This is a genomic window from Paraburkholderia gardini (assembly GCF_907164575.1).
Classification (GTDB): domain Bacteria; phylum Pseudomonadota; class Gammaproteobacteria; order Burkholderiales; family Burkholderiaceae; genus Paraburkholderia; species Paraburkholderia gardini.
Map to the genome: position 1 here is coordinate 1 of NZ_CAJQYY010000003.1, position 114455 is coordinate 114455.

A 114455-nucleotide genomic window follows, 5' to 3' on the forward strand; every position below is an offset into this window, starting at 1 on the left:
ACTTACGGAGGGACTTGCACCCACAAGAGTGCGCCCATGCTGGGCGCACAAATCAAAAACCCCGCACGACTTTCGTCGTGCGGGGTTTTCTGGATTCTGGCGGAAAGGGTGGGATTCGAACCCACGGTACAGCAAAACTGTACACCGGATTTCGAGTCCGGCGCATTCGACCACTCTGCCACCTTTCCGGCATTGTTGACGCTCTGCCTGTTCGCTTCTGCGCCAATCCTCAAGCGGGTCGCTGCTCGGGGAAGCGAAGATTATAGAACAGTTGAAACCGCTTTCCAAGTCCCTTTTTGCAAAAACTCGTGAAGACCCGGCGCGATGCGCTCAGGCGACCTCAGGCGCTACCAGACGTTCGATTCCGCCCAGATACGGACGCAGTGCCATCGGCACCGTCACCGAGCCATCCGCGTTCTGATAGTTTTCGAGCACCGCGACCAGCGTGCGGCCCACCGCGAGGCCCGAGCCGTTCAGCGTGTGCACGAGTTCCGGCTTGCCCTGCGCGTTGCGATAACGCGCCTGCATGCGACGCGCCTGGAACGCTTCGGTGTTCGAACAGCTCGAAATCTCCCGGTACGTGTTCTGCGCGGGCACCCACACCTCGAGATCGTAGGTCTTGGTCGCGGAGAAACCCATGTCGCCCGTGCACAGCGTGATCACGCGATACGGCAGCTCGAGCTTCTGCAGGATTGTTTCAGCGTGCACGACCATTTGCTCCAGCGCGTCATACGACGTTTCCGGCGCGACGATCTGCACCATCTCGACCTTGTCGAACTGATGCTGGCGGATCAGGCCACGCGTGTCGCGGCCGTACGATCCCGCTTCCGAGCGGAAACACGGTGAATGCGCGGTGAGCTTAACGGGCAGCGCGTTCTCATCGAGAATGCTGTCGCGCACCGTGTTCGTCAGCGAAATCTCAGACGTCGAAATCAGGTACTGCGTGACCGTGTTCTCACCGCCGCCCTTCTCGACGCGGAACATGTCGTCGGCGAATTTCGGCAGCTGGCCGGTGCCGTACAGGATTTCCGGATTGACGATGTACGGCGTGTACACCTCGGTATAGCCGTGATGCTGCGTGTGCGTGTCGATCATGAACTGCGCGAGCGCACGATGCAGACGCGCGATCTGCCCGCGCAGCAGCGTGAAGCGCGCGCCCGAGAGCTTCGCGCCCGTTTCGAAATCGAGGCCGAGCGGCGTGCCGACATCGACGTGATCCTTCACCTCGAAATCGAACTGGCGCGGCGTGCCCCAGCGGCGCACTTCGACGTTGTCCGTTTCGTCGCGACCGGCCGGCACGCTTTCGTGCGGCAGGTTCGGCACGCCCAGCAGCAGATCCGACAGACGCTTCTGGATATCTTCGAGTTGCGCCGCCGACGCCTTCATCTCATCGCCCAGACCGCCCACTTCGGCCATCACGGCCGACGTATCCTCGCCACGCCCCTTCATGCCGCCGATCTGCTTCGACAGGCTGTTGCGACGGGCCTGCAGCTCTTCGGTACGGGTCTGGATGGCGCGGCGTTCGGCTTCGAGCGCGGAGAACGCGGCCACGTCGAGGGTATAGCCGCGGTCGGCGAGGCGTTTCGCGACGCCGTCGAGGTCTTTACGCAGCAGCTGGATGTCGAGCATGGGATTGGGGCGGGTATTCGTTGTGTGAAGGTGCGATTTTAGCGCAACCGGCCGGCGGATCAGCCGCGCGGCACGGCGTTGTGCGCGGCATCAATCTTTCTTCTGCCTGTTCTCGCTGCGCCATTGCGCATCGAGTTCACGCAGACGGTTCATCTTGTCGGCGATCCTGCCTTCAAGACCGCGCGGCGTCGGTTCATACCAGTGCGGCTCGCGCATGCCATCGGGCAGATAGGTTTCGCCCGCCGCGTACGCGTCGGGCTCATCGTGCGCGTAGCGATAGTCGTGACCGTAGCCGAGCTCTTTCATCAGCTTCGTCGGCGCGTTACGCAGGTGGACGGGCACGCCGCGCGACTGGTCCTTGCCGACGAACCGGCGTGCCTCGTTGTACGCCATATAGCCCGCGTTCGACTTCGGCGCGACCGCAAGATAGATGATCGCCTGCGCGAGCGCGAGCTCGCCTTCGGGCGTGCCGAGACGCTCGTAGGTTTCGGCAGCGTCGAGCGCGATGCGCGCGGCGCGCGGATCGGCCAGACCGATGTCCTCCCACGCCATGCGCACGATGCGCCGCGCGAGATAACGCGCGTCCGCGCCGCCGTCGAGCATGCGGCAGAACCAGTACAGCGCGCCGTCCGGATTGCTGCCGCGCACGGATTTGTGCAGCGCGCTGATCTGGTCGTAAAACGCGTCGCCGCCCTTGTCGAAACGGCGCAGGTTTTCGGTGAGCGCGCTACCCAGCAACGCGCCATCGATTTCCGTCGTCTTCTGCTGGGCCGCGGCCCGCGCGACGATTTCCAGGTTGTTCAGCAGCTTGCGGCCGTCTCCGTCGGCGGAGCCGATCAGCGCGTCGCGCGCTTCGTCCGTGAACGTGAGGCCGCCGAGTTCCTTCTGCGCGCGATCGAGCAGTTCGCGCTGCTCGTCGTCGTCCAGACTTTTCAGCACATAGACAGCGGCCCGGGACAGCAATGCGCTGTTCACCTCGAACGACGGGTTCTCGGTGGTCGCGCCGACGAACACGAACAGCCCCGACTCGACGTGCGGAAGGAACGCATCCTGCTGGCTCTTGTTGAAGCGGTGAACCTCGTCGACGAACACGAGCGTCTGATGGCCGTGCGCACGATGCACCTGCGCGGTCTCGACGGCCTCGCGGATGTCCTTCACGCCCGACAGCACCGCCGACAGCGCGATGAACTCCGCATGAAACGCGGCGGCCATGAGACGTGCGAGCGTGGTCTTGCCGACGCCGGGCGGACCCCAGAGGATCATCGAATGCGCCTCGCCCGATTCGAACGCGACGCGCAGCGGCTTGTTCGAACCCAGCAGGTGCTTCTGTCCGATCACTTCGTCGACAGTGCGAGGGCGTAGCCGCTCGGCGAGTGGCACGTTGGCACGGATTTCTTCAAACATGGCGTTTTGTGGATAATCTCGCATTCGGTACGGCAAGGCGCGTGCACAGGCGGCACGCCTGCACGGTCCTGCATTATGACAGCCGGCGGACCGGGGCGAGATGCGCGCACGCGACGTTAGCCATCCGGCCAGGGTCACGGCGCGCCACGCGCGCGGCACAATGCGGTCGTGGTGTCCGAAGCGGGGCGCGCGCGTTGACCAGTCGCATCGAGATAAATCAGCAACACACAGGGACACCTTTTGATGGCAAACGATCCAGTCTCCGGCGAAGCCGGTTCTACTTACGCTCCGCTTACACCGGTGCCGGATTCGCGGCGCGCGTTCCGCACCGGCGACGCATTCGCCCTGTGGTTCTCGCTCGGCATCGGCCTGCTGGTCGCGCAGGCGGGCGCGCTGCTCGTGCCCGGCCTGTCGCTGCCGCATGCGCTGGCTGCGATCGTGATCGGCAGCGTGATCGGCGTCGTGTTGCTGGCGCTGGCGGGCGTGATCGGCACCGATACGGGGCTCGCGGCCATGTCGTCGCTGCGGCCCACGCTGGGCGTGCGCGGCGCCTCGGTACCGGCGGTACTCAACGCGGTGCAGCTCGTCGGCTGGGGCTCGTTCGAAATCATCGTGATGCGCGATTCCGCCGATGCGCTTGCCAGACAGTCGTTCGGTCTTTCGATGCCACTCGCCTGGACGGTGATCTTCGGCGTACTGGCCACGCTGCTCGCGATCAGCGGGCCGCTCTCGTTCGTGCGGCGTTTCCTGCGCACCTGGGGCATCTGGCTCCTGCTGGCGGGCGCGGTGTGGCTCACGTGGAACCTGCTCGCGAAACACGATCTCGCCGCGCTGATGCAGCGTCCAGGCACGGGCGAAATGCCGTTCGGCGGCGCAATCGATCTGGTCGTTGCAATGCCGCTTTCGTGGCTGCCGCTGATCGCGGATTACACGCGCTTTGGCCGTCGCGCGGGCGAGACGTTTCGCGGCACGCTGCTCGGCTACGGCATCGCGAACATCTGGTTCTATGCGCTCGGCGCGATCTATGGCCTCGCGGCCGGCGGCGGCGATACCTTGCTGACCGCGGCGCTCGCGCAGGCCGGCGGCGGTCTCGCGCTGCTGCTGATCCTGATCGACGAAATCGACAACGCGTTCGCCGATATTCACTCGGCTGCCGTGTCGACCGGCACGTTCTGGACCCGTATGGGTGTGCCGCTGCTTTCGGCTTCGTTCGGCGCGGTCTGTACGGTAATCGCTCTCGCTGTGCCGATGGCGAAGTACCAGAACTTCCTGCTGCTGATCGGCTCGGTGTTCGCACCGCTCTTCGGCGTGGTGCTGGTGGATCACTTCATCGTCCGCAAGCGTCGTATCGATGCGGCGGTAATCGGCGACGTGCGCGGGCGCTATGGTTTCTCGGGTGGCTGGCACGTCAGCGCGTTCATCGCGTGGGCGATCGGCATCGCGGCCTATCAGGCGATCAATCAATGGCTGCCGAATCTCGGCGCAACACTGCCGGCGCTTGCGATCGGCGCCCTGTGTTATCTCGCCTTCGTGTCCACGCGGCGCGCAGCGTACGCGTAAATGCAAATGGCCCGCTCACATCGCGGGCCATCCGGTTTTTACGCCTGGCGTGTTGCCGGCCGATACTCGACGCCCGGCAGCACACACAGCAGCTCATACGCAAGATTCGCCCCGAGCAGCGCGGTCGTGCCGAACGGATCGTAGGGTGGCGCGACTTCAACCAGATCGCAGCCGACGATATTCAGCCCATGCGAGCCGCGGATGATCTCGAGCGCCTGCGGCACCGTCAGCCCTGCGATTTCCGGCGTGCCCGTGCCCGGCGCGAACGCCGGATCGATACCGTCGATATCGAACGTGATGTACACCGGGTCGTCGCCCATGCGCTCACGCACGCGCGACATCAACGGCGCCAGCGACTGGTTCCAGCACGCTTCGGCCTGCACGACTTCGAAGCCCTGATCGCGGCACCAGTCGAAATCCTCCGCCGCGTAGCCGGTACCCCGCAGGCCGATCTGCACGACGCGCGAGGTATCCAGCAGCCCCTCTTCCACCGCTCGGCGGAACGGCGTGCCGTGGGCGATCTTCTCGCCCATCATCGTGTCGTTGACGTCCGCGTGGGCGTCGACGTGAATCAGACCGACCTTGCCGTGCTTGCGGTGAATCGCGCGCAGGATCGGCAGCGCGATCGTGTGATCGCCGCCCAGCGTGACCGGCTTCGCACCGTGCTGAAGAATCTCGTCGTAGGCGGTCTCGATGCGCGCGATCGAATCGAGCAGGTTGTACGGGTTGATCGCCACGTCGCCGATATCCGCGACGCGCAGCGAATCGAACGGCGCCGCGCGCGTCGCCATGTTGTACGGGCGAAGCAGGACCGATTCCGAGCGGATCTGGCGCGGGCCGAAACGCGCGCCCGTCCGGTTCGACGTCCCGAGGTCGAACGGCACGCCGACGAAGCACGCGTCCAGTCCCTCAGCCGATTCGACGTACGGCAGCCGCATCATCGTCGTGATGCCGCCGCAGCGAGCCATCTGGTTGCCTGAAAGCGGTTGCGGATGCTCCACGTTGGCGTCGGGGAAAACGAAGGCTGAAGGTTTCATCGTGGCTCGCCCATGAAAGAGATGTAAATCGTGCGAAGGAGGTCTGGCTTACATGGGGTAATCCCGATCAATCCAGAACCCGGTCGAATTCTCATTCTTGTGCACTTTTCGCGAATGTAAAATGCGAACAGAATAAACTTCACATTCATCGGCATCGATGTTTCCATGCCGGCTCATCGCGCCATGCCGCGCCACACCGCACAACGCCATGTTCTCCCAGCTCACCGACCTCGATCTACGGCTGATCCGCGTGTTTCTGGCAATCGTCGACGCCGGCGGCGTCACGGCCGCGCAGGCGACGCTCAACATCGGCCAGTCGACGATCAGCACCCAGCTCGCCACGCTCGAAACGCGCCTGGGTTACCGGCTGTGCGAACGCGGACGCGGCGGTTTCGCGCTGACCGCGCGCGGCGCGCAGTTCGTCGACGCCGCGCGCACCCTGCTCTCGGCGATGAATACGTTCGGAATGCAGGCTCGCAACGTCGGAAGAAAGCTGGTGGGCACACTGGGGATCGGCATGATCGGACACACGCCGGTGTCGGCAAGCGCGCGGATCAGCGAGGCGATCCGCCGCTTTCGCGCGCGCGACGAATCCGTGCGTTTCTCGATCCTCGTGCGCTCGCCGGGCGAGCTGGAAGAACTGCTGCTGAGCGAGCGCATTCAGGTGGGAATCGGCTACTTCTGGCACCGGGTGCCGTCGCTGGAATACACGGAAATTTTCGCCGAAGACCAGTTCGCGTATTGCGCTAAGGATCACCCGCTGTTCGCGCGGGCCGGCGGCATCGACCCGGCCGAAGCCGCGCAGCACGCATGGGCATGGCGCAGCTATCCGCTGCCCGAAGCCGGAAGTTCAACGGCAACGCAGAACGTGACGGCCGTGGCCGACAACATGGAGGCGGTTGCGATGCTCGTGCTCTCCGGCTGCCATCTCGGCTATCTGCCGGAGCACTACGCCGCGCCGTATCTGAAGGCGGGTTTGCTCGCCGCGCTGAATCCGCAGGCGATGCGCTACCGCGTCGCGTTCCAGATGGTCACGCGTGCGCGGCAGCATCGCACGGATATCGTCGAAGCATTCATCGACGACATGAAGGCCGCCCATCCGCCGGGCGAAGCAATCGCCGCAAACGAAACGGGCGGAAACGCCTAGCCGTTGATCACATCCGCGCCCTTCGGCACGGTGAACTTGAACTGGTTCGGCGTGAGCGGCGGATTCTTCTGGATGTTCGAGAACGTCAGCAGCGTGACGTTACCGAACACGTCGTGCAATTCCATCGCCTCCAGATTGCCGTCACGAAAGCCGATACCGACGCGCTGAAACTGCGTGTCCTTCGATTTCGGCGTGAGTTCGAGCCAGTCGATGCCATCCTTCACGCCCGCGTCGCGCAGCGTGAAGTTCTTGTCGAGATCGTTGCTGCCGAACAGGATCGCTGCCGGACTCGCGCCGAGCGCGCCGCCCAGCGTGCGCACCGTGACCTGGTTCAGGTCTTTGTCGTAGACGTAAAGCTTGTCGCCGTCGGCCTGCAACACCTGTTCATACGGCTTCTCATACGACCAGATAAATTTGCCGGGCCGCGCGAACAGGAACGTGCCGCTCGATGTGCCGCCCGACTTCGGCATCGTCGACAGCGCGCCGCTCGCGCCCTGCGCGGCACTCGGCGCCTTTATTTCGCGCTGCACGAACGTGCCACGCGCCGCATGCACCTGCGACACAAACGCCTTCAGTTGCTCCGTTCCGCTCGCGAAGGCCTGCGACGCGAACAGCATCGATGCGCCCACCGCGACGCTACCCACGACGCGAACCAGCGAACGCGTCACCTGAAGGAACGCGAAACGGGAAACACGGGCATTCAGCCCGATTTGTTGCTGCATGTCTTTCTCCATGGAAGGAATCCGTAGCCGCGACCGCAGCCGTTTCCGGAATGGCGGCGGTGGCATGACGCGCTTCATGCCGCCGCCGCGTATTGATCGTTGCAGTCAGATACCGGCAATCGAACCGGCTCAATCGGCCTCGCGCACTGGCACGAGAATCTCGCGATTGCCGTTCGACGACATCGCCGAGACGATGCCCGACTGCTCCATCTGTTCGAGGAGCCGCGCGGCGCGGTTGTAGCCGATGCGCAGATGCCGCTGCACCAGCGAAATCGACGCGCGACGGTTTTTGGTGACGATCTCAACAGCCTGATCGTAAAGAGGGTCCGACTCGCCGCCGGCCGCTCCGGTTCCCGCGGCGCCCGCGGAACCTTCGTCGCCCTCGCCCAGCACGCCGCCTTCAAGGATGCCTTCGATGTAGTTCGGCTCGCCCTGCTCCTTGAGCTTGTCGACGACACGATGCACCTCTTCGTCCGATACGAACGCGCCGTGCACGCGCACCGGCAAGCCGCTTCCCGGCGGCAGATACAGCATGTCGCCCATGCCGAGCAGCGACTCGGCGCCCTGCTGGTCGAGAATCGTGCGCGAATCGATCTTCGACGACACCTGGAATGCCATCCGCGTCGGCACGTTGGCCTTGATGAGGCCCGTGATCACATCGACCGAAGGACGCTGCGTCGCGAGAATCAGGTGAATCCCGGCCGCGCGTGCCTTCTGCGCGATCCGCGCGATCAGTTCCTCGACCTTCTTGCCGACCACCATCATCAGGTCGGCGAGTTCGTCGATCACGACGACGATGTTCGGCAGGCGCGCCAGCGGTTCCGCGTCGTCCGGCGTGAGGCTGAACGGATTCGGGATCTTTTCCTCGCGCTTCGTCGCTTCGTCGATCTTGTTGTTGTAGCCGGCGAGATTGCGCACGCCGAGCTTGCTCATCAGCTTGTAGCGGCGCTCCATTTCGGCGACCGCCCAGTTCAGCGCGTGCCCGGCCTGACGCATATCCGTGACCACCGGACACAGCAGATGCGGAATGCCTTCGTAGACGCTCATTTCGAGCATCTTCGGATCGATCAGGATCATGCGGACCTGCTCCGCGCTCGCCTTGTACAGCAGCGACAGGATCATCGCGTTGATCCCGACCGACTTGCCGGAACCGGTCGTGCCGGCCACCAGCAGGTGAGGCATTTTCGCGAGGTCGGCGCACACCGGCTTGCCGCCGATGTCCTTGCCGAGGCCCATCGTGAGCGGCGAGGCCGCGTCCGCGTAGACGGCGGAGCCGAGAATTTCGGACAGCGTCACCGTCTGGCGGCGCTGGTTCGGCAATTCCAGCGCCATGAAATTCTTGCCCGGAATCGTCTCGACCACCCGGATCGACACGAGCGACAGCGAACGCGCCAGATCCTTCGCGAGACCGACGATCTGGCTGCCCTTCACGCCCGTGGCCGGCTCGATTTCGTAACGCGTGACGACCGGACCCGGATACGCCGCGACCACGCTCACATCGACGCCGAAATCCTTCAGCTTCTTTTCGATCAGACGCGACGTGAATTCGAGCGTGTCGGCGGAAATGGTTTCCTGCATGGCGGGCGCCGGATCGAGCAGCGAGATCGGCGGCAGCGTGGAATCGCCAGGCAGGTCGGTGAAAAGCGGCACCTGGCGTTCCTTCTCGACGCGCTCCGATTTCTCGGGCTTGACCACCGGCGGCACGATCATCACCGGCTCGTGTTCCTCGATGCGCACGCGGCCCTGCTCGACCTTGCCTTCACGTTTGACGGCCGCCGCTTCGCCGAGCTTGCGGTCGCGGCCCGCTTCGCGGCGCAGCTTCGCGAACGTCACCGCCGAAATGATCGATTCGCCAACGCGCTCGCACACCGACAGCCACGAAAAGCGGAAATACAGCGAGAGGCCGATCGCCAGCACGATCAGGAGCGCGAGCGTGCCGCCCGTGAAGCCGAGCGCGTGCGACACGCCATGCGCGACCGCTTCGCCGATCACGCCGCCCGGCGCGCGCGGCAACGGCACCTTCAGCGACCACATGCGCAGCGCCTCGATGCCGTCACAGGCGAGCAGCACGAGCACGAACGCGCACGCTTCGGCGAGCCAGCTGTGGTCGCGCGGCGCGTCTTCGTCGATGGCTTCGTGCCGGGTGATGCGGCGATAGTTGGCGGAAATGCGCCGCGCGAGCAGGACGACCCACCAGTACGCGGACAAGCCAAAGAGGAGCAGCAGGATATCGGACGTCCAGGCGCCGACGCGGCCGGCCCAGTTCGCGATGTGGTCGACCTGCGCGGCGTGGGTCCAGCTAGGATCGCGCCGGGTATAGCTGACGAGCGCCATGAGCAGGAAAACGCCGAGCGCGACCTGCAAGATCCAGCGGATTTCGGTGAAGAGGCGCGACATGCGATGCGGCAATGCCTGCGCGTTCGCGGAATAGGTAGCTTTTGCCATTGATCCTGTAGCGTGTGCGGCCCGGAACGGGTTGCCGGAGACGCCCGGCCGCCGTTCATTCGATGCGGCCTATTGTAAACGCACTGTTACGCCCACGGCTGTAAATGACGGTAACTGCCGCCCACGGCTGTTCACCCGCCGCAACGGCCGGAAAATCGCCCGGGATCGCCAGAAACCGGCAAAAACGTCCGGAACGCTATCGAACCGATCACAAAGCTTCATGAAGCAGCGAGAGGCCTCGCCCTTTATAATGCCGGACGAACACCCATCTACTGTTTCGACACAAGTCATCCGGCATCGCACAGGCGAGCCAGACGCTTTTTACGGATTTCGATCATGCCCGCACCCACGAAACACGCCAAGGTTCTGATTCTCGGTTCCGGCCCTGCCGGTTACACCGCCGCTGTCTACGCCGCGCGCGCCAATCTTTCGCCGGTGCTCGTCACGGGTCTGGCCCAGGGCGGCCAGCTGATGACCACGACCGATGTCGAAAACTGGCCCGCCGACGGCAACGGCGTGCAGGGTCCAGAATTGATGCAGCGCTTCCTGGAGCACGCGGAGCGCTTCAACACCGAAATCATCTTCGATCACATTCATACGGCAAAGCTCGACGAAAAGCCGATTCGCCTGATCGGCGATTCGGGCGAATACACGTGCGATTCGCTGATCATCGCGACGGGCGCATCGGCACAGTATCTCGGCCTGCCGTCCGAAGAGCTGTACATGGGCCGCGGTGTGTCCGCCTGCGCCACGTGCGACGGCTTCTTCTACAAGCAGCAGCACGTTGCCGTCGTCGGCGGCGGCAATACGGCCGTTGAAGAAGCGCTGTATCTGGCCGGCATCGCGAAGAAGGTCACCGTCATCCACCGTCGCGACAAGTTCCGCGCTGAGCCGATCCTGATCGACCGCCTGCTGGAAAAGCAGAAGGAAGGCATCGTCGACATCAAGTGGAACCACGTGCTCGACGAAGTGAAGGGCAACGAAGGCGGCGTGAACGGCCTGCGCATCAAGAACGCGAAGACAGGCGAAACGACCGATCTCGACCTGCAGGGTCTTTTCGTCGCGATCGGGCACAAGCCGAATACGGACATCTTCGCAGGCCAGCTCGAGATGAAGAACGGCTACATCATCACGAACGGCGGTCTCTCCGGCAATGCCACCGGCACGAGCGTGCCGGGCGTGTTCGCGGCCGGCGACGTGCAGGATCACGTGTACCGTCAGGCCATCACCAGCGCCGGCACGGGCTGCATGGCCGCACTGGATGCGCAGCGTTATCTGGAAACGCTCCATGACGAAGCGCTTGGCGAACATGTGATGAGCGCCGAAGCAGACCGGTAAAATAGCGTCAGGGCGCCACCCGACGCAGATCAAGGGCCGCGGCCGCGAGGCACGCGGCCCTTTTTGCATTTTTTATGTCCGGTGCGGTGTTCGTGCCCGTATCCACGTTTTCCCGTTCAAACGCATTCTCCGCACCTGCCGCGCGACTCATCGTCATGCCGAAAAATCTGCCCCATCCGAACGAACCGAAACGTCCACGTTCCACCCCTGCTGCCGCATCGCGTGCAGAGCAGGCGCCGGGCGCGCCCAGAAAGCCGTTGCTCGACCCTGCTGCCGGACTGGCGGGCCTCGGTGCATTGCGCGACGCGTTGAAGGTCGACACGCAAAAACGCGAGCGGGCACGTGCCGAAGCCGTGCAGGCAAAGCGTGAGGCTTCCGCCGACGCCGATCTGTTCCGCCGCGAGATCGGCTCCGTGGCACCGCTAGCCGTGCCGCCGCGTGCGACACCGCCGCGCAACCCGCCATCTCCACTGCCCGTGCAGACGAAGCTCGACGAGGAAGCCGTCCTGCACGAAGCAATCTCCGACGAATACGATCCCGAGGTGCTGCTGGAGACCGACGAGACGCTGTCGTACTGCCGGCCGGGCGTCAGCCAGGAAGTGGTGCGCAAGCTGCGGCGCGGCGCGTGGATCGTGCAGGCGCAACTCGACCTGCACGGCATGCGCCGGGACGAAGCACGCGAGGCGCTCGCTGAATTCATCCGCGAATCGGTGAAGCGCGGGTTGCGCTGTCTGCGTGTGATTCACGGCAAGGGCCTGGGCTCGATCGGCAAGGAGCCGGTGCTGAAGGGCAAGGTGCGCGCGTGGCTCGTCCAGAAATCGGAAGTGATCGCGTTCTGTCAGGCCCGTCCGCACGATGGCGGTGCGGGCGCGGTGCTCGTGCTGCTGCAGCCGGCCGCCGTGGCCGCCCATCACTATCATCCCGACCAGCTCAAACCGTAATGGAGCGTCATTGATGCATCCGAGGCTCACGCTCGCATTCGCCGTCATGGAGGCGATTGCGATCATGGCGTATTCCATTTCCGGATTTATCGAGGCGAGGACGCGTCGTCTCGACGCGGTCGGCACGTTTCTGGTCGCGCTGGCGACGGCGTTCGGCGGCGGGACGGTGCGGGACGTGCTGCTTGAAAGACGCCCGTTTTACTGGGTCCAGCACCAGAACTACGTGCTGGTGATTTTCGTGATGTCGCTATTTGCGCCGATGACGTTCCGGGCAATCTCGCGGGTGATTTCCGAGCGCGTGCTGCTGGTGGCGGACGCGATCGGACTGGGACTCTTCAGCGTCTCGGGGACGTCGCTTGCGCTCGACGCACAGATGCCGTGGTTCACGTCGGTGATGATGGGGGTTTTGACCGGCGTTTTTGGCGGCGTGATCCGCGACGTGCTGTGTAACGAGGTTCCGTTGATCCTGCGCGATTCGAGACCATACGCCACGTGTGCGTTCGCCGGGTGCTGGATTTATGTTCTGCTCGATTACATGAACGTCGATACGGTTTATAGCGTGCTGATCAGCACTGCGTTCATCCTCGTCGCGCGGCTTGTAACGTTCAGGCTGAACGTGCGGTTGCCGCATTGAATCGCGCCAGACGAAGCATCATCGATTGACGGGAAACGTCAGACCGCCTTCGTTCCCGACCGCTACGCACATCCCTCTCCTTTGCCTGGGGCAACCGGCAAGGCGACCTCCCCCTCACGCGGCGTATAACGCGCCGCGTTGACAAGACGACATATCAGGCGCCGGCGATGCGACTCCAGAGGGTGGAATAAAACGGACGTCGCGACGGTCTTCACATCCAGACCGGCCAGGACGGCCCGCTGGATGAGCTGGCGGATGACCTCCTCCGGAACCCTGATCGAGAGGAAACCATGTCGTCAGATCTTCCTTCCCAACCGTCGCGCCGCAGCGCGTTGAAGTGTCTCGCTTTCGGCGGTACAGGCACCCTGTTTGTGCTTGCCGGTGGTGTCCTCACACCAACGGCGCTCGCCCTCGCCGCCAGTCCGAAAGACACGTCGGCGATGTCGGGCGTTCCGCTGTTCCTGCAGATCAGCGACTCGCATATTGGCTTTAACAAGGAAGCCAATCCGGATGTCGCGGGCACGCTCAGGCAGACGATCGAGTTCGTCAATGCAATGCCGGCCAAACCGGCCCTGACGATTCATACGGGCGATATCACCCATCTTTCCAGAGCCGCCGAGTTCGATCTCGCGGCCCAGTTGCTGTCGGAGCTGAAGATCACTGAGTTGCATACCGTGCCCGGTGAACATGATGTGACAGACGGGCCCGGAACCGGGTACTTCAGCCGCTTCGGCAAGGCCTCGAACAACAGGGGTTATTACAGCTTCGACCACAATGGCGTGCACTTCATCGGGCTCGTCAACGTGATGCATTTCAAGCCGAATGGTCTCGGTGGCCTTGGCGACGACCAGCTTGCCTGGCTGGGAAACGATCTGAAGAGTCGTTCGTCCAGCACACCGATCGTCGTCTTTGCACACATGCCGATGTGGACGATTTACGAGCCGTGGGGCTGGGGCACCGGCGATGCCGGCCAGGCGATGAGCTATTTGAAACGCTTTGGTTCGGTCACCGTTCTGAACGGCCATATCCATCAGATCGTTTCGAAGGTGGAAGGCAATATCACCTTCCATACCGCACGCTCGACCGCCTATCCGCAACCGGCTGCCGGCAATGGACCGGGACCGATGCCGCTCACTGTATCGAGCGGCCAGCTTCCGGGGATGCTTGGCGTGACCACCATCACCGTCTCGCAGCACCCGCTCAAGGCAACGCTTGCCGACACGACGCTCGCCTGACGCCAGGCATCGCTCAACTGTGAGGATTCAGCTCATGCAATCCGCTATTTTTCGTCGCGCCTTCGCTGTTTGCCTCGGAGGCGGAATACTGATGTCGATGCTGGTTTCCGGGATCACTGCCGCGCAGGCGCAAGAGGCCAATGCTGTCGTGATCAAGAACTTCATGTTTTCACCGATGTCGCTAACGGTCAAGACGGGATCGACCGTGACGTGGAAAAACCTCGACGGCGAACCGCATACGGTTGTGAACGACGCCGGTATTTTTCGTTCGGCAGCACTCGATCAGAACGATACGTATCAGTTCAGATTTGACAAGCCGGGGGTTTATAAGGTGTTCTGCGGGATACACCCGAATATGAAGGAAACCATTACGGTGCAGTAGGGGAAGGCGGCGCCGGCGCGGGTCCACCGGGCAAGCGGGAAATACGGACTCGTGTGGAAGCAGAATTATTGCCGTCCGGAGAAAGCTGATCGTTCGGTCAGGCAACACGCGAAACGCCACGCGGCACACGTGAAAAAACGGATCCGGCTGAGGACACCGGATCCCAAAAGATCGTCCCCAACACAAAACCAAGGGGACGTCCGGACGTTTCGCCTGCTGCCTCTGGCAGGCAACCTTTAGCTAATCTATTTCGCCTTCCTTAAACGAGGCTTAAGCAAGGGGATTCGTTGACCCTGGCCTGCTCTCACGGTGAGAATTTTTCAAAACCCTTTCATTACTCATTCCGGTTCAACAAGACTCGCCGGGCGTGAACCCAGGTGGCATTATTCATGTCGAAATGACAGATAACACGAGACCTGTTATAGATAGCTGACGGAACATCAAATCCGCATCCGCAGATGTTTACCGAATCGTCAGCGAGTCTTTAATCCGTGCCAAAGAGTGCGATGAAGCATAGCGACCAGGCCAGATTAAAAATTGCTTACTCCATGTCGTTGAGTATAGAAGGCCGAAACCTGCATCCCTGTCTTGCGTATCAACTGGATATCGTCGTTCGCGACGTCAACCTATCCCCGCTCTCGAGCGGTAACAGTAGTCCTGTGGAGGCGCGATTGCGCCTTCGGTCAGAGGAGACCTGCCATGACCAGGATTGGATTCTGCGCAGCCATACTCATGGCGAGCGTTCTCGCCGGGTGTCATTCGGGTGTAAAGCTAAACCAGCAAGGAGGCGCCACTCAGGGCAACTCCGCAAGCAGTCAACCGGCAAATGTCGGACCCACCGTAGTCGACGAACTTGACAATCCGAATGGGCCGCTTGCAAAGCGAAGCATCTACTTCGATTTCGACAGCTATACGGTGAAGAGCGACTATCAGCCGCTGCTTGAAGCCCATGCGAAGTATCTTAGAGCTCACCCGAATCGTCATGTGCGGATTCAGGGCAACACCGACGAACGCGGAACAAGTGAATACAATCTTGCGCTGGGTGAAAAGCGCTCGGAAGCAGTACTCCACGATCTCGAAACCCTTGGCGTACCCGACTCGCAACTGGAAGCGGTGAGCTTCGGGAAGGAAAAGCCGATCGCCCTGGGTCACGACGAGGCATCGTGGGCGCAGAACCGGCGAGCAGATCTGGCCTATCAGTAAGCTCGCGTGTTTGGGAAAAAGCGCGATCGTCCGCTAGCAAGGTCGATCGCGAGTACGTCCGGGTCCGGATTCAGTATCTCCCGGGCTCGACTCAAAAGCCGGTGAAATACGACCGCCTTGAGCCCCGTGTCGATGCCCGCGACAAACGCGAGCAAACATAGCCAGCCCAACGCTACCGGTTCACCGGCATCTTCACGCGCGGAGTGATCGTCTAGCTCGTCCGGTCCATCCGCTCCATCATGGCCGATGTTTCATTCGCGCCCAGCGCGCAGCGCATCGCGAGCGCCATCACGATCACGCTCCAGATCGACACCAGCAGAATGTCCCAGCCAAAGCCGATCACGCCGCGTCCACCGCCGATGCCGCCGAGCCACGACAGTAGCCAGATTCCGCCGAACCAGGGCAGCAGCCACGAAATGTTCTTCCAGCCGAACGCGGCCGCTGGCTTTCGCATGACAAAGTGGTAGTAAATGGCGTACAGCACGAACCCGATCGCGACCATCGAAAAGAGAAAGCTATTGGTTTTGAGTCCCGTCCAGTAGATCACAAGGTTGCTGCAGATGAACGCGAGCGGTGCGATCACGGATGCTCCCGTCATGCGAAACGGCCGCTTGAGTTCGGGCAGATTGCGGCGCAACACAAGTAACGCAATCGGGCCCAGCCCGTAGGTCAGAACCGTAATGGACGTGATGTAATTCACCATCTGCTGCCATGCGGGAAACGGCAGCAGGAAAATTGCGCCGACCACCCACATCACGAGCACCGACAACCACGGCACCTTGTTGCGATTCAGCTTTATGAGCCACTGAGGCCCTGCATCCATTTCGCCGGCCGCGAACAGGATGCGCGAACCGCCGGTGACATACATCAGCCCTGTACCGCCCGGGGAGATGTATGCATCGATGTATAGCAACGTCGCCATCCAGCCAAGTCCCAGGGATGCCGCGAGGCCTGCAAACGGCCCCATCTCGCCCTTGAAGCTCAGATTGGCCCAGCCATGCGCCAGGTCGGCCGGCGACAACGCCCAGATGAACGCGACCTGAAGCATGATGTAGATCGCGGCTGCGATCAGTACCGCGCCGATGACGGCGAGTGGAATATTGCGGTGAGGATTCGCCGTTTCTCCGCCGAGGTCGATGGCCGTGCGAAAGCCCAGATAGCTGAAGACGATCCCGGCTGCCGGGAGAGCCGTAAACATACCTGAGAGCTTGTAGGTATCAGGTGCCGCACTCATCACCGACCAGTGCGTACTTGCCATCATCAACCCAATGATGGTGAGTACAGGCACCAGAATTTTCCACCATGTAATGGTCGAATTGACGTTGAGTAGCCATCGGACAACCATCAGGTTCAGCAACGCCATGATCCCGAGAAGCGCGGCGCACGCGACGAAGCCGGTCGTGGTCAGCAGACCTTCGCTCCCGGGGCGAATGAAGTACGGCAAGTAGTTGTTCGCGTAGGTCACGATCGCTTCGGTCTCGACCGCCGGCACCGGCACGTACGCGAGGAAGAGCAGCCAGCACCAGATGCGGCCGAGACCCTCGCCATGACTCGCATGGCTCATGTGCACCAGCGCGCCGCTACGCGGAAACAGCGCGGCCAGTTCCGCGAAACATAGCGCGATCAGCATGATGATGACTGCGCCGAGAACCCAGCTTCCGATACTTAACGGTCCAGCGATTTTCGCTGCATGGTACGCGCCGAATAGCCAGCCCGAACCGATAATGCTCGTCGTGCTGGCAAGCAGAAGTCCTACGACTCCGGCATCGCGCCGTAGTTTTCCCGATAACGTCAGGCTTGAGATAGTACTCATGTTGACCTCCCCGTCCCTCGATTCGCCAGCGTATATTTTCTTTTTTCTTTGCGGCTGAGACCGTCGCGCTCTTCACGTTGTCCGGCACGGAAGGGGCGTGACTTCATGTCTGGTTGGACAGAACCTGATGCAAGAAAATCCCTGAAACAGCCAACGACGAAACTTGAACCGCCTTGCGGTCACCCTTCAGGCGTTTCCTCGCGCTCCGGGTCCTGTCCGCTCCAGTTTCGGCCAGCATTGGAAATATGTCACGTTATGACCTATCATGGTTTTTCTACTGCTATTTTCCTGTTTTCTTTCAGAAAAGAAAGAATGGTGGTCCGGTATGTGCGAGAAAAACCCGGCCGGCATGCGTTGCGGAAATCGAAGCGTGAAGTATTTTCTGATCGCGTTATTCACGGTCTTGCCCTCGTCGGTGGCGAGCACGTTTTCGGGTACGCCCATGGAGCGTCGCATCGACGTCGCGATGGTTACCGTGGATCTGGATTCACCGCATATGGCTAACCACGTCGCGCCCTGGAAAGCTGATCTGGCGCGTATCACCTATACGCCCGCACGATCGAATAACGGACCGGTGATCTCCCCCGCATTGCGAAACAATGGAAACTACAATGGCGGCTGGCGCGCCCGTTTGCACGGTGACAGGTTTGAATGGCAGTTGCACGGAAACACGAAATGATCGTTTAACGTGACCCACAGCGTCGGTTCGTTGTCGACGGTATCGCTCTCCCACCCAGACTCCATCTACGCGAGACCCGTCTTTTCGGGCATCGCGGTTAAAAAGCAGGCACTTCGTAAAGTCTTTGACATTTCGGATCTACCCCGAACGCATCGACGCAATGACACTCAAACGCATATAGGCGCTCGAATGGATGGAGTGCGAAATGAGCGAGTATCTGCACGAAGGCCTGAATATCGATCGCCGCAAATGGCTGATCGCAACATCGATTGCTGGAGGCGCTGGAGGGGTTGCCGCGCTGGTGCCATTTGTCGACTCGTTCGCTCCGTCGGCAAAGGCCAGGGCAGCTGGCGCGCCTGTCATGGCGGACATCAGCAGGTTGCAGCCCGGCGACATGATGACTATTGCGTGGCGCGGCCTGCCAGTGTTTCTCGTCAACCGGACGGAGAAAATGCTGGCTGACGTCGTGACTGCAGACCCAATGGTGGTCGATCCCACGACAAAACATCCGTTTTCCATGCCGCTGCCGGAATATTGCAGGAACACGTACCGGTCTCGCGGGGATCATCGGAACATTCTCGTCGTCGTAGGCGTCTGCACGCATCTCGGCTGCACGCCGCGCCCCCGGTTTCAGGAAGGCGTACAGGCTAACCTGCCGGACAACTGGCCTGGGGGCTTCCTGTGTCCCTGCCATGGCTCCACGTACGATCTCGCTGGGCGAGTATTCAAGGACAAACCGGCACCGCAAAACCTGGATGTACCGCGCTATATGTTTGCGTCCACGACGAGTGTGGTGGTGGGGCAGGATGAACGCGGAGAGGCATGAACGAACGCAGCGTACAGCCCCTTTCGCAGATCCGGGCACGTCTCCTTCTGATTAAAACATCGAAACCCTGTTCACCTGAATCCGAAGCCCTTGCATGGCTGCCCGAGCAGCTCCTTTAAATTTATCACGTTGTGATATAAAATTAAGACAGGTCTTCTCATGACCATATCTGGCGCTGCAAGGGCCGATACCGGAACAGGAAACCGAGTGCGGAGCCTGCGCGCGCCACAGGGAGGACACGCTCCAGGTCCAATAAACAGGACTCCGCCATGCGGAAGACCTCTACGCAAGGAGGTCTCATCATGCTGGTTACGTTTCAATCCACTGCCGCGCCTGACGTCGTCATGCTCAGGAACCTCGCTCAATACCTCCTTGGCCTGATTGGCAAGCGCCTGGACACGCGCGGGGTAATCGCGCACGACGAATTGCCTCACGTGATTGCCCGTCTGGAGGCGGCCATTTCCGGGGAGACCGACGCCGAAACTGCGCTCGAAGCGCTCTATACCGTCTGGGGTGGGCATCACTACGACGTGAATGAAGATCGTGGTGGGGTTGCACACCGTGCGTGGCCGCTGCTCGACATGATGCGCGAGGCCCAAAAACGGAATGCCGATATTATCTGGGGTCTATAGGGAATCTGAGCCGGATGCCGTGCGGTAAGCGGCTCAGGCGCATCAGGTAGCCCGCGCCGCCAGTACATTTCGACGAATGCGGCTTCACGGGACAGTTTGCCTTCACACCAAACCTGCGATTCCGCAGGGTCTGACGCCGCATCATGAATACGCTCGACTCACCCGTTATTTGCCGGTCATCGAGACTTTCTGCCTGCAGACAACTTCTTGATTCTGTGTCGTCCGGCACTCCGAATGATCTCCCGGGTTTTTCCCAATGTCGGCCTTAAGTTTCGTTTAAGCCCTTCACAATAAAGTCGACCGGGCCTCAACGAATTATCGACTTCGTCGTCTGGTCGTATCTTCGAGGGGTCTGCGTGCCTTGATGCTTATATCGGTAACGGATTCGTGCTTGCGACCCGGTTCGGATTGAACCATCAAAGCGCAGTCATGCAGTGTTCTGGCAATTCGGTTTTACGGGGTGGCCTGCCAGCCTGCTTCCCTGTAGCGTGGCTGGCATTCAGGACCCGCGCACACCGCCGGGTCCATTTTTTATCCTGCGCCGCCGTGGCACCCGACACGTCGCGATGATCAATTTCACATCCCGGATAACCGTGCAGCCCACGTGCCCTCCGGTTTGCCAGATGCACTGGATGGATGCTGTGTTTAAGTCCGGCTTAAGGCTTCCGCCATACATTCAATCACGATCCAATCGGGGGCAAAGCATCGCAGTGCAACGATCCTCACCATTCGTGCAGATACCGCATGTATACTCGTCGGCTATTTTGCTGCCATGAGGTTCCCCGCTTTCAGCGGTCATCCTGTTCCATGAAGATCATCTCCGCGTTTTTTCTGCTCCTGGCCTTTAGCCTGGCCTGCCACTACGCGGACGCACAGCCGCAAGACAGTTCTCCGGACGACTACGCCTATCTCAGGCGCATGCATGTTCCTGGCGTAGTCGTGAATTGCGTGGCCGCGTTCGACCGCTGGGTAAGAACCACACCGCGCTATGACCTGTTCGTGATTTCAGAACGCCATGCGCTGAAGGCCACCATCCTGAAGGGCAAGCGGATTTCCCGCGACACGACTCCGCTGCCGGTCGACACAGTGGTGAAGACATCTGCTTTTGCCAAGGTCCGTGGCAAGTATGTGTGGATGCCCGTCAAGGCGACGTGCAATTTGTGGCATGGGCACGTGATCGGTCTTTCCGCACAACCTGTGAATATTCACTGACCGTCATTCTTGCGGAGGTGTCCGGTTGAACGCCCATCCGAAGGCCTCGATTTCCAGCTTGTGTTTCGACGCGAGTCGCGCAAGACACCGCTCCCCTTTGACTGTCAGGTGCACTTCGACCTGACGCCCGTCTGCCCTGCTCGCACGACGCAAGACAAGTCCGTTCGCCTCGCAGCGCGACACCAGCGCGACGGTGCCGTGCGGCGCCGCCTGAAGCCGCTCCGCCAGTTCGCCGACCGTTGCCCAGTCACGCCCCGCGAAGCCGCGGACGTGCAACATCAACTGATACTGCAGGGACGTGATGCCTTCGGTATGCGTCACCTCCTCCGAGAAGCGAAGAAACCGACGCAGCTGATAGCGAAAAAGCGACATCGCTTCGATATCGTCCTTGGTCGGCACGCCCGCCGAAACTGCAGGTTTCCTGCGCGTCGTCATGCTGTTGGTTCCCGTGCTCGAAATGGACTGGTTGAACCGACATCATACTCACGATCTTCCAGCGCATGCATGCACGCACACGTATCGCACGTGCGCGTGGCACCAGTTGCCCCTTTGATGAAGAACGGATCAGTTCAGCGTGCCTGAATCGACGCTTCGTTCATCGTTTCCTTCCACCTGATCCGTTGCCTGATCCGCGGCGCCGAAGCTGCTTGCGAACTGCTCGAAGCCTTCGATCGGCAGCGGTTTGCAAAAGAGGAAGCCTTGATAGGCATGGCAGCCTGCCATGGCAAGAAAATCCCTTTGTGCTTCGTTCTCGACGCCCTCGGCGATCACACCCAGGTCGAAGCTTCGCGCGAGCGCCACGATGGTTCTCGCAATGTCGGCGTCGTTGGGGTCGTCCAGGATATCGCGCACGAACGACCGGTCGATCTTCAGTTGATCGAGAGGCAAACGCTTCAGGTAAGAGAGCGACGAATAACCAATGCCGAAGTCATCCAGCGAGAACGTCACACCGTACGCCCGAAGCGCCCTCATTTTTTCGATGATGTCCTCGACATTCTCGACAAGCACGCTTTCGGTCAGTTCCAGCTTCAGCCGGTCCGCCCTCGCACCCGTTCGCTGGATGACCGTCAGCACGCCCTCCACGAAGTCAGGCTCCCGAAACTGGCGCGCGCTGACGTTCACCGCAATCGACAGATGCGCCATCGATGGGCGCGTCGCCCACCCGGCCAGCTGGCTGCACGCGGACGCAAGGACCATCTGTCCAATCTCGAGGATCAAGCCGGTCTCTTCCGCGAGCGGAATGAATTCGCCTGGCGGGATCAGCCCGCGCACCGGATGCACCCATCGCACGAGCGCTTCGGCGCCGGTTATATGACCGCCGTCGATGACCTGCGCCTGGTAGTGAAGCACAAACTGGTTCTCTTCAATCGCGTTGCGCAGACCCACCTCCAGCTCCGCCCGCTTCAGCACGACGGTCTGCATGGCAGGGTCGAAGAAGCACATCGCGTTGCGGCCGCGCTCCTTGGACTTGTACATCGCGAGATCGGCCTGCTTGAAAAGCTCGTCGGTGGAGGTTTGCTCTCCATCGAATACCGCCACGCCAATGCTTGCGGTGCTGCGGAACTGGACGCCGCTCAACTGATAGGTGCTGCCCAGTACGGCGAGAATCCGCTCGCCCACCGCCTCGGTCTGCGCAGTCGCCGTCGCCTTGTCGAAGCTCAGGTTCCCCAGCACGACAACGAACTCGTCGCCGCCTACCCGGGCGACTGTGTCGCCCTCGCTCACGCTGCTCGACAGACGGTAGGCAACCTGCCGCAGGAGCATGTCGCCCTTGTCATGACCGAGCGTATCGTTCAGCGTCTTGAAGTGATCCAGGTCGATGAACATCAACGCACCGCAGACCTTGTCCCGGTGGCTGCTCGCCATCGACTGCCTCAGCCGTTCAAGCAGCAGAGCGCGGTTAGGCAGGCGCGTGAGCGTGTCATAGAACGCGAGTTCACGGATTTTCTCTTCCGACTTCTTGCGCTGCGTGATGTCGTGGTGCGTGCCGACGTAATGTGTCACCGCGCCGCCTTCGCCGGTCACCGCTGAAATCGTCAGCCACTTGGGATAGATCTCGCCGTTCTTCCGGCGACCCCAGATTTCACCCTGCCATCCGCCGACGCGGCGAATGGTTTGCCACATCTCCTTGTAGAACGCGGCATCGTGAAGGTCCGACTTGAGCAGCCGCGGCGTGCGCCCGACGACTTCCTCGGCGGCGTATCCAGTGCATTCGGTGAACGCCGAGTTCACGCGAAGTATCGTGCTCTCGACGTCAGTGACCATCATGGCTTCCTGCGAATCGAACGCCACGGCGGCAATACGCAGTTCCGCCTCGATCTGCTTGCGCTCGGTGATGTCGCGACCGCTTGTACGAAAACCGATGAAGCCACCTCGTGCATTGCTGATCGGCACCCACGAAACCGAAAGCCACACGTGCGAGCCATCCTTGCGCACACAACGAAACTCGAGATCGTCGCCGCGATACCCCTGCAGACCTTTCTGGAATTCCGGCGCCACGCGCGGAATGTCGTCCGGGTGAATCAGCGTGCGGGAGAAGTCGGGCATCGCCATGCATTCCTCTACCGTATAACCCGTGTAGTGCTCGACTGACGGGTTGATCCAGCGCGGCTTGCCGTCCTGTCCCCACCAGATCTCCAGATTCACGGTGCAGTCTGCGATCGCGCGGAATTTCTCTTCGTTTTCGCGCAGTTCCTGCGTCATTTTCGACGCCAGACGCATCGCACGCCCGCGCCCTGTCATCATGAGCCAGCTGAGGAGTGTCAATAGCAGGCTTAAGCCCGTACCGGCGCAGGCGATCAACACTTCAGCGTTACGCCCGAGGCGCGAGCGGAATTCGTCGAACGCGCTGACGGAGAGCATCCAGTCGTGTCCGTTGACGACCAGATATTCATTGGTGGAAATCAGTGGCGTCGTGTGCCGGTTGCCGGCATCCGACGTTCGATAGAGCAGCGTTGCCTTCGATGGCGCCACGCCGTCGTAGATCGCGAACGCGAGCCCGTTGGGCTGCTCGCCGTAGAGACTGGCGATCACGTCGCGCATGCGAAACGATGCGTAGACCCAGCCGGTAATGTGCGCACGACGCTGCGCGACGTTGTCCTGCGTCTCGCCGGGTGCGTAGACCGGCAGGTACATGATGAAACCCGGCCTGCGGTCAGCACCCATATCGGCTGACAGACTCACCTTGCCCGAAAGCGTCGCCATGCCGGAATCACGCGCCTTTTCGAGCGCGAGCCGGCGCACCGGATCGTCCCAGGCGTCGAAGCCGGGCGAGCTGCGCGCGGGACCCACATAGGGCTCACGCTGAATGACCGGCGCGTAATCCTCGCGACTTCCCGGAGGCTGAATCGCGTATCCGGTGACGCCTTCCTCGCGCATTTTCGCGACGTGTGCGTCCTTGCGCGCCGCCGGCACCCATTCGACGACACCCACGGCGTGAACCCCGGTAAAGTTCACGTCGAGATTAAGCGCGTTGACATAGCTGCGGAACTTCGCACGATCGATCGTGCCGCTCGTGGCAAACAGGCTCTGCACGCCGCGCAGCATGAGTTCATACGTCGCCATCCGCTGTTCGATGCGGCTGACCGCATCGCCCACCGAATATTCGAACTGGGTGCGCAGTTCGTTGCGGGTGGCTTGCCGCTCGTGATTCCAGACGCTCCACGTCACGCAAAGCGACGTCGACAGGACGAGCAGCGGCAACAGGACGGAACGCGCCCTGCTCACGGTGTCGCCTGAAAGTTGACCATGGAATTAGCGAGGTCCGGCTTGAAGTATTTGTCGAAAATCCGGCGCACCGTGCCGTCAGCGCGCATCTCGTCCACGAGCGCACGCCATTTCGCCCGTTCCGCGTCCGGGAGCGCCTTGTTCGACATGATCAGACCGTGCGGCACCGACGGATCGTTGAATTCGATGATGGTCGTCACGTCGCGAATCTTCTTCTCGTCGATCGCGGGATAATCGAAGGGCTCGATAATCATGCCCTGGATGCGGTGCAGAATGAGCGCCTGATACAGCGGCTCCAGGCCGCCACCCTGGCTGACACGGTTCTCCGACGCGAGCTTGTCGACCAGCGCGTTCGCCGAATCGCTATAGCGGAAACTGCGAATCACGCCGAGCTGCGCGTGTTTGTCGTTCTCGAAGTCCGCGACGTTATGAATGCCAGCGTCGTTGCGAACCAGCAAATAATATTTGTTGCTGAAGTACCACGCGAATGACGCGTACTGGTTACGCTCGTCGTTGGCGATACCTGAAAGGCTGAAGTCGAGCGCGCCGGATTCGATCAGCTTCCAGATCCGCGCGCGCGACATCAGGCTGACCTTGATCTGGCAGCCGCTGCGGCGAATCAGTTCTTCCGCGAAATCCTTGTCGATGCCGCTATCCGTATCGAGCGAATAAAGCAGGCCATGGTCGTGCAAACCGAGTGTGAAGGGTCGGGAACAATCCGGTCCAGCCGCAAAGGCATTGCCTGTGCAACATACCGCCAGTAGCACACCACCAAGCCAGTTTCGAATCACAGTGCCTCCGCAGCGGAACGTCGCATCGTTGAATTGTTGTCCGCAACCCCGACCCGACGGGGCGACCCACCGGCCGTGCCTTGCAAATTCCAGCCTGTTCAGGTCTTCGTGTGCCCTTCCTGGTGCGGTGCGTCCGGCGATGAACGCCCAGGAATCGGGTAAACAAATCCTCCGCACGCATTATCGGCAATAGTTCGCGATTCTTGAGCGGTGCAGGCGATTTTTTCTGACCGGATGTTCAGAGCCCGACCGGGTAGATGATCGCCCATCTGCGAAACCAGCGTTTGAAATCGCCATCGCCGGATTGATGCAATTTCGCCGGCTTGCCTCGCCCATCGTCCCGCCCGGCCTGAACGTTACGTTTCGGACAGAATCTGCTGGATGGCCTGCTCGAAGGTTTCCACGGGTTGCCCGCCGGACACCAGATAGCGCTGGTTGAAGATGATCGCCGGCACCGAGTGGATGCCCATCGCCTGGTATTTCTGTTCTTCGGCGCGAACGTCGTCTGCATAGCGATCGCTTTGCAGCACATCGCCTGCCTCCGCGGCGTCGAGTCCCACGGACCGGGCCGCTTCGACCAGGACTTCGTGGTCACTCGGGTCCTTGCCCCCGGAATGGTAAGCCCGCAGCAGTGCCATTTTGAGCGGCAACTGCCTGCCTTCGATACCGGCCCAATGCATCAGGCGATGCGCGTCGAAGGTGTTATAGACACGCGTACGCGGGCCGAACGCAAAGCCCACACTCTCGCCCCGCTCACGGATCATGGCTTGTGTTTCGGCGATCTGTTCCGGTGTGCGTCCGTATTTCTTGCCGAGATAGTCGACGATAGCCTCGCCGCCAGTTCCCATCTCCGGATTCAGCTCAAAGGGATGCACGACGATCCGGGCGTCGACCGCTTCGCCAAGTCGCGATAATGCAAGCTGAAGTGAAGACAGGCCGATCGCACACCACGGGCATGCGATATCGGAAACAAAATCGATTGTCAGTTGTTGTGTCATCGCGTTCCTCAACTATCCACCCTGGACATGACGGCCGTAGCCGGGTTATACCGGTAGCCCTTCTGGGCGAGTTGCTGAACCATCGTCGCGCCGATCAGTTTCTGCTGCATTTCCCGGGATACCAGTTCGTGATCCGGCTTGACCCGCTCCAGCTCGGATGAGAGTCGCCGCAACAGCGCGACTTCTCCCGTGCTGCGCGCGTCGATGAACAATATCTTCTCGCCTGCCTGGCCAAGTCTTTGTTTAAGCTCTTTGGCATGCGCCGCCCACTGTTCGGCATTGGCACGAAGCTCGTCGAAGGCCTTTTCGTGGGCTCTGGCCTGTGCCGCCAGCTGACGTTGCAAAGCATCGATGTCTTCCGCGCCCGCGGATTCACTGGCGTGCATGGCAACTTGCCGTGCGCGCTGGCTTTCCGTCGAGTCGGCTGCCTCGTGCGCGGCGAGACGCTGCTCCAGTTGCGCGACATGTTTTTCGGCGGCATCCGCGCGGTCCTCCGCGGCAGAGGCTTCCTGCGAAACGCGGGCGAGTTCGGCACTCGCGGCCATCTTCGCGGCAGTCAAGACGCTTTCGCGTTCGCGGGCCTCACCGAGTTCCCCGGTTATGCGCTGCAGTTCGGTGAGCTGGGCCAATGCCTCTTCCTTGCGCGCCGCGCCTGCCTTACGCTCCGTCACAAACGCTGTACGGGCCTGATCCCGTTGAGCCTCCATCGCGGCAAGCCGTGCAACGCACTCGTTCACCTCTGCTCTCGCCGCTTCAGCGCGCGATGAAGCTGTGCCCGCTTCCTGCGACCGGCGCGTCACTTCTTCCGACTTCGCCTGACAGGCGTCGCTCAGCGTTGCGATCTCCTGCCGTGCCGCGTCGAGCTGCTGATTAACCTGCGTGATTTCGTCACTCCTGCTTGAGACGACTGCGCTCAACTGTTCATGCGCATGATGCGCCTCTTCAAGCGACGCATTTGCAGCTTCCAGTTTCGCTGCTTCCCCTGACGCACGCTGTACGAGTTCCTCGATGCGTGTTTCAGCGGCTTCGGCGCGCAAGGAAGCCGCGCTTGCCTCTTGCGACCGGCGTGTCACTTCTTCCGACTTTACCTGGCACACGTCGTTCAGGGTCGCGATCTCATGCTGTGCCTCGTCAAGTCGCTGGTTCTTCTGAGCGATCTCGTCGCTCCTGCTAGCGACGATCGCAGTCAGCTCTTCACGCGCCTTCTGTGACTCTTCAAGCGATACATTTGCAGCTTCCAGTTTCGCTGCTTCCTCCGACGCACGTTGTACGAGTTCCTCAATGCGTGTTTCAGCAGCTTCAGCGCGCGATGAAGCCGCGCTTGCCTCTTGCGACCAGCGTGTCACTTCTTCCGACTTTGCGTGGCACGCGTCGCTCAACGTCGCGATCTCTTGCCTCGCTGCGTCAAGCTGCTGGTTCCTCTGAGCGATCTCGTCGCTCCTGCTAGCGACGATCGCAGTCAGTTCTTCACGCGCCTTGTGTGACTCTTCGAGCGACGTCTTCGTGGCTTCCAGCGCAACTGCTTCTTCAGATGCACGCTGTACAAGTTCCTCGATACGCGTTTCGGCAGCTTCCACGCGCGATGAAGCCGCGCTTGCCTCTTGCGACCAGTGCGTCACCTCTTCCGATTTCGTCTGACAGGCGTCGCTTAACGTTGCGATCTCTTGCCGCGCCGCGTCAAGCTGCTGGTTCGTTCGCGCAATCTCTTCGTTTTTGCTTGAAACGACCGCGGTTAATTCTTCACGCGCCTTGTGTGCTTCCTCAAGCGACGCCTTCGTCGCTTCCAGCGCAGCAGCTTCTTCGGATGCACGCAGTACGAGTTCCTCGATACGCGTTTCGGCAGCTTCCGCGCGCGATGAAGCCGTGCCCGCTTCCTGCGACCAGCGCGCCACCTCTTCCGACTTCGCCTGACAGGCGTCGCTCAACGTTGCGATCTCCTGCCGCGCTGCGTCAAGCTGCTGGTTTGTTCGCGCAATCTCTTCGCTTTTGCTTGAGACGACCGCGGTTAGTTCCTCACGCGCCTTACGCCCCGCGTCGACTTCTTCGAGTATCTTCTGAAACTCGGCAAGCGCCTCGTCCCGTTCTACATGAGCGGTGGCGACGTGCTCGTTCATCTCCACGAGACGCTGACTGAACGCCTTCTCCGCCTCCGCGTGCGACACCGTCCAGATGCGACCTGCGGCGCTCATCATCGTTTCGACAAGGCCCTCGGGCAATCCCGCCTGAACCAGCGATTCCTGTGTTGCGGGCTGCCGCGCTTCGCGCCAGCGCTGCAGGGCCGCCACGATCGCAACCAGCGAACCGCCGCGAACCTCTGACCAGATTGTGACTGGAGAAACCCTTCTGCCTTCTTCGACCATGCGATCTGCGATTGCAGCGACCAGCTCATCGGTGATCGTGTCTGCGTCCGTGGACATAAGCGCCTCAATAACCAGGGTGATCGTGCTAAAAATAGATTCTTCTATACGTTACTACGTTCAGCAAAATCCCATTGAAAGCAGAATGAAGGATTGTACCGCCTGGGTAAAGCCTGCTGGGCCTGTTCTTGCCGGCAGGTAACGCGCGCTCAAATGTCTGTTTGCGACTTCTGCGCTCCCTTGCGGAGAGTATCGCGCGAGGCGGTATAGGGCGAGACGCTTCGTTTAGCGCGGAGATGCCGGCAAACACGTCCGCGATGAAATCCATGAATACTGGAGCGCACCTTCGACGGTCCGCCAATCCCGCGTCTGACAATCAAAAGATCGTCGATTCCATTCTCGCGGAACGCTTCGGCAAACCTTGGGAGATCGCGAAAGCCATCGTGTATCTGGCTTCGGATAAGTCGGCATGGAGATCGCCGTGGATGATGGGCGGATGCTGAACGACCAAGGTGTGGTTGCCAGCACGTCTGAATCACAACGCGCTGGACCGGTTAATACCAATGCGTTCGATGACAGGAATCAGACCCACCTTGCGTTGCGGAGCGCGGCGGTCAAGGCAGATGGCATCTGCGACTTATCCGCCGGCGACGAAGGCATCCTGCGCGGGGACCTGTCGCGTGAAGATTGAGACAAGCCACGGCTGCGTCATGCGTTACTCAGGAAACACCGCTTGCACGGATGCGGCGTGGTGCTGCCGCACGTCGCGCCATACGTCACGAATCCAGTCGCGCAACAGCAATGATTCGGCCCAACGGTCCGTCGTATCGTTGCCGTCGCGGCCAATGATCGCGTAGGGCTTCGGACCAAGCTCACAGGTGAACGCGAGCGTGTCGTCCGCTCCCGCGCGTTTGCACCACGACGCGAAACCGTAGCGCCACCAGTCGAGGAACAGGTCCACCCACATCCTGTGCGGCTCGAATGACAGCTCGATCTGAACCTGCTCGCGGCTCGCAACGCGGCCATGAAACGCCCAGGAACTGTCGAGAATGCGATGCATCAGCGCATGGTTCTCGCCGGATACCGGCCATGCGAACTCCCGGCCTACGAGGTAATGTGAAATGTCGCCGAGCAGTTTTGTCCCGGGACGCGCATCGAGCAGGTCGAGTGTGAAATAGAGGTCGGTGGTCATGCGGTCGCGGTGCGTTTCGATGTACACCGGGAAATCCACCTGCTCCGCAAGACGCGACCACCCGTCGAGCAGCGTCACCGCTTCTGCAGTGCCGCGCGGCCGCACATCGGGCTGCAGGTCGATGTGATGCACGCCAGATTCGGTTGCGTTCTCGAGCACCGGTTGCAGATCGTCGACGGTACGCGGAAAGCATTGACCCTCCACGTCCAGCCCATACGTCTTGCGTAGCGCCGCTAGCCGCCGCACTTCTGCACGGTCCGCGTAGTGCGCGCTGATGCCGTCGAAACCGGCCCCGGCAATCATGCGCAGGTTCTCTTCGAGCGATCGCTCGAAGCCATCGCCGTGACGCCGTTCCATCGCCCACATCGACTGGAAGACCAGCAAGCGTTGGCTCATAGCGCCTCCGCCGCCAGCAGCGACTTCAGTTTCACCGAGCAATCCGCCAGCACCGCCGGATCGATGCGTGCGCGACGGCCGATCAGTTCCTGTGCGGCGCGCACTTCGCGTGCGACCTCGCTCAACTGGCCAACACCGCTTGTGCCGACCAGCACACCTTCGCGGTCGAGCGCGAAGAACACGCGCGAAGCCGATCCGGTGTCACGTACCACACTCGTCGTGCCGAACGCAGGCATGCCGGCGATCTGAATCGTCATGTCGTACTGATTCGACCAGAACCATGGGACCGCCGAATAGGTTTCGCCGTAATCGAGCATGTTGCGCGCCACGATCCGCGCATGATCTTCCGCATTCTTCCAGCACTCGAGCCGGATACGGCGGCGGAACAGCCGGTGCGGGAATGAGCACACATCGCCGGCGGCAAAAATCCAGGGATCGTTGGTACGCAGCGTATCGTCGACCGCAATGCCGTCCGCGACATCGATACCGGCTGCTTCCGCGAGCGCGGTGCGCGGCGTCACACCGACACCCACGACAACCGCATCGCATTCCAGCGTGGTGCCGTCGGACAGCTTGAGACCCGTTGCCCGTGTATCGCCAAGAATACGTTCGACCTGTGTGGCGAAGCGAACATCGACCCCCATCTGGCGATGCCGCTCGACCAGATAACCCGCGACGATTTCCGGCACGGCGCGCATCAACGCACGCGCGGCCGCTTCGATGACGACCACTTTACAGCCGCGCGCGATCGCGGTCGCCGCGATTTCGAGTCCGATAAAACCCGCACCGACCACCGCGATGCGCCGCCCTGGCGACAGTTCGTCGACAATCGACAACGCATCGGGCACGGTGCGCAGCAGATGCACTCCGGCAAGCGCGGCGCCTGGCACGGCGAGCCGGCGCGGCTCGGCACCCGTCGCGATCAGCAGCCGGCGGTACGACACCGTGCGGCCATCGCCGAGCACCACCCTGCGCTCCGCGCGATCGATCCCGCTGACCGGTGCATCGACGCGTAGATCGATGCGGTTGTCGCGATAGAACGCCTCATCGAAAAGCGTGCACTGTCCGGTGGTCTTTTGCCCGAGCAGCACGGCCTTGGAGAGCGGCGGCCTGTCATACGGTGCGAGTCCCTCGTTGCCAAGGAGGGTGATCTCGCCGTCCCAGCCGTTGTCGCGCAATGCATGTGCGGTACGCGCCCCGCACTGTCCCGCGCCCACGATCACCATCGCGGCATGTTCGGCGGTTTTCATACGGCATCCTTTGCGGCTGTAGAAAGTACGCCGATCAGCACGTTGTGGCCTTCGACGCGCACCGGCCAGGTTTTCAGTTTCACGCAGACGGGCGGACTCATCGGCTTGCCGCTGACGATGTCGAAACGGCCTTGATGGAGCGGACATTCGATCTCGCCGTTCACGACGAAGCCTTCCGCGAGATGCGCCTGTTCGTGCGTGCACCAGCCGTCCGATGCGTGAAAGCCATCCGCCAGCCGGTACACCGCGTAGCTCGTGCCTTCATGATCGAAACGCAGTACATCTTCTTCGTCGATGTCGTGGGTGGTACATGCGACGACCCACTTCGTGTTGTCGGTATCGACTGCCACGATGCCTCCCATGGATGCAAGAAGTAATGGATTTACAGCGATGCAGAAGCCGAAGCAGTCTCTTTCAGGTACCCGGCTGTGCAGTGAAATTCGCCTGGCCGCCCGCTGATGGTTCGGGTAGCGTGCGTTCGATCACATGAGCCGGATCGCGCCGTTGCTTCCACAATGCCGGCACCATCTCGCGCCAGGTTGCGTAAAGATTCGGATATGCGGGCGGCAACTGGTCCTTGATGGCATCGTGCAGACGCGGCAGCGCATGAAACGGCACCATCGGCAGCAGGTGATGCTCGAGGTGATAGTTCATGTTCAGGTACAGGAAACGAAATACCGGATTGATGTAGACGGTGCGTGTATTGAGCCGGTGATCCTTCACGTTGACCCCGAGTCCGGCGTGCTGCGTGAGGCCCAGCAACTGGTGCAGCCAGCCGCCGTAGAAACGCGGCGTCCAGACGAACATCAGCGGCAGGAAGCTACGGAACACGATTGCGAGCACGATTGTCGCGACGATCACCGCGAGATAGATCCGCGACGACCAGATCATCTTCGGTTTCTCGCTGGCGGGCAGGAACGCTTCGGTCGCGGCGTCGATGCGGCCGAACGCGTGGCGAATGGTCTTGCGAATCTCGGCGGTGCCGCCGATGAGCGCAAGGAAATCGAGGAGAATCGGCAGCACCTTCGTCGGGCGTGCCACCTGGATCTCCGGATCGCGCCCGGTGAAGTAGGTATGCGTATGATGCCGCGCGTGGCTCCAGCGCCACCAGTACGCCTCGCGGATCGTCATGAACGACGACAGATGGTAGAACGCGTCGTTGAGCCAGCGCGTCCTGAACGGCGTGCCGTGCGCGAGTTCGTGCCAGCGCGCGTCGCTCGACGAGTAGATCGTGCCGTACACGAAGAACGCCGGCACGGCCCACCAGCTACCCCAGCTGAACCCCGCGACAACACCCGATGCGATCAGCAGCACAAGCCACAGTCCGAAATTGCGCAAACCCGGCGCGTCGCTGCGCTTCATCAGTTCCTTGAGGACAGCGCGCGGAATGCGCGGCTGATACCACTGCTCGCTGATGCGATCGTCGAACGTCTCGTCTGTCAGGCCGGGTTTCGTGATTCCGGGCGGGGGCGTCGATGACATGCCTGTCTCCTTGTTGCGGTCTGTTCGCTGGCTGCGTGAGGCTGCCGCGCTTATAAACCGGCGGTAAACGCCGCCCGGCTGGAACAAACACTACTTGATCGACAACCAGCGATCACGACGGAATTTGATGGCTTTCCATCAAAGTCCTGCCCGCGGATTACTGGCAAGGCGCGTCGGCTTTAGCGAGGGCCAGTTGCCTGGACTGCTCACCCTGCTTCGCCATGAAAAATCTATGGCCCCCCGTTTTTGCATCCCGTTTTTTAACGTCATGGTTGGCTTGCCTGGTTCTAGCCACGCTAACGCTGCGGATGCACCGATTCAGTTCCTGGCGAAGAATCCGAGCGGAAGATGGGTGCGGGCCACGGAAACAATGAATGCGAAAATAACAATCGCGCCCAGCCAGCTTGCGACGCAGATCAGCCGACTGCTGCCGTGCTTTAGCGCGACACTGCCGAGTACCACGTAGACAAGCAGCGCGCCGAGTTTCGTGAGCAGCCAGTTCGCATTTGCCGCGAAGCCAATCAGCATCGCAAGCCGCACTCCACTCACGAGCAGTAATGTATCGATGACGTGCGGAATCACTCGCACAAAGCGCGTTTGCAGCAGGCGTGAGTTGAAGGCCCGCAGTATGCCTCGTGTGACGAAGCCACCCAGGCTGAGTGCCACGCAGGTAATATGAATCGAGCGGATAACAAGGAATGAATTCATGATTCAGAACCTGGAAAAACGGGCGACTCGCGACGGGCCCGCGTCTGGCTGTTGCCGTTCTTCCTTGCGTCTTGCCGTACTTCACAAGATGTCGGTGCGTCCGGCCCTTTAGCGATGCGCAACAGTGCTAAAAGGCGATGCTTACCGTTCCCGTCTATTCTGCGCCGCTGTCTTGCGCGGCGCGTCGTTCGCGGGCATTGGCATGAACTGCACGGGCACCGACGTCTCCAGCAAACGCGAAAGCGTCTGCCGTTTTTCGATCAGGTCTGCGAGCGTCCTGTGATCGAGTACATCAAGGTATGCCTTGAGTGCCGTACTCAGCGCACCGCGCAAGCCACATGCGGCCGTGATGACACATTGATTGTGTTCGGTATCGAAGCACTCGACCATGTGAAAGTCCGGCTCCATGCTTCTAACCACATCGCCAACAACAATTTTCGACGCAGCGCGGCCGAGGCGGATGCCGCCTCGCCGTCCACGGACGGTAGTCAGATAACCGGCTTTGCCGAGTGCATGAACGATTTTCACAAGGTGATTGCGCGGTATGCTGAACGCGTCTGAAATCTCCTGGATCGTCACCAGTTGATCGTCCCGCAGCGCTGCATACATTAATGTGCGAAGACTATAGTCCGTGTAATCCGTCAGCTTCATCGAAGTTCCTCGCATCAACCCGAAAGACCGCCCTGCCTGGGGCCGTGCAATCATTCGTTATGACATCCGCCCGGGATGAAAATTGCACGAATATCTGATATTTTTTATGTCACAAAAGCGTCCAGACAGTGCTTATTTGATAGAAATTATCGTCATAACATATACTGTAACTGTATTTTATATTGCGTGATCACCTTATTCTGACGGTGTCGTAAGTCAGGCTATGACGAAGTGTGGTCAGGTCACACCTGCCCTGTGTCACCCATTCCCGGAACAGACGTTCCATGCGGAACCGAAATACAACCTTTGACAGGAAAGGGATGCGGTGAACCTCAGGTGCCCGATATGTCCGAACGGCGCCAACCGGTAAATGGCTCAAGATTCGTCAAGTACCGTCATCAATTCTCTCCCTTAAGCAGTTGATGCCGCGCGGAACAAGCCACTGACGTCGTGTTCCACGGCGTCAAGGCGACACCGCTTTTAGCCACGGCAACCGCCGCTGAAGAGAAACTCTTTGCAGCCTCCGGGGTGTTGCTCGCAGCGGAATCCGAAAATCTCTTTGGCGAATGGTGTATCGCAGATATAGGCCTCACGATGAGGCTCAATTGCCTTGTCACGCACGGCGACCTCGCACCGGAAAAACTCATCGACTATGCTTACTGTCAGTGGCAAAGACCGTCGGTTCGGCACTGAATGAGCCGTGATCACCCTTGAGGGAGAACTGCGGCCGGTGCGTTCGGATTGATATCCCCTCTGCGCTGGAAATTGGGCAAATACTCTTCCTGATCTGCTCCGGATTCACGCGCCAGCGCTTATAGTGGAACCGTGGTCGACCGTGGGCGATCTTCCACTTCAGGGCACATGTCTTTGACGGGGGCGACCGTATGACTACTTCTTCTGATTTTGTAAGCGGCTCGCAGGACAACACGCCGGAATCGTTGCTGACGCTCGCCGAATTTCTCGAACTCTCGCTCGACAAGGGGGCGCGCGTCGTGATGATGCGCCACGGTACGGACGTCTGTTCAGTTTATGTCGGTGACCCAGCAGGCGAAGATGTCAACCTGACTGATCACGGAACCATTGCAGCGGCAATGGCTGACGAAATACTTGAGCGTACCCAGGCAGGCGTAAACCGGATAGCAATAGGTGACCGGACGTACCGGTTTATTCGAAGCTTCACACACATCGACAATGTCGGTGCAGTGGTATTTGCCCCGGCATAAATCCCGGATCGGGTCCTCGCCGGCCCTTCAGACGTCCCATCGAAGCATACGCCGCAGCACAAGCAGCGCGCGACATGCCCGCTCCTTGTGCTGCCGTGCATCGGCCGGTCAGGATTTCGCCGGACGTCCCGTCTTGACCGTTTCGACGGCTGAAACCGCTGCCAGCAAGCGCTTTTCCGGAACGGACGCCAGCAGAAGCAATCCGGCCCGCAGCAACTCGCTCTTTTTCACGGAAACGCCCGCGTCCACGCACTTCTGCTTCAGGATCGCGATCTTCGCATAGTCCGATTTGGGCATGGTGAAGCTGTCGCGCACAACCTTTTCCTTCCTTGCGCGTTTTGGCTTCTCTTCTACAGCAGCTGCGACTGGCTTTGCTTCAACAGTCGCCGTGCGCTTCTGACGCGATGCTTTTGGCGCTGCCTTAGCCCTGGCTTCAACGACGGTCTTAACAACTGTGCCGGCGTTGTCGGCCTGTTTGTCTGCTTGCGCGACGGTGCCGTTCGTCGCCCTGGGAAAATGGAAAGATTTTTTCGTCGGCTTCCTGATCGTGGGTTCGCTCATGCGACCTCCTCTTTATAATCGATGAAAACAGTATATACCGTTTTCTCGTCTTTATTGACGTAACGATTTTGCGGGGCACCCGTAAAGTTCGGATCGGTGAGACGCCGCCTGCGTTTGTCGACAACGCTCAACCGTCTTGAGAAACGAGGATGCGAGGGGGCATTTCAGAACGCCGTCGTAAACACGGTCAACCACATCGGGCTTGCCGCGAGCGCCGCCGCTTCGATGCTCCGGTCCAGCCCGGTCAACATCAGCACGCCAAGCACGACGAAAACTGTCCCGAGCCCCACCTTCGCAAATTTCGCTGACAACGACAACGCGCCACGGACACGCGCGAACGATGCCCTTGATACACCGCCGAGTATCATCAGCGGCAATCCCGCACCGAGTCCGAACAGTGCCATCAGCAAAGCAATATGACCCAGGTCGGTCCCCTGCGAAGCAAGCGTGGTTGCCGCGCCCAGGGTTGGGCCCACGCAAGGACTCCACACGAGGCCAAGCAGCAGGCCAATACAGAACTGCCCGATCAATCCGTCGCCACGCACACCACCTAAAGCGCTCTGCCCGGCTCCGCTCAGGCGCGATGTCGCGCGCGCGAACATGTCCTGCAAGCGCGCCGACAACATCACCAGTCCAAAGACGATCATGAGAATCGCCGCTACGCGCCGGAACGTCTCCGGGTCGAGTCCAATCGATGCGCCGAGCGTCGCGACGAAAATGCCGACCGCCGCGAACGAAAGGCTCAAACCCGTTGCGAGCGCCACGGCGCCAAAGCGATGCGTTGAAAGCGCGGATGCAACCAGGATCGGCAGAAGCGGCAGAACGCACGGCGAGAGACTCGATGCAGCGCCCGCAACAAAACCGGTCGCATAGGTGCCGACCCCGAAGTCCATCAAAGCGCCTTGTCGAACGTGTCGCGAATCGCCGGTTCCTGGGTCTGACCGGTCGAGCGCGCTACCTCATGGCCCTGTTTGAAAACCACGAACGTCGACTGCTCGCTGATCCTGAGCGACTTCCTGAGTGCCGTTTCCTTGTCGAAATCCGCGACGAAAATGGTCACCTGCTTTAACTGCGGATCCTTCGAAAGGCGGTCGACGATTGGCTGCTGTACGCGACAGGTCGGGCACCAGGTGGCGTGCAGATAAACAATCGTGGGTTTGCCCTCCGCGACGTTCTGCTCGAACTGTGTCTTGTCGTAAGGTTTCTGGTCCGCCCATGCGCTCGACGCGAACGCCAGAAAAAGCGCCGCCATGCCATATACGAAGCGTCGTGCTTTCATCGCAGTGTCCTCACGAAAATGAAAGGCAAGACCGGATCGACCTCGCCATATCGTGATCTTATGCCTCGCTCGCAATTCGTGCGGACGACCGTCGCGTTACCTGATACCGAAGCTGTTACCGTCAGTCCGCCGCAATCAGACTGCCAGCGCGAGGAGTGCTTCGACGGCCTTTGCGTCGTCCAGCGAGACGGGCGCGAAGACGACCATGCTCAACCCGTCGTCACCATCCACGGCAAAGGCGGAATACGCGAGTGTGATCGGTCCAGCGAGGGAATACCGCAGGCATTTCGTTCCAACCCAATGGCTGCCTACCGCGTGGCTGAATGCCGGTCTGGACCGGCCGGGTTATTTCGAAAATTGAACAGTCACAACGGTGCGCTTCTGGCACGCGTCCATGCTCCCGCCTGAAGAACGCATTGTACGAACACTAACCACCGTGGCTCCCGCCTGCCTGCATCTCCTGACGCTCCAGCGCCGCCGCGACGGCGCGCACGGCAAGCAGATAGCCGTCCACGCCAAGACCGCAGATCACGCCGCGTGCAGCGAGTGAGATCAACGAATGCCGATATTGCTCGTCGCGCTGGTGAATGTTTGTGATGTGCACCTCGATCACCGGCTGGCGAATCAGCTTGACAGCATCGAGTACCGGTATCGATGCAAACGAGAAACCCGCCGGGTTGATGACGACGGCCGCGTCCTTTTCAAACGCTTCCTGCAGCCAGTCGACCATCACCCCCTCGTGATTGGTCTGGCGAAACTCGCATCCAAGCCCCAGTTCCAGCGCGAGTGCCTCCGTACGTTCCTTCACCTGGGCAAGCGTGGTCGAGCCGTACAGGTGAGGCTCACGCTTGCCGAGCATGTTCAGGTTCGAACCGTTCAGCACATAAACAAGTGGTTTCATCTGTGTTGCCTGAATTTCAGTGTGAATGAGATTGCATGGACGCCTGCCCTGATGCGCCGATCACTTCTTCGGCGGAGTCGACACGGTTCATGTCTATACCAAGCGTTTCAGGCGCGGTGAGAATGGCGATCAGCGAAATCACATTGAAGGTTGCGCACACCGCGACGACGCCCCATGGCGAACCATTGCATAGCGCGAACAGCCAGACCGCAAGTACAGGCATCGGCCCGCCCGCCACCAGATTGGCGCCGGTATAGGCAAGCGCGGAGCCGGAATAGCGCACGTTCGTCGGGAATGCTTCGGCGAAGGCCACTGGCTGGATGCCGCTCTGGAACTGCGTGAAACCGAGAAAGAAACCCATGGCCGCCAGCATCGGTACGAAGCTCTTCGTATCGAGAATCTGGAAGTACACGAACAGCATCAGCAACGTCGCCGTCGAGCCGATCGCAAGCGCCTTCCTCCGGCCGATACGGTCGCTCAGCATGCCGCCAGCCAGCGCGCCGACGATCGCGCACACGTTCGCTCCCATCAGCAAAAGGAAGCCCGTCTGCTTCGGCACGCCAAGCGTCTTGGTGACGTAGCTCAACGAGAAGACGACGATCAGATAAAAGATCGCAGCAGGGCCGCAGAAGAACAGCATCCAGCGCAACACGGTTCGCCAGTGAAGATGCAATACATCGCGCAGCGGGCTCCCCACGTGGACCACTTCCGTTTTGCGCAACGCGACGAACGCGGGCGTCTCGCTGACGCGCAGCCGGATGTAAAGACCGACGATCACCAGAATAAAGCTCAGGATGAACGGAATGCGCCACCCGTACGTGTCAAACGCCTGTGCGGGCATGGTCGATGAAAGCAGCAGCAATACCCCGTTAGCCATGATCTGGCTAAGCGGCGAACACAGTCCGAGCAGGCCCGAATATTTGCCGCGACGATCCGGGCTCGCATGCTCGATTGCCATCAACTGCGCGCCCGTCGATTCGCCGCCCAGTGCGAAACCCTGCAGGATACGCAGGAGCACCAGCAGCATCGGAGCCCATACGCCAATGCTCGCGTAGGTCGGCAAAAAGCCTATTAGCATCGAGGAAACACCCATCACGGTGACCGTGCCGAGCATCAGGTTGCGCCGCCCGAGTTTGTCCCCCAGATGACCGCAGATGATCGCGCCAAGCGGCCGCGCGGCGAGTCCAACACCAAACGTGGCGAGCGATGCCAGCAACGCGGAAGTCGGATTCATCGACGGAAAAAAGAGCCTGGGCAACACGGTGGCGGCCAGCGCGCCATACAACGTGAAGTCAAACCATTCGAGTGCGGTTCCGATGGCTGCCGCGGTCACGGCGCGCGTACGCATCGCCTGATGCGCGGAAAGTTGAGATTGCTGATCCATGTTGTGGTTGTCTCCTGTTTCTGTTCCAGACCTCTGTCGGCGTCACATCCAGGTGAACCGTTTAATGCCGACGGCGCGGGGCCTGTCTTTTGGTATGCATCCCATCGCGCCAGGGCGGTGAACCGTCGGGCGAGACTGCATGCTGCGCAGATTAACAGCGCCAGTGGGACGTCATTCCAGGGTGGAATCCCATCTCGCATTGTGCAATCATGCCGCTTTGAGAAATCCGCGGGAGGTGTCATGCCGGGCGTGACTGAAAGGACATTGGCCGTACTTGAATTTCTTGCGACGCAAATGGAAGGCACGCCGCTCGCGATGATTTCAGATCAACTCGAGATTCCGCGTAGCGCCTGTCACCGGTTGCTTGCCGATCTCAAGCAATGCGGCTACGTACGTCAATTGCGCGAGCAGGGCGACTATGTACTCACGACGAAACTTGTCGGACTGGGCCTTGGCTATCTCGCGACGTCGGGCATCATCGACATCGCGCAAAGCATGCTCGACCGCCTTGCGGAAACATCGGGAGAGCTGGTGCGGCTGGCGATCGTCGACGGCGACAGGCTGACGTGGGTCGCCAAATCGCAGGGCGCGCTAAAGGGCCTGCGCTACGACCCGGACATGGGCATGGATACCGTGCTGTCATGCAGCGCGACCGGCCATGCATGGATGATGACCATGAGCGACGAGCGGGCGCTCGAACTGGTGACGCGTCAGGGTTTCGGGCAGCCGAAACAGTACGGGCCTAAAGCGCCGACCACGGTCAAGGCGTTGCTCGCCTTTGTCGATGCGGCCCGAACCCGTGGCTATGCAACGATCAATGAAGTGTTCGCTCCGGGAATGACGGCGATGGCCGCGCCCGTTCAACGCCGCGGTTACCCGGCAATCGGTGTGATCAGCATTGCGGGGCCGGCTGTGCGGCTGACGGAAAAGCGCATGGAGACACTGGGACCGACGCTCGTGTCCGCAGCAAACGAACTCGCGGCTGCGAGCCTCGCGTCGCCGCTTTTCGGCCGAACGCTTCAGGGCTTGTCACGCACCTGAAAAGCCCACGCTAAAGGCACATCAACGTGCCCGGCCTTAACGCTCACGCGCAGGCGGCTGCGGATTATTCGCCGGATTCGTGTCGAACTTCATCACGCTGACGATACCGTCCGCGCCCGCAAGCGCCGACAACGCCTCGTGCAGCGCGTCGGCGACATCCCCGTCGTATATCTCTTCGCCATCGACGTAGACCGTAAACGATTGCAGATAGCGGGGTTTTTTCGCGGGCGTTTTAATGGTCGCGCGGGTCCACTCGTAAAGAGGATATTTCTCCACGCCCATCTTTTCGGCTTCGCTGACGTAGTCAGCGAACGCGTCGTACTGGCACTTCAAGGTTGCGTCGTATCCACACAGCACATCATGCAGCGCAGCGTGCGCGTTAGCCGCTGGATCGCCTCGCAAGATCACCGCAAGTTCTGCCGAGACCTTCATTCTCAGCTGGTATTGCCTTGCTTGCGCCATGCGTGCCTCGCTTGTGAACGTATCTGAAGATAATCGTCATGCTATCCGATCCCGGATCTTGCGGTGCCGCGCACCACGAAGTACAGGCGGCATTGATAACCCGGCCCGCAAAAAAGCGGCCACAACAAAAACGTTGTGGCCGCTTTTCTCGCAGCGTATCGATCCTTGCAGACGCCTAGAACTGCAGCGTCGCGCTCGCCACTGCAGTACGCGTCGGCGACGGGGCCACGTAGTAGCCCCACGCCGTCGTCCAGTAACGACGGTTCAACAGGTTGTTGATCCCCGCGCGGAACGTCACGTCCTTGCCGGCGATCCGCGTTTCATACTTGCCACTCAGATCGTATGTGACGTACGCCGGCACGAACTGCGTATTCGCAGCGTCGACGGCCATATCGCTCACGTACTTCGCGCCGAACGCCAGCGTCAACGGGCGCATATATGACGGGTTGTATTCGATGCGGCCCGTCGCCGTGAAGCGCGGCGCGCCGTAGATGCGCTTGCCTTCGACAGTAGCGTCGTCGATATCGACTGCCTTCGTGTTCAGCCACATCACGCCGCCCAGCACGCGCCAGTCACTCGACAGTTGCAGCCAGCCGCTTGTGTCAAGACCCTCATAGCGCTTTGTGCCGTCCTGCACGAAAATGTTTTCCGGGTTCGTGTAGTTATAGCCCTGGTCGACGCGGAACAGCGCAAGACTGGCACCCCACTTCTGGCGATCCGTCTTGAAGCCGACTTCATACTGCTTGCTGCGAAGCGGGCCATACGTAGCCGGGAAATTGACGTTCGTGTTCGAAGCCGAACCACCCTGCTTAAGCGACTCGACATAGCTCGCATAAAGCGTCGCGTACGCGTCCGTCTTGAACATCAGCGCAACGGTCGGTGTGACCGGATTCGCGCTGTATTCGGCCAGCGCCGAGCCGTCCGTGTCGTACGTGTGCTGACGGTACTGCGTATAACGCACGCCGAGCAGCGCGGACAGACGCGACGTGAACGCCACCGTATCGCTCGCGTAGAGCGCGGTTTGCGTCGTACGCGACTGGCGGTACAGGTTTTCGCCAATGTTGACTTCGGCGTTCGTCAGCAACGTGCTGCCGTACAGACTGCCGGTGCCGAGCGGGTAGCCGTCATTCCAGCCTTCGCTGTTGTCGTACTCGGTCATCTGCGATTGATAGCCGGCGCCGAACACGATGTCGTGCTTCACGCTGCCGGTGTTGAATTTGCCCTGCACCATCGCGTCGACGTTCTGATAGAAGTAACGCGTCATCGCGGCATACAGCGTGTTCGAGTAATCACCGGCGTCGTTGAACACGTACAGCAGGCTGTCCGAGTTCGTGCGGTTTTCTTTCGCGAAGCGGTACTTCACGCTCGCGTGCCAGTTCTCCGAAAGACGATAGTCGAGGCCCGTGCCAAACGATGCCATCTCGACCTGGTAGAAGTTCTGCGGCTGCGTCAGATCGTGCGTGATCGTGCTGGCGTCGGGAATGCCAAGGCCACTGCCGAACATGAGGCCGAACAGCGTGCCATTGGTTTTACGCTTCTGGTAGAACGCGTCGGCCGACCACGTCAGGTCCGGCGTAATGCGGAAGTCCATCGCGAGCGAAGCCATCTTGCGACGCAGATGACCGTTCGCTTCAGCGGTGTTGCCGTCTTCGTTCACGAGATTCAGGCGAAAACCGAAGCGGTCGTCGTTACCAAAGCGGCCGCCCAGATCGAGCTTCTCGCTGAACACACCGGCGGACTGATAGCCCACCGAAAAGCTGCGGTACGGATCGTCCGTCGGACGCTTGAGCACGTAGTTGACGATACCGCCCGGCGAGCCGAAGCCGTACATGAACCCGGAAAGACCCTTGAGCAGTTCCACGCGCTCGAACTGATCCAGTGCGAGATCGGTGTCCCACGAAGGGAAGCTCTGACCGTCGACCTTGATGCCGTTAAGCGTATCGATCGGCAGGCCGCGCACGGTGAGCATCGAGTTTTCGCTGATCGCGTTATCCGATATGGCCGACACGGCCGGATCGTATTTGAAGAGATCGTTAGCCGTGTTCGCCATCAGATCCTGCGCTTCCTCGCTCGTCACGACGTGCGTCGAAAACGGCGTATCGACCTGCTTGCGCGAACCCAGCGCGCCCGCGCTGACGGAGTCCGCAGCCGCGACCGTCGTGTCGCGCGATGCTGTCACGCTCACCGTCGGCAGCGCGGCGTCGCCGGTTGCGGCAGCCTGCGCCCACCCGGACGTCGACAGGGTGGAAAGCGTCAGGCCCACGCTGGCCAGCAGCGCGGCACTGAGAAGCGATGACGGATTGCGGCTGGAATTACGCCCCAACACAGGACGGCGAACGATGGTCTGGTTCTGCATATTGTTTTTGACCGGGCAGAGTGAAACGCCCGTGCGACGCGACTTTGCGCGGCAAGGCATCACTCGGGCACGGAGTAGTCAAGCGGAAGGTTAATCGACGAAAGCCGAATGTTAATGCAAATGATTCTCATTAACAACCTAAATATTCAGAGAAGGTTTCTGTCAGGTTCGGATGGGTTTTTGGGGTTTCGCGAGATCACCCTGACACCTGATTCCGGCTTGTGGGGAGATTTGTGCTGAAGGACTGGACGAATTCCAGCGGTGTATCGCGTGCGCGACGTGTCTTGACCGTTTTTCGACCGTGGCGGGTTCGCTTGCGACCTGCTTGTTGAGATACCCCGTTACGACCAGCGCCATTACTTCACGCTCACGCGGCGTAAGACGCTCAAGGCGCTGGCTCAGTGCGCAATTCACACCGCGCTGCGCGCATCTGCGCGGCATGCTCCAGCGCCTCGCCGATCGCGCAGCAGGTCGACGTCGCAATCCGTCTACCGCATCGCATTCCTGCGCCCTTCTGCATTGGTCGCGACGGCAATCTCTTCCAGATTCTGCGGATACGGATAGTGCATGCCAAGCAGCTGACGCATCGTCGGACTGGCGTGCTTGACGAACGCTTCGCCTGCCATCGCCCTGAGATCTTCCATCGGCTTGACGAATTTCGGCAGGTATTGAATCAACACCGCGCTACGATCCTGCACGCTACGATTGGGCATCGCACAGTGCCACGTCGCGCCAAAGAACACGATGGCATCGCCCGGCTCCGCTTCCATGCGCTCACAGCGCTCGAAGAACCGGTCGGCTTCGGTCGGATAGCGCAGTTCGTGCTGCGTGTGCGGCACGAACGCGGTCGCGCCTGTTTGCGCCGTGAACGGATCGAGCGGAATCGTCACCTGCGCGTTAAGCGGAAACGATGTATTAATCGCGAGCGGAAACGATTCCGGCGCGTGGAAATCCCAGTACGGGTAGTCGATATGCGGTTCCTGGCCGGGGCCATCCGGCAGGATTCGATTCGCCGCTATCGAACCCATGATGAAATCCGAACCCAGAAAACGCCGCATCGCATCGACGATCAGCGGCTGCTCCGACATCTGCGAAAACACGTCGCCCTTGGCAAGCAGATTCCATACGCGTCGTTGCAGATGCAGGCGCTGCTCCTCTGCCGCCTGCCCCTGAAAGTGCGTGACGGTCTGCGCACGATCTTCTGAATGCGCCATCACCACACGCCGCGCCTCGGCAATCTGCGCCTCGCTAAAGAGCCCGCGAATGCGGATCGCGCCCGGGCCATGCATCAACGCTTCGACAATCCCATCCGCTGTGGCAACACCGCTATCGACACTGTTCACGACCGTCTCCTTCTCCATGCGCAGTGCTCGCGGCTGCGTCATGAACAAGCATAAGAGACGAGATGGTCAGATTGCAAGAATAATTGCACACGATATTTTCATGGAATTTATTTTCCATTTCGAAAGCCTTATCTGGCGCGGCAGGACTTTCATTTTGATGGCAAGCCATCATTTTTCGGAGTGAAGGTCTGGGAGGCTTCAACTATCGTTATCGTTATCGCGGCGAGCATCCTTGCCGCCCCGAGCCACCGCTGGCGACGTCAGGCTCAAGCAGAATGAAACTTCAACCGCCGGCCGTCAGTCGCCGGGCGGAAGATTTTCACGCAGCAGCACGGTCACGGGAATCTGTTGAGGAAACGCGACACCCGGATCACGGTGATAGTGCCGCAGGACGATTTCGATCGAGCGCATCGCTTCGCCTGCGGGATTCTGGTCGAGCACGGCGTCCAGCGTGCCTTCAATCAGCAGGCGCCGTGACGTTTCATTAAGCTCGTGGCCGATGAACATCGTCGAGCGGACACGATCCAGTGCGAGGAGCGCGGCGCCGACGCCCTCGTCGCCGACGGAAATGTTGTAGATCCCGCGCAGGTCGGGATAACGCCGGAAGGCGTCGCGCGTCAATCGTTCGGTCACGACCGATTGCTCGCGGCTCTCTACCGTTTCGACGATGTCGCAGTTCGGGAACCGGCGCCGCAGCACTGAACGAAAGCCGCTTTCACGTTCTTCATGGCCGAGGAAATCATGCATGCCCGTGAGTACGAGCACCTTGCCGCCCGCATCGCCAAGAAAGCGTCCCATGAGTTCGCCGGCCACGCGTCCCGCGCAACGATTGTCGATACCGACGTAAGCAAGCCGCCCGGTGCCAGGCAGATCGCTTGCAAGCGTGACGACCGGCATCGAGCGGCTCAGTTGCCGCAAGGCGGTCGTGATGTCGGGATGCTCGTAAGCCACGATCACGAGTGCATCGGCTTTTTGCGTCGCGCGCCGGATCGTCTCGACGACACATGCAGGCTCAAGACTCTCGAAGTACGTCACCGCGCAGATCACACGTTGCGCCTCGAACGTCTTTTGCGCCACCTCGAAACCCTGCTTGAGCGACACGTAGTACTGCGCGACCGGCTGCTGCAAAAGAATGGCGATGCGCAGCCAGCGTACCGAAACGGAATCGAGCGCGCGATCGATTCTGAGCTTGCGCGCCCATTCGAGCACCACCGCTTCTTTCTCACGCGATACGCCACCACGACCGTTCAGCACGCGATCGACGGTCGCCTCGCTAACGCCCGCGGCCTTCGCGATATCGGCCATGTTCGTTTTGCGGCGAGTAGTGCTGGACTTGCGGTTAGTCATGAATGGATCGTAAAGCCCGGCAGGATCAGTCGTCGACGATGACGCGATCATCGCATCACCACTGCGGCACATCAAGCCGCGCATAGCCATGACCCTCGAGCAGACACCGGTCCGGAAAGTGACGGTGCTGCATGGATCAAACCTTGATGGAGAGACACAGGATGGGACAGTTCGACTCGAAGGTGGTCGTCGTCACTGGCGGATCACAGGGACTCGGCGCGGCAATCGCGGCGTTGTTCGTGGAGCGTGGCGCGCGAGGCATCGTGATCTGCGGGCGCGCGAGGGAAAAGGGCGAGGCAAAGGCCGCCGAACTCAGCGAGGCGGGCAGCGCGGAAGTGCGCTTCGTGCAAGCCGACCTGTCACGCGTCGAGGACTGTCAGGCCGTGATCGCAAGCGCGGATCGACACTTCGGACGGGTCGACGTGCTCGTCAACGCCGCGGCGATGACCGATCGCGGCACGATACTCGACACAACGCCGGAACGCTTCGACAGCATCTTCGCGACCAACGTCCGCGCGCCGTTCTTTCTCATGCAGGAAGCCGTAAAAATCATGCGTCGCGAGAAGACGGAAGGCACGATCGTGAATATCTGCTCGATGTCCGCCCTGGCGGGGCAACCGTTCATCGCGGCTTACTGCGCTTCGAAAGGCGCACTTGCCACGCTCACGCGGAACACGGCGTATGCGCTGCTGCGCAACCATATCCGCGTGAACGGCCTGAATCTCGGCTGGATGGCGACTGACGGCGAAGACCAGATCCAGCGCACGTATCACGGCGCATCGGATGACTGGCTCGCCGAAGCCAATGCCGCGCAACCCTTCGGCCGCCTCATCGATCCTGCCGAAGCCGCGCGCGCAGTGGCATTCCTCGCAAGTGCGGAGTCGGGTTTGATGACGGGTTCGATGGTGAACTACGACCAGTCGGTGTGGGGCGGCTTTGACGACACGCCCCATCCGGTCAAGGCGCTCTAGCAGGTCACGTTATCAGGTGATCCGATGGGGTAGTTCGACCACGCGAACTACCCCGACCGTATCCGCTGCCCCAGTTGCTGGTCAAAGAAATGCACTCTCTCGCGATTAAGCTTAAGGCCCACCTCAGTGCCGATTTCACCGGCAAACATGTTCGACACCTTGACGACCACCTGTTGCTCGCCGACGTTCAGCGTCACCAGCGAATGATCGCCAATGAGTTCGACCAGATAGATGCGCCCACGGCCCTCGCCTTCTCCGGGGCCAACCAGTGCGCATTCTTCGGGCCTCACGCCTAACGTCGCGGCGCCCTGATGATTCACGTTCGCGGGCACGGCAAGTCCGTCGGTTTCGAAGCGCTGGTTCGCCAGCGTGCCGCGCAAAAAGTTCATTGGCGGTGAACCGATGAACCCCGCCACGAACAGATTGGCGGGATCCGAATAAATACGCGCGGGCGTGTCGAGTTGCTGCAATACGCCCTTGTCGATCAGCGCGACGCGATGCGCCAGCGTCATCGCTTCGATCTGGTCGTGCGTGACGTATAGCGTCGTGATATCGAGTTCGTGCTGCATATGCTTGAGTTCCGCGCGCATATGTCCGCGCAGCTTGGCGTCGAGATTCGACAACGGCTCGTCCATCAGAAACGCCGCCGGGCGTCGCACGATGGCCCGCGCCAGCGCCACCCGCTGACGCTGTCCACCCGAAAGCTGGCGGGGATAGCGCTGAAGGAATTCCTCGAGATGAACGCTTGCCGCGACCTCGCGCACCGCCGCATCGACTTCCGCTTTCGCGCGCTTGCGAACGATCAGCGGGTAAGCGATGTTCTCGAACACCGTCTTGTGCGGATACAGTGCATATGACTGAAACACCATCGCCAGGTCGCGGTCGCGCGGCAACTGCTGGGTCACGTCTTTTTCGCCGACGTGCACCGTGCCTTCGGTGGCCGATTCCAGTCCGGCGATGATGCGCAGCGCCGTCGTCTTGCCGCAGCCGGATTCACCGAGCAGCACGAGAAATTCGCCGGCACGCACGTCCAGCGAAAGATCATGGAGCACCCGCGTACCGCCAAAGTCCTTGCTGACGTTACGCAGCGAGACGCTCTTCGATTGTGGGGCGAGCGCCGCGAGGTCCGTAGCCGTGTGTGCGTCGTTCATCCTTTAACCGCTCCCACGAGAATACCTTTGACGATAAAGCGCTGTAACGTGAGCGTGAGCACCATCACCGGGAAGATCATGATCAGGATCAGCACGGACATGTTCCACCACTGCGGCCCGCGCGTCGCATTCTGTGCCGCGACCAGAAGCGGCAAGGTCTGCGCATTCGCCGTGCTGAGAAAAAGTGCAAAAAGATACTCGTTCCACGACAGGATCAGGACGAGCAGCGCGGTCGCGACGATACCCGGCGCGACCAGCGGCATCACGATGCCAAACAGGATCGCAAAGCGCGTCGCGCCGTCGATCTGCGCGCTCTCCTCGACTTCCTTCGGCACCGCGGCGAAGAAATCGAACATGAGCCACACCACGATCGGCACGTTCGCCGTCGCATAGGTGATGATCAGCGCGAGCCGTGTGTCGAGCAGACCGACGCTCTTGAACATCAGGTAGATCGGGATCACGGTGACGACAGGCGGCAGGATACGTTGCGAGATGATCCAGAACAGGATGTCGTCATTGCCGAACCGGCGCCGCGCACGACGGATAATCGGGCGCAACAGCAGGAAGAAAAGCGCGAGGCCCGCTGTCACGGCAACGCTCAGATCCACTCCGGCCCAGCCGGTGACGCCCACGATCACCGCCAGTATGAGCACGCCAACGCCGACCGCCGCGACAGGCGGCCGGTATTCGATACGGGCCAGTGCGTACGCGGCCATCGAGCCCAGGAACACCGAAGCCGCCGTTGAACACGTCGCGATCACGAGCGAATTCACGTACGGACGATACGTGTCCGGCCCCAGGTCGACAAAGATGTAATGCCACGCATCGAGACTCGGCTTGAAATCGACAAAAGGCAGGTACGCGGGGCCGTTGGATACGTCGATCGGTAACTTGAACGACGTGATCGCCATCCAGTAAAGCGGGAACAGCACGACAACAGTCCACGCGCCAAGCAGCAGATACGCAATGAAGCGCACACCGGCGGGAAGCTCGCCAAGCCGCGAATGAACGAAGAGACGCCGGATCATGTCTGCGCTCCTCTTGCCCGTCGCACGACGAGCTGAAAGAACGACACGCATGCAATCGTCGATACGAAGAACAGCATGTAGGCTACCGCGGAAGCACCACCGAGATTTAACGTGCGCCATTCGATGAACGCGTGCAGGGTCATCGATTCGGTTGCGATACCCGGGCCGCCGTTCGTCAGCACGTTAGGCAGATCGACGATCTTGAACGCTTCGATCAGCCGGATCAGCACGGCGCTCGCCGCGACCGGCGCGATCGACGGCCACGTCACGTCGCGAAAGATCCGCCATCCGGATGCGCCATCGAGTTGCGCCGCTTCGATCTGGTCGCGCGACGTGCCTTCGAGTGCGGCGAGCATCACGAGAAACATGAACGGCACCCACTGCCAGGTGTCGCCGATAATCACGACACAGCGGGCGAGCCACGAACTGGCTGCCCACGCGATCTGGCCAAGACCGAGCCACGCCCATAGGGGCGCAAGCGGGCCCACTGCGGTGTCGGCCATCATGCGGAACATGTAGGCGATGCCAACGGGCGTCACCATCAGTGGAATAAAGAACAGAATGCGAAAGAAGCGGCCGCCCCTTAGCGGCAATGTGCAAAGAAAGGCTAACCCCAGGCCCAGCAGGAACTGCAGCGCGACGCCCACCACGACGTAAAAGAGCGTCACCATCAGGCTGCCGAGCTCGCCGCCGTTACCGACAGTATTCGCCGCGAGCCAGACGACGGCGAGTAGCGCCGCTGCCGCGATCAGCCGGCCAATGCCGCCGATCACGGAGCGACGCGTGCTCATGACGTATCGCACGAGCCACCACGCGATCGCCACGGCGGTGACCGCCATCACCGCGATGCTGATCATTCCCGCAGATCGAAACACGCCGACGAAATGAAACTGCTGGCTGCCGCTAAAGAGCCGCACGTAGTTGCGCATCCCGACGAACTGCAGTTCGTATCCGCCTTCGCCAAGCGAAAACCGCAGTAACGACAGATACGCCGACGTCACGAGCGGAAAAATCGAGAACGCGAGAATCAGCAGCACGGTCGGCAGGACAAACACGTACGGCGCCTGCCGGTCGAGCCAGCTGGTGAAGGACGATCTCCGCGTCGCGTGATGCGACGACGCGGATGACGAAACGTGCGACGAAGATTGCATAAACCCTTTTCGTGTCACGCCGGCTCGAGCGAAGGTCCGCGCTACTTCGCGCCGATCGACGCCCGATACGCAGCCAGTTGCTTGTCCTTGCCGAGATCGTCGGTGATTTCATCCCAGCCGGTTTCGATGGCTTTCATCGTGGCATCCGCATCGAGTTCGCCGGCAAGAAAACGCGCGATGGCGGTATCGAGCACCACCTGCTCATAGCGCTGGTTTTGCGGAATGCGCAGGTCGATGATCATGTTCGGGCTTTGCAGGCTCGCCTTGATCGCACCGAGATACGACGCGGCCGCTGTGTCGCTCATCCCGCTCTTCTTCCAGATCGACATATCCGTGAATTGCGAACGCCGGTACGGATTGAAGCCGGTCGCACCAATGGTCACGTCGACGTTCGATTGCGCGGGCTCGCTCATGAACGACAGGAACGCGTAAGCCGCATCCTTCACCTTCGGATTAGCCTTGGCGTTGATCCCGCCCGACCAGCCGCCGAACGCCGCGAACGGAGCGTGATTCACGCCATCCACCGCATACGGGCAACGGCTCTTGTCGCATGCAACCAGCTTTCCCGTTGCGCGATCCAGCACTTTCGTCGAACCCGGCAGAATGACCGCGCCGACCTTGTCGATGACCTTCGACTGCTTCGGATCGATCGCCAGCACGCCGACATCGCCCCAGTCGAGCGTCAGCGCGCAGTGCCCGGAAATGAACGCGCTGCGAGTATCGCCGACGTCGAGGTTGATTTCGTTAGGCGGACCGTACTGCGTCGATGCCTTGAGCACGTTGAGCGCGGCCTTGAACGCGTCGTTGTTGATCAACGGCTTGAAGTTTGTCGGATCGAAGAATGCGCCTTGTGCCGTGCCCTTCGATTGCAGATAGCCGCCGGCGATCGAGATGATCGCCCAGTACGCCTGCGCGTTGCGCTTCTTGGAAATGCACGAACCCGCTACCGGCTTGCCGTCGCCGCCAAACGTCTTGCCGTTTGCGGCTTTGGCGATGTCGAGATAGTCGTCCCACGTTTTTGGCGGCTGCTTGCCAAGCGCCTTCAGGATATCGGTACGGTAGTAGACCATCTGGAAGTCGCCGTCGAGCGCGACCAGATAGGTCTTGCCGTTATAGCGCTGCGAGAAATCGCGGAAGAACGGCATGACGTCGTCTTCTTTTAGCGCCGGATCGTGCGCGACACGTGACGACAGATCCTCAAGAAAGCCGCCCTTCGTGTAATCGACCATCCATTGCGGTGCGAAGACAGCTGCGTCGACGGAGTTCGTGCCCGACGCCCAGTCGGTGAGCAGCTTCTGGTACAGATCGGAGAACGGCACCGTCAGAATGTTGATCTTCGCACCGGTCAGCTTTTCGAACTCAGGTGCACGACGCTGCAACGGCTCGGCGATCTGGGGACCGACGAACGTCATGACGTTGACCGTTACGCCATGAAAATCTTCAGCGGCAGTGGCCTGTGCGCCCGTAAAGAACCACGCGGCGGCGAAAGCGACGGCCACGCTTGAGGCTTTTATGAATTTCATTTCCTGTCTCCTCCATACTGAGTTGACTACGCGCCCTGACTACATTGGGTCATGCTCCGTCGAACTGCAGATGCGGAACGCCGCGCTGATGGCGGCTCGAATGTTCCGACGAGGGCCCGGCAAACGTGTCTGTACCTGTCACTCCTCGAACAGGTCTGGCCGTTCGCTGGCAAATCGCCGCAATTCGGCAACGACTTCATCCAGATGGCTGTGCATCGCGTGCCCCGCCGCTTCCGGATCGCGATCCTCGATGGCCGCGAAAATGCGCTCGTGCTCTTCGAGCGTATGAACGTGGCGCTCCGGACTCGCGAGAAGCTGACGCGCGCGATCGAGCGCGCTGCGTGACACAGCGACGATTTCTTTCACACGCGGCAAATCAATGGCATCGAGCAGGATCTCGTGAAAACCGAGATCGAGCAGATGGAATTCGTGGCGCAGGTCGCAAGCAACGGCCTCGCGCTGTTTCTCAAGATTGGCGGCCAGCGCGTTGAGCGTGCCTTCGCTGCAATGCATGGCAACGCCACGCACGGTTTCCACTTCAAGCGCGCTGCGGATAAACAGATGCTGACGAATATCGTGAATCACGATCGGCATCACACGCGTGCCGCGCTGCGGCAAAACTTCAACGAGCCCGGCTCCAGCGAGCCTCGCGAGCGCCGAGGAAACGGGAAAGCGCGACACGCCCATGCGATCGCATACGGCCAGCTTGTCGATCATCATGCCCGGCTCCAGCGCGAGCGTGACGATCGCTTCGCGCAGCGCGGCTTCGACTGCGTCGGTAAGGCTGCCCCGTTCGGCACCCTGCAGTTTTTGCAATGCACCATACGGATCTTGCGCGGCACTCGCTTCATCGTTCAAAAGACCCACGGGACGCCTGTTTTACGACTAACATGCTAGCATGCTAGAAGGTGTATCTAACGCTGTCAACGAGTGCTAACGCCTGGGTCGCGCTTCTTTAGCGTTACTGGATCGCCGGCCAGGGGCTCTCGATTTCGTCGCCGCCGGGAGGGTGCCCGAATGACCAGAATCACCAATCTGTCCGTGCGGGACATCCGCTTTCCCACGTCGCGCTCGCTCGACGGCTCTGACGCGATGAACGCCGCGCCGGACTATTCCGCCACATACGTCATCCTCGAAACCGGTTCGCCAGCCCGTCTTGCCGGGCACGGCCTGACGTTTACGATTGGGCGCGGTAACGAGATCTGCGTGGCGGCGGTCAATGCGCTGGCGTCGCTTGTCGTCGGCCGGCAGATCGAAGACATCGCCGCCGACATGGGTGGCTTCTGGCGCGAGATCACCTCCGATAGCCAGCTCCGCTGGATCGGCCCGGAAAAAGGTGTGATCCATCTCGCGACAGCCGCCGTCGTCAATGCCGTGTGGGATCTCTGGGCGAAGACCGAAGGCAAGCCGGTATGGAAGCTGCTCGTGGATATGAGCCCTGAAGCGCTCGTGAAGTGTCTCGACTTTCGCTACGTGACGGATGCGCTCACGCCATACGAAGCGCTTGCCATCCTGCGTCGTAACGCTGCGGGCAAGGCAGCGCGCGAAAAGGAAATGCTCGCGCAGGGCTACCCGGCTTACACGACATCGGCAGGCTGGCTTGGCTACGACGACGACAAGATCCGGCGTCTTGCGCGCGAAGGCGTAGCCGCGGGCTGGACGCATTTCAAGCAGAAGGTAGGCGGCAATCTTGACGAAGACGTGCGGCGTGCACGCATCCTGCGTGAAGAGATCGGCATCGATCGCAAGCTGATGATGGACGCCAATCAGGTTTGGGAAGTCGACGAAGCCATTGCGAACATGCGGCGTCTGGCGGAGTTCGATCCGTGGTGGATCGAAGAGCCGACAAGCCCGGACGACATTCTGGGTCACGCGGCGATCCGGCAACGCCTGGCACCGACGATCGGCGTGGCGACTGGCGAGCATTGTCACAACCGGGTGATGTTCAAGCAACTGCTGCAGGCGCATGCGATCGACTTCTGCCAGATCGACAGCTGTCGTCTGGGCGGCCTGAACGAAGTGCTCGTCGTGCTTCTGATGGCGGCGAAATTCGGTGTACCCGTGTGCCCGCACGCGGGCGGCGTCGGATTATGCGAGTACGTCCAGCATATTTCGCTGTTCGACTACATCTGCGTGTCGGCATCGCTTGAGAATCGCGTGCTCGAATACGTCGACCATCTGCATGAGCACTTTATCGAGCCGGTCGTGATTCGCAACGGACGCTATATGCCGCCGCGTATGCCCGGGTACAGCATCGAGATGCATGCGGCTTCGCTCGACGACTATCACTTTCCCGATGGCGCCGCGTGGCGTGCCTGAACCCCGATCCCTGATCCCGATAGACCACTTCAGGTGCGCCGCGGTGGTGCAACCGAAGCGCGCATTGTCACGGTCACTGGAAAGTCGCGGAAGATTTCCCACGACGTGCCGTAGCATTCGTTGACGAGCCAGCGCACCGCATTCTGCGTCAGCTCTTGCGTGGGGATATGAACCGATGTGAGTCCTGGCGCGGTATAGGCCGCGGAATAATCGTCGTCGTAGCCAATCACCGATACGTCATGAGGCACCGATATGCCCGCCTGCTGAAGGCGGGCCAGGGCGCTGACAGCCATCGTATCGTTGGCGCAAAAGAGCGCGGTGAAACGCCGCTTCGATTCGAGCAGTGTCTGCACACCGGCATAACCGCCTTCCAGCGAAAAGTCCGATTCGACCAGCGCGACAGAGGAACGCGCAATGCCGTGCCGCGCGAGTTCGTCGAAGAACCCTTCGATCCGCGCGTGATTGTCCGACGCGGAAAACGGACCGGAAATCACGGCGATATCGCGGTGTCCGTGCTCAACGAGCGTACGTGCCGCAAGCGCGCCACCCAGATGATGATTGGCGCAGAACGACGCTTCCGGCAGTTGTCCGGATGCGCGATTGAGGAACACCATGCGCGGATGCATGTTGTGCAGCTTCGCGATGTCTTCGTCGTGCAGATCGTGGCTGATCACCACGACGCCGTCGCAGTCGCGCCCGATCAGAAACTGCACGGCTTCGATCGCACGCTCGCGGGGCGAGGAGTCGCCGCACCCCGTCGCCACCACGACGTGACGACGCACCGCACGCAGTTCGGTGTCGGTCTGCTTCAGAATCGTGCCGTAGTAAGACCCAAAGAACGTCGGCACGAACAGTCCGATCATGCCGAGCGACTGCGTCGCCATTGCGCGGCCAATTGATGAAGGCCGGAAATTCAGCTGCTCGATCGCAGCCTGCACGCGTGCGAGCGCATCGGCCGAAACCGGACCGTTGCCCGAGATTGCCCGCGATGCCGTCGACATGCCGACCCCGGCTAGTACCGCGACGTCTTTCAAGGTTGCCACGCGTGCTCCACTGGTCGATATGTATTGATGCGCCCGCTATAGACGTGAACCGCCTGCTTCGTCAAACAGCGAAATACGTTCGCCGTCGAGCGTGAAGCCCGCGGCTTCGTCCACCACGAACGATGTCTTGTCCTGCGCGATGGAAGCGATCTGGTTGCCATGATAATCGAGCCAGACGACCCGATGATTGCCCATCGGCTCGACGAGCGAAACGCTTGCCTCGTGCACCGCGCCTTGCCCTGGCCTCACGTCTTCTGGACGAATGCCGAGCACGCACGGCGTATTCGCCTCCGGCATTGCCTTGAACGGATAGTGCGACACGTCCAGTTCCAGATGCGAATGACGGAACCACACACCGTTCTCGCGGCGCTCAAGCTCACCCTTTAGCAGGTTCATCGGCGGCGAGCCGAGAAACGTCGCGACAAACAGGTTGTCCGGTTTCGCGTAGATCTGCGCGGGTGTGCCGATCTGCTGGATCACGCCGCCGCGCATCACCGCCATGCGGGTCGCGAGCGTCATTGCTTCAACCTGATCGTGCGTCACGTAGATCATCGTCGCGCCGAGCTGCCTGTGCAGATGTTTCAGCTCACGCCGCAATTCCGTGCGCAGCTTCGCATCGAGATTCGACAGCGGTTCGTCAAACAGAAACACGTCCGCCTCGCGCACGATCGCGCGGCCGATTGCAACGCGCTGGCGCTGCCCACCCGAAAGCTGTGCCGGACGGCGCTTGAGCAGCGGCCCGAGCTGCAGCATTTCCGCGGCGCGCCCGACACGGCGCGCGATTTCGTTTTTCGGCGTGCCGTTGATGCGCAGCGCAAACGAGAGATTGCGCTCGACGTTCATCGTCGGATACAACGCGTACGACTGGAACACGAGCGCGATGCGGCGGTCTTTCGGATCGGCCCACGTCATGTCCTGTCCGCCGATTTCGATGCTGCCGCCGGTCACGTCGATCAGGCCCGCGATGCTATGCAGCAGCGTCGATTTCCCGCAACCCGACGGCCCGAGCAACACCAGAAATTCACCCGGCTCGACCTCCAGATCAAGCGCTTCGATCACGGTATTCGCGCCTAGCTGGATCTTCAGTTTGCGGATCGACACATTCGATACGTTGGACATGCGTTAGCCCTTGACTGCACCGGAAGCAATACCGCGAACGAACCAGCGGCCGGAGATAAAGTAAATCGCGAGCGGCACCATCGACGTGAGTATCGTCGCGGCCATGTTGACGTTGTAGAGCCGCTCGCCGGTTGTCGTATTGATGATGTTGTTCAGCTGCACGGTCATCGGCAGGTTCTTCGTGCCGGCGAATACGAGACCGAGAATGAAGTCGTTCCAGATGCCGGTGACCTGCATGATGATCGCGACGACGATGATCGGCACCGACATCGGCAGCATCAGTTGCAGGAAGATGCGCCAGAAACCGCCGCCGTCGATGCGCGCCGCCTTGAAGAGCTCGAGCGGAATCGACGCATAGTAGTTGCGGAACAGCAGGGTCATCACGGGCATGCCGAAGATCGTATGAATCAGGACGATGCCCGGCAATGAACTGAAGAGATGAACGCTTGCCAGCACGCGCACCAGTGGATACACCATCACCTGCACGGGAATGAACGCGCCGACCAGCAGGATCGCAAACAGCACGCCCGCGCCACGCGGACGCCAGAACGACAGCGCATATCCGTTCACCGCGCCGACGAAAATCGACAGGATCGTACCTGGCACGACGATGCGCACCGAGTTCCAGAAACCGACCCGGATGCCGTTGCAATCGAGACCCGTACACGCGGACTGCCATGCGGTGCTCCACGGTTCCAGCGTGAAATGAACCGGCAAGGCGAGCAGGTGGCCAAGACGGATCTCCGACATCGGCTTGACCGACGTCACGAGCATCACGTAAAGCGGCAACAGGAAAAACAGCGCGGCGCTCAGCAGGAACGCGTAGACACCCACGCGCGGGGGCGTAAAGCGTGAGCGCCGCCTGACAGCGGGAGCAGCAGGAAGCGTGGGATGGGACACGTTCATCAAACGTCCTTGCGCAAGGCGGCGCGGCTACGCACATAGAAGAACGGCGCGAGAATCGCGAGCACTGTCGTGAGCAGCACGATCGAGGCCGCCGAAGCGAGCCCGATATTCGCACGTCCGAACAGGTAGTCCATGATGAATTTCGCGGGCACTTCGCTGGCCGTGCCGGGACCGCCCTGTGTCATCGCGACCACCGCATCGTAGAGTTTCACGACCATCACGAACAGCAGGACGAACGCAGTTGAAACCGACGGCCCGAGCATCGGCACGACGATGCTTGCATAGACACGCCAGCGCGGAATGCCGTCGATGCGCGCGGCTTTCCAGATTTCGTCATCGATGCCGCGCAGGCCCGCCAGCAGGAGCGCCATCACGAGGCCGGACGCCTGCCATACGGTCGCGATGACGAGCGTATAGATCACATAGTCCTGGTCGACGATCCAGTCGAAGCGGGCATGCACGAACCCAAGCTTGTGCAGGACTTGCTGAACCCCTAGCTGCGGATTCAGGATCCACTGCCACACCAGCCCGGTCGCGACAAACGACATCGCATACGGATACAGAAACACCGTGCGCAGCGCGCCTTCCGCAACAACCCGCTGGTCGATGAAGATCGCGAGCAGCAGACCGATCACCATGCACGCGACGATAAAACACGCGCCATAGATCACGATGTTCTGCAGCGACAACAGCCAGCGGTCGTTGTGAAAGAGCCGCACGTACTGCGTCACGCCCGCGAAGTCACCCGAAGGAAACGTGCGCGAATTGCTGAGCGAAACACGCGCGGTCCACAGCATCGTGCCCAGGTACGCGAATGCAACCGTGAGCACCATCGGTATCATCGCGACCCAGGCAGCCAGCGGGAACCGCCTGCGTCGCAAGCGGGGTTGCAATGTCAGCGCGGCCATCGCGGCCGTCAGCTCTTGAGCGCGCCGGCAAACGCCTTTTGCGCATCGTCGACCGACTGGTTCTTGTTCCAGAAGTTCGTAACGACGTCCGTCAGCGCGCCTTGCACGTCAGGCGGTATCAGCATTTCCGGATTCGGCAGCTGGCGCGATTTGTCCTTCATGATCGCAATGCCCTCTTTCGCGCACATGTCGAGCGACGTCTGATCGACATCGGGACGAATCGGAATCGAGCCTTTCTTCGCGCTGAACGCAACCTGCGCCTGCGGCGATGTCATCACCGTGGCGAGCAGGTTCTGCGCCTTGATCGCCGTCGCGTTGTCGGTCTTCGGGAAGACGAACACGTCGCCGGCCACCATGTACGGCGACTTCGGACCAAAACCCGGGAAGCAGCCGAAGTCTTTCCCCGGCACCTGCTTCGCCGCCGAGAATTCGCCCTTCGCCCAGTCGCCCATGATCTGCACGCCGGCCTTGCCCGAAATCACGAGCGCGGTTGCATCGTTCCAGTTGCGGCCCGGCGAGCCCGGATCGACGTAGTTATGCAGACGCTTGAACGTGGTCATCACGTTTTTGAACGCAGCCGAATTGACTGCGTTCTGGTCGCGATCGCGATACACCTTCAGATACAGATCCGTGCCGCCGACATCCGCAAGCACGGCGTCGAACGTGATTTTTTCCTGCCACGGCTGACCGCCGAGCGCGAGCGGAATCACGCCAGCCGCCTTGAGTTTGTCGAGGTCGCCAAGGAACTCGTCAAAGGTCTTCGGCTCACCGGCAATACCCGCCTTCTGGAAGGCCGGCTTCGAATAGAAGAACCAGTCCTGCATGTGAATGTCGACGGGCGCCGCGTAGAAATGCCCGTTGACCTTGATGCTGTTCAGGATCGACTCCGGAAAGATCGCGTTCCAGTTTTCCTTCGCGGCCACGGTGTCGACGTTGTTCAGGAGACCCTGATCGATCAGGTCATGAAACTGCTTCGACGTGTTGAACTGGGCCGCCGTCGGTGGATCGCCACCGACGATGCGGTTGATCGCCGTGGAGCGCGCCTGATCGGCGCCGGCTACCGCGTTATCGATCCATTGCCCGCCTGCCTTGTTATACGCATCGGCGAACTGGCGGATCGCGGCCGATTCGCCTCCCGACGTCCACCAGTGAATCACGTTGGCCTTGAGCGGCTCGGCGGCCTGTACGGCCTGCGTTGCAAAACCGCCCATCGCAATGGTCGCGACGATGCAGGCGAGTACCTTTCTTCTACTGTTCATTCCGTCTCCTCCAGGCTTTGCGCCCGTGTTTCCAGACCGATACAGGGACAACCGGATATAACCCGCTCAAGCGCGTGCGGCGCGCTCCTTCAAAAACTTCGCGATCAGTTCCGCACTGCGCTTGAAGGTGCGCTTTTGCGTATCGTAGTCGACATGCACGATGCCAAAGCGGCGCTCATAGCCGAACGCCCATTCGAAGTTGTCCATCAGCGACCACACGAAGTAGCCACGAATATCCACACCTTTTTTGATCACTTCATCGACAGCGGCAAGGTGGCGCTTGAGAAACGCAATACGCTGGGCGTCGTCGACGCGGCCATCGATCACATTGTCGTCCGACGCCATGCCGTTTTCCGTAATGTAAATGGGCGGCAGCGCGGCGTAGGTTTCGTTAAAGCCGGTCAGCAGATCGCGCAGGCCGTCCGGATAGACCTCCCAGCCCATCTGCGTGCGCTCGACGCCTTCCAGCGGCACTTCCGTAAAGCCGTGCGCGCCATCGCTCTTCACGTTCGTGCGAAAGTAATAGTTGATGCCGAGAAAATCGAGCGGCGCGGCGATCGTCTTCATGTCGCCCTGCAACACGAGCGGATCGGTGCCCGGCCACAGTTCGAACAGATCTTCCGGGTAAACCCCCTTGAGCAGCGGATCGAGAATCCATGCGTTGTGCTGCACCTCGAAGAGATGCGCGGCGCGCCGGTCGGCCGCACTGCCGGAGTTCGGCGTGCCGCGCCCGATGTTGGCAACGATACCCTTTTGCGAAACCGGATCGTTCGCACGCAGCACCGGAATCGCCATGCCGTGCGCGAGCAGCAGATGATGCATCGCCTGGGTCGCAAAGCGGCCGTTCGCCAGACCCGGTGCGTGATGGCCGTTGCCATAGCCGAGAAACGCCGAGCACCACGGCTCGTTTAGCGTCATCCATGCATCGACCTGGCCCGCGAGTTCACGGCTCATCAGATCGGCGTAATCGGCAAAGCGGTACGCCACGTCGCGATTGAGCCAGCCGCCGCGATCTTCCAGATGCTGTGGCAAGTCCCAGTGATACAGCGTGACGAACGTCTTGAGGCCCTTCTCCTTCAGGCGTCCCAGCAGGCGCCTGTAGAAATCGAGACCTTTCCGGTTAGGGCGGCCGGTTTCGTCCATGACGCGCGGCCACGCAATCGACAGCCGGTACGCATCGACGTTCAGCGCCGACAGCATGTCGAGATCGCTTTCCCAACGGTTGTAGTGATCACAGGCGACGGCGCCCGTGTCGCCCGCCAGCACCTTGCCGGGAAGCGCCGAGAACGTGTCCCAGATCGACGGCAAGCGGCCGTCTTCCTGTGCGGCGCCTTCGATCTGGTACGCGGCAGTCGCCGCGCCCAGCAGGAAATCCTTGCGCCAGAGCGCGGAATCGGACGGCGGCGAAAACACGTCGTCAGCGAGAGCGGATATGTCGTTTGCCACGGATTCTCCTGCACGCATTCGTTTGGACAGATCGTTGCGGGGCGCGAAGTGGAAGCGCTTCCACAAACGTGCAAACGATAGCAGCGCTTAATTCATCGCAGCAATCAGGGTTTGCCTTTAGGACGCGCCCGATGCATAGGGCGTCACCTTTAGCCAGGATTCGCCAGAACATTTTCGGAAAGTGCGTTTGAGCAAACCGCGCTTCACCGGACAATGTCTTCATGGCCGCAAAAATGCTGCGCGACAGCAACGCTGAAACAGCGCACACTCACGAGACGCTAGAACCATCTGGTCAGCGATACACGCAACGGGAGTAGCGTCATGGCAAAAGGTCAACTACGCAGCAATCGCGAAGTCAAAAAACCCAAACAGGCGAAAAAGACCGCACCGGCTTCGACACCTTTCGGCTCGACACCGATCAAGGTAGCGCCCCACGTCGCCGAAGCGCAGAAAAAGCGCTGATTCATCGCATGACCGGGCGGCTGCGCCGTCCGGGTTTCGCGAACCTCGCTCGACGTTCGCACCGCACTCCCTGCTTTTAGCGCATCGTTTCCCTTCCGCGAATCGTCACGCAGACAGCGCATGCCAGCGTGAACGCTACGTTACGCGCGCCGGAAACCTCGCGCGCCACACGCCTTCGAGCGAATACACCGCCAGCGCGATCCAGATCGCTCCATAGCCGATCAACTGCGTGCCGCTAAACGGCTCGCGATAGATCGCCACGCCGATCAGCAGTTGCAGTGTCGGCGTCACATACTGGATCAGGCCGAGCATCGAATAGGGAATCCGTCGCGCGCCGGCCGCGAACAGCAACAGCGGAATCGCGGTGATCGGCCCCGCCATCGCAAGCAGCACCTGAACGCCCCACGAGGCGCTGACAAAAGCGTTGTCGCCACGCGCGGCCAGCCACGCCAGATACAGCACCGCGACCGGAAAGAGCAGCACGGTTTCAAGCGTCAGCCCTTCGAGCGCGCCGAGCTTCGCGGTCTTGCGCAGCAACCCGTAACCCGCGAAGCTCACCGCGAGCACAAGACTGATCCACGGCAAATGCCCGTTCTCCCAGGTAAGCCATACGACGCCGGCGGTCGCGATCGCGACCGCGAACCACTGCATGCGTCGCAGGCGCTCGTTGAGAAACACGAGCCCGAACAGCACGTTGATCAGCGGATTGATGAAGTACCCCAGACTCGCCTCGACGATATGGTCGGCGTTGACGGCCCAGATATAGATGCCCCAGTTCGACGACAGCAGCACCGCGCTCGCCGCGAAGCGCGCAAGCAGACGCCGGTCGCGCAGCACCGGTCCAAGCCAGCGCCAGTGCATGCGCAGGGTCAGCACGATGAAGAGAAACAGCATCGACCACACCATCCGGTGCGCGAGCATTTCGAGCGCGGCGATCTGATGCAACGACTTGAAGTAGAGCGGAAACAGGCCCCACAACGTGAAAGCGAGAAATGCGCAGGCGACGCCGGGATTCATTTTTATCGGACTTGCTGATGAACTGCGAAGCTGAGGACTCCGCTTGTCGACGAATATCCGGACGACGGGCGTCCGGACGGGAAATGCCGCTTCCGGTAACCCGGCACACGGGTATTGAGGCAATCACGCATGGTTTTGGCGAACACGCGTTCTTATGACATTATTTGCCAGCGCAGATGTTGCGAACGTCGATGAACGAACCACGTCGCGCGGCCAGACAATCGACACGCAGCCGGCGCTTCACGACAGACACACCTTTCAAACGCCAAACTGTTATCGGGCCATTCTCCTAAAGGCAAAGTCATGAAGTCGATAATCGTCGCACCTCTTTTGATCATTTCGCTACTCGGCGCGCCCGTTGCCGTTTTTGCGCAGCAACACGAGAACAATCACGGCGGCCAGCCTTCGCACGGCAAACCCAATCAGGGTCACGACCAGCATGGGCATGGACATGGTCACGCGCCTGCCCCGCGCGAGGCGGCCATGGGAGGGCCGGGCGGTCCTGTTCCCCACAACGACTGGCACAAGGGTGAGCGACTCCCGGCAGAGTACCGCGAGCGTAATTACGTTGTCGACAACTGGCACGAGCACGGCCTGCAGGCACCGCCGCGCGGGTATCAGTGGGTCGGCGTGAACGGAGACTATGTACTCGCCGCCATCGCGACGGGTGTCATTGCAAACGTCCTGCTGTCCGGGCACTAGTCGACCCAACCGGAATCGACTGCTTTCCTTACGAAGAAGCAACCTTTCATTCTGCGGATTGAAAGCAAGGTGGCCCGTCGTTACGGGCCACCATCCTGCTTGCTGTGTCGCGAACCGGCGTATGCGGCGCCTGCCGTTGACAGATTTCCCCGGCCAGCGACAGTCCCAGGCTTTCAGCCGATATTGATGTTCGCGTCGTTTTACATTTTCCCGGCGAGAACGCGGACGCCATGCACGAATCACCGAAACGTTGCGGACCGGGATTCGATCAGCGACCTCACCCGTTCCACGTCGGCTGGCGTTGCCGGGTTGTAGACCACCAGACTGAGATCGGGCCGGCCGTCGACGGCGAAAGCTGAATATTCGAACGCGATCGTACCGGCAACCGGATGCCGCAGGTGCTTGACTCCCTCACCGTGAGCGCGGACGTCATGGTCGCGCCACATCACCTCGAATTCCGGGCTCAGCCGGCACAGTTCGTCCACCAGCGCGGCCACCTGGCCCGTGGCCCCGGCACGTGCGGCATCCGCCCGGAACGCCCCCACCACGAACCGGGCCGCGCTCTCCCAATCGAACTGCGCGGCGCGTACGCGCGGGTCGCAGAAGACGAGGCGCAAGACGTTGCGCTGCTCCGGCGCGAGCACGCCGTAGTCGATGAGCGCCGCGGTGGCGGCGCGGTTCCAGGCGACCACGTCCCAGGTGGCAGTCTTGATCAGGGCGGGACTGGGTTCCAGTGCGTCGAGTACGCGTTGCAGCCGCGGCGTAACCCCTTCGCTTGCCTGGTATCGGACCTCCGGCGGGCGGCCGAGGCCAAGCAGAAACAGGTGCTCGCGCTCGACGTCTGTCAGCAGCAACGCCCGCGCGATGCGCTCGAGTACGTCGGCCGATGGGGCACCACCCCGGCCCTGCTCCAGCCAGGTGTACCAGGTCGCGCTGACGTTGGCGCGCTGGGCGACTTCTTCACGCCGCAGCCCTGGCGTGCGCCGACGGGTCAACGTAAAGCCGAAGGTCGCCGGATCGAGTTTCGTGCGGCGGTCCTTCAGGTAGGTTCCAAGCAGTTTGTCGTTTGCAGCCGGCATTCGTATCCTGTTAACCGCTATACCCGTATAACGTCACTACTTTACCCCGATAGCGTACGCGCCAAGAATCACTCCCGTCTACTTTGGTTCGGGAGAATGTCCATGAAAGTTTTTGTGACCGGCGCAACCGGCTTCGTCGGCTCCGCAGTCGTCAGGGAATTGATCGATGCGGGGCACAAGGTGCTCGGTCTCGCGCGCTCCGATAGAGGGGCTGCGTCGCTTGTCGCGGCAGGGGCCGACGTGCATCGCGGTTCGCTCGAGGATCTCGACAGCCTGCACCGCGGCGCGCTCGCGGCGGACGGCGTGATTCATATGGCCTTCAACCACGACTTCTCGAAATTCGCCGGGAACTGCGAGACGGAACGGCGCGCCATCGAGGCGCTCGGCGCCGCGCTCGAAGGCTCCGACCGGCCGCTCATCCTCACCTCCGGAGTGGCGCTCCTGGCACCGGGCCGCATCGCGGACGAGGCAACTGTACGCGCTCCCAACTCCACGTTTCCGCGCTCTGTCGAAGAGATAGCGGTCTCGCTGACGGCACGCGGCGTGCGCGCCTCCACGGTACGCCTTGCCCCATCGGTGCACGGCGACGGCGACCACGGCTTTGTTCCAGGGCTCATCGCCATCGCACGCGAGAAAGGCGTTTCGGCCTATGCAGGTGACGGACTCAACCGCTGGCCCGCAGTACACCGTCTCGATGCGGCCCATCTCTACCGGCTCGTTCTTGAAAAGGGTCACGCCGGTGCGCGGTACCACGCGATAGCCGACGAAGGCGTGCCGTTCAGGGAGATCGCCGGCGTGATCGGCCGCCGCCTGAACCTGCCGGTCGTTAGCCAGCACCTGGAAGAAGCGAACGAGCACTTCGGCTGGTTCGCGCTGTTCGCGACAGTGGACATTCCCGCCTCCAGCCAGCGGACGCAGGAACTGCTGGGCTGGCGGCCAGTCGGGCCGGACCTGCTCACCGACATCGACCAGCCCGGCTACTACGTGCATTCGTGATGTTCGACAGCGAGAGAGGTGGCGGGCATGAAGGGTAAATGCAGCAGCTAGCCAGCTATCTGAATCAGGTTGCGCTTGAACGGGTCAAGCATGGTGCGTTGGCGCGTCACGCCCTGGCGTGAAACATGCCCCTGGTCGCCCGTACCACGCACAGATATACATCACATCGTGATACAATTATCATGGCATTGGCACTATCCAGCCAATGCCAGCGAAATCACAAAACTTACTGATTTCAAGGCACGCGAAGCGCCAGCAATCCAGTTATTTCATCGGTGGGTATGGCGTATGCTGCCCGGTCGTTCATGGACCGACAGGATCCAGTCACCGTGACCGGACAAAGGGTGACACACCTTGCACCCGTCGGCTCCATTTTCTACAGGAGCCCATGTCATGGCCTTCTCCCGCCGGCGTTTCATGATCCTTGCCGCATCCGTCGCATCAACGACGGTTCTTTCCACTGAGTCGCGAGCCGACGCCCCGTTGCTTGCCGAGAACGATCCGACCGCACAGGCACTTGGCTACAAGGCAGATGCCGCGAAAGTGGACAAGACTAAATTCCCCCGCTATCAGACTGGGCAGACCTGCGCCAATTGCCAGCTGTATCAGGGCAAACCGGGCTCGATGACAGGCCCCTGTCCAACCTACGGCGGCAAGCTGGTTTATGCAAAGGGATGGTGTAACGCTTACGTGAAAAAGGCCTGAATCCGGCGCACCGATGCCGGGCCACATGCAGTCGAATCGGGTTGCATGAGTGGATGAGTAATCCGTGTCGGCCGGAACGGTAACTCCGCCGGCAGTGCGTATCGATGCCCATCAGGCATCGCCGCGGGCCGATCGGTGTCCGGATGTTTTCCTCCCGTTTGTCCCCGGGGTCAATCCGGCCCCGAGCCATATCGAATACCAGCGAAGAGTCGAGGTGCGCGCAGGCGTCAGGGAGCAACGAATGTCGACGTTCGATCCTGGTCAATCCTGGCTGCGGGAATTTCCACCAACGGCCTTCGCGATGGTCATGGCGACGGGCATCGTCTCGATCGCGGCGCATCTCACCGGCTACGACGTCGCAGGATGGATCCTTCTCGGCATCAATGCCGTGGCCTGGCCCGTCCTGCTTGCGATTACGCTATGCCGGCTTCTGCGCTATCCGCGCGCGGTGCATGCCGATATCGTCGATCACGGCCGCGGGCCCGGGTTTCTCACGCTCGTCGCGGCGACCGCGGTGCTCGGCAGCCAGTTGTCGATCTGTCACGTCCTGCCACAAGCGTTGCCGTGGCTGCTGGGTCTCGCGGCCGGGCTCTGGCTCGTCGTCGCGTATACGTTCCTCGCCGCAATGACCATCGGGCAAAGGAAGCCCGGCCTGCACGCCGGACTCAACGGAACGTGGCTGCTGCTGGTCGTCGCCACCGAGTCCATTGCGGTCCTGGCGACGGCCGTCTCACCGATCCACGGCGCCTCCGTGCCGCTCGACCTGCTGGCGCTCGCGGCGTGGCTGCTCGGCGGCATTCTGTACATGATGCTGATCACGCTGATTTTCTATCGATGGTGCTTCGTGCCCATGAGGGCAGCGGACCTCACGGAGCCGTGGTGGATCAACATGGGCGCGATGGCCATTACCACGTTCGCCGGCAGCCGTCTCATTCTGGCGACGCACAATCCGGCGGGTTGGCCGGGCGACGGCCAGCTCGTGCTGCAGATACTGACTACCGGGTGCTGGGCCATGGCGACATTCTGGATTCCCCTGCTCGCGGCCCTCTTCATCGAGAAGCACGTCATCATCGGCGATCCGGTTCGCTACACGGTTGCCGAATGGTCCGTCGTCTTTCCACTGGGCATGTACTCTGCCGCCACCTACGCTTATGCCGACGCCGCCCACCTTCCATTTCTCGTCAACGTGGCCCGGATCACCGTGCTGATCGCCTTCGCGACGTGGATTCTGGCCGCGATCGGACTGCTGCGCTCGGCGCTCAGATCGGTCAACGGAAAATGACGGACCGTATCGGGACCGTCACACTGTCACAACCGGTCGCGTCGTCCTGTGGGTCCGGGGCTTTGGTTGATTTTCCCCGCTTCAATGCGCTATCCGGTGATCGATCAGTTCCTTGACGACACGTGGATCCGCCAGCGTGGAGACATCGCCCAGATTGTCGTAATCGCCATCGGCGATCTTCCGCAGGATGCGACGCATGATCTTGCCTGAGCGTGTCTTCGGCAGCACGGGTGCCCACTGAATGAAGTCAGGGCTGGCGATCGGGCCGATTTCCTTGCGCACGAGTGCCACCAGCGCGTCGCGCAACACCTCCGCCGGCTCGACGCCGACCTTGAGCGTCACATAGGCGTAGATGCCCTGCCCCTTGAGCGCATGGGGGTAGCCGACCACTGCCGCCTCGGCAACGTCGGGATGCGTCACCAGCGCGCTTTCCACTTCGGCGGTACCCAGCCTGTGCCCCGAAACGTTGACGACGTCGTCGATCCGTCCGGTGATCCAGTAGTCGCCGTCCGCATCGCGATAGCAACCGTCGCCGGTGTAGTACTTGCCTTCGAACTGGCTGAAGTACTGCTCCCGCATCCGGTTCGGGTCGCCGTACACGTAACGCATCTGGCCGGGCCAGGAATCGAGCATGCACAGGCTGCCGGTACCCGCGCCCTCGATCACCTCGCCCTTCTCGCCGACGAGCGCGGGCTGTATGCCGAAGAAAGGCCGCGTGGCCGCTCCGGGTTTGAGCGTCATCGCGCCAGGCAGCGGCGCGATCAGAATGCCGCCGGTTTCCGTTTGCCACCAGGTGTCGATCACGGGGCACCGTTTCTCGCCGACGACTTCGTAATACCACAACCACGATGCCGGATTGATCGGCTCGCCGACCGTGCCCAGCAGACGCAGCGACTTGCGCGAGGTCTTCCTGACCGGCGCGTCTCCGTCGCGCATCAACGCGCGGATCGCGGTGGGTGCCGTGTAGATGATTTGCACCTGATGCTTGTCGCACACCTGCCAGAATCGTGAGCTGTCCGGATAGTTCGGGACACCTTCGAACATCACCGTGGTCGCGCCATTGGCAAGCGGGCCGTAGACGATATAGCTGTGTCCCGTCACCCAGCCTACGTCGGCGGTACACCAGTAGACATCGCCATCGTGATAGTCGAGAACGTACTGGTGCGTCAGTGCGGCGTATGTCAGATAGCCACCGGTGGTGTGCACGACGCCTTTGGGTTTGCCCGTGGAGCCCGAGGTGTAGAGGATATACAGCGGATCCTCTGCATTCATTTCCTCTGGCGGGCAATCCGCTGAGCTCCGACTCATCAGATCCTCATACCAGTGATCGCGGCCTTCACGCCATTCGATCTTGCCGCCCGTACGCCTGACCACCACGCACGTGTCGACCTCGGGGCATTTCGCCATCGCCGCGTCGGCATTTCCCTTCATCGATATCGCGTTGCCGCCTCGCACGCCCTCGTCGGCCGTGATGAGAATGGTGGAAGCACAGTCCTTGAGACGGTTTGCAAGCGCCTCGGGGGAGAAACCGCCGAACACCACGGAGTGAATTGCGCCGATGCGCGCGCACGCGAGCATCGCAACGGCCGCCTCGGGGATCATCGGCATGTAGATGGTCACACGGTCGCCCCGCTTGACGCGGAGCGATTTCAGCACGTTGGAGAACTTGCAGACTTCCGTATGCAGTTCGCGGTAGGTAAGGGTCCGGCTGACAGTGGGATCGTCGCCTTCCCAGATGATGGCCGCCTGATCGCCGCGCGTCCGCAGATGGCGATCGAGGCAATTGCTGCAGGCGTTCAGCGTACCGTCATGGAACCATCGGATGTGCAGGTCGTCGCTGGCAAATGAAACATCTTTCACCTGTGTGTACGGCCTGATCCAGTCGAGACGTTTGCCCTGCTCGCCCCAAAAACCCTCCGGGTCTTCTGTCGAATGGCGGTACATCGCTTCGTAACGGGCCTTGTCGGCCCATGCATTCTTTGCCCAGTCCGCCGGCACAGGAAAGATTTGATGCTCAGACATGGCTTCCTCCTTCAGGACGTTGCGCTGCCATGCCGGCGGCGGAGGCGCCCGTGGGCACGCTGCCCCGCCGGCGCCGAACCGCTACGCTACTTGTGGATGGGGTTCCACGTAGGGGTGTGTGGGCAGCACGACACGCCCGAAGCTTTCATTGATGACCATCGCAGCCGACGCGTAGAACGCCAGCAAGGCCGTAATCAGCCCCGTATAGCCGCCCAGATGCGTAGCGAGAACGGACCCCGTCCACGCTCCGATCGCCAGCAGGAGATAGGTGATCCAGAGGGCAAGGAACACGACCTGCACGGACGTACTGGTGTGCATGGAGCCAATCCACATATAAAACGTAAACACGCCCCACACCAGCAGATACCAGCCCACGAACGCTTCGGGCACCTTCGTGCCGAGGAACGCGACAAACAGGGCGAAGGACCACCAGAACGCGCCATAACTGAGGAATGCCACCATCCCGAGCGTATTGCCGCGCGGAAATTCGAGCACGCCCGCGATCATCTGCGCCGTGCCGCCGAAAGCGAACGCCAGTGCCAGCACCAGGCCCAATGCGTCGGCATTGAACCAGCCTGCGTTGACCATGCTGAGCATCCACGTCGTGAATGCAAACCCGGCGAGTCCGAGCGGCGCCGGATTGGAAAGTTTGCCACCCATCATTTGCCTCCGTGGTCATTGTTTCCGATTGCCATATGTCGAGCCATCCGCGGCGGCGCTACGGGCACCCCGGTCGCCGATGTACTCAATCGCACGCGCGGTCACGACACGGTATCTGCTTCGATGCCCCCGTTCGCAGGCTGATTCCGGCTGTTCACCGGAAATCCACCCGCAAGCCAGGCACAACCACGGCGCCATTGCGTCCCGCGTTGCTTCCCGTGATAACAACGATGAGGCTCATGTTCATTATAGTATTTATATCACGTTGTGACATAAACTTCGCATGACCTGCTCATGCGAGCGTCCCGGCCGGATTTCCTGGTTCGCGACTGTATTGCGGGTCAGGTCGTGGGGCATCAGGCGGCGGTTCACCGCGCGGACAGATTTGTATGAGGAGACGCAAGCCAGGTTCGCAGGACTCGGGGTCAACGGGTAATCTGAAAACGTCATCGAGCGCGCAAGTGCGTGTAAATTCGAGGCCAGTGGTTTCCGGTCCGCCACCGCGTCTTCGAATCGGTCGTCATCGGAATCGGTCTTACTGTCTTGCAGGAGCCGGTATGAGCACGAAGCACAGCAAGAAAATACATCTTGAAGCCGCGGCGTCACATCACGAGCAGGCCGCGCGGTATCACCGCGCGGCATCGCGGCATTTCGAGCCCGGTCAAGACCATGCCCACGCCGCACAACCGGCGATGATGGCCCATGGCCACACGTTGCACGCGATCGACCAGGCACACGATGCCGGTGCGCACAGCGCCAGCGCGCCGCCGGTAACACCTGCATCGACCGGCTCAGCCGCAAACAGCGAAACCGTGGCAAAACATCACGCAATGGCAGCGGAGCTTCACGAGCAGGCGGCGCAGCATATGCGCCACGCCGTCAAGCTCTTCGATCAGGACCGCAGCGCAGTCGCCCACGACGCGCAGCTGGCGCTCTCCCTTGCACTGCGCGCCTTGTCCCATGGCAACGAAGCCGCCAGACTGCTTGTGAAGCTCGCTCCCGCCGAAACTTCGTAAGTGAGGCCGTAAGAATTCAAACCGGCAGGAAAACCCTCGACCTCAAGCGCGCGTCGGCGCGACCGCCGAACGCGGCCGCAGCGTCGCCATGATCAGGTACATGCCGCCGCCGATCGCCACACCGAAAAACCACCCATAGGTATTCCACCAGACCGGCAGCAGATTGGTGAAATCAGGCAGGAAAGTCGAAAAGACGCTGCCGATAGCCGCGGAAACCAGCGCGTTGATGTTCCAGCCGCCTTCGTAGCGGTACTCGCCGTGCTCCTGGTAGAGCGCCGCGACGTTGATGTTGCCTCTCGCCACCAGGTAGTAGTCCACCAGAATGATCCCCAGTAACGGGCCCATCGTGGAGCCGATCGCGTTGACGAAGTGCGCGGCGTTGCCTTCCCACGGCGCGAACGGATAGAGCACCAGCGCGATGGCCGCGGCGATGTAGCCGCCCTTTTTGAAGCTGATCAGCTTGGGGAACGTATTGGAGATGTCGAACGCAGCCGAGACGAAATTGGCCACCACGTTGATGCCCAGCGTGGCGACTGCGAAAGTCAGCGCCGCGATGAGTGCCAGCACCCAGCTGTCGAACCTGGCCGAGATCTGTTCCGGATGGAGCAGCACTTCGCCGTACACCTTGAAGGCAGCGATGGTGGTGACGCCAGCGACCAGCGAGAACGCGATCAGGTTGACCGGCAGGCCCCACAGATTGCCTTTCTTCACCGCATCGCGATTTTTGGCGTAGCGCGAGAAGTCGCAAAAGTTCAGATATAGCGCCGCGAAGTAGGTAATCCAGGTCGCGCCCACTGCCATCAGCGCCCAGAACGAGCCTGGCTCGCCGCTGACGCCGACGTCCCGGGTCTTGTCGAGCAGCACGTTCATCGGAATGCCATGGGTGAACGAGAAGCCGCCGGCCTTGACGCACAGGCCGATCGCGAGAATCAGCATCGCGATCCACACCGCCGGACCGGCCCAGTCCTGGAATTTGCGCACCGTCTCCATGCCCTTCTGGATGATGAGCAGCTGCAGCGCCCAGATGATCACGTAGCAGATCACCTCCAGCCGTGAGTGGCCGAGCAGCTGTGGGCCCTTGTGGAACGCCATCAGGCTGTCGCTGCGAATCAGCAGCGCAACCATCGCACCCGAAGCGGCTGCAGTCTGCGCGCCGTACCAGAAACAGGCGACCACGGCGCGCACCAGGGCTGCGAGGTTGGCGCCCCACACGCCAAAGGAGGCGCGCGCCAGCACTGGATACGGCACGCCGGTCTTCTCGCCGGCGTAGCCGATCAGGTTCATGAGCGCGAAGATCACCAGCGAGCTGAGCCCGATCGCCAGCACGAAATTGATAAAGCTGCCGCACAGCAGGAACAGGCTGGCGGCGAGGTAATAGCCCCAGAGGCTGTGCACGTCCGAGGTCCAGACGTTGAAGATGCTGAAGGCGCCCCAGTTGCGCTGCCTGGCGGGCGCGAGATCTTCGTTGTAGAGGCCGGGGGAAGGATTGCGGATTTCCATCTGTCATCTCCTGTGAGTTCGTGGAACTGAGGAAACACCGCCGGACACTCCTGGGTGGAGATGCCCCCGCGTCTGAAGCCAGCTGGCATGCAGGAACTGTATGCAGGTGCGTTGCCGCGTCGTCCCGAATGGGTAAACCCTGACCGGAATGCGCGCCAGCGCAAGCCAGCCGCCCATTCCCGCGCACGATGGACGCCGTCGCAAGTTCGTCGTTGTCGTCCACGTGACCGTCGTACGAAGTTATTATTGCCCGAGCAAAAAAACTGCAACAGGTCGTTACGCGGCTGGATGAACACAGCCTGAAGGACAACGGACAGTAGAAATTCCTGCACCACGCCGTCGACAATGAGCGCATACGGTCAGCCGACGACATGACTTGAGGAGCCGGGCCAATGGAAAGCATCAATGCAGTTGCAGTGGCGGCAGTCGCCTTCGTGGGCAGCCACTTTCTCCTGTCCCATCCGCTGCGCGGGCGTCTGGTCCGTGCAATCGGCGAAGCGGGATTCCAGGGCGTCTATTCGCTGGTGGCGATCGTGACGTTCGGCTGGCTGGTCCTGGCCTACCGGAGCGCGCCCCTGACGGCACCGCTGTGGCCGGCAGGAAACGGGCTCTGGGCGCTCGCGACTGCGGTGATGCTGATCGCGTCGATCCTCCTGATGGGCTCGCTGGTCCGCAACCCGGCGCTGCCCACCGGCGGCCGGCCCGGCGCGTTCCCGGAAACAGCGCGCGGCGTGTACGCGGTGACGCGCCACCCGATGATGTGGTCGTTCGCACTTTGGGGGCTATGCCACATCGCGGTGTTTCCGGTGACGAAGAACATCGTGGTCGCGGCGGCTATCGTCGTCCTCGCGCTCGTCGGCGCCGCATTGCAGGACCGGAAGAAAGAGCGGCTCCAGCCCGATCTCTGGCCCGCATGGGAATCGAAGACGAGCTACCTGCCGTTCGCGGCGATCGCCGCTGGCCGTGCGCGGCTGGGCGGATTCGGCTGGCACGCGCTTTTGGGCGGCCTCGTCGTCTGGCTCGCGGCGACCTGGGCTCATATCCCGGCCGCCGGATGGGCCGCGGGCATCTGGCGCTGGCTGTAGTGTCTGGATGACCGCCTGACATTTCTTTTCCGCAACGGCGGCTGTCTGTCAAAGCCGCCGTCATCCGGCGCATTGCGCGCATCGACCGCTGAATCCCGATATCCGGCACTTTCGCCACGCGGATCCGGCCGGCATTCCGTCGAAGACACATGCGCCGTACGCAAGGCCGCTGGTTTTGCGACAATAGCGGATTCTCGACGCCGCCCGTTCGCGGACATCCACACGGTATTTCGCCCTCGCGGCGATCCGCCTTTTTTCAGACCGCCCACGGTCAGCGAAGCCACGACCTCGATGTCACTACCTCATATCAACCTGCTGTATTCGCTGTCCGGCCTCGGCGTCGGCTTTCTGGTCGGGCTCACCGGCGTCGGCGGCGGCTCCCTGATGACGCCGATCCTCGTGCTGCTGTTCGGGGTTCATCCGGCAACCGCCGTGGGCACCGACCTGCTCTATGCCGCCGCGACCAAGGCGACCGGCACGCTCGTTCACGGCCTGAAGGGCTCGATCGACTGGCGCGTGACGCTGCGGCTCGCGGCCGGCAGCGTACCCGCCGCGACCGTGACGCTGATCCTGCTGCATCGCTACGGCATGGACAGCCAGCACACCAGCACGCTGATCCAGGTCGTGCTGGGTGTGGCGCTGCTGATTACAGCGGTGGCGCTCGTGTTCCGCCCGCAGCTTGCCCGCCTCGCCACGCGCCGCGAACGGCCCGAGGCGCCGCTGCGCACATTCTGGCTGACGGTGCTGACCGGTGCGATCCTCGGCACGCTGGTCTCGCTGACGTCGGTAGGCGCCGGCGCGATCGGCGTGACCGTGCTGCTGCTGCTTTATCCGGCGCTGCCGACCACCCGCATCGTCGGCTCGGACATTGCACACGCGGTGCCGCTCACGCTCCTCGCGGGCGCCGGGCACTGGCTATTGGGGTCGATCGACTGGTCGCTGCTGGCGTCGCTGCTGGTGGGGTCGCTGCCGGGCATTGCGATCGGCAGTTTTCTGTCGTCGCGCGCGCCCGATGCGCTACTGCGCAACCTGCTGGCCGCCACGCTGACGTTCGTCGGCGCGAAACTGGTGATGAGCTGAACACCGGGCGCGCGGACGCTCAAGCCGGCCCGGCGCGCGATCGCTATTTGAAGAACCGGCAGGTCAGATCGGCCTCGAATTCCTTCACCCACTGGCCGACGCTGTCGGCGTGATACGACTGTGCACGGCCGCCATAACGCCGCACGGTCACGAAGCGGCCATGCGCGCCGCTCGTATCGTCGACAAAGTTCGTGATCTCGAACTGGCGCGTCGAAAAACCATACCGCTCGCACGCGAGTTCGAACGCCGCCTGTTCGCCGGTCGGCAGGTCGCTGTCGTCCTGATGTGCCATGTCGCCTCTCCGGAAGCCCGTTCCCACAGTATGCGCTGCCAGGAAGTCATTCTGTTGTCAGGCGCACGGAGTCACTCCGGCGACACGGCACAACATGCGCTTACTGTGCCTGCACCGACAGCTTGTTGGTGACCGACGTCACGCCGGCAACGCCCTTCGCCACGGTACCGGCCTTCTCGATCTGACTCGCATCCGGCACCGAGCCGGTCAGCGTCACCGCGCCGCTACGCGCGCGCACGGCGATGCTCGACACGTTGATGGAGCTTTTGGCGAGCGCCTTGCGCACGGCGAGGCCCAGCGAGCGGTTCACCTTTTTCGCGGATTGCGCGGACGGCGGGGCCATCGTGCCGCTTGCCGCCATCGCGTCACTCGACTGGGCGTATGCGTTACACGCCACCACGACACAGACGACACCACCCAGCGCCTTCAGAAAATCGACCGGTTTCATGACTTCTCCTTTTTTACTTCGGTTGGACCGCATTGACTCACTGCTTCGTTACGACTACGCGCGGCCGGGTCGCGCGGCGTCACGGGACGCGACAGGCGACGGCCGGCTTTGGCTTCGACACGCGGTGCGAGAGGCAGGAGAGGCGATGGCGACGCGAGCCGGCAGGCGGAGCGTTGACCAGACCGCGGCAGCATGACGTGCGCTCCCGGTTCTCTTCTGAACGGCCGGATGGCGCGACGCAGGCGTTGACTGGCTGCGGCGAAATACAATTTAATCTAGCCGCGCCAGAAGCGCAAAGGGTTTTACCGGGGTAGCGCGGTGTCTGTCGTGCGTGTGCCGTTCGCGTCCGGGTCGGGCTCCGGCCACGTGCGGTTCATGCGGCTCATGCGATTCACGATTTGTTACGCGTTTGTCCGGCGTCCAGGTCGCCCCCGCGGTGGTCGGGCCGTCAATCTCATGTACCATCGGCGCGAGCGTACGCCGCCTGCCTGCATTGCGCGGCGTGTTTATTCACTGTCCGTCTGCCCTGCTGCCCCGTCGACCGATGAAGTTTTCCAGAGGCCGTCCCGGCCCCACCGACCGCAAGGCGCCCCGCCTCGTTGCCCGCTTCGTCGCGATCTCCTGGCGCGACCTGGCCGTCACGTTCGGCCCGATCCTGCTGATCAGCGCCGTCGCGATCTACCTCGCCGTGCGCCTGATCCAGCCCGCACCGCCCAATACGCTCACCATCAGCGCCGGCCCCGAAGGCAGTTCGTTCTGGAACGCCGCGCAGAAGTACAAGACAATCCTCGCGCGCAATCACATCACGCTGAACGTGCTTTCGTCGGAAGGCGCGCTCGACAACCTCAAGCGCCTGTCCGATCCGGCCTCGAAGGTGGATGTCGGCTTCGTGCAGGACGGCATCGCGCCGCCTTCGGCGACCAGCGGCCTGATGTCGCTCGGCAGCGTCTCGTACGTGCCGGTCGCGATCTTCTATCACGGACCGTTCGTGCGACGGCTCTCGGAATTCAAGGGTCTGCGGATCGCCGTCGGCGCGGAGGGCAGCGGCACGCGCGAACTCGCGCTCGCGCTGCTGAAGGCGAACGGCATCGCGCCGGGCGGCACCACGAAACTGCTCGCGCTGTCCGGCGACGACGCGGCGCAGGCGCTGATCGACGGCAAGGTCGACGCGGCGTTTCTCACTGGCGACTCCGCGCAGCCGCCGACGATGGCAAAACTGACCCGTACGCCCAACGTGCAGTTCTTCGACTTCACGCAGACCAATGCCTACACGCGGCGCTTTCCGTATCTGACGGCAATCACGTTCCCGATGGGCTCCTTCGACCTCGGCCGCAACCTGCCGGCGCTCGATATCCATACGGTCGCGCCGACCACCGAACTCATCGCGCGCGATTCGCTGCACCCGGCGCTCTCGGACCTGCTGATCGAAGCCGCGCGCGAAGTGCACGGCAAGGCGAATATCCTGCAACGCGCCGGCGAATTTCCGGCGCCGCGCGCGTACGACTTCCCGATCAGCGACGACGCCGCGCGCTACTACAAGTCGGGCAAGAGCTTTCTGTACCGCTCGCTGCCGTTCTGGCTCGCGAGCCTCGCCGACCGGCTGATCGTGCTGCTGGTGCCGATCATCGTGGTGCTGATTCCGGGTCTGCGCCTGGTGCCTTCGCTGTACGCGTGGCGCGTGAAGTCGCGCATCTACCGCTGGTACGGCACGCTGATCGCGATCGAACGCGAATCGTTGGGCGAAACGTCGCCAAAGGACAAAAGGGCATTGATCGCGCGGCTCGACGCGATCGAAGACGCCGTGAACGGTCTCAAGATGCCGCTCGCCTATGCGGACCAGTTCTACGTGCTGCGCGAGCATATCGGCTTCGTGCGTAGCCGGCTCGAGCATCCGCACGAGACGCCCGCTGAAGAGTCTGCCGAAGAGCCCGCCGCCGCTGCGCACGATGCCAGCCGCGACGCTGCGCACGATGACGACTCCACCGCACCGCCACCCTCCCCCTCCACGCCGACGCAGGCCACATGACCGCTACAACGGCCGCCACGGCGCACGGAAACCCGGCCGGACGAAATCCGGACGGGAACCGCACTTTCAGTGTCCGCTGAACAACCGTTCGACGCAGGCAGGCTGCATCCGCGGCCGCGTTTGCGTAAGATCAAGACAAAATTGACGGGCGCGCAGGATCGGCGCCTGAATCCGGGAGACAAACATGACGCATGCCATCGACCCCACGCAACCGCTGTGGTTTTACGACTTTGTCTCGCCGTTCACCTATCTCCTGCTCGAACAGCACGATAAATGGCCGGACATGCCGTTCGTGCTGACGCCTGTCGCGCTGCTCGAACTGTACCGGCACTGGGGACAGCGCGCGCCCGGGACGGCGCCTGAAAAACGCACGTTCATCTACCGGCATGCGCTCTTCAGGGCCGAACAGCTGGGCATTCCGTTCCGGATGCCGCCCGCGCATCCGTTCGACCCGACGAAGGCGCTGCTTCTCGCGACGGCCGCCCAGGCCGACTTCGTCTGCGTACGGGAGATGTTCCGCTTCATCTGGCGCGACGGCCGCGATCCGTCTACCGAGGCAGGCTTCGCCGCGCTGTGCGAGCGCGTCGGGTTGCCGGACGGCCCGGCGATGATCGAACGCGAGGCAACGAAGGAACAGCTTCGCCGCAATACGACCGAAGCGACGAAGCTCGGCGTGTTCGGCGTTCCCACCTTCTGGATGAACAAGCAGCTGTTCTGGGGCGAAGACGCGTTGCCGATGGTGCTGTACTGCGCGCGCACGCCAAACTGGCTGGATTCGAAGGAAGTGAAACGGATCAGCTCGCTGCCGTCAGGGCTGACGCACGCCATCTGAGGTGTGGACAGCTGCGTGGCTGGGCGCCGTGATGCCGGCCATACCGCGCGCGCTATGGCCGGCGCGCCACAAAGGACTAAGGTTACGGGCTACGCAAGGTAACCGGCGCGGTCCTGCCGCAGCGAGTTGCCCGGCGAATCCCCTGCAACCGCCGTGTCGGCCCTGTCGTACCGATACGGCCTGATACGCCTGCCCGCGCATGGACGAAACCACTGCTTCCCTCGATATCTGGCTCGTTCGCGTACTGCGTACGCTGCTCGTCGAGCGCAGCGTCACGCAGGCCGCGTTGCGCCTGAACCAGACCCAGCCGGCGATCAGCACCGCGCTGCGCAAGCTGCGCGAAACGCTGAACGACCCGATCCTCGTGCGCGGCAAGTCCGGCATGGTGCCGACCGAATACGGCGAGTCGCTGCTGGCTTCGGCGCAGCGCGTGCTGCGCGAAGTCGACTTCGTCGCGACGCCGCACGGCGACTTCGATCCGGCGCGCTCGCGCCGCACGTTTCGCGTCGCGGCGCCCGATTATCTGAACGATTTCTTCATGCCGACCGTCATCGCGCAGTTCCGCGAGGCGGCGCCGCATGCGCGTCTGGAAATCGATTCGCTGTATCCGACGCTCGATCACAGCGCCGCACTCGACGCGGGTGAACTCGATCTCGTGATCGGCAACTGGGCGAAGCCGGATGCGCGCTTCGAGAAAAGCGACCTGTTTTCCGACACCGTCGTGTGCATGATGCGCGCGGATCATCCGCTCGCGAACGCGCCGCTCACGCGCGATGCCTACCTGGAAGCCGCGCATCTCGCGCCGACGCCGTACACCGGCGGCAACGCCGGTGCGATCGACGTGGGTCTCGCGAAGGCCGGCGCGCACCGGCGCATCGTCGCGACGCTGCCCTACTTCGGCCTCGTGCCGCAGGTGCTGCTGCAATCCGATCTGATCTTCACGACGACGCGCCGCTTCGCGATGCACTACGCGCACATGCTGCCGCTCGCGGTCGTCGAGGCGCCGATTCCGTTTCCGAGGATCAAGTGCTATCAGATGTGGCATCCGCAGCCGGACCGGCCAAGCGATATCGGCTGGTTGCGCGGCTTGATGGCGCAGGTGTCGGATGGGCTGGTCGCGCGGGGTGCGGGAGGGGGAAGAAAACGCGCTCAGTGAGCACAACGGATACCGCCGGCGGGTGAACGGCGCGATGTGCGATTAGCGTGAGCGGCATGGGCCAAACGCACACGCCGCTCGAAGTTCAGACCTTCTCTAGCTGCGGCAACGAAACGCGCCTGGTTTCACGCGAAGCGGCGTGCGACGTTTCGCAAACAACTGCCATCGCCGCTTCCTGCGAGCGCACCTTGAACAGCTCCGCCGCCACTGCGATCGCGATCGAGGGCGGCGCCTTGTCGACGATGCCCGGCACGCCGATCGGGCAGGTCATCTCGATGAGCCGTTCCGGGCCGACGCCGCGCTCGATCAACCGGCGCTCGAACTTCACGCGCTTCGTCTTCGATCCGATCATTCCAAAGTACGCGAAATCGTGCCTTCGCATGATGCGCGCCGCCAGCGCAAAATCCAGCGCGTGGTTGTGTGTCATCACGAGAAAGTACGCACCGGCGGGCGCATGATCGACGATTGCATCGGGCGTGTCGGTCGCTTCGACCTGCACGTTGGCCGGGACTTCGTCGGGGAAAAGTTCGTCGCGCTCGTCGACCCACTGCACGACACACGGCAGGTTGCCCAGCAGCGAAACCAGCGCATGACCGACGTGGCCCGCGCCGAACAGCACGATGTGCATCGGCGGCAGCGCGGGTCGCGACGCCGCAACGGCGCGGCGCCTGCCGGTCTGAAGCGGAACGCCGGGATTCGTCGCGAACATATGCATTGCTCCTCCCGTTAGCCGCGCCGGTCCGCGCCCGCCGCACCGGCAGCGCGTACAGCGTTGATGGCCTTGAGAATCTCCTCGCTCGTCGCGGGTGCGTTGAGCGGCGGATTGACCTTGTAGTCGCCGACGCTCGCCACCGCGTCGCGGATCGCGAAGAACACCGAGAACGGCAGCAGGAGCGGCGGCTCGCCGACCGCCTTCGAGCGATGAATGCTGTCCTCCGCGTTGCGGTTCTTGAACAGGTTCACGCGGAAGTCCGGCGGCGTATCGTTCACGGTCGGGATCTTGTACGTGGAAGGCGCGTGCGTCATCAGCTTGCCGCCCGCGTTCCACCACAGTTCCTCGGTGGTGAGCCAGCCCATGCCCTGGATAAAGCCGCCCTCGACCTGCCCGACGTCGAGCGCCGGATTGAGCGATGCGCCCACGTCGTGCAGCGCATCGGCGCGCAGCACACGCATTTCGCCCGTCAACGTATCGATCACGACTTCCGACACCGCCGCGCCATACGAGTAGTAATAGAACGGCCGGCCCTGCAGCTTCGCCTGATCCCAGTAGAGCTTCGGCGTCGCGTAGAAACCGTCGGACCACAACTGCACGCGGGCCACATACGCCTTCGAGATCACCTCTTCGAACGGCACGACCGTCCCGCCGACGAGCACGCTGTCGTTCGCGAACCGCACGTTCGCGGCGCTCACCTCGCCCGCGCCGAACTTCTCCGCGGCGAACACGGCGAGGCGCTCGCGCAGCTGACGCGCGGCGTCCTGCGCGGCCTTGCCGTTCAGGTCGGAACCCGTGGAAGCCGCCGTCGCCGACGTATTCGCCACCTTGCTCGTATCGGTCGCGGTCACGCGCACGCGTTCGAACGGAATGCCGAGTTCGTGCGCGACGACCTGCGCGACCTTCGTGTTGAGGCCCTGACCCATTTCCGTACCGCCGTGATTCACGAGCACCGAACCGTCGGTATAGATATGGACGAGCGCGCCGGCCTGGTTGAAGTGCGTCACGTTGAACGCGATGCCGAATTTCACCGGCGTGAGCGCCAGCCCCTTCTTCAGGATCGTGTTGTTCGCGTTGAACGCGCGGATCGATTCGCGTCGCGCGCGATAGTCGCTCGTTTCCTCGAGCTCGTCGATGAGTTCGTGGATGACGTTGTCTTCGACCGTCTGGCCGTACGGCGTCAGGTTGCGTTCGGTCTTGCCGTACAGGTTGCGGCGGCGCACGTCGAGCGAATCGAGGCCCGTCGAGCGCGCGACGTCGTCGATGATGTACTCGATCGCGAACGCGCCTTGCGGGCCGCCAAAACCGCGGAACGCCGTGTTCGACTGCGTGTTCGTCTTGCCGCACTGCCCCGCGATCGAAACGTCCGGCAGCCAGTACGCGTTGTCGAAGTGGCACACCGCGCGCGTCATCACCGGGCCGGACAGGTCGGCGGAGAAACCGCAGCGCGACGTCATGTCGACCGAGACGCCGTCGATCACGCCCGCGTCGTCGTAGCCCACTTCGTACGTGTAGTGGAAATCGTGGCGCTTGCCGGTGACCATCATGTCGTCGTCGCGGTCCGGACGCAGCTTCACCGGACACAGCAGCTTCCACGCGGCGAGCGCCGCGCAGCACGCGAAGAGACCCGATTGCGATTCCTTGCCGCCGAAGCCGCCGCCCATCCGCCGGCATTCGATCAGCACGTTGTGCGAATGCACGCCGAGCACATGTGCGACCAGATGCTGCATTTCGCTCGGGTGCTGCGTCGAGCACCACACATGCATGCCGTCGTCGTCCTTCGGCACCGCGTACGAGATCTGGCCTTCCAGATAGAACTGCTCCTGGCCGCCGAGCGTCATCTCGCCCGCTTCGCGATGCGGCGCGCGCGCGATCTTGCCGCCGGCGTCGCCGCGCGCGAGCTTCATCGGCGGCAGCACGTACGACTGCGCGGCGCGCGCCTGCTGCGCCGTCAGGATCGCGGGCAGTTCCTCGTAGACGACCTGCGCGCGACGCGCCGCGAGCCGCGCAGTTTCGTGCGACGTGGCGACGACGATGAACATCGGCTGGCCGACGTATTGCACGACGCCATCCGCGAGCACCGGATCGTCGTGGATGATCGGGCCGCAATCGTTCGTGCCGGGAATGTCGTCGGCGGTGAAGACCGCGACGACGCCGGGCGTCGCGCGCACCGCGTCGAACGACATCGACACGATTTTCGCGTGCGCCTTCGCCGACAGACCGAGCGCCGCGTGCAGCGTGCCGGCGACGACCGGAATGTCATCGGTGTAAGTGGCGCGGCCGCTCACGTGCAGATGCGCGGATTCGTGCGGACGCGATACGTGGACCTGCGTGAAATCGGCGAGATCCTCGCGCGCCTGGGCGTCTTTCAGGAACGGTTCAGCTTGCTGGTTCATTTGTATGTTCTCCGTTTCCTGTTCTTTACGCGCCTGCGGCTTCAACTGCGCGGACGTCCAGCGCTTCTTTCGGCAGCGGATCGTGCGGACGCGTTTCCAGCCAGAAGCGATACAGCGTGTTTTTCGCCGCTTCGAGACGGTAGCCGTCGGTGGCACGCATGTCCGAGAGCGGCGCGTAGTCCTTGCCGAGCGCGAGCATCGCGCCCTGCGCGGTCGCTTCGTGCCAGACGGCGTCGTTCAGGACCGCTTCGGCATGCGTCGCGCGCTTCGGCGTCGCGGCCATGCCGCCGAACGCGATGCGCGGCTCGCGCACGGTCTCGCCATCGGCGATGAACGAGAATGCCGCGCACACGGCGGAAATATCCGAGTCGAAGCGCTTCGAAATCTTGTACGTGCGGAATTGCAGGTTCGCGCGGCGGCCGGTGCGCGCCGGCACCTTCAGGCCGACGACGAACTCGTGCTCCGCCATGTCCTTCTTCTGATACGCGAGGTACAGGTCTTCGAGCGGCAATTCACGCTCGACGTCATTGCCGCGCAGCACGACGCGCGCGCCGAGTGCGATCAGGCCCGGCATCGAGTCGCCGATCGGCGAGCCGTTCGCGATGTTGCCGCCGAGCGTGCCCGCGTTGCGGATCGGCAGCGACGCGAAACGCTTCCACATTTCCGTCAGCTCCGGATAGTGCGTGGCGAGTTCGGCGTACGCGCGCTCGACCGTCACGCCCGCGCCGATGCTGATCCAGTCGGCGGATGTTTCGATGTGCTGGAGCGCCTCGATCTGCCCGACGTAGACAATATTGCCGAGATCGCGCATCAGCTTCGTGACCCACAGGCCGATGTCCGTGCTGCCCGCGAGAATGCGCGTCGCCGGTTGCGCGGCTTTGATCGCGGCGAGCGCCTCGAGCGTGCGCGGCGCGTCGAACTGCTGGCCGGCGTGTTCATAGTGGAACGTGTCGGTGCGCTGGAGCGTCGCCAGCGTGCGAGAGAGCGCCGCGATGTCGACCGGCGCTTTCGGCGGCGGCGCGTCGAACATGCGCACTGCCGCGTCGACGATCGGACGATAGCCCGTGCAGCGGCACAGGTTGCCCGTCAGCGCGTTGCTGATATCCGTGCGCGACGGCACGGTTTTGTTCGCGCAGGAATGCTCGTGACCGTGCTTTTCGTACAGCGACCACATCGACATCACGAAGCCAGGCGTGCAGAAACCGCACTGCGAGCCGTGACAGTCGACCATCGCCTGCTGCACCGGATGCAGCGATCCGTCCGGCTGACGCAGATCCTCGACGGTGAAAAGCGCCCGGCCGTCGAGCGTCGGCAGGAACTGGATGCACGCGTTGACCGACTTGAAGTTGACGCCGCCCGCTTCATCGCGCTCGCCGATCACGACCGTGCACGCCCCGCAATCGCCTTCGGCGCAGCCTTCCTTGGTACCCGTGCAGTGCGCATCTTCGCGCAGGTATTGCAGGACGGTGCGGGTGACGGGCGCGTCGCTGACTTCGCGAATCGCGTTGCGGTGATAAAAGCGGATCGGCTGGCTCATGTCTCTTCCTTGTTTCTCTGCGTCCGTGGGGACGGTCATGCAGTTGATGTCTCGAAAACTAACATCATCAATAGTCGCAACCCATAGCGGCGATCGCATGCGGGGCATATCGTTGCTGCGATAAATCGGGCAGGGATTTACCCCATGGACGTATATTGAACTGTCCGTTTTGGCATGTTTTTTAGATTAATACCGTTTACGTACAAGTCGCGTTCGAAGAGGCGAAGGTGCGCAGCGCTGGATTTCGATGAAACTGGCTACCTGATCTGATCTTTTCTCATTTGGCACCGTTTTTGAATAGCGGAAAATATTAAGCAAGTCCTGCAGAACGTCCCATTCCATGGGAAAATCACGCCCTTCTGCCGTTTTCAATTCTCGTTTTCCCCATGTCAGCCGACTCTGTCTCATCCCGCAGTGAATTTGCGACCACGCTCCAGATCATTCCGGTCGTCTTTTTTACGTTTCTTTGCTACCTGACGATCGGCATACCGCTTGCCGTGCTGCCGGGTTACGTCCACGACAACCTCGGTTACAGCGCGATCCTCGCGGGTCTTGCGATCAGCGTGCAGTATTTCGCGACGCTCGCCTCGCGCCCCATCGCCGGCCGCTCGGCCGATACGCTCGGGCCGAAGAAGACTGTCACCATCGGCTTGATCGGTTGCGGTGCGAGCGGCGTGCTGCTGCTCGCGGCCGTGCTGTGCGGCCGCTGGCCGGCGCTCAGCCTGGGGTTGCTCGTGATCAGCCGCCTCACGCTGGGTTTCGGCGAAAGCCTGTGCGGCACGGGTGCGATTTTGTGGGGCATCGGGCGTATCGGCACCGCGAACAACGCGCGCGTGATTTCGTGGAATGGCATTGCGACATACGGCGCGCTCGCGATCGGCGCGCCGCTTGGCGTGGCGATCGTGCATACGGTCGGATTCGAGGCGCTCGGTTTTGTCGTGATCGCGCTGGCGGCGCTCGGCGTCTATCTGGCCCGGCCGATCGCGCCGGTGCCCGTCGTGCACGGCGAACGCATGTCGTACCGCAGCGTGTTCACGCGCGTGCTGCCGCACGGCATTGGGCTCGCGCTCGGGTCGGCGGGTTTTGGTTCGATCGCCACGTTCATCACGCTCTTTTACGCGGCGCGCCACTGGCCGAACGCGGCGCTTTCGCTGACCGTGTTCGGCACGCTGTTCGTCGGTTCGCGTCTGCTGTTTGCGAACACGATCCGCACGTACGGCGGTTTTCGCGTGGCGATTGCATCGTTCGCGTTCGAGTGCGTCGGGCTGCTGATGTTGTGGCTTGCGCCCGAACCGCATTTCGCGCTGGCCGGCGCCGCGCTCACCGGCTTCGGTTTCGCGCTCGTGTTTCCGGCGCTGGGCGTCGAGGCGGTCGCGCTCGTGCCACCGGCGAGTCGCGGTGCGGCGCTTTCCGCATATTCGGTATTTCTGGATCTGTCGCTGGGGATTACCGGGCCGCTCGCGGGTTATATCGCGGGGGAGTTCGGGTATGCATCGGTGTTTCTGTTTGCCGCGGTTGCTTCGGCTGCGGCGGTCGTACTTTCGATGATGCTGTATTTGCGGCACGCGCGCGTGTCGGGCACGCAGGCCGCGCTGTGAATCCGCCGTGAGTCTTCAGGCGTTGCAGTCGAGCGCCTGACAAAACGCCCGTGCTGAACTAATCAGCACGGGCGTTTTTGCATTTACGCCGCGCGGGCGGCGCTGCGCGACCCGTTCGACAGAGACTTTTCCAGTGCGGCGACACCGGCTGGCAGATCGATCGCGACACCGAGATCGACCATGGTGCGACCTAGCGCGTGCAGCGTGCGGAAAAGATTGTGTTCACGGCACTGCTCGCCCATCTGTCCGATGCGCACGATCGGCAGGCCGAACGAGCCCGAGATTTCGACCTGATGATGATGCGAGATGTGACCGCAGATATCGCCGGGACTCAGGCCTTTCGGCACCTCGATACCCACGACCGAATTCAGGCGGCACGCCGGCGGCGCATAGAGTGTGAGGCCCATCGACGCGACGCCTTCCTGCAGCGCGACCGAGCATTTCAGGTGACGGGCGAAGCGTTTTTCGAGCGTTTCCGCGCAGACGAGCCGCAGCGCCTCATGAAGCGCGAGCACACCGGAGACGGGGGCCGTGTAGTGATACCCCGCGTTATGCCAGAAGTTTTCCGCGAGCGAGGCGTCGAGACACCAGTGCGCGTTCGGTTGCGTACGCGCCTTGACGCGGGCCCATGCTGCATCCGAGAACGCGATCAGCGACACACCGGGAATAGACGACAGGCCTTTCTGACCACCGGTGATGACCGCATCGATTCCCCACGCGTCCATTTCGAGCGGCATGGTGCTGAGCGTACAGACCGCATCGACGATGACGAGTGCGCCGGCGGCTTTCGCGAGTGCCGCGATGTCTTTGAGGTGATGATTCCAGATCGTGTTGGACGTTTCGCCTTGCACGATCGTGACGATTTCGGGGCGTTCACGACGAATGGCATCCGCGACCTGTTCGAGGCTGGCGACTTCGCCGTCGGGGACATCGAGCGTGGACACGTGGGCACTGACACGGCGTCCCATTTCCGCCATGCGTTCGCTGAAGAAGCCGTTCTTGATGGCGAGCACGCGGGTGCCGTTCCACGCGAGATTGGAGATTGCCATTTCCATGGCGGCCGATCCTGGGCCTGCGACGCCGAGCACCCATTTCGAGTTGGTCTGGAAGACATAACGGGCCATGGTTTTGACCTGGCCGATGACCTTGACCATCGTGGCGCCGAGATGATTGATGACGATCGTATTCGCCTTGGCGACGGCGGCCGGAATCGGGACTGGGCCGGCGCCCATCATCAGGAGGGGCTCTTCGGGAAGGATTGCGTCGAGGGACTCGACAGTGGGGCAAGGGATGAGGGTCGACATTCTGTTCTCTGGCGTTCGGCGGATGCTTGCTGCTTGCGGTTTAATGCTGCGACGGATTTTTGATCATTCACGGTTATGGGGCTTTGCGCAAGGGGTTCATTGGTTTTGTTGCGAGAGAGCGCTGTCCTTAAGTGAATCCGCGAAGGGCGACGAGCATCGGAGGCAAAGGCCATACCGCCAGGCCGCTATGCCGCGAGGCCGTGCGGCCTCACGGCAAGGCGCGTAGCGCCAGGCCGGTGAATGACTGCTGTGCCAGAGGCGATGCTGCGCGGGAGACCAGATCGTGCGCGGACCAGCGCGGTTTGAAGTGCGGGGGCGACACCTCATGGATTGCCATTCCCCGGGGATGACACACCAGGAAAAGGTGAGTTTTCGGAGCGCCTTTCTTTTGCCTACTTTTCTTTGGCAAGGCGCCCCGAAGGAAGTCCCCTTGGGGGACAAAGAAAAGTAGGTGCCGCCCCGCACAGGGGCAACGCCAATAGACCACCACCAATACAGGGAAAGGCCAAAAAAACTACTTAACCTTACCCTTATCCAGCTTCTTCCCGGTAGCGGAATTAAACCTCTCGACATACTCTTCGATAAGCTTCCGCATAGCGCGACCAATAGCCCGATAATCGGACTCATTGAGATTAGCAAGAGAAACCCGACCAGACGGATGGGCGGTCCCGAACCCGAGCCCCGGCAGCAACACAACCCTTGCATCGGCGGCGAGCCGGAACAACAGTTCCTGCGGCTCGGTATTCTTGAAGAGCCACTCAACAAACTCCTTCCCGAACGCCCGCTCGCCGAGAAACGCCATATCGAGAATCGTGTAGTAGTCGACCTGATTCTCGTCCTCGTCCGGGAACGAAATCCCGACCTCTTCAAAGAGCGCTTTCTTGCGGCTGCGAATCAGCCGCTTGAGTGCGTTCTTGTACGCATCTGGCGTATCCATCAACGAGAAGAGCGAGAACAGAACCATCTGCACCTGCTGCGGCGTCGACAGTCCGGCCGTGTGATTCAGCGCCACTGTCCGGCTGTCCGCAACCAGCCGGTCGATGAACTTCAGCTTGTCCGGCTCTGTCGTGATCGACTCATAGCGGTGATGCAGTTCCTTCTTCGCCTCTTTCGGCAACTCGCCGATCAGCCTGTCGAGCACGTTGTCGCGATGCGTCGCGATCGTGCCGAGCCGCCAGCCCGTCGCGCCAAAATACTTCGAGTACGAGTACACCAGAATCGTGTTCTTCGGCGCCAGCGCAAACAGCGAAACGAAGTTGTCGGCGAATGTGCCGTACACGTCGTCGGTCAGCAGGATCAGGTCCGGGCGTTCCTTGACGATATCCGCGATGTATTCGAGGCTCTCATCGTTGATCCGCACCGAAGGTGGATTGCTCGGATTCACGAGAAAGAACGCCTTCACCTTCGGGTCGCGCAGCTTGTCGAGTTCCTTCTTCGAGTACTGCCAGTTGTTCTCGACGGCCGCGTTCAGATTCACCACGTTCAGCTGGTAATCGTTCAGCCGCGGAATCTCGATGTACGGCGTGAAGATCGGCATGCCGAGCGCGATCGTGTCGCCTGCCTTGATCAGGTGATTCTCGCGCATCGTGTTGAAGATGTACGTCATCGCCGCGGTGCCGCCTTCCACCGCGAAGATGTCGAATTCACCGACGAACGGATGGTCGCCGATCATCTCGCGGCGCAGATACTGTCCGACGATGATCTCCGACAGCTTCAGCATCCGGTCAGGCACCGGATAGTTCGACGCGAGAATGCCTTCGCACATTTCATACAGGAAGTCACCCGCGCTCAGGCCGAGCTGGTCGCGCACATACGACACGGCGCCGGCCAGAAACGCAACGCCCGGCACGCCCCTGTTCTCCCGCACGAAGAGCTCGAAACGCTCCGTCAGCCCTTCCCGCTTCGGAAAACCGCCGACGCCCTCCGGCATATACGCAAACGAGCGTTCCGATTCGCGCATCGCAAAGAGACCGAGCTGCCAGAAGCCATGACGCGGAATCGTCGCGAGAAAATTCGGATTGCCACGGCCTGCATTCAGCATCGCCGCGTTGGCCGGGCGCGCGACCGCGCCGCCGCCGGCGGCCTTGATCAGTTCATCCTTCAGCTCGAACGGGCTGAGTGCAGCGAGACTGGCCTTGTCGCCATTACCGCCTTTACTTTTTGCCATGATGCGTTCTCCGTTGGACCAGATGTAAAACGCCGGGGTTGTGCCCAGTTCCGGGCGCCGCAGGCGCATGAGAGAAGACGAAGCTGAGTGCCGCCATGCGTCTCATCCGGGTTCAGGTTCGTCGCGATGTGATATCGGTGCATCCATCAGCACGCTGAAAAGCCGCTAGACAAGTCCGACAACGAGCGGCCCAAGCAACGTCAGCAACACGTTCGCAATCGCATACGTGATCGCGAACGGCACGGTGGGTACCGCGCTTTCCGCCTTGTCGAGCACGCCGCCGAACGCCGGGTTCGCACTGCGCGATCCGGACAGCGCGCCGGCAAGAAGCGCGGCATTGTTATAGCGAAGCACGTAACGCCCAAAGAGCATTGTCAGCAGCAACGGGAACAACGTGACGAACACGCCGAGCAGAAAGATCGTGATGCCGCTCTGCCTGACCGTCACCACTGCCTGCAACCCCGAATTCAGACCGACCACCGCCACGAACGAAGCAAGCCCGAAGTCCTGCAGCAGCCGCGACGCCGCCGAAGGCATCACGCCGTACATCGGATGCTTGCCGCGCATCCAGCCGAACAGCAGCCCGGCCAGCAGGCACCCGCCGCCCGAACCGAGCGTGAGCGGAATGCCGCCCATCCGCACGACGATCAGGCCGATCAGCAGACCCAGCACCAGACCCACGCCCATATAGATGAAGTCGGTCTTGTTGCTGTAGGGCAGTTCGTAACCGGCTTCGTCGACAGCGCGTTTCGTGTCCTTCGGCGAACCGTAGAACGTGATGACGTCGCCGTGTTCGAGCTTCGTCTCCGGCAGGACCGGCAGCGGCTGGCCGGCGCGCGTCGCGCTCTCGATGAACACGCCATGGCGCATGTCGCGATCGACGGTGGTGCGCACGGCGGCGATCGTCGTGTGATTCATGCCCTTGCGCGTGAACACGCCCTGACGCGTCTGCATCACAAGGCTGATGCCGTCGGTATCGCCTGTCTCGGGACCAATCAGCGCCGCGACGCCGACCATGCCGTCGCGGCGTCCGGCGATCAGTACGATGTCGTCTTTCAGCAGCACGATATCCGGGCGGGGCTCGAGCGTCTTGCCCGCGCGCCGGATGCGTTCGATCGTGATCGTGTCGTTCTGGCTCAGTTCGAGTTCGGCGACCTGCCTGCCCGCGGCCGGTCCGACGCGATACGCGCGTCCAACCAGTTCCGGCAGCGCCGTGATCTGACCCGGCCCACGCACGGCCGTGTCGCCCGCGAGCGCTTTTTCCGCATCGATCGACGCGTCGCGCAGGCTCTGCCCCATGAACTTCGGCAGGATGTTCACGCAGACGATGATCGCGCCGAGTGAGCCGAATACGTAGGTCACGGCGTAGGCAATCGCCACATCCGATTGCAGCGACTTCACCTGATCGGCAGGCAGGCCGAGACGCGCGATCGCATCGCCGGCCGTGCCGATGATCGCCGACTGCGTCAGCGCGCCGCCCGCGAGCCCGGCCGCCAGGCCCTTGTTCAGGCCGAAGAGCTTCGCGCATACGACGACGGTCGCCAGCGCCGACACCGCGAGAAACAGCGCCATCGCGATCTCACGCAGCGTCTTGCGGTTGAGCGAGTTGAAGAACTGGGGGCCGGAGTCGTAGCCGACCGCGTAGATGAACAAGGCGAACATCACCGACTTCACGCCGTTATCGATCGTGACGCCGGCCTGGCTGATCACCACCGCCGCCAGCAGCGACCCGCCGACGCCCCCCAGCTGGAATTTGCCGAAGCGGATCTGACCGATCAGGTAGCCCACTGCCAGCGAAAGAAACAACGCGATTTCAGGCGATTTGTGAAAGATGTCATGTAGCCAGTCCATCGTGCCCTCAGGTTGGTTGATCCCGTTGCTGCCTGACGTTGCTGGTCTGCTGCCCCACGCGGCGGCGGCCGCGTGTGCGTCTCTCCCGCTGCCGGCGTCTGAAGACGCCTGTGACGTGCGTGTCGCGCGATCCGTGTTGCGTGAAGCTTTCCCTGTGCCGTACCTGCCGCGGTTCCCGATAAAAGAAGGCAGGCCGAAGCCAGCCGGCTCAGCCGAACTTGCCCGACAGCCCGACGACGAGCGGCCCAAGCAAAGGCAGCAGGATGTTCGACAAAGCATAGGTGATCGTGTAGCCGATCACCGGCGTCGAATTGCCGGTCACGCCGACGAGCGCGCTGATCGCAGGCGTGCTGCATTGCTGGCCGGCGATCGCGCCCAGCAGCATCGGCGCTTCGAGTTTGAGGAAGACGCGGCCGATCCACAGCGAAAGCAGGCCAGGAATCAGCACCATCAGGATGCCGGCAACCGGCAGCGCGAGCCCGTACTGATGCACGAGGCGTATCGCATCCGGCCCGGCGGACAGTCCAACCGCGGCGATGAACGTCGCGAGGCCAAAGTCCTTGAGAATCTGCGCGGCCGCCGAGGGCAGCGAGCCGATCAACGGGTAGTGGGAACGGATCCAGCCAAACAGCAAGCCGGACAGCAAGCATCCGCCGCCCGTGCCGAGCGCGACCGACACGCCGCCGATCCGGCCGCCCAGATGCCCGATCGCCATCCCGACGAGCACGCCCAGCCCGAGATAGACGAAGTCGGTCTTCTGCGTCGCCACGAGGACATAGCCGAGCTTCTTCGCGCCCCGGGCGACGTCCTTCTTCGTGCCGACCAGCGTCAGCACGTCGCCGCGATTCAGCTCGGTGTTCGGCAACGCAGGCACGGTCGTTTCGAACCGGGTGACCGCGGCGATATAAACACCGCGCCCTTCTTCCGGCCCGGCGCGCTCGCGCACCTGCGCGACCGTCAGGCCGTGTGCCTCACGCAGCGTCAGCACGACGTCGACGCGCTCGCCCGTCGCCGGGCCGACCTGTTCGCCGCCAACTTCCTCGCCGATGTGGGGCGACGCCTCGACCAGCGCCGCGCGCCGGCCGGCCACCAGCGCGAGATCGCCGGCTGCAAGCGTCAGCTGCGGCTCGACCGGCAGCGCGATGCCGCCGCGCTCCACCTGTTCGACCGTCAGGTTGCCGCCGTACCGCAGTTCCAGCGCGCTGACCGTGACGCCCGCCGCGCCGCTCACCTTGAACGCCCGGCCGACGAGCGGCGGTGCGGCAAGCCGCTGGCCTTCGTCGAGCGCGCCGCTGCCGCCGAGCTTGCGCCACACGCGTTCGGCCTCTTCACGCAGATTGACGCGCAGTAGCAGCGGCGCGAACTGACTGGTGAAGAGCACGATGGTGATCAGGCCGAACAGGTAACTGACGCTGTACGCGGTCACGATGTTGGCCTGCAGACGTGCCGTTTCCACGTCGCCGAGGCCCAGTTTCGAGATGGCTTCCGAAGCGGTGCCGATCACCGCGGATTCCGTCGCGGCGCCCGCGAGCAGGCCCGATGCGGTGCCCGGATCGAGCCCGAGCAACGCGACCGCGATCATGATCAGCACGACCACCGAGACGATTTCGACCACCGACAGCAGCCCATATCGCCAGCCCCGTCCGATATTGGCGAAGAACTGCGGGCCGCCGGTAAAACCGAGCGCGAAAATAAATAGCGCGAATGCGATGTTTTTCAGATCCGGCGCAATGCGGGCGCCCGTCTGGCCGAGCAGCAGCGACACGATCAGTGTGCCGCACACACCGCCCAGCTGGATGGGTCCGACCTTGAAAGAACCGATGAAGTATCCAAGCGCGAGACTCGCAAACAAAGCGATCTCGGGTTGAGCCTTGAGCAATTCACCGATCATGTGGTTTCTCGTCGTTTACGGGTTTATTTAATAAAAAACCTTAAAAAATCCTGAAAGAAACCGGCTTAAAGACGGATTGCAACTACCCCGCCCGCGAACGTCAGTCATCCTCATTCAGGACTTTGACGAACGCCTTCGATCTGGTGTTTATTGCACTTCAATGACACGCGCGGCCCATGATGACGGCGTGGCGCGCTTGCTGGATGCAGGCGGACTGCATGAAATGAATGGCAGACATCGTTTCCTCGTGAAGTTGTCCATCAACCCGGAGAACCGCTAGCCGCCCGGCAGAGCCGGATTTGAATATATTGCGGATTACATAAAATCGACAACATTTTCTGTTTCCGCACAGCAACATATAGACTCTTTTACGAAGCGAAACGTCGTTGCTTTTTTAACTAAATATTGTAATTCCCGGAAACTGTCAATATGATTTTTTAGCGATGAAATTTCCCCGCGGACCGGGAAATCTGAATTCGAAGAAGCCGGCCGCTGTCACAGGCCCGCTGTATCGCCAGCTCCGCACGGCTTTGCCGCGCCCGTCATCGATTACACGCAGGGACATTTCCGCCAGAGCGAATCCGCAGTCGACGCTCGCGCGGCCCGATTCGATGCGCAAGGATCTGTCCGGAATTCCGGGCGTATAGTGGGCCGGGTTTCCCGGGGTGGACCCGCTTCACGCGACGCATAGGGAGCACTGCATGCGCATGATCCTCTTCAGCAGCCGTCAGTACGACATCGATACGTTCACCGGGGCGAGGCCGGCTTTCGACTTCGATGTGCATTTCCAGGAAGCGCACCTCGATGCCGAGACGGCGATTCTGGCGAAGGGTTACGAAATCGTCTGCCCGTTCGTCAACGATTCGGTCGATGCCGCCGTGCTGCAGGCGCTGCACGCAGGTGGCACGAAGCTCATCGCGCTACGCTCGGCCGGCTTCAACCACGTCGATCTGGCCGCGGCGGCGAAGCTCGGCATGCCGGTCGTGCGCGTGCCGGCCTATTCGCCGCACGCGGTCGCGGAGCACGCTGTCGGGCTGATTCTCGCGCTGAACCGGCGTCTGCCGCGCGCCGTCGCGCGCACGCGTGAAGGCGATTTCTCGCTGCAGGGGCTGCTTGGTTTCGATCTGCACGGCAAGACAGTCGGCGTGATCGGGACGGGCATGATCGGGCGCGGGTTCGGCCGCATCATGGCGGGCTTCGGCATGCGCGTGCTCGCGTACGATCCCGGCACGCCCGCCGACGACCTGCTCGCGCTCGGCGCGCGGTACGTGCCGCTCGATACGCTGCTCGGCGAATCGGACGTGGTCAGCCTGCACTGTCCGCTCCTGCCCGCGACATATCACCTGATCGACGGCCGCGCGCTCGCGAAGATGAAGTTCGGCGCGATGCTGATCAATACCGGCCGGGGCGGCCTCGTGGAAAGCAATGCGCTCGTCGGCGCGCTGAAAAGCGGCCAGCTCGGCCATCTCGGACTCGACGTCTACGAGGAAGAAGGCGGCCTCTTCTTCGAGGATCACTCGAACCTGCCGCTTCTCGACGACGTGCTCGCGCGACTTCTGATGTTCCCGAACGTGATCGTGACCGCCCACCAGGCGTTCTTCACGCGCGAGGCGATGAACGAAATCGCCGACACCACGCTCGGCAACGTGAAGGCATGGATCGAAGGCAAGCCGCGCAACGTCGTGCAGGGTGCGCAATCCGCCTAGGAGCGCAACTGCTCCGGGGCGCCAAGCGCGGCGGCCGCGGCCGTCGCGGCTTGCAGCGTGACGGCCTCGAGCGCGGCGCGGGCTTCTTCGGAGGCGCCGCACATCTGGTGCAGCAACGCGGCTTCGCGCTCGTGGACCTCGACCGGAAAGCAGCGCCCGCCCGCTGCCGCCAGATAGCGCGCGCGATGCTGGCCGTTGCGAAACGCGACCACGCCTTCCTTTTCGAGGCCGAGCAAACCGGCGAGTCCGCGCGCGCGGCGCGTGCTCACCGTCACGTACGGCATCTCGGGCACGCGCGCATTCGCGGGATCGAGGAATTCGCGGATGCCGCGCACCTTGCCGGAGTGCCACTCGTTGACGGGTCGCAGCACGTAATCGGTATCGTCGCGATCGGCACAGGTGATGAGCCGCTGCGCGTCGACCAGCACGACCTGATGGCGCGCGCCATCGGCGGTGAAAACGCGCTTCAGGCGCACGTAATCGTAATGCACATGGTTATCCAGCGTGACGATCCAGAACGGTTCAACCGGCGACGGCACAACAAGCGATGCGGGCAATGAGATGGACACTGACAGTACGGGCTCGATACGCCGGCGCTCTCGCAGCCGGCACGTTAAAAAAGTGGCTTACGCTACGACGTGTTGATGAAAACGGCGTGACAGTCGCGCGGCGACCCTGTCCGCCGCGTCGCGCATAGCCATGCCGCATCGCTTTACCGTTATTCGTTTTTTCTCCAGACATCGATACAGGCACCGCGGAGAACCGCCATGACGACCGAAACCTTCGGCGAACACGTCCGCATCGAGGCGGACGGTGCGATCGCCACCGTGGTGCTCGACCGGCCGGGGCGCCGCAATGCCGTCGACCGCCCGCTCGCCGATGCGCTCAGCGCCGCATTCCAGCGCTTCGAGACGAATCCGGCGTGGCACGCGGCCGTGCTGTTCGGCGCGGGCGGCTCGTTCTGCGCCGGTGCCGACCTGAGCGCGCTCGCCGACGAGGCCCGTCGCAACGAACTGCACCCGGACGGCAGCGGCCCGGGCCCGATGGGCCCGACGCGCATGGCGTTCACGAAACCGGTGATCGCGGCCATTTCAGGATACGCCGTCGCGGGCGGCCTGGAGCTGGCCGCGATGTGCGATCTGCGCGTCGTCGAGGAAGGCGCGGTGCTCGGCGTGTTCTGCCGGCGCGTCGGCATTCCGCTGATCGACGGCGGCACCATCCGGCTGCCGCGCCTGATCGGTCTGTCGCGTGCGCTGGACCTGATCCTGACCGGCCGCGCGATCGATGCCCGCGAAGCGCTCGCCTTCGGTCTCGCCAATCGCGTCGTCCCCGACGGCACCGCCCGCGCGAGCGCCGAGGCGCTCGCCACGCAACTGGCCGCGTTGCCGCAGGCCGCCCTCCTCGCCGACCGTCGCTCGGCGCTGGAAAACAGCCTGCTCGATCCGCTCGTGGAAGCATTGCGCCGCGAAGGCGCGGGTGGCTATGCGGCCGTCTTCGAACAGGGCATCGCCGGTGCGGCCCGCTTCGCCAACGGCGCCGGGCGACACGGCGACGCCGTCTAGCTGCCGGAATATCGCACGCCGGAATTCCGTCCGGCCCGATACGGTGCGGCGCCGGCCGGCCATTTGCGCCAAAAACAACAGGCCATCCGGTCTACAGCGGCTGATTAATAGCTTAGGTACAATCACCTACTGATTTCCCCTGGCTGCCGTCTGCGTCTTTCGTCCCGAAGCCGCGCGCCCGCCTGGCCTGCCCCGCCGAAGCGCCTCATCATGCCTTTACCTCTGCTTGCCCTTGCCGTCGCCGCTTTTGGAATCGGTACCACTGAGTTCGTCATCATGGGCTTGCTGCCCGATGTCGCGCGCGACCTGTCCGTGTCGATTCCGGCTGCGGGCATGCTGGTGTCGGCGTACGCGCTCGGTGTGACGATCGGCGCGCCGATCGTCGCCATCGCGGTGGCCAACATGCCGCGCAAGAAAGCGCTCATGAGCCTGATCGGTGTGTTTATCGTCGGCAATCTGCTGTGCGCGGTCGCGCCGGGTTACGGCGTCCTGATGGCCGCGCGCATCGTCACCGCGTTCTGTCACGGCGCGTTCTTCGGCATCGGTTCGGTGGTCGCGGCGGGTCTCGTGGCGCCGAACCGCCGCGCGCAGGCCATCGCGCTGATGTTCACCGGTTTGACGCTCGCCAACGTGCTCGGCGTGCCGCTCGGCACGGCGCTCGGCCAGGCGGTGGGCTGGCGCGCGACGTTCTGGGCCGTCACCGGCATCGGCGTGCTGGCGGCCGCGGCGCTGGCCGTCTGCCTGCCCGCGAAAATCGAAATGCAGAAGGCGAGCCTCATTCACGAATTCAGCGTGCTGAAGAATCCGCAGGTTCTGATGGTGATGGGCATCAGCGTGCTAGCTTCGGCGAGCCTCTTCGCCGTGTTCACGTACATCACACCGATTCTCGAAGACGTCACCGGTTTCACGCCGCACAACGTCACGCTCGTACTGCTGCTGTTCGGGCTCGGACTGACCGTCGGCAGCACGCTGGGCGGCAAGCTCGCGGACTGGCGTCTGATGCCCTCGCTGATCGCGTTTCTGCTCGCGCTCGGCGTCGTGCTGACGGTATTCGCCGGTACGATGCACGCGGCCATTCCCGCGATGATCACGATTTTCGTGTGGGGCGTGCTCGCGTTTGCGATCGTGCCGCCGCTGCAGATCCTGATCGTCGACCGTGCGAGCGCCGCGCCGAATCTCGCTTCGACGCTCAATCAGGGCGCGTTCAACCTCGGCAACGCGACAGGCGCGTGGCTCGGCGGCATGGCGATCGGCGCGGGTGTGCCGTTGACGTCGCTGCCGTGGGTCGGCGTCGCGATGGTGAGCGGCGCGCTTGCGCTGACGCTGTGGTCGGTGCGGCTCGAACAGCGCGCGCAGCGTGTCGCGCTGCCGGGTTCGGCCGGCGCGGCGTGATCGCAGCGCACCCCGCACGCGCGGAGCGGCTGTATTCACCGTAATAGTTCGGCCCGATGAAGGCTATCGGCGCGCCGTTCGCGTCCCCCCCGTTCAGCGGTGCGCAGGCAGGATTTCGCCCACACACGGGCCAAAACCGACGCGATAGCCGTCGCCCTGGCACCAGCCCGCGAGCGTCAGTTCGTCGCCGTCCTCGATGAACGAGCGTGTGCCGCCGCCGTGCAGTTCGAGCGGCTTCTGGCCGTTCCAGGTCAGTTCCAGCAGGCTGCCGGACGCGTCTCCGGTCGGGCCGCTAATAGTGCCCGAGCCCATCAGGTCGCCGACGCGCGTGTTGCAGCCCGACACCGTGTGATGCGCCAGCTGCTGCGCCATCGTCCAGTACATATGCCTGAAGTTCGTGCGCGAAATCGTTGTCGGCTGCTGGGCGTTTTGCGGGCGTAACGTCACTTCCAGCGCGATATCGAACGCGTGCTCGCCGGCCTGACGCAGGTAGTCGAGCGGCTTCGGCTCCTGCACGGGCTGCGCGACGCGGAACGGTTCGAGCGCGTCGAGCGTGACGATCCACGGCGAGATCGTCGTCGCGAACGTCTTGGCATTGAACGGGCCGAGCGGCACGTATTCCCATTGCTGAATGTCGCGCGCGCTCCAGTCGTTCAGCAGCACCATGCCGAAAATGTGCGATTCGGCGTCTTCGCACGCAACCGGTTCGCCCAGTGCGTTGCCGCGTCCAATGATGAAACCCGTCTCCAGTTCGATATCCAGCTTGCGGCACGCGCCGAACACCGGGCGCTCCGCGTCGGGCAGCTTCAGTTGTCCGTTCGGACGCCGCACCGGTGTGCCACTCACCACCACCGAAGACGCCCGTCCGTTGTAGCCGATCGGCATCTCCGACCAGTTCGGCAGCAGCGCGTTCTTCGGATCGCGGAACATCGAGCCGACGTTCGTCGCGTGTTCCTTCGACGAGTAGAAATCCGTATAGCCCGGAATCTCGACCGGCAGATGCAGCGTGGCATCAGCGAGCGGTATCAGCACGCGCGCCCGCAGCGCCGGGTCATCGCGCAGCGCGGGCGTCGCCGTATCGCGCGCGAGCAGCGCGCTCAACTGGATGCGCGCGCTGCGCCACGCGTCCTGGCCGAGCGCGATGAAATCGTTGAGCGAACCACGCTCGAACACGGCTTTCCCGCCTGCTGAGAGTTTCAGCAAGCCGGCATGTTCAAGCGCGGAAAGATCGACGACGCAATCGCCAATTGCGACGCCAACCCGGCGCGTTGCGTTACGCGCATCGCTGAAAATGCCAAACGGCAGGTTCTGGATCGGGAAATCGCATTGCGGCGCGTTCGCCGCTTCGACCCAGCTTTTGCGCGACGCATCACGCGTCGCCTGAAGATCGCCCGATACGTTCATCGTTGCTCCGGATTGAAGTGTTTCCTGAGACCCTGCCAGCACTCGAAGTAATTCGCCTGAAGCTGCGCGGTTTCGAGCGCAAAGCGGGTCGGCCTGATAAGCGTGCGGGTTTCGAACATGAAGGCCATCGTGTCGCCGACCTTGTGCGGCTTCGACGTATCGCTGTGCGAGGCCTTTTCGAACGTGTCCGCATCCGGACCGTGTCCAGACATGCAGTTGTGCAGGCTCGCGCCGCCCGGCACGAAGCCCTCGGCCTTCGCGTCGTACACGCCGTGCACGAGACCCATGAATTCGCTCGCGACGTTGCGGTGAAACCAGGGCGGCCGGAACGTGTCTTCGGCGGCGAGCCAGCGCGGCGGGAAAATCACGAAATCGATCGTATCGACGCCTGGCGTATCGCTTTGCGCCTGCAGCACGAGAAAAATCGACGGATCCGGGTGATCGAAGCTGACCGAGCCGATCGTGTTGAAGCGGCGCAGGTCGTACTTGTACGGCGCATAGTTGCCGTGCCACGCGACCACGTCGAGCGGCGAATGGCCGATGTCCGCGCGCCACAGATGTCCGTTCATCTTGGCGACGAGCTCGAACGCGCCTTCCCGGTCTTCCCAGGCGGCATGCGGCGTCAGAAAGTCGCGCGGGTTCGCGAGCCCGTTCGAGCCGATCGGACCGAGATCCGGCAAACGCAGTTGCGCGCCGAAGTTTTCGCAGATGTAACCGCGCGCCGCGCCGTCGGGCAACGAAACCGAAAAACGCACGCCGCGCGGAATCACCGCGATCTCGAACGGCTCGACATCGATGCGCCCGAGTTCGGTCGCGATGTGAAGACGCCCTTGCTGCGGCACGATCAGCAGTTCGCCATCGGCCGTGTAGAAGTAGCGGTCTTTCATCGGGCTGTTCGCCGCATACACATGGATCGCGCAACCGCTCATGCTTTCGGCCGCCCCGTTGCCGGCCATCGTCACCCAGCCGTCGATGAAATCGGTCGGCTCCACCGGCATCGGCAGCGGGTCCCAGCGCAGCTGGTTGGGCGGCGTCGGCGGCACGTCGGCGAAGTTCGCGACCAGACTGTGCGACGGCACCAGCGTGAACGGCTGATGCACGGCCGCCGGCCGGATGCGGTACAGCCACGAGCGACGGTTATGTCCACGCGGCGCGGTGAACGCCGTGCCCGATAGCTGCTCGGTGTACAGCCCGTAGGGCGCGCGCTGCGGCGAGTTGCGGCCGGACGGCAGCGCACCGGACACCGCTTCGGTGGCGAATTCGTTGCCGAAGCCGGACTGGTAGCCCGGCTCGATCTCGTGTCGCGTGGAATTGCTCATGCGGATTCTCCGTTGATGCCTGACGCTCAATTTACGAATGGTAAAACTAATTACGAATAGTGAAATTAACGTAAACCCTTGCCGGAGGCGGCCGGGACGATATCGATATGAGCATTTTGTTCATGCCCCCAGCGCGCACGCTGCTACCATCAAGGGATGCGGCCATGCGCCGCCCTACTCGATGCGCCGTCAACGGCCACTCACGCGAACTCATGATTCCGCCGACCATTCCTGAACTTGTCGCCCGTGCCACCGAACATCCGTTCCTCGGCGAACACCTGGCGATGGGGACCGGCGACCAGCACGATCATGCGATCGCCCGGCTCGACAACCTCGTGATCGGCAGTCGCTACGAGCCGATCTTCGACATCAGCGTGCATGCGCTTGCGCAGTCGCTTTCGACGGCGCCCGGGAGCGTCGACCGTTTCGGCGATGAGCTGGGTTTTCAGGCGATCACACAGCGCATCGATGGCGCGCCATTCGATCCGTTCGGCGAAATCGACGAAGACCCTGAACTGGTCGCGATCGACCGTATGTCACGTGCGCTGCATGCAATCAATTTCTTTGGTGCGCAACGCCACGGGCTGCTGTTTTTGCGCGTGCACGAGCGGCTCCTGAAGAGCGTGAGGTACGACCACGGAAGGCATTTTTCGAGCGTGCTCATCTCATTTGGCCTGAATCCGGCGCGCGTGGTGATCGAGCTGCCTTCGGCAGCGGTCGCGCACCGGACCTTCCTCGGTTATCTCACGAAGAGTTACCAGCGCTACGGCTTCAAGGTAGCGGGGAATCTGCAGAACGCCGGCCAGATTCTGGCCGTATCGGACACGCGGCTCGATTTCATCAAGATGGACGCCGGCACGGCGCTCAGGGAAGCGACCGTGAAGCCGCTGGTCGGGTACGCGGGACGACTGAAGATTCCACTCATCTTCGACCACGTCACCAGTGAGCACCAGTTCGATCAGCTGCAGCAATATGACGTGCGGTTCGTGCAGGGACCGCTTTTCGAGACGCACGACCGGGTGGCCTGATTTTTCCACGGATTGCGCCAAGGTTTGCGGCTTGCGGCCGGCCGCGTTGCGCTAGACCGTATCGCCGAGCCGCCGTGCGAGCGCCTTCAGACGCGGCGCCACCGTTTCACGAAACACTGCTTCTCCCATCGACGAAGCCGGTCCGCTGCAACTCAGCACCAGCCACCTTCCGTCGCGCGGCTCACGAAACGGCACGGCCACCGCGTTCACGTCGTCGTGCCAGTCGCGAAACGAATAACAGCAACCTTCCCGCATGAAGGTGTCGATTTCACGCTGCGCGTCCGCCAGCAACGCGGCGCGCTCCTTGCCCGCCGCCTTCCCGAGTTCCACGAACAGCGTGGCCCGCACGTCGGGCGGCTGGACGGCGAGATACGCGCGGCCCATCGAACTCGTCAGCATCGACAGCCGCGAACCCGACGCGAGTCCTAGCGTCAACGCGGTCTCACTACGGATCGTGTCGAGATAAATCATGTCGAGCCCATCGCGGCAACCGAGCGATACGGCCGCGCCCACTTCGCGCGCGAACGTGCGCATGTGCGGGCGCGCAAGCTCGAGCGTGTCGGTGCCCGATAACAGCGCGAATCCAAGCGACAGCACACCCGCATCGAGCGCGTACTTGCCAAGCGACTCATCGAGACGCAGATAGCCAAGCACCGTGAGCGTATAGGCGAGCCGGTTGACCGTGGCCTTCGGCAGACCCGTGCGCTCGACGAAATCGCGGTTTCCAAGCATCGACTCACCTGGCCTGAATGCGCGCAGCAGTTCAAGGCCGCGCGCGAGTGCAACCACGAATTTGCGGTCGTCGAACGGGTCGGAGGGGGTAGATGCAGGTTTCATCGGGTGATACACTCAGGTCTCATTTGCAAAACATTGTTTCGCACAGCGGAACTTGCGTCAAGTAGAAATCAGGAGAGATACATCATGGCTGAGGCCGCGCATTTTCATTGGGAAGACCCGCTGCTCCTCGATCAGCAGCTCAACGAAGACGAGCGCATGGTGCGCGACGCCGCTGCGGCGTACTCGCAGGACAAACTCGCACCGCGCGTGCTCGAAGCGTTCCGCCATGAAAAGACCGACATCGGGATCTTCCGCGAGATGGGCGAACTCGGCCTGCTCGGTCCCACGATTCCCGAGCAGTACGGCGGCCCCGGCCTGAACTACGTCAGCTACGGCCTGATCGCGCGCGAGGTGGAGCGCGTGGATTCGGGCTACCGGTCGATGATGTCGGTGCAGTCGTCGCTCGTCATGGTGCCGATCTTCGAGTTCGGCTCCGACGCGCAGAAATCGAAGTACCTGCCGAAGCTCGCCGCCGGCGAATGGATCGGCTGCTTCGGCCTGACCGAGCCGAATCATGGTTCCGATCCGGGCAGCATGGTCACGCGGGCAAAGAAGGTCGACGGCGGTTTCTCGCTGTCCGGCTCGAAGATGTGGATCACGAATTCGCCGATCGCCGACGTATTCGTCGTCTGGGCGAAGCTCGAGGAAGACGGCAAGGATGAAATTCGCGGCTTCATCCTCGAGAAGGGCTGGAAAGGTTTGTCGGCGCCCACGATCCACAGCAAGGTCGGTCTGCGTGCCTCGATCACCGGAGAAATCGTGCTGGACGAAGTGTTTGTCCCCGAAGAAAACATGATGCCGAACGTGCAGGGGCTGCGCGGTCCGTTCACGTGCCTGAATTCGGCACGCTACGGCATCGCGTGGGGGGCGCTCGGCGCCGCTGAATCGTGCTGGCACACCGCGCGCCAGTACGTGCTCGACCGCAAGCAGTTCGGCCGGCCGCTCGCCGCGAACCAGCTGATCCAGAAAAAACTCGCCGACATGCAGACCGAAATCACGCTCGGCCTGCAAGGCGTGCTGCGTCTCGGCCGGATGAAAGACGAAGGCACGGCCGCCGTCGAAATCACGTCGATCATGAAGCGCAACTCGTGCGGCAAGGCGCTCGACGTCGCGCGTCTCGCGCGCGACATGCTCGGCGGCAACGGCATTTCGGACGAATTCGGCATCGCGCGCCACCTCGTGAACCTCGAAGTGGTCAACACGTACGAAGGCACGCATGACATTCACGCGCTGATTCTCGGCCGCGCACAGACGGGGATTCAGGCGTTTTTCTGATTCTTGCCGCCGTCTGGCTGGCTGCTTAAGAAAAAACCCCGCTTTCCGGAACCGGAAGCGGGGTTTTTTCCTGCTGGCGAAGGCGTCAGTCTTGAGTATCGCCGACGCGTTTTACCTTATTTGTCCGGCTGCGGCGTCATGCGCAGATACGGACGCAGCGCCTTGTAGCCCTTCGGGAACTTCTGCTTGAGGACCTCTTCGTCCTTCAACGACGGCGCGATCACCACGTCGTCGCCCTGCTTCCAGTTGCCCGGCGTCGCGACAGAATGGCTGTCGGTCAGCTGAAGCGAGTCGATCACACGCAGCACTTCGTCGAAATTGCGGCCCGTGCTCGCCGGATAGGTGATCGTGAGACGCACCTTCTTCTTCGGATCGATCACAAAGAGCGAGCGGACCGTGACCGTTTCGCTCGCGTTCGGATGAATCATGTCGTAAAGCTCGGACACCTTGCGGTCGCCATCGGCCAGGATCGGGAAACCGACGTTCGCAGCCTGCGTCTCGTTGATGTCCTTGATCCATTCCTTGTGCGACGCGGCGCTGTCGACCGACAGCGCGATCGTCTTCACGTTGCGCTTTTCGAACTCGCTGGCGAGGTTCGCGGTCAGGCCGAGTTCGGTCGTGCAGACCGGCGTGAAGTCGGCCGGATGTGAAAACAGCACGCCCCAGCTGTCGCCCAGCCATTCGTGGAACTTGATGCGGCCAACGCTGGAATCCTGCTCGAAATCCGGTGCGACGTCGCCTAGACGTAGACTCATGATGTCTCCTTGATGGGTTCGAATGGTCCGCACATGGTGAAAGCCGCGGCGCTCGGCAAAACTAAAGCATACGGGAAGTGGCGCGCACAATGAACGAACATCTCGTCACTCCCTTATGAGTTTTTGTAATTTTCTCCAAATTGGACGAAACTTGGCGGGCCAGATCAACTCAACCGGAAACCCGGATGGTGCGCAGACGAACAGGTGCGCCACGTTATCTGTTTTTTATCAAGTGGCAATTCGCATGTCGGGAACAGTTCCTGCATCCTGCTCATGTACGCAGTGCACTACGCTCGCCAGCCGTCGTTTCTTTAGTTACGATTCACGCGTAACGTGCCACGAACGGAGCTGTCAATGTCGGAAGTTAACAAGGAGAGATTGATGTCGGATATCAAAAACGTCCTCGCGGACGCAGAGGACCTGCTGAAGCAGGCCGCGAGCGCAACCGGCGAGCGCGCTTCGGAACTCCGTGAAACGGCGCTCACGCGCCTGAAGCAGGCGAGAGAAAAGGCGGCCGATGTCCAGGTTGTGGTCGTCGAGAAGGGCAAGAAGGCGGCGCGCGCAACTGACGATTACGTACACGAGCATCCGTGGGCATCGATTGGCATTGCCGCGGGCGTGGGCGTGCTGGTCGGCTTGTTGATCAATCGCAAATAAGCAGTCACGGCAGTAGCCACCGGGCTCACGTCCGGTGCACTTCCGGCACGGTTGACCGGCGCTCGCCTGGCCGGTCCGCCTTTTCTGGCGCACCTTCCGCCTCCCCATGCGCAACGCGCGAAAGTTATGACGATCGACACCCAATCGCAGCGCGCTGACCACGGTCCGGTACGCCGCATCATCAGTTCCTTCTTTTCGATCCTGCAGACGCGGCTCGAACTGATCGGCATTGAACTGGCCGAGGAAAAAGATCGCCTGCTCACCGTGCTGTTTCTCGGTCTGGCGGCCATGATGCTCGCAACCATGGCGCTCATCGCGCTGACGGCACTTGTTGCCATCACGTTCTGGGATACGTACCGCTGGCAGTCGCTGGCTGCCATCACGGTGGTGTATGCGCTGGCCGCGCTCTTTTGCGGGTTGAAAGCCCGCAACGGTTTGCACAATGCGCCCATCGTTTTCGAGGCAACGCTGAACGAATTCGAAAAAGACCGCGAGATGTTCCGCAAGCAGTGAGGCGAGCGCGGCCGATGTGCCGCGCAGCTTGTTCCGCGCCTTGTTCCGATTTTCCCGACTTTTCTCACTTCTTTCAGGCGCCTTCGACCGAACATGAGCCAACTGCACCCAGACCACACGTTCCGCAGCAAGCGCCCTTCGAAGGAACTCGCTGCGCCGCATCTGCGCGCGCTGCGCAAGGAGCTGCTGCTCGTGCGTGCGGACGTCGAACGCATGGAACTTGTGCAGGCGACTGCGGAACTGCGCCAGGCCGTGACGCATTTCAGCTGGCTCAGGTTTTTTGTTCCGGGCTTTCGCGGAATGCGCTGGGGCGCGCCGAAAGGCAGCGCAGCCGGCATCGGCGGCCTGCTCAAGCAATATCCGCTGCTCAGTTCGCTCGCGTCCCTGCTGCTTGCCAAACCACTCCGTGCGACGGTCGCCGCTGGCGCCAGGCCGGCGCTCAAGTGGGGCAGCCTCGCTCTCGCCGCATGGGAAGCGTATCGGATCTGGCAGCAGGTCAAACAGGACGGCGGTAGTGCGAAGACCAGCCCAGATTCTGGCGCGGGTGCAGCCGGCGCCGATTCGTCACGCGAACGCGAGTGAGTTTCGACATATCGCCGGGCTTGCGGACACCTGTGCCTTGCCGGCGTCGCATCGGCAGCCACCAATCCAGGTGATGCTTCCGTAGACTGGTTCACGTTCATCGCGTGCTCCAGCATTCGTTCGCATTTGCCATCGCGGAATCCCCTGCACTCCGGTTTTTCCGCAAACCGGTCGCATCGATGATGAACGTCCCGCACGCGTCTTCGCGCATCGGCCCGTTTTCGACGGGTCGCGCTTCTACCGAATACCCACCGTTCGTATCGTCCGCACTCAACACATGCAGACGGTAAACCGGTGTGCCGAATGCGGGAGCCTGATCGAGGCCCGCGGGCAAAGCGCCGACGTTCTTCTCCGCCGATGTTTCCAGGTATTGCGCAGCGCGATACAAAGCGGACGCAGCATCGACGCGGTGGCTGCGCGCCACCTGTGCATGCCAGGACGGCACGGCGAATACGGCGAGCACTGCGGCAATCGCCATGGCGATGACGAGTTCAAGCAACGTGAATGCGTCTGCCTTTGAGTTCATGTCGTGTTTCATCCCGTTCAGAATGGTCGGGCGGTGACGCGCCGCCAGTGTCGTTCGGTCTTGCCGCCATCGATGACTATCTGCATCTGCAGCCATACCTGCGAGTCAGGCGCCGCGCCGAAGCCCCGGGCAGTCAGCAGATACGCCTTCGCTTCCGGACGACCCGTCAATCGCCAGCCTTCGGCAAGACACTCGGGCGGTCGTCCCGATCCGGGCCATTGCGCGACAGGCACGATGGCGCCAGCCACAAAGACCGCCTCGCGCTTCCACCCCGCAGGTTCGCCTGTCACCGCTGGCATCGCGCCGGCGCCTTCCGGACTCACCATGTCCGCACACAGGAGCAACGCCGAATCCGCAGCGTGAAATGCCTGCAGGTAGTCCCGCAGGTTTGACGTGCTGCGCGCGGCGGTGAGCGTCGTCTCGAACCAGGCTGCGGACGTCGCCAGCATCATCGACGTAATCAGCAGTACGACCGGCAACGCGGCACCTCGCGTGCGTCCACCGAGGCCGGTGGCTTCGGTTACGGGCCGCGGGTGAATGGCTCGCGTCATGACTGAACACCCGGACCATTGCGAACCGCGACCCGCCGCCAGAACGCCTGTCTCGCGCGCGTGTCGCTGCCGGTGCCCGACACGCCATCGCAATCGACATAGCGTACGCGCTGCCCACGCGACGCCCCGCGCACCAGAACGCACAGGTCGACTGCCACGACCCGGGCCCACTGGTCCGGCGCAAGCGCCGACGCGTCGAACGGTTGCTGCGCGTTTGCAAGCCAGTACTGGATGCGCAGTCGCTCGACGCCCTCGAACACCGGCTGTCCATAGCCCGCCTTGCCGTTGCCTTCGCAATACAGTTCCGGTTCGCCAGTCGAAGCACTGGTCTTCGCGTAGAACCGGTTCACGACCGGTGCGCCCGCGGCAGCGCCACTGACGGTCTGACCGAGACAGTCCGTGGGCTGGCCGGTGGACGAAGGCCACGTCGACACGATGTCGCCGGAATAGCGGATAACGATGCCGTCCGAATGGCTCGCCAGCGCCTCGCAGCCCGGGACGTCATCGGGGCCAGTGGGCCGCGCGCCGGAACAGCCAAAGAGCGCAGCAGACGCATTCGCCGAAGCGGGCGATGCGGCGTCGGCGGACGTGAATCCGGCCATCTGGATCTGCTGTCCAAGCAGCGTCAACGCGCCGATGCCGGTTTCCTCGATGTGAGCGGCGTCGCTGGCGCTCACGAAAGCCGCTCGCTGCGACCGGTAGAGCGCTACGGAACCAGCGGTGATCACGAGTCCGAGTACCGTCGCGATCATCACTTCGAGCAGCGTATGACCGCGCGTAAAGTATCGGTGACGCGTCATTTCGCAAACGCAATCGCAACGCACGCGGTTCCGGCCGGCAACGCGGCGTCCCCGCAAAAATCTGGCGGATCGACCAGGTTGCCCGGCGCGACGTCCCGCGCTTCCCGCACGGCGGCCCACGTCACACGTGCCGTCGCCAGGCCGCCCGCCTGCGCGACGACCGACGTGTCGCCCTTTGGCACCATGCTCGCAACCCGGGTCTTCCAGACGACCGAATCCGTTCCAGTTGCCGGCGATACCCGAAATGCCTCCACCAGCGAGTCAGCCACGAATGCCGCGCGCTCGCGCGTGGTCGTCGCGCCGGCGTGATGCGTCATCCATAGCTGCGTAGAGACCAGCCCAAGTGCCGTGACCGCGGTCACGGCCACAGCCACCATCACCTCCAGCAGAGTGCTGCCCGAACAGTTTCCATGACGGCACATTTTCATGACGACGCCCCGCAAGCGCCTTCGATCACGCGCGCGCGGCCACCGGCCGCGATTCGCACACAGCGTCGCCACCGGTCGCCGCGGGTGGCCGCCGAAGGCGAACGCGGTGCAAACTCGAAGCTGCGAAAACTGCCGATAACCTGACCGGCCGGCGGCGTGAACGCCACATCGGTCAACGTTCCCGTCACACTGACCGCCGCGAGATCCGGCTGCATGCGCAACAGTGACGACCGGCCCGCCCGTTCCAACATCACCGCCCATCCACACGACCAGTCAGCGGTGCCGGCCGGACATGGCTTGCCGGCCGCAAGACAGTGAAGCGCGCTGTCGATCCGGCACACGGTTACGCGCGCGCTCCGCCTGAGCGCTTCCCCACGGGCAAACGCCAGCGTCGAAACGAGTGCTTTCGCACGCGCGTCGACCTGATCACGCACGCGCCACGCAAAAAACGACGGTGTTGCCAGTACGGCAAGTACCGTGAGCAGCGCGATAACAACAAGCGTTTCGACCAGCGTGAATCCATCACCATGTGGAACCGGAAAGGCGTTCATTTTCATCTGCATCCCTGAATGATTCGAAGAATGCAGACAATTTACCGGGCACCTCGAACGCCTACAATCGGCCGGATGGCCAGGTAGCGGACGCGCGCGTTCACACGCCAGAATTCAGGCGTGACAGCGACTCAAGGGGAAGGAAATGCGGATGCGCGAAGAACTAGCGCTTGCGGGTGGGCTTGCCAGGCGCGGCAGGAGGCGCGGCCATGCGCCGGAATTCCTCGATCACGTCCTCGAATTCGGAGACGTCCTCGAAGCGCCGGTAGACGGAGGCGAAGCGGACATAGGCGATCGTATCGAGCTCGCGCAACTCGTTCATCACGAGTTCGCCCAGGCGCTCGCTGCGAACTTCGCGCTCACCGCTGCCAAGCAGCTGGTATTCGATACGCGAAGCCGCCGCATCGATTGCATCGGCGGCAACCGGGCGCTTGCGCAGCGCCAGTTGCATGCTCGCGACAATCTTGCGGCGATCGAATTCAGTGCGGCTGCCATCCTTCTTGACAACCGAAGGCAACGCCAGCTCGACCCGCTCATACGTCGTGAAACGTTTGTCGCAGGCCGGGCAGCGCCGGCGCCGGCGAATCGCGGCGCCATCTTCGGACACACGCGAATCAACCACCTGTGTGTCGTCATGCCGGCAGAAGGGGCAGCGCATGGCTGGTTAGCCGTACACCGGGAAACGCTTCGTCAACCCGGCGACCTGTGCGCGCACGCGTTCGATCGTGGCGGCATCTTCCGGGTTGTCGAGCACGTCGGCGATCAGGTTGCCCACCAGTTCCGCTTCCTTCTCACCGAAGCCGCGAGTCGTCATGGCCGGCGAGCCAAGACGCACACCGCTCGTGACGAACGGCTTTTCCGGATCGTTCGGAATGGCGTTCTTGTTGACCGTGATGTGCGCTGCGCCGAGCGCCGCTTCCGCAGCCTTGCCGGTGATGTTCTTCGCGCGCAGGTCGACCAGCATCACGTGGCTTTCGGTGCGGCCCGACACGATGCGCAGGCCTCGCTTCACGAGCGTTTCCGCCAGCACGCGTGCGTTGTCCACCACCTTTTGCTGGTATTCCCGGAATTCCGGCGACAGCGCTTCCTTGAACGCCACGGCCTTGCCGGCGATCACGTGCATCAGCGGTCCGCCCTGAATTCCCGGGAAGATTGCCGAATTGATCTGCTTCTCGAACTCGGCCTTCATCAGGATCACACCGCCGCGCGGGCCGCGCAGGCTCTTGTGCGTGGTCGTCGTGACAAAATCGGAGTGCGGCACCGGGTTCGGATACACGCCCGCGGCCACCAGACCCGCGTAGTGCGCCATGTCGACCATGAAATACGCACCCACCGACTTCGCGATCTTCGACAGGCGTTCGAAGTCGATGCGCAGCGCGAAAGCCGACGCGCCGGCGATGATCAGCTTCGGCTTGTGTTCCTGGGCAAGCTTTTCAGCCGCGTCGTAGTCGATGTCTTCGGCTTCGTTCAGGCCGTAGCTCACGACGTTGAACCACTTGCCCGACATGTTGACCGGCGAGCCGTGCGTCAGGTGACCGCCGTGAGCGAGGCTCATGCCCATGATCGTGTCGCCCGGCTTCAGCATCGCGAAAAACACGCCCTGGTTTGCCTGCGAGCCCGAGTTCGGCTGCACGTTCGCGGCTTCGGCGCCGAACAGCTGCTTCACACGGTCGATCGCCAGCTGTTCCGCGATATCGACGTACTCGCAGCCACCGTAGTAGCGCTTGCCCGGATAACCTTCCGCGTACTTGTTCGTGAGTTGCGAACCCTGCGCGGCCATCACGGCGGGGCTCGTGTAGTTTTCGGACGCGATCAGTTCGATATGGTCTTCCTGACGGCGGTTTTCCTGTTCGATCACCTTCCAGAGTTCGGGATCGACGTTGGCGATGGTGCTTTTGGCTCTGTCAAACATACGGTTTCCGTTAAATGTGTTCAGGTTGACCGGATCGTGCGCCGAATTGTGTGCAGAAGGCGTAGCGGGTATGCGGCGCTGCTGGCGGCTGGGCCAGCCTTGACGTGGCGGATGGAGATGTACCGTACACGCGAGGCAAGGCAGCCACCGGCGGCGCAAAATATCGCGCGCGGATCACGGCTGCCCAGGCGAACGGCAAAAACGGCACCCTGCGCTTCACGGTGGGTTGTTCCACCTTGAACCCCGAGGGTTCTATCGCCAGTCACGCAGGGGTGAGCGCGTTAGTTTATTTGAAGCGCATCGAATAGGCAACCACGCTACAGGCCCCGCCGGAGCGTACCTCGCAGCGTTGTTTTGCGGGCAGAAGCTATCCGGGCGGGCAAGTCATGCAAGTCGCGCCACACAGCACTTCGAGCATGACATCGGGCCGGGGGCCAGGGGCATCAGCTCCGGAGGCACGGGCTTCGTAAAATCGCCGCCAGCTACCCACGCGAACCCGGGGCACCAGCCGCGGTCACGACACTCGCCCCAGACAGTCAGGGTCTTCCCTTGCCGCAGCGCCGCATTGGAAGTAGGCTTGGCACCTTATTTTTCTCCACCGACCAGGGAGCAGCAATGATCGTCTTCGTCACAGGGGCGTCCGCAGGGTTTGGCGCCGCCATCGCCCGGGCCTTCGTCAAGGGCGGCCACAAGGTGGTCGCCACCGCGCGCCGCAAGGACCGCCTCGACGCACTCGCCGGCGAACTCGGCGACGCGCTTCTTCCGTTCGAACTCGACGTACGCGACCGGGCGGCCGTCGAAGCCGCACCCGCCTCGCTGCCGGCGGAATTCGCCGCCGTCGACGTGCTCGTCAACAACGCGGGCCTCGCGCTCGGCCTCGAACCGGCCCAGCGCGCGGAACTCGACGACTGGACCACGATGATCGACACGAACTGCACGGGCCTCGTGCAGGTGACCCGGGCACTGCTGCCAGGCATGGTCGAGCGCAATCGCGGCCATGTGTTCAACCTGGGCTCGGTCGCGGGCAGGTGGCCGTATCCGGGTGGCAACGTCTACGGCGCGACCAAGGCCTTCGTGCGTCAGTTCAGCCTGAACCTGCGCTCCGATCTGGCCGGCACCGCGATCCGCGTGACGGACATCGAGCCGGGCCTGTGCGGCGGGACCGAATTCTCGAACGTGCGTTTTCGCGGCGACGACGAAAAGGCGGCCAACATCTATCAGAACGTGCAGCCGCTGACCGCCGAAGACATCGCCGATTCGATCTACTGGATCGCGACGCGCCCCGCGCACGTCAACATCAACACGATCGAACTGATGCCCGTGGCGCAGACGTTTGCGGGCCTTAGCATCCATCGCGGCTAACAGATACCAGGCGGAACGCGCACCGAAAATCGGGATAGCGACGCGCGTTCCGGTAAAATGCGCGCCATGGATATGTCTACCAGTCAGCCCGGCACGGAAATCGGCTTCACCTGGCCGATCCGGGTGTACTACGAAGATACCGACGCCGGCGGCATTGTTTTTTACGCGAATTACCTGAAGTTTTTTGAGCGGGCGCGTACCGAATGGCTGCGCGCGTGCGGCGTGGACCAGACCCGGCTCGCGGACGAAACCGGCGCGATCTTCATCGTGCGCAGCACCGCGCTCGACTATCGCGCACCGGCCCGTCTCGACGACATGATCACCGTCGTCAGCCGGATCGAGCGGCTTGGCCGGGCATCGGTCGACTTTGCGCAGGAAGCATGGCGAGAAGGAACGCTGCTTGCTGCGGGGAGCATCCGGGTTGGCTGCGTCGAGCGCACCTCGATCAGGCCAACTGCTATTCCTCCCTCTGTGCTTGCCGCGCTGCGGCGCGGTCCAGCCGGAGCCAGCGTGTCAACCGCGGGGGTCTGAGCACCGTTGTCTGGGTGCCAGTGAACTCGTATCGATCAGGCAACACAAAGCATGGTTCGGCCAGCGCCTAGCTGATGTTTTCCGTTTCCCGACGGAAAGCTTCGATAAGCCCTTCAGCCGGACGCCCCTTCCGGGACGTTACAGCGAACCTATATGAACACTACACAAGATCTGTCGATCATTTCCCTCGTTCTTAACGCGAGCCTGCTGGCGCAGGCAGTGATGGCGCTATTGCTGCTGCTGTCGCTGATGTCGTGGACTTTCATCTTCCGCAAGTGGTTTGCGATTCGCCGTGCGCGCGTGCAGACCGAGCGCTTTGAACGCGATTTCTGGTCGGGCGGCGACCTGCAGGCGCTGTATCAAAGCGCCGCGAACAACCGTCATACGATTGGTGCGCTCGAACGCATTTTCGAGTCGGGCATGCGCGAATTTCTGAAGGGCAAGGAAAAGCGCCTCAACGATTCGGGAGCGATCCTCGACGGCGCCCGCCGTGCAATGCGGGCAGCCTTCCAGCGTGAGATGGACGTGCTCGAAGCGAATCTCGCGTTCCTCGCTTCGGTTGGCTCGGTCAGCCCATATATTGGTCTCTTCGGCACGGTGTGGGGGATCATGAATGCGTTCCGCGGTCTCGCGAACGTGCAGCAGGCCACGCTCGCCAACGTCGCGCCAGGCATCGCCGAAGCGCTGACGGCCACCGCCATCGGCCTCTTCGCCGCCATTCCGGCCGTGGTCGCGTACAACCGCTACGCACACGACATCGACCGCCTCGCGATCCGCTTCGAAACCTTCATCGAAGAGTTCTCGAACATCCTGCAGCGCCAGGCGCACTAAGGAGTCCACGATGGCCGGTTCCTCCCGTTCCAGCAGCATGCGCGGCAGCCGTTCGCGCCGCGCGATGGCGGACATCAACGTCGTGCCGTACATCGATGTGATGCTTGTGTTGCTCGTGATTTTCATGGTGACCGCGCCGCTCGTCGCGCCATCGATCGTCAATCTGCCGACCGTCGGCGGCGCCGCGCCGCAGCAGCAGACACCGCCCGTGATCGTCAACATTCGCGCCGACGGCAACATGAGCGTCAAGTACAAGGACGACGCGGGCACGCAGCAGCAGGAAGACATGACGAGAGCGGACCTGAACGGCTTCATCACCGACCGTGCGCAGACGCATCCCGATCAGCCGGTCGTGATCGCCGCCGACAAGACCGTCAAGTATGAAGTCGTGATGAACGTGATGTCCGATCTGAAAGCTCGCGGCGTCAAACGCGTTGGATTGCTCGTCAAATCGCAATGATCCGGAAGAATTCCGCCGCTCCCGTCCGACCGCCGCGTGAACGCGGCACATGGCGCGCGTTCGTGCTCGCGCTGGTGATGCACGTGCTGCTCGGGTTCTTCCTGTATCACGGCATTCACTGGCAGAACAGCACGCCGGCCGGCGCCGAAGCCGAGTTGTGGACCGCCGTGCCGGATACACCCATGCCGCGACCGGTTCCGCCGCCACCGCAACCGGTCGCCCCTGCCCCTCCCGTACAGGACGAGCAGGCCGACATCGCACTGCAGGAAAAGAAACGTCAGCAGGAGGAAGCCGCGCGTCAGGCACAACTGGCCGAGCAACAACGCCAGAAGCTGCAGGCGCAGCAGGAAGCCGAAGCGAAACGTCAGCAGCAACTCGCACAACAGCAGGCCGCAGACCTCGCCGCGCAGAAAGCCGCCGCGCTCAAGCAGAAACAGCAACTGGCCGACAAGCTCAAGCAGCAACAACTCGCCGAGCAGCAGAAGCAGGATCAGTTGAAGCAGCAAAAAGAAGAACAGCAGAAGGATGAGCAGCAGGCCAGGGCCG

The 114455-nt window shown here is 62.2% G+C and carries 106 protein-coding genes, 1 tRNA gene, 3 pseudogenes and 1 riboswitch (1 of these 111 running past the window's edge); of the genes and pseudogenes, 43 read left to right on the top strand and 67 right to left on the bottom strand.

Annotated features, from left to right (window positions below):
* Window positions 1-97 precede the first annotated feature (97 nt).
* From LPA34_RS02935 to LPA34_RS02945, 3 genes are all read right to left on the bottom strand, one after another.
* A tRNA-Ser gene (locus tag LPA34_RS02935) sits at window positions 98-188 on the bottom strand.
* Between the two features lie 142 nt (window positions 189-330).
* Window positions 331-1629, bottom strand: a complete 1299-nt coding sequence (gene serS, locus LPA34_RS02940; RefSeq protein WP_228974739.1) for a serine--tRNA ligase — start codon at window positions 1627-1629, stop codon at window positions 331-333.
* Between the two features lie 90 nt (window positions 1630-1719).
* Window positions 1720-3033 (bottom strand): replication-associated recombination protein A, encoded by a 1314-nt coding sequence (locus LPA34_RS02945; protein ID WP_228974741.1) that lies wholly within the window; start codon window positions 3031-3033, stop codon window positions 1720-1722.
* 243 nt (window positions 3034-3276) lie between these two features.
* Between LPA34_RS02945 and cytX the strand changes: the two genes are divergently transcribed.
* Window positions 3277-4593 carry a putative hydroxymethylpyrimidine transporter CytX gene (cytX, locus tag LPA34_RS02950; RefSeq protein ID WP_228974747.1) on the top strand — a complete coding sequence of 439 codons (1317 nt, stop codon included), beginning with the start codon at window positions 3277-3279 and terminating at the stop codon, window positions 4591-4593.
* A 38-nt stretch (window positions 4594-4631) separates the two neighbouring features.
* On the opposite strand, the gene speB is transcribed toward cytX, so the two are convergent.
* A complete protein-coding gene (gene speB / locus LPA34_RS02955) occupies window positions 4632-5630 on the bottom strand; it encodes an agmatinase (protein WP_228974749.1) in 999 nt (332 codons plus the stop codon).
* 208 nt (window positions 5631-5838) lie between these two features.
* Here speB and LPA34_RS02960 point away from each other — a divergent pair, with 208 nt between their 5' ends.
* Window positions 5839-6777 carry a LysR family transcriptional regulator gene (locus LPA34_RS02960; RefSeq protein ID WP_228974751.1) on the top strand — a complete coding sequence of 313 codons (939 nt, stop codon included), beginning with the start codon at window positions 5839-5841 and terminating at the stop codon, window positions 6775-6777.
* Here LPA34_RS02960 and lolA read toward each other — a convergent pair.
* Window positions 6774-7499 carry an outer membrane lipoprotein chaperone LolA gene (gene lolA, locus LPA34_RS02965; RefSeq protein WP_228974752.1) on the bottom strand — a complete coding sequence of 242 codons (726 nt, stop codon included), beginning with the start codon at window positions 7497-7499 and terminating at the stop codon, window positions 6774-6776. The genes LPA34_RS02960 and lolA overlap by 4 nt on opposite strands.
* A gap of 129 nt (window positions 7500-7628) precedes the next feature.
* Window positions 7629-9944, bottom strand: coding sequence for a DNA translocase FtsK (locus tag LPA34_RS02970; RefSeq protein ID WP_228974755.1), 2316 nt, complete (start codon window positions 9942-9944; stop codon window positions 7629-7631).
* Window positions 9945-10280: 336 nt separating this feature from the next.
* Here LPA34_RS02970 and trxB point away from each other — a divergent pair, with 336 nt between their 5' ends.
* The 6 genes from trxB (at window position 10281) to pal (ending at window position 15677) form a co-directional block, all read left to right on the top strand.
* Window positions 10281-11282, top strand: coding sequence for a thioredoxin-disulfide reductase (trxB, locus tag LPA34_RS02975; RefSeq protein WP_228974757.1), 1002 nt, complete (start codon window positions 10281-10283; stop codon window positions 11280-11282).
* 155 nt (window positions 11283-11437) lie between these two features.
* Window positions 11438-12223 carry a Smr/MutS family protein gene (locus tag LPA34_RS02980; RefSeq protein WP_228974760.1) on the top strand — a complete coding sequence of 262 codons (786 nt, stop codon included), beginning with the start codon at window positions 11438-11440 and terminating at the stop codon, window positions 12221-12223.
* A gap of 13 nt (window positions 12224-12236) precedes the next feature.
* Window positions 12237-12857, top strand: coding sequence for a trimeric intracellular cation channel family protein (locus LPA34_RS02985; RefSeq protein ID WP_228974762.1), 621 nt, complete (start codon window positions 12237-12239; stop codon window positions 12855-12857).
* Window positions 12858-13147: 290 nt separating this feature from the next.
* Complete coding sequence (locus LPA34_RS02990) at window positions 13148-14092, top strand: metallophosphoesterase family protein (RefSeq protein ID WP_228974764.1); 945 nt, start codon at window positions 13148-13150, stop codon at window positions 14090-14092.
* Between the two features lie 34 nt (window positions 14093-14126).
* Window positions 14127-14474: a cupredoxin domain-containing protein gene (locus LPA34_RS02995; RefSeq protein WP_228974767.1), complete on the top strand. Its 348-nt coding sequence runs from the start codon at window positions 14127-14129 to the stop codon at window positions 14472-14474.
* A gap of 699 nt (window positions 14475-15173) precedes the next feature.
* Complete coding sequence (gene pal / locus LPA34_RS03000; RefSeq protein WP_228974769.1) at window positions 15174-15677, top strand: peptidoglycan-associated lipoprotein Pal; 504 nt, start codon at window positions 15174-15176, stop codon at window positions 15675-15677.
* 211 nt (window positions 15678-15888) lie between these two features.
* Here pal and LPA34_RS03005 read toward each other — a convergent pair whose 3' ends face one another.
* A complete protein-coding gene (locus LPA34_RS03005) occupies window positions 15889-17490 on the bottom strand; it encodes an APC family permease (RefSeq protein ID WP_228974771.1) in 1602 nt (533 codons plus the stop codon).
* Between the two features lie 265 nt (window positions 17491-17755).
* Between LPA34_RS03005 and LPA34_RS03010 the strand changes: the two genes are divergently transcribed.
* From LPA34_RS03010 to LPA34_RS03025, 4 genes are all read left to right on the top strand, one after another.
* Window positions 17756-18169: a hypothetical protein gene (locus tag LPA34_RS03010; protein WP_228974773.1), complete on the top strand. Its 414-nt coding sequence runs from the start codon at window positions 17756-17758 to the stop codon at window positions 18167-18169.
* A gap of 205 nt (window positions 18170-18374) precedes the next feature.
* Window positions 18375-18995: a ubiquinol-cytochrome c reductase iron-sulfur subunit gene (petA, locus tag LPA34_RS03015; RefSeq protein WP_228974774.1), complete on the top strand. Its 621-nt coding sequence runs from the start codon at window positions 18375-18377 to the stop codon at window positions 18993-18995.
* A gap of 302 nt (window positions 18996-19297) precedes the next feature.
* Window positions 19298-19627 (top strand): DUF1840 domain-containing protein, encoded by a 330-nt coding sequence (locus LPA34_RS03020; protein ID WP_228974776.1) that lies wholly within the window; start codon window positions 19298-19300, stop codon window positions 19625-19627.
* A gap of 807 nt (window positions 19628-20434) precedes the next feature.
* Window positions 20435-20839 (top strand): BspC domain-containing protein, encoded by a 405-nt coding sequence (locus LPA34_RS03025; RefSeq protein WP_228974779.1) that lies wholly within the window; start codon window positions 20435-20437, stop codon window positions 20837-20839.
* Between the two features lie 3 nt (window positions 20840-20842).
* On the opposite strand, the gene LPA34_RS03030 is transcribed toward LPA34_RS03025, so the two are convergent.
* The 6 genes and pseudogenes from LPA34_RS03030 to LPA34_RS03055 all read right to left on the bottom strand — a co-directional run.
* Window positions 20843-21274, bottom strand: coding sequence for a MarR family winged helix-turn-helix transcriptional regulator (locus tag LPA34_RS03030; RefSeq protein ID WP_228974781.1), 432 nt, complete (start codon window positions 21272-21274; stop codon window positions 20843-20845).
* Window positions 21275-21403: 129 nt separating this feature from the next.
* Window positions 21404-24565, bottom strand: coding sequence for a bifunctional diguanylate cyclase/phosphodiesterase (locus tag LPA34_RS03035; RefSeq protein ID WP_228974784.1), 3162 nt, complete (start codon window positions 24563-24565; stop codon window positions 21404-21406).
* Window positions 24562-25356, bottom strand: coding sequence for a substrate-binding periplasmic protein (locus LPA34_RS03040; RefSeq protein WP_228974785.1), 795 nt, complete (start codon window positions 25354-25356; stop codon window positions 24562-24564). Before LPA34_RS03040 ends, LPA34_RS03035 begins: the two co-directional genes overlap by 4 nt.
* A gap of 356 nt (window positions 25357-25712) precedes the next feature.
* Window positions 25713-26354, bottom strand: a complete 642-nt coding sequence (locus LPA34_RS03045) for a DsbA family oxidoreductase (protein WP_228974787.1) — start codon at window positions 26352-26354, stop codon at window positions 25713-25715.
* A gap of 8 nt (window positions 26355-26362) precedes the next feature.
* Complete coding sequence (locus tag LPA34_RS03050) at window positions 26363-27931, bottom strand: coiled-coil domain-containing protein (RefSeq protein WP_228975325.1); 1569 nt, start codon at window positions 27929-27931, stop codon at window positions 26363-26365.
* Window positions 27932-28414: 483 nt separating this feature from the next.
* A pseudogene (locus tag LPA34_RS03055) lies at window positions 28415-28771 on the bottom strand (DNA-binding protein); the annotation flags it as partial.
* Window positions 28772-29180: 409 nt separating this feature from the next.
* Between LPA34_RS03055 and LPA34_RS03060 the strand changes: the two are divergent.
* Window positions 29181-29402 (top strand): hypothetical protein, encoded by a 222-nt coding sequence (locus LPA34_RS03060; RefSeq protein WP_228974789.1) that lies wholly within the window; start codon window positions 29181-29183, stop codon window positions 29400-29402.
* Window positions 29403-29426: 24 nt separating this feature from the next.
* On the opposite strand, the gene LPA34_RS03065 is transcribed toward LPA34_RS03060, so the two are convergent.
* From LPA34_RS03065 to LPA34_RS03090, 6 genes are all read right to left on the bottom strand, one after another.
* Entirely contained in the window at window positions 29427-30299 is an 873-nt protein-coding gene (locus LPA34_RS03065) for a sugar phosphate isomerase/epimerase family protein (RefSeq protein ID WP_228974790.1), read from the bottom strand.
* Window positions 30296-31549, bottom strand: a complete 1254-nt coding sequence (locus LPA34_RS03070; RefSeq protein ID WP_228974792.1) for an NAD(P)/FAD-dependent oxidoreductase — start codon at window positions 31547-31549, stop codon at window positions 30296-30298. The genes LPA34_RS03065 and LPA34_RS03070 overlap by 4 nt, the downstream gene beginning before the upstream one ends.
* Window positions 31546-31899: a non-heme iron oxygenase ferredoxin subunit gene (locus tag LPA34_RS03075; protein ID WP_228974794.1), complete on the bottom strand. Its 354-nt coding sequence runs from the start codon at window positions 31897-31899 to the stop codon at window positions 31546-31548. Before LPA34_RS03075 ends, LPA34_RS03070 begins: the two co-directional genes overlap by 4 nt.
* A gap of 64 nt (window positions 31900-31963) precedes the next feature.
* On the bottom strand, window positions 31964-33031 hold the full coding sequence (locus LPA34_RS03080) for a fatty acid desaturase (RefSeq protein WP_228974795.1): 1068 nt from the start codon (window positions 33029-33031) through the stop codon (window positions 31964-31966).
* 318 nt (window positions 33032-33349) lie between these two features.
* A complete protein-coding gene (locus LPA34_RS03085; RefSeq protein WP_228974798.1) occupies window positions 33350-33739 on the bottom strand; it encodes a SirB2 family protein in 390 nt (129 codons plus the stop codon).
* 141 nt (window positions 33740-33880) lie between these two features.
* On the bottom strand, window positions 33881-34390 hold the full coding sequence (locus LPA34_RS03090) for an Rrf2 family transcriptional regulator (RefSeq protein ID WP_228974800.1): 510 nt from the start codon (window positions 34388-34390) through the stop codon (window positions 33881-33883).
* Between the two features lie 438 nt (window positions 34391-34828).
* Here LPA34_RS03090 and LPA34_RS27045 point away from each other — a divergent pair.
* Together LPA34_RS27045 and LPA34_RS03095 are read left to right on the top strand one after the other, a co-directional pair.
* Window positions 34829-35083: pseudogene (locus tag LPA34_RS27045) on the top strand (glutathione transferase); the annotation flags it as partial.
* Between the two features lie 191 nt (window positions 35084-35274).
* Window positions 35275-35613, top strand: coding sequence for a hypothetical protein (locus LPA34_RS03095; protein WP_228974802.1), 339 nt, complete (start codon window positions 35275-35277; stop codon window positions 35611-35613).
* Window positions 35614-35721: 108 nt separating this feature from the next.
* Here the strand turns inward: LPA34_RS03095 and LPA34_RS03100 are convergent, their stop codons facing one another.
* The 6 genes and pseudogenes from LPA34_RS03100 to LPA34_RS03120 all read right to left on the bottom strand — a co-directional run bounded on the left by LPA34_RS03100 (window position 35722) and on the right by LPA34_RS03120 (window position 39738).
* Window positions 35722-36174, bottom strand: a complete 453-nt coding sequence (locus LPA34_RS03100; RefSeq protein WP_228974803.1) for a hypothetical protein — start codon at window positions 36172-36174, stop codon at window positions 35722-35724.
* A 164-nt stretch (window positions 36175-36338) separates the two neighbouring features.
* Window positions 36339-37067 carry a cytochrome c biogenesis CcdA family protein gene (locus LPA34_RS03105; RefSeq protein ID WP_228974812.1) on the bottom strand — a complete coding sequence of 243 codons (729 nt, stop codon included), beginning with the start codon at window positions 37065-37067 and terminating at the stop codon, window positions 36339-36341.
* Entirely contained in the window at window positions 37067-37453 is a 387-nt protein-coding gene (locus LPA34_RS03110) for a thioredoxin family protein (protein ID WP_228974814.1), read from the bottom strand. The genes LPA34_RS03105 and LPA34_RS03110 overlap by 1 nt, the downstream gene beginning before the upstream one ends.
* 135 nt (window positions 37454-37588) lie before the next feature.
* Window positions 37589-37762, bottom strand: a pseudogene (locus LPA34_RS26940) (transcriptional regulator); the annotation flags it as partial.
* 118 nt (window positions 37763-37880) lie between these two features.
* Window positions 37881-38354, bottom strand: a complete 474-nt coding sequence (locus tag LPA34_RS03115; RefSeq protein WP_228974817.1) for a type II 3-dehydroquinate dehydratase — start codon at window positions 38352-38354, stop codon at window positions 37881-37883.
* 16 nt (window positions 38355-38370) lie between these two features.
* On the bottom strand, window positions 38371-39738 hold the full coding sequence (locus tag LPA34_RS03120) for an MFS transporter (protein WP_228974819.1): 1368 nt from the start codon (window positions 39736-39738) through the stop codon (window positions 38371-38373).
* Window positions 39739-39978: 240 nt separating this feature from the next.
* Here LPA34_RS03120 and LPA34_RS03125 point away from each other — a divergent pair, with 240 nt between their 5' ends.
* Window positions 39979-40779, top strand: coding sequence for an IclR family transcriptional regulator (locus tag LPA34_RS03125; protein WP_228974820.1), 801 nt, complete (start codon window positions 39979-39981; stop codon window positions 40777-40779).
* Window positions 40780-40815: 36 nt separating this feature from the next.
* Here the strand turns inward: LPA34_RS03125 and LPA34_RS03130 are convergent, their stop codons facing one another.
* From LPA34_RS03130 to LPA34_RS03150, 5 genes are all read right to left on the bottom strand, one after another.
* A complete protein-coding gene (locus tag LPA34_RS03130) occupies window positions 40816-41241 on the bottom strand; it encodes a hypothetical protein (RefSeq protein ID WP_228974822.1) in 426 nt (141 codons plus the stop codon).
* Window positions 41242-41416: 175 nt separating this feature from the next.
* Window positions 41417-43597, bottom strand: a complete 2181-nt coding sequence (locus tag LPA34_RS03135; protein WP_228974823.1) for a TonB-dependent siderophore receptor — start codon at window positions 43595-43597, stop codon at window positions 41417-41419.
* A gap of 162 nt (window positions 43598-43759) precedes the next feature.
* Window positions 43760-44038, bottom strand: coding sequence for a LuxR C-terminal-related transcriptional regulator (locus tag LPA34_RS27050; RefSeq protein ID WP_407672511.1), 279 nt, complete (start codon window positions 44036-44038; stop codon window positions 43760-43762).
* 47 nt (window positions 44039-44085) lie between these two features.
* Window positions 44086-44940, bottom strand: coding sequence for a phytanoyl-CoA dioxygenase family protein (locus LPA34_RS03145; protein ID WP_228974824.1), 855 nt, complete (start codon window positions 44938-44940; stop codon window positions 44086-44088).
* Window positions 44941-45237: 297 nt separating this feature from the next.
* On the bottom strand, window positions 45238-46287 hold the full coding sequence (locus LPA34_RS03150) for a LacI family DNA-binding transcriptional regulator (RefSeq protein ID WP_228974826.1): 1050 nt from the start codon (window positions 46285-46287) through the stop codon (window positions 45238-45240).
* 161 nt (window positions 46288-46448) lie between these two features.
* Here LPA34_RS03150 and LPA34_RS03155 point away from each other — a divergent pair, with 161 nt between their 5' ends.
* Window positions 46449-47258 carry an SDR family oxidoreductase gene (locus tag LPA34_RS03155; protein ID WP_228974828.1) on the top strand — a complete coding sequence of 270 codons (810 nt, stop codon included), beginning with the start codon at window positions 46449-46451 and terminating at the stop codon, window positions 47256-47258.
* A 47-nt stretch (window positions 47259-47305) separates the two neighbouring features.
* On the opposite strand, the gene LPA34_RS03160 is transcribed toward LPA34_RS03155, so the two are convergent.
* The 5 genes from LPA34_RS03160 to LPA34_RS03180 form a co-directional block, all read right to left on the bottom strand.
* On the bottom strand, window positions 47306-48409 hold the full coding sequence (locus LPA34_RS03160) for an ABC transporter ATP-binding protein (protein WP_228974830.1): 1104 nt from the start codon (window positions 48407-48409) through the stop codon (window positions 47306-47308).
* Window positions 48406-49437, bottom strand: a complete 1032-nt coding sequence (locus LPA34_RS03165) for a carbohydrate ABC transporter permease (RefSeq protein ID WP_228974832.1) — start codon at window positions 49435-49437, stop codon at window positions 48406-48408. Before LPA34_RS03165 ends, LPA34_RS03160 begins: the two co-directional genes overlap by 4 nt.
* Complete coding sequence (locus LPA34_RS03170; protein ID WP_228974834.1) at window positions 49434-50588, bottom strand: carbohydrate ABC transporter permease; 1155 nt, start codon at window positions 50586-50588, stop codon at window positions 49434-49436. Before LPA34_RS03170 ends, LPA34_RS03165 begins: the two co-directional genes overlap by 4 nt.
* Window positions 50589-50629: 41 nt before the next feature.
* Window positions 50630-52111 carry an ABC transporter substrate-binding protein gene (locus LPA34_RS03175; protein WP_228974836.1) on the bottom strand — a complete coding sequence of 494 codons (1482 nt, stop codon included), beginning with the start codon at window positions 52109-52111 and terminating at the stop codon, window positions 50630-50632.
* Window positions 52112-52249: 138 nt separating this feature from the next.
* The gene (locus LPA34_RS03180; protein ID WP_228974838.1) at window positions 52250-52978 is read right to left on the bottom strand and encodes a GntR family transcriptional regulator; all 729 of its coding nucleotides are present in this window, start codon (window positions 52976-52978) and stop codon (window positions 52250-52252) included.
* A 150-nt stretch (window positions 52979-53128) separates the two neighbouring features.
* Here LPA34_RS03180 and LPA34_RS03185 point away from each other — a divergent pair, with 150 nt between their 5' ends.
* On the top strand, window positions 53129-54430 hold the full coding sequence (locus LPA34_RS03185) for an L-fuconate dehydratase (protein ID WP_228974840.1): 1302 nt from the start codon (window positions 53129-53131) through the stop codon (window positions 54428-54430).
* 29 nt (window positions 54431-54459) lie between these two features.
* On the opposite strand, the gene LPA34_RS03190 is transcribed toward LPA34_RS03185, so the two are convergent.
* The 6 genes from LPA34_RS03190 to LPA34_RS03215 form a co-directional block, all read right to left on the bottom strand.
* A complete protein-coding gene (locus LPA34_RS03190; protein WP_228974842.1) occupies window positions 54460-55473 on the bottom strand; it encodes a LacI family DNA-binding transcriptional regulator in 1014 nt (337 codons plus the stop codon).
* Window positions 55474-55509: 36 nt separating this feature from the next.
* Entirely contained in the window at window positions 55510-56592 is a 1083-nt protein-coding gene (locus LPA34_RS03195; RefSeq protein WP_228974844.1) for an ABC transporter ATP-binding protein, read from the bottom strand.
* 3 nt (window positions 56593-56595) lie between these two features.
* Complete coding sequence (locus LPA34_RS03200) at window positions 56596-57498, bottom strand: carbohydrate ABC transporter permease (RefSeq protein WP_228974846.1); 903 nt, start codon at window positions 57496-57498, stop codon at window positions 56596-56598.
* Window positions 57498-58406 (bottom strand): carbohydrate ABC transporter permease, encoded by a 909-nt coding sequence (locus LPA34_RS03205; protein ID WP_228974847.1) that lies wholly within the window; start codon window positions 58404-58406, stop codon window positions 57498-57500. Before LPA34_RS03205 ends, LPA34_RS03200 begins: the two co-directional genes overlap by 1 nt.
* An 8-nt stretch (window positions 58407-58414) precedes the next feature.
* Window positions 58415-59665, bottom strand: coding sequence for an ABC transporter substrate-binding protein (locus LPA34_RS03210; protein WP_228974849.1), 1251 nt, complete (start codon window positions 59663-59665; stop codon window positions 58415-58417).
* A 66-nt stretch (window positions 59666-59731) separates the two neighbouring features.
* A complete protein-coding gene (locus LPA34_RS03215) occupies window positions 59732-61111 on the bottom strand; it encodes a GH1 family beta-glucosidase (RefSeq protein WP_407672512.1) in 1380 nt (459 codons plus the stop codon).
* A gap of 321 nt (window positions 61112-61432) precedes the next feature.
* Here LPA34_RS03215 and LPA34_RS03220 point away from each other — a divergent pair, with 321 nt between their 5' ends.
* Window positions 61433-61573, top strand: a complete 141-nt coding sequence (locus LPA34_RS03220) for a hypothetical protein (RefSeq protein WP_176954112.1) — start codon at window positions 61433-61435, stop codon at window positions 61571-61573.
* A gap of 135 nt (window positions 61574-61708) precedes the next feature.
* Here the strand turns inward: LPA34_RS03220 and rarD are convergent, their stop codons facing one another.
* A complete protein-coding gene (rarD, locus tag LPA34_RS03225; RefSeq protein WP_228974855.1) occupies window positions 61709-62590 on the bottom strand; it encodes an EamA family transporter RarD in 882 nt (293 codons plus the stop codon).
* Window positions 62591-62893: 303 nt separating this feature from the next.
* Here rarD and LPA34_RS03230 point away from each other — a divergent pair, with 303 nt between their 5' ends.
* Window positions 62894-63292 (top strand): RcnB family protein, encoded by a 399-nt coding sequence (locus tag LPA34_RS03230; RefSeq protein WP_228974858.1) that lies wholly within the window; start codon window positions 62894-62896, stop codon window positions 63290-63292.
* Window positions 63293-63531: 239 nt separating this feature from the next.
* Here LPA34_RS03230 and LPA34_RS03235 read toward each other — a convergent pair whose 3' ends face one another.
* Window positions 63532-64371 carry a helix-turn-helix transcriptional regulator gene (locus tag LPA34_RS03235; protein ID WP_228974860.1) on the bottom strand — a complete coding sequence of 280 codons (840 nt, stop codon included), beginning with the start codon at window positions 64369-64371 and terminating at the stop codon, window positions 63532-63534.
* 102 nt (window positions 64372-64473) lie between these two features.
* Here LPA34_RS03235 and LPA34_RS03240 point away from each other — a divergent pair, with 102 nt between their 5' ends.
* The 3 genes from LPA34_RS03240 (at window position 64474) to LPA34_RS03250 (ending at window position 67354) form a co-directional block, all read left to right on the top strand.
* Entirely contained in the window at window positions 64474-65367 is an 894-nt protein-coding gene (locus tag LPA34_RS03240) for an SDR family oxidoreductase (protein ID WP_228974863.1), read from the top strand.
* Between the two features lie 393 nt (window positions 65368-65760).
* The gene (locus LPA34_RS03245; protein WP_228974864.1) at window positions 65761-66072 is read left to right on the top strand and encodes a high-potential iron-sulfur protein; all 312 of its coding nucleotides are present in this window, start codon (window positions 65761-65763) and stop codon (window positions 66070-66072) included.
* A gap of 64 nt (window positions 66073-66136) precedes the next feature.
* Window positions 66137-67354 (top strand): tellurite resistance/C4-dicarboxylate transporter family protein, encoded by a 1218-nt coding sequence (locus LPA34_RS03250; protein WP_228974866.1) that lies wholly within the window; start codon window positions 66137-66139, stop codon window positions 67352-67354.
* Window positions 67355-67435: 81 nt separating this feature from the next.
* Here the strand turns inward: LPA34_RS03250 and acs are convergent, their stop codons facing one another.
* Window positions 67436-69376 carry an acetate--CoA ligase gene (acs, locus tag LPA34_RS03255; RefSeq protein ID WP_228974869.1) on the bottom strand — a complete coding sequence of 647 codons (1941 nt, stop codon included), beginning with the start codon at window positions 69374-69376 and terminating at the stop codon, window positions 67436-67438.
* A gap of 81 nt (window positions 69377-69457) precedes the next feature.
* Entirely contained in the window at window positions 69458-70036 is a 579-nt protein-coding gene (locus LPA34_RS03260; RefSeq protein ID WP_228975314.1) for an acetate uptake transporter, read from the bottom strand.
* 557 nt (window positions 70037-70593) lie between these two features.
* Between LPA34_RS03260 and LPA34_RS03265 the strand changes: the two genes are divergently transcribed.
* On the top strand, window positions 70594-71052 hold the full coding sequence (locus tag LPA34_RS03265; protein ID WP_228974871.1) for a hypothetical protein: 459 nt from the start codon (window positions 70594-70596) through the stop codon (window positions 71050-71052).
* 42 nt (window positions 71053-71094) lie between these two features.
* On the opposite strand, the gene LPA34_RS03270 is transcribed toward LPA34_RS03265, so the two are convergent.
* On the bottom strand, window positions 71095-72552 hold the full coding sequence (locus tag LPA34_RS03270; RefSeq protein WP_228974873.1) for an NCS1 family nucleobase:cation symporter-1: 1458 nt from the start codon (window positions 72550-72552) through the stop codon (window positions 71095-71097).
* 392 nt (window positions 72553-72944) lie between these two features.
* Between LPA34_RS03270 and LPA34_RS03275 the strand changes: the two genes are divergently transcribed.
* On the top strand, window positions 72945-73637 hold the full coding sequence (locus tag LPA34_RS03275) for an NnrU family protein (RefSeq protein WP_228974875.1): 693 nt from the start codon (window positions 72945-72947) through the stop codon (window positions 73635-73637).
* Between the two features lie 291 nt (window positions 73638-73928).
* Window positions 73929-74717, top strand: a complete 789-nt coding sequence (locus LPA34_RS03280) for a sulfite exporter TauE/SafE family protein (RefSeq protein ID WP_228974877.1) — start codon at window positions 73929-73931, stop codon at window positions 74715-74717.
* A 43-nt stretch (window positions 74718-74760) separates the two neighbouring features.
* Here LPA34_RS03280 and LPA34_RS03285 read toward each other — a convergent pair whose 3' ends face one another.
* Window positions 74761-75009, bottom strand: coding sequence for a hypothetical protein (locus LPA34_RS03285; protein WP_228974879.1), 249 nt, complete (start codon window positions 75007-75009; stop codon window positions 74761-74763).
* A gap of 100 nt (window positions 75010-75109) precedes the next feature.
* Complete coding sequence (locus tag LPA34_RS03290) at window positions 75110-75457, bottom strand: BON domain-containing protein (RefSeq protein WP_228974881.1); 348 nt, start codon at window positions 75455-75457, stop codon at window positions 75110-75112.
* A gap of 544 nt (window positions 75458-76001) precedes the next feature.
* Here LPA34_RS03290 and LPA34_RS03295 point away from each other — a divergent pair.
* From LPA34_RS03295 to LPA34_RS03305, 3 genes are all read left to right on the top strand, one after another.
* On the top strand, window positions 76002-77483 hold the full coding sequence (locus tag LPA34_RS03295; protein ID WP_228974884.1) for a TAXI family TRAP transporter solute-binding subunit: 1482 nt from the start codon (window positions 76002-76004) through the stop codon (window positions 77481-77483).
* A gap of 184 nt (window positions 77484-77667) precedes the next feature.
* Complete coding sequence (locus tag LPA34_RS03300) at window positions 77668-78315, top strand: 2-hydroxychromene-2-carboxylate isomerase (protein WP_228974887.1); 648 nt, start codon at window positions 77668-77670, stop codon at window positions 78313-78315.
* A gap of 199 nt (window positions 78316-78514) precedes the next feature.
* Complete coding sequence (locus LPA34_RS03305; protein ID WP_228974889.1) at window positions 78515-79471, top strand: LysR substrate-binding domain-containing protein; 957 nt, start codon at window positions 78515-78517, stop codon at window positions 79469-79471.
* A gap of 85 nt (window positions 79472-79556) precedes the next feature.
* On the opposite strand, the gene xdhC is transcribed toward LPA34_RS03305, so the two are convergent.
* Genes xdhC through xdhA form a run of 3 tightly spaced genes read right to left on the bottom strand, consistent with a single transcriptional unit; the run spans window position 79557 to window position 84116 of the window.
* Window positions 79557-80186: a xanthine dehydrogenase accessory protein XdhC gene (xdhC, locus tag LPA34_RS03310; protein WP_228974890.1), complete on the bottom strand. Its 630-nt coding sequence runs from the start codon at window positions 80184-80186 to the stop codon at window positions 79557-79559.
* Between the two features lie 11 nt (window positions 80187-80197).
* The gene (xdhB, locus tag LPA34_RS03315; protein WP_228974892.1) at window positions 80198-82579 is read right to left on the bottom strand and encodes a xanthine dehydrogenase molybdopterin binding subunit; all 2382 of its coding nucleotides are present in this window, start codon (window positions 82577-82579) and stop codon (window positions 80198-80200) included.
* Between the two features lie 25 nt (window positions 82580-82604).
* Window positions 82605-84116 carry a xanthine dehydrogenase small subunit gene (gene xdhA, locus LPA34_RS03320; RefSeq protein WP_228974894.1) on the bottom strand — a complete coding sequence of 504 codons (1512 nt, stop codon included), beginning with the start codon at window positions 84114-84116 and terminating at the stop codon, window positions 82605-82607.
* A gap of 386 nt (window positions 84117-84502) precedes the next feature.
* On the opposite strand from xdhA, the gene LPA34_RS03325 reads away from it, so the two are divergent.
* A complete protein-coding gene (locus LPA34_RS03325) occupies window positions 84503-85714 on the top strand; it encodes an MFS transporter (protein ID WP_228974897.1) in 1212 nt (403 codons plus the stop codon).
* An 83-nt stretch (window positions 85715-85797) separates the two neighbouring features.
* Here the strand turns inward: LPA34_RS03325 and LPA34_RS03330 are convergent, their stop codons facing one another.
* From LPA34_RS03330 to aspT (LPA34_RS03345), 4 genes are all read right to left on the bottom strand, one after another.
* Window positions 85798-87018: a pyridoxal-phosphate-dependent aminotransferase family protein gene (locus LPA34_RS03330; RefSeq protein ID WP_228974899.1), complete on the bottom strand. Its 1221-nt coding sequence runs from the start codon at window positions 87016-87018 to the stop codon at window positions 85798-85800.
* Between the two features lie 514 nt (window positions 87019-87532).
* Complete coding sequence (locus LPA34_RS03335; protein WP_228974901.1) at window positions 87533-89185, bottom strand: bifunctional aspartate transaminase/aspartate 4-decarboxylase; 1653 nt, start codon at window positions 89183-89185, stop codon at window positions 87533-87535.
* A 165-nt stretch (window positions 89186-89350) separates the two neighbouring features.
* Complete coding sequence (gene aspT, locus LPA34_RS03340) at window positions 89351-91036, bottom strand: aspartate-alanine antiporter (RefSeq protein WP_228974903.1); 1686 nt, start codon at window positions 91034-91036, stop codon at window positions 89351-89353.
* Between the two features lie 208 nt (window positions 91037-91244).
* Window positions 91245-92927 carry an aspartate-alanine antiporter gene (gene aspT, locus LPA34_RS03345; RefSeq protein ID WP_228974906.1) on the bottom strand — a complete coding sequence of 561 codons (1683 nt, stop codon included), beginning with the start codon at window positions 92925-92927 and terminating at the stop codon, window positions 91245-91247.
* Between the two features lie 701 nt (window positions 92928-93628).
* Here aspT (LPA34_RS03345) and LPA34_RS03350 point away from each other — a divergent pair.
* Complete coding sequence (locus LPA34_RS03350) at window positions 93629-94633, top strand: 2-hydroxyacid dehydrogenase (protein ID WP_228974908.1); 1005 nt, start codon at window positions 93629-93631, stop codon at window positions 94631-94633.
* Here LPA34_RS03350 and LPA34_RS03355 read toward each other — a convergent pair.
* Window positions 94630-95202: a plasmid fertility inhibition factor family protein gene (locus LPA34_RS03355; protein ID WP_228974910.1), complete on the bottom strand. Its 573-nt coding sequence runs from the start codon at window positions 95200-95202 to the stop codon at window positions 94630-94632. The two genes, LPA34_RS03350 and LPA34_RS03355, sit on opposite strands and share 4 nt — an antisense overlap.
* A gap of 198 nt (window positions 95203-95400) precedes the next feature.
* On the opposite strand from LPA34_RS03355, the gene LPA34_RS03360 reads away from it, so the two are divergent.
* On the top strand, window positions 95401-96195 hold the full coding sequence (locus tag LPA34_RS03360; protein WP_228974912.1) for a crotonase/enoyl-CoA hydratase family protein: 795 nt from the start codon (window positions 95401-95403) through the stop codon (window positions 96193-96195).
* A gap of 210 nt (window positions 96196-96405) precedes the next feature.
* The gene (locus tag LPA34_RS03365) at window positions 96406-97587 is read left to right on the top strand and encodes an MFS transporter (protein ID WP_228974914.1); all 1182 of its coding nucleotides are present in this window, start codon (window positions 96406-96408) and stop codon (window positions 97585-97587) included.
* A gap of 93 nt (window positions 97588-97680) precedes the next feature.
* Here the strand turns inward: LPA34_RS03365 and fahA are convergent, their stop codons facing one another.
* Together fahA and hmgA are read right to left on the bottom strand one after the other, a co-directional pair.
* Complete coding sequence (gene fahA, locus LPA34_RS03370; protein WP_228974918.1) at window positions 97681-98991, bottom strand: fumarylacetoacetase; 1311 nt, start codon at window positions 98989-98991, stop codon at window positions 97681-97683.
* The gene (gene hmgA, locus LPA34_RS03375) at window positions 98988-100310 is read right to left on the bottom strand and encodes a homogentisate 1,2-dioxygenase (protein ID WP_228974919.1); all 1323 of its coding nucleotides are present in this window, start codon (window positions 100308-100310) and stop codon (window positions 98988-98990) included. The genes fahA and hmgA overlap by 4 nt, the downstream gene beginning before the upstream one ends.
* A gap of 212 nt (window positions 100311-100522) precedes the next feature.
* Here hmgA and LPA34_RS03380 point away from each other — a divergent pair, with 212 nt between their 5' ends.
* Entirely contained in the window at window positions 100523-101338 is an 816-nt protein-coding gene (locus LPA34_RS03380) for an EAL domain-containing protein (RefSeq protein WP_228974924.1), read from the top strand.
* A gap of 51 nt (window positions 101339-101389) precedes the next feature.
* On the opposite strand, the gene LPA34_RS03385 is transcribed toward LPA34_RS03380, so the two are convergent.
* Complete coding sequence (locus LPA34_RS03385; RefSeq protein WP_228974927.1) at window positions 101390-102175, bottom strand: IclR family transcriptional regulator; 786 nt, start codon at window positions 102173-102175, stop codon at window positions 101390-101392.
* A gap of 84 nt (window positions 102176-102259) precedes the next feature.
* On the opposite strand from LPA34_RS03385, the gene LPA34_RS03390 reads away from it, so the two are divergent.
* The gene (locus tag LPA34_RS03390) at window positions 102260-103450 is read left to right on the top strand and encodes an acyl-CoA dehydrogenase (protein WP_228974929.1); all 1191 of its coding nucleotides are present in this window, start codon (window positions 102260-102262) and stop codon (window positions 103448-103450) included.
* A 116-nt stretch (window positions 103451-103566) separates the two neighbouring features.
* On the opposite strand, the gene LPA34_RS03395 is transcribed toward LPA34_RS03390, so the two are convergent.
* Entirely contained in the window at window positions 103567-104205 is a 639-nt protein-coding gene (locus LPA34_RS03395) for a peroxiredoxin (protein WP_228974933.1), read from the bottom strand.
* A gap of 354 nt (window positions 104206-104559) precedes the next feature.
* On the opposite strand from LPA34_RS03395, the gene LPA34_RS03400 reads away from it, so the two are divergent.
* The 3 genes from LPA34_RS03400 to LPA34_RS03410 all read left to right on the top strand — a co-directional run bounded on the left by LPA34_RS03400 (window position 104560) and on the right by LPA34_RS03410 (window position 105957).
* Window positions 104560-104862, top strand: coding sequence for a DUF883 family protein (locus LPA34_RS03400; RefSeq protein WP_228974935.1), 303 nt, complete (start codon window positions 104560-104562; stop codon window positions 104860-104862).
* Between the two features lie 126 nt (window positions 104863-104988).
* Window positions 104989-105375, top strand: a complete 387-nt coding sequence (locus tag LPA34_RS03405; protein WP_228974936.1) for a phage holin family protein — start codon at window positions 104989-104991, stop codon at window positions 105373-105375.
* Window positions 105376-105468: 93 nt separating this feature from the next.
* The gene (locus tag LPA34_RS03410) at window positions 105469-105957 is read left to right on the top strand and encodes a DUF3318 domain-containing protein (RefSeq protein ID WP_228974938.1); all 489 of its coding nucleotides are present in this window, start codon (window positions 105469-105471) and stop codon (window positions 105955-105957) included.
* Window positions 105958-106054: 97 nt separating this feature from the next.
* On the opposite strand, the gene LPA34_RS03415 is transcribed toward LPA34_RS03410, so the two are convergent.
* The 7 genes from LPA34_RS03415 to glyA all read right to left on the bottom strand — a co-directional run bounded on the left by LPA34_RS03415 (window position 106055) and on the right by glyA (window position 110725).
* Window positions 106055-106483, bottom strand: a complete 429-nt coding sequence (locus LPA34_RS03415; protein ID WP_228974939.1) for a type IV pilin protein — start codon at window positions 106481-106483, stop codon at window positions 106055-106057.
* Between the two features lie 17 nt (window positions 106484-106500).
* Entirely contained in the window at window positions 106501-107034 is a 534-nt protein-coding gene (locus tag LPA34_RS03420) for a pilus assembly PilX family protein (RefSeq protein WP_228974942.1), read from the bottom strand.
* Window positions 107031-107834, bottom strand: coding sequence for a PilW family protein (locus LPA34_RS03425; RefSeq protein WP_228974946.1), 804 nt, complete (start codon window positions 107832-107834; stop codon window positions 107031-107033). Before LPA34_RS03425 ends, LPA34_RS03420 begins: the two co-directional genes overlap by 4 nt.
* A complete protein-coding gene (locus tag LPA34_RS03430; protein ID WP_324251703.1) occupies window positions 107831-108262 on the bottom strand; it encodes a type IV pilus modification PilV family protein in 432 nt (143 codons plus the stop codon). The genes LPA34_RS03425 and LPA34_RS03430 overlap by 4 nt, the downstream gene beginning before the upstream one ends.
* Window positions 108259-108819: a GspH/FimT family pseudopilin gene (locus LPA34_RS03435; RefSeq protein ID WP_229012581.1), complete on the bottom strand. Its 561-nt coding sequence runs from the start codon at window positions 108817-108819 to the stop codon at window positions 108259-108261. Before LPA34_RS03435 ends, LPA34_RS03430 begins: the two co-directional genes overlap by 4 nt.
* Before the next feature lie 157 nt (window positions 108820-108976).
* Complete coding sequence (gene nrdR, locus LPA34_RS03440; RefSeq protein ID WP_090532310.1) at window positions 108977-109471, bottom strand: transcriptional regulator NrdR; 495 nt, start codon at window positions 109469-109471, stop codon at window positions 108977-108979.
* A 6-nt stretch (window positions 109472-109477) separates the two neighbouring features.
* Complete coding sequence (glyA, locus tag LPA34_RS03445; protein WP_228974953.1) at window positions 109478-110725, bottom strand: serine hydroxymethyltransferase; 1248 nt, start codon at window positions 110723-110725, stop codon at window positions 109478-109480.
* 175 nt (window positions 110726-110900) lie between these two features.
* A riboswitch (ZMP/ZTP riboswitch) is annotated at window positions 110901-111001 on the bottom strand.
* A gap of 339 nt (window positions 111002-111340) precedes the next feature.
* On the opposite strand from glyA, the gene ydfG reads away from it, so the two are divergent.
* The 5 genes from ydfG to tolA form a co-directional block, all read left to right on the top strand.
* Window positions 111341-112087: a bifunctional NADP-dependent 3-hydroxy acid dehydrogenase/3-hydroxypropionate dehydrogenase YdfG gene (gene ydfG / locus LPA34_RS03450; protein WP_228974954.1), complete on the top strand. Its 747-nt coding sequence runs from the start codon at window positions 111341-111343 to the stop codon at window positions 112085-112087.
* A 57-nt stretch (window positions 112088-112144) separates the two neighbouring features.
* Window positions 112145-112618 carry a tol-pal system-associated acyl-CoA thioesterase gene (gene ybgC / locus LPA34_RS03455; protein WP_228974956.1) on the top strand — a complete coding sequence of 158 codons (474 nt, stop codon included), beginning with the start codon at window positions 112145-112147 and terminating at the stop codon, window positions 112616-112618.
* Between the two features lie 153 nt (window positions 112619-112771).
* Complete coding sequence (gene tolQ, locus LPA34_RS03460) at window positions 112772-113449, top strand: protein TolQ (RefSeq protein WP_228974957.1); 678 nt, start codon at window positions 112772-112774, stop codon at window positions 113447-113449.
* 10 nt (window positions 113450-113459) lie between these two features.
* Window positions 113460-113909 (top strand): protein TolR, encoded by a 450-nt coding sequence (gene tolR, locus LPA34_RS03465; protein WP_228974959.1) that lies wholly within the window; start codon window positions 113460-113462, stop codon window positions 113907-113909.
* A protein-coding gene (gene tolA / locus LPA34_RS03470) for a cell envelope integrity protein TolA (RefSeq protein ID WP_228974963.1) crosses the window boundary here: on the top strand, window positions 113906-114455 show its 5' portion. It continues 464 nt past the right edge of the window; 550 of the gene's 1014 nt are visible here — the first part of the coding sequence; its start codon is at window positions 113906-113908; the stop codon falls past the right edge of the window. The genes tolR and tolA overlap by 4 nt, the downstream gene beginning before the upstream one ends.

Bases quoted from the DNA above. Each gene is read 5' to 3' on its own strand.
- LPA34_RS03160 (WP_228974830.1), bottom strand. From the start codon at position 48,409: ATGAACGACGCACACACGGCTACGGACCTCGCGGCGCTCGCCCCACAA.
- LPA34_RS02970 (WP_228974755.1), bottom strand. From the start codon at position 9,944: ATGGCAAAAGCTACCTATTCCGCGAACGCGCAGGCATTGCCGCATCGC.
- ybgC (WP_228974956.1), top strand. From the start codon at position 112,145: ATGCGCGCCATGGATATGTCTACCAGTCAGCCCGGCACGGAAATCGGC.
- pal (WP_228974769.1), top strand. From the start codon at position 15,174: ATGACCAGGATTGGATTCTGCGCAGCCATACTCATGGCGAGCGTTCTC.
- LPA34_RS03080 (WP_228974795.1), bottom strand. From the start codon at position 33,031: ATGTCATCGACGCCCCCGCCCGGAATCACGAAACCCGGCCTGACAGAC.
- LPA34_RS03245 (WP_228974864.1), top strand. From the start codon at position 65,761: ATGGCCTTCTCCCGCCGGCGTTTCATGATCCTTGCCGCATCCGTCGCA.
- LPA34_RS03130 (WP_228974822.1), bottom strand. From the start codon at position 41,241: ATGGCGCAAGCAAGGCAATACCAGCTGAGAATGAAGGTCTCGGCAGAA.
- LPA34_RS03150 (WP_228974826.1), bottom strand. From the start codon at position 46,287: ATGACTAACCGCAAGTCCAGCACTACTCGCCGCAAAACGAACATGGCC.
- ydfG (WP_228974954.1), top strand. From the start codon at position 111,341: ATGATCGTCTTCGTCACAGGGGCGTCCGCAGGGTTTGGCGCCGCCATC.
- serS (WP_228974739.1), bottom strand. From the start codon at position 1,629: ATGCTCGACATCCAGCTGCTGCGTAAAGACCTCGACGGCGTCGCGAAA.
- LPA34_RS03165 (WP_228974832.1), bottom strand. From the start codon at position 49,437: ATGATCCGGCGTCTCTTCGTTCATTCGCGGCTTGGCGAGCTTCCCGCC.
- LPA34_RS03420 (WP_228974942.1), bottom strand. From the start codon at position 107,034: ATGACGCGAGCCATTCACCCGCGGCCCGTAACCGAAGCCACCGGCCTC.
- LPA34_RS03295 (WP_228974884.1), top strand. From the start codon at position 76,002: ATGAAGTTTTCCAGAGGCCGTCCCGGCCCCACCGACCGCAAGGCGCCC.
- LPA34_RS27050 (WP_407672511.1), bottom strand. From the start codon at position 44,038: ATGCCGCGCAGATGCGCGCAGCGCGGTGTGAATTGCGCACTGAGCCAG.
- fahA (WP_228974918.1), bottom strand. From the start codon at position 98,991: ATGAACGTATCGGGCGATCTTCAGGCGACGCGTGATGCGTCGCGCAAA.
- LPA34_RS03335 (WP_228974901.1), bottom strand. From the start codon at position 89,185: ATGGCAAAAAGTAAAGGCGGTAATGGCGACAAGGCCAGTCTCGCTGCA.
- LPA34_RS03230 (WP_228974858.1), top strand. From the start codon at position 62,894: ATGAAGTCGATAATCGTCGCACCTCTTTTGATCATTTCGCTACTCGGC.
- nrdR (WP_090532310.1), bottom strand. From the start codon at position 109,471: ATGCGCTGCCCCTTCTGCCGGCATGACGACACACAGGTGGTTGATTCG.
- LPA34_RS03070 (WP_228974792.1), bottom strand. From the start codon at position 31,549: ATGAAAACCGCCGAACATGCCGCGATGGTGATCGTGGGCGCGGGACAG.
- LPA34_RS03045 (WP_228974787.1), bottom strand. From the start codon at position 26,354: ATGACACAACAACTGACAATCGATTTTGTTTCCGATATCGCATGCCCG.
- tolR (WP_228974959.1), top strand. From the start codon at position 113,460: ATGGCCGGTTCCTCCCGTTCCAGCAGCATGCGCGGCAGCCGTTCGCGC.
- LPA34_RS03200 (WP_228974846.1), bottom strand. From the start codon at position 57,498: ATGAACGTGTCCCATCCCACGCTTCCTGCTGCTCCCGCTGTCAGGCGG.
- LPA34_RS03425 (WP_228974946.1), bottom strand. From the start codon at position 107,834: ATGACGCGTCACCGATACTTTACGCGCGGTCATACGCTGCTCGAAGTG.
- LPA34_RS03385 (WP_228974927.1), bottom strand. From the start codon at position 102,175: ATGAAACCTGCATCTACCCCCTCCGACCCGTTCGACGACCGCAAATTC.
- aspT (WP_228974903.1), bottom strand. From the start codon at position 91,036: ATGGACTGGCTACATGACATCTTTCACAAATCGCCTGAAATCGCGTTG.
- LPA34_RS03240 (WP_228974863.1), top strand. From the start codon at position 64,474: ATGAAAGTTTTTGTGACCGGCGCAACCGGCTTCGTCGGCTCCGCAGTC.
- LPA34_RS02985 (WP_228974762.1), top strand. From the start codon at position 12,237: ATGCATCCGAGGCTCACGCTCGCATTCGCCGTCATGGAGGCGATTGCG.
- LPA34_RS03060 (WP_228974789.1), top strand. From the start codon at position 29,181: ATGGAGATCGCCGTGGATGATGGGCGGATGCTGAACGACCAAGGTGTG.
- glyA (WP_228974953.1), bottom strand. From the start codon at position 110,725: ATGTTTGACAGAGCCAAAAGCACCATCGCCAACGTCGATCCCGAACTC.
- LPA34_RS03125 (WP_228974820.1), top strand. From the start codon at position 39,979: ATGCCGGGCGTGACTGAAAGGACATTGGCCGTACTTGAATTTCTTGCG.
- LPA34_RS03410 (WP_228974938.1), top strand. From the start codon at position 105,469: ATGAGCCAACTGCACCCAGACCACACGTTCCGCAGCAAGCGCCCTTCG.
- LPA34_RS03305 (WP_228974889.1), top strand. From the start codon at position 78,515: ATGGACGAAACCACTGCTTCCCTCGATATCTGGCTCGTTCGCGTACTG.
- LPA34_RS03325 (WP_228974897.1), top strand. From the start codon at position 84,503: ATGTCAGCCGACTCTGTCTCATCCCGCAGTGAATTTGCGACCACGCTC.
- petA (WP_228974774.1), top strand. From the start codon at position 18,375: ATGAGCGAGTATCTGCACGAAGGCCTGAATATCGATCGCCGCAAATGG.
- LPA34_RS03290 (WP_228974881.1), bottom strand. From the start codon at position 75,457: ATGAAACCGGTCGATTTTCTGAAGGCGCTGGGTGGTGTCGTCTGTGTC.
- LPA34_RS02995 (WP_228974767.1), top strand. From the start codon at position 14,127: ATGCAATCCGCTATTTTTCGTCGCGCCTTCGCTGTTTGCCTCGGAGGC.
- LPA34_RS03400 (WP_228974935.1), top strand. From the start codon at position 104,560: ATGTCGGAAGTTAACAAGGAGAGATTGATGTCGGATATCAAAAACGTC.
- LPA34_RS03005 (WP_228974771.1), bottom strand. From the start codon at position 17,490: ATGAGTACTATCTCAAGCCTGACGTTATCGGGAAAACTACGGCGCGAT.
- LPA34_RS03105 (WP_228974812.1), bottom strand. From the start codon at position 37,067: ATGGACTTCGGGGTCGGCACCTATGCGACCGGTTTTGTTGCGGGCGCT.
- LPA34_RS03265 (WP_228974871.1), top strand. From the start codon at position 70,594: ATGAGCACGAAGCACAGCAAGAAAATACATCTTGAAGCCGCGGCGTCA.
- LPA34_RS02945 (WP_228974741.1), bottom strand. From the start codon at position 3,033: ATGTTTGAAGAAATCCGTGCCAACGTGCCACTCGCCGAGCGGCTACGC.
- LPA34_RS03275 (WP_228974875.1), top strand. From the start codon at position 72,945: ATGGAAAGCATCAATGCAGTTGCAGTGGCGGCAGTCGCCTTCGTGGGC.
- tolQ (WP_228974957.1), top strand. From the start codon at position 112,772: ATGAACACTACACAAGATCTGTCGATCATTTCCCTCGTTCTTAACGCG.
- LPA34_RS03285 (WP_228974879.1), bottom strand. From the start codon at position 75,009: ATGGCACATCAGGACGACAGCGACCTGCCGACCGGCGAACAGGCGGCG.
- speB (WP_228974749.1), bottom strand. From the start codon at position 5,630: ATGAAACCTTCAGCCTTCGTTTTCCCCGACGCCAACGTGGAGCATCCG.
- LPA34_RS03065 (WP_228974790.1), bottom strand. From the start codon at position 30,299: ATGAGCCAACGCTTGCTGGTCTTCCAGTCGATGTGGGCGATGGAACGG.
- LPA34_RS03360 (WP_228974912.1), top strand. From the start codon at position 95,401: ATGACGACCGAAACCTTCGGCGAACACGTCCGCATCGAGGCGGACGGT.
- aspT (WP_228974906.1), bottom strand. From the start codon at position 92,927: ATGATCGGTGAATTGCTCAAGGCTCAACCCGAGATCGCTTTGTTTGCG.
- LPA34_RS02990 (WP_228974764.1), top strand. From the start codon at position 13,148: ATGTCGTCAGATCTTCCTTCCCAACCGTCGCGCCGCAGCGCGTTGAAG.
- LPA34_RS03085 (WP_228974798.1), bottom strand. From the start codon at position 33,739: ATGAATTCATTCCTTGTTATCCGCTCGATTCATATTACCTGCGTGGCA.
- LPA34_RS03010 (WP_228974773.1), top strand. From the start codon at position 17,756: ATGGTTTTTCTACTGCTATTTTCCTGTTTTCTTTCAGAAAAGAAAGAA.
- LPA34_RS03270 (WP_228974873.1), bottom strand. From the start codon at position 72,552: ATGGAAATCCGCAATCCTTCCCCCGGCCTCTACAACGAAGATCTCGCG.
- cytX (WP_228974747.1), top strand. From the start codon at position 3,277: ATGGCAAACGATCCAGTCTCCGGCGAAGCCGGTTCTACTTACGCTCCG.
- LPA34_RS03365 (WP_228974914.1), top strand. From the start codon at position 96,406: ATGCCTTTACCTCTGCTTGCCCTTGCCGTCGCCGCTTTTGGAATCGGT.
- LPA34_RS03175 (WP_228974836.1), bottom strand. From the start codon at position 52,111: ATGAAATTCATAAAAGCCTCAAGCGTGGCCGTCGCTTTCGCCGCCGCG.
- LPA34_RS03135 (WP_228974823.1), bottom strand. From the start codon at position 43,597: ATGCAGAACCAGACCATCGTTCGCCGTCCTGTGTTGGGGCGTAATTCC.
- LPA34_RS03300 (WP_228974887.1), top strand. From the start codon at position 77,668: ATGACGCATGCCATCGACCCCACGCAACCGCTGTGGTTTTACGACTTT.
- LPA34_RS03170 (WP_228974834.1), bottom strand. From the start codon at position 50,588: ATGCAATCTTCGTCGCACGTTTCGTCATCCGCGTCGTCGCATCACGCG.
- LPA34_RS03260 (WP_228975314.1), bottom strand. From the start codon at position 70,036: ATGGGTGGCAAACTTTCCAATCCGGCGCCGCTCGGACTCGCCGGGTTT.
- LPA34_RS03395 (WP_228974933.1), bottom strand. From the start codon at position 104,205: ATGAGTCTACGTCTAGGCGACGTCGCACCGGATTTCGAGCAGGATTCC.
- LPA34_RS03415 (WP_228974939.1), bottom strand. From the start codon at position 106,483: ATGAACTCAAAGGCAGACGCATTCACGTTGCTTGAACTCGTCATCGCC.
- hmgA (WP_228974919.1), bottom strand. From the start codon at position 100,310: ATGAGCAATTCCACGCGACACGAGATCGAGCCGGGCTACCAGTCCGGC.
- LPA34_RS03380 (WP_228974924.1), top strand. From the start codon at position 100,523: ATGATTCCGCCGACCATTCCTGAACTTGTCGCCCGTGCCACCGAACAT.
- LPA34_RS03025 (WP_228974779.1), top strand. From the start codon at position 20,435: ATGAAGATCATCTCCGCGTTTTTTCTGCTCCTGGCCTTTAGCCTGGCC.
- LPA34_RS03330 (WP_228974899.1), bottom strand. From the start codon at position 87,018: ATGTCGACCCTCATCCCTTGCCCCACTGTCGAGTCCCTCGACGCAATC.
- LPA34_RS03235 (WP_228974860.1), bottom strand. From the start codon at position 64,371: ATGCCGGCTGCAAACGACAAACTGCTTGGAACCTACCTGAAGGACCGC.
- LPA34_RS03030 (WP_228974781.1), bottom strand. From the start codon at position 21,274: ATGACGACGCGCAGGAAACCTGCAGTTTCGGCGGGCGTGCCGACCAAG.
- LPA34_RS03430 (WP_324251703.1), bottom strand. From the start codon at position 108,262: ATGAAAATGTGCCGTCATGGAAACTGTTCGGGCAGCACTCTGCTGGAG.
- trxB (WP_228974757.1), top strand. From the start codon at position 10,281: ATGCCCGCACCCACGAAACACGCCAAGGTTCTGATTCTCGGTTCCGGC.
- LPA34_RS03090 (WP_228974800.1), bottom strand. From the start codon at position 34,390: ATGAAGCTGACGGATTACACGGACTATAGTCTTCGCACATTAATGTAT.
- LPA34_RS03435 (WP_229012581.1), bottom strand. From the start codon at position 108,819: ATGAAAATGAACGCCTTTCCGGTTCCACATGGTGATGGATTCACGCTG.
- LPA34_RS03115 (WP_228974817.1), bottom strand. From the start codon at position 38,354: ATGAAACCACTTGTTTATGTGCTGAACGGTTCGAACCTGAACATGCTC.
- LPA34_RS03205 (WP_228974847.1), bottom strand. From the start codon at position 58,406: ATGGCCGCGCTGACATTGCAACCCCGCTTGCGACGCAGGCGGTTCCCG.
- LPA34_RS03120 (WP_228974819.1), bottom strand. From the start codon at position 39,738: ATGGATCAGCAATCTCAACTTTCCGCGCATCAGGCGATGCGTACGCGC.
- LPA34_RS03220 (WP_176954112.1), top strand. From the start codon at position 61,433: ATGGCAAAAGGTCAACTACGCAGCAATCGCGAAGTCAAAAAACCCAAA.
- LPA34_RS03390 (WP_228974929.1), top strand. From the start codon at position 102,260: ATGGCTGAGGCCGCGCATTTTCATTGGGAAGACCCGCTGCTCCTCGAT.
- LPA34_RS03195 (WP_228974844.1), bottom strand. From the start codon at position 56,592: ATGTCCAACGTATCGAATGTGTCGATCCGCAAACTGAAGATCCAGCTA.
- xdhC (WP_228974890.1), bottom strand. From the start codon at position 80,186: ATGCATATGTTCGCGACGAATCCCGGCGTTCCGCTTCAGACCGGCAGG.
- LPA34_RS03280 (WP_228974877.1), top strand. From the start codon at position 73,929: ATGTCACTACCTCATATCAACCTGCTGTATTCGCTGTCCGGCCTCGGC.
- LPA34_RS03020 (WP_228974776.1), top strand. From the start codon at position 19,298: ATGCTGGTTACGTTTCAATCCACTGCCGCGCCTGACGTCGTCATGCTC.
- LPA34_RS03350 (WP_228974908.1), top strand. From the start codon at position 93,629: ATGCGCATGATCCTCTTCAGCAGCCGTCAGTACGACATCGATACGTTC.
- LPA34_RS03100 (WP_228974803.1), bottom strand. From the start codon at position 36,174: ATGAGCGAACCCACGATCAGGAAGCCGACGAAAAAATCTTTCCATTTT.
- acs (WP_228974869.1), bottom strand. From the start codon at position 69,376: ATGTCTGAGCATCAAATCTTTCCTGTGCCGGCGGACTGGGCAAAGAAT.
- xdhB (WP_228974892.1), bottom strand. From the start codon at position 82,579: ATGAACCAGCAAGCTGAACCGTTCCTGAAAGACGCCCAGGCGCGCGAG.
- LPA34_RS03185 (WP_228974840.1), top strand. From the start codon at position 53,129: ATGACCAGAATCACCAATCTGTCCGTGCGGGACATCCGCTTTCCCACG.
- LPA34_RS02980 (WP_228974760.1), top strand. From the start codon at position 11,438: ATGCCGAAAAATCTGCCCCATCCGAACGAACCGAAACGTCCACGTTCC.
- xdhA (WP_228974894.1), bottom strand. From the start codon at position 84,116: ATGAGCCAGCCGATCCGCTTTTATCACCGCAACGCGATTCGCGAAGTC.
- LPA34_RS03405 (WP_228974936.1), top strand. From the start codon at position 104,989: ATGACGATCGACACCCAATCGCAGCGCGCTGACCACGGTCCGGTACGC.
- lolA (WP_228974752.1), bottom strand. From the start codon at position 7,499: ATGCAGCAACAAATCGGGCTGAATGCCCGTGTTTCCCGTTTCGCGTTC.
- LPA34_RS03095 (WP_228974802.1), top strand. From the start codon at position 35,275: ATGACTACTTCTTCTGATTTTGTAAGCGGCTCGCAGGACAACACGCCG.
- LPA34_RS02960 (WP_228974751.1), top strand. From the start codon at position 5,839: ATGTTCTCCCAGCTCACCGACCTCGATCTACGGCTGATCCGCGTGTTT.
- LPA34_RS03110 (WP_228974814.1), bottom strand. From the start codon at position 37,453: ATGAAAGCACGACGCTTCGTATATGGCATGGCGGCGCTTTTTCTGGCG.
- LPA34_RS03210 (WP_228974849.1), bottom strand. From the start codon at position 59,665: ATGAACAGTAGAAGAAAGGTACTCGCCTGCATCGTCGCGACCATTGCG.
- rarD (WP_228974855.1), bottom strand. From the start codon at position 62,590: ATGAATCCCGGCGTCGCCTGCGCATTTCTCGCTTTCACGTTGTGGGGC.
- LPA34_RS03155 (WP_228974828.1), top strand. From the start codon at position 46,449: ATGGGACAGTTCGACTCGAAGGTGGTCGTCGTCACTGGCGGATCACAG.